This is a genomic window from Bacteroides eggerthii, assembly GCF_025146565.1.
In the GTDB taxonomy this organism is placed as follows: Bacteria; Bacteroidota; Bacteroidia; order Bacteroidales; family Bacteroidaceae; genus Bacteroides; species Bacteroides eggerthii.
This window is the reverse complement of the sequence record NZ_CP102258.1, coordinates 1,095,756-1,207,500: the sequence shown is the minus strand read 5'-3', so window position 1 is coordinate 1,207,500 and position 111,745 is coordinate 1,095,756. Positions and strand designations below refer to the sequence as shown.

The 111,745-nt window shown below is 41.9% G+C and carries 82 protein-coding genes, 5 tRNA genes and 2 rRNA genes (2 of these 89 only partly in view); 32 read left to right on the top strand and 57 right to left on the bottom strand.

The annotated features are described in order from the left end of the window. The 6 genes from NQ546_RS04885 to NQ546_RS04860 all read right to left on the bottom strand — a co-directional run. A 23S ribosomal RNA gene (locus tag NQ546_RS04885) occupies positions 1-915 on the bottom strand (it extends 1,965 nt beyond the left edge of the window). 144 nt (positions 916-1,059) lie between these two features. Further along, positions 1,060-1,132, bottom strand: a tRNA-Ala gene (locus tag NQ546_RS04880). Between the two features lie 13 nt (positions 1,133-1,145). Beyond that, positions 1,146-1,219: transfer RNA gene (locus NQ546_RS04875), tRNA-Ile, on the bottom strand. Between the two features lie 135 nt (positions 1,220-1,354). Then, positions 1,355-2,877 (bottom strand): 16S ribosomal RNA (locus NQ546_RS04870). The 16S and 23S rRNA genes sit together here with 2 tRNA genes alongside, the layout of an rRNA operon. A gap of 1,885 nt (positions 2,878-4,762) precedes the next feature. Continuing rightward, complete coding sequence (locus tag NQ546_RS04865) at positions 4,763-5,101, bottom strand: hypothetical protein (RefSeq protein ID WP_004292365.1); 339 nt, start codon at positions 5,099-5,101, stop codon at positions 4,763-4,765. Continuing rightward, positions 5,098-5,406, bottom strand: coding sequence for an FtsB family cell division protein (locus tag NQ546_RS04860; protein WP_004292364.1), 309 nt, complete (start codon positions 5,404-5,406; stop codon positions 5,098-5,100). Before NQ546_RS04860 ends, NQ546_RS04865 begins: the two co-directional genes overlap by 4 nt. Positions 5,407-5,546: 140 nt before the next feature. On the opposite strand from NQ546_RS04860, the gene NQ546_RS04855 reads away from it, so the two are divergent. From NQ546_RS04855 to NQ546_RS04840, 4 genes are all read left to right on the top strand, one after another. Further along, positions 5,547-7,370 (top strand): DNA polymerase III subunit gamma/tau, encoded by a 1,824-nt coding sequence (locus tag NQ546_RS04855; RefSeq protein WP_004292363.1) that lies wholly within the window; start codon positions 5,547-5,549, stop codon positions 7,368-7,370. 92 nt (positions 7,371-7,462) lie between these two features. Beyond that, positions 7,463-9,397 carry a tetratricopeptide repeat-containing sensor histidine kinase gene (locus NQ546_RS04850; RefSeq protein WP_004292362.1) on the top strand — a complete coding sequence of 645 codons (1,935 nt, stop codon included), beginning with the start codon at positions 7,463-7,465 and terminating at the stop codon, positions 9,395-9,397. After that, the gene (locus NQ546_RS04845; protein ID WP_004292361.1) at positions 9,394-10,482 is read left to right on the top strand and encodes a sensor histidine kinase; all 1,089 of its coding nucleotides are present in this window, start codon (positions 9,394-9,396) and stop codon (positions 10,480-10,482) included. The genes NQ546_RS04850 and NQ546_RS04845 overlap by 4 nt, the downstream gene beginning before the upstream one ends. A gap of 224 nt (positions 10,483-10,706) precedes the next feature. After that, positions 10,707-10,877 carry a DUF362 domain-containing protein gene (locus NQ546_RS04840; protein ID WP_004292360.1) on the top strand — a complete coding sequence of 57 codons (171 nt, stop codon included), beginning with the start codon at positions 10,707-10,709 and terminating at the stop codon, positions 10,875-10,877. A 75-nt stretch (positions 10,878-10,952) separates the two neighbouring features. Here the strand turns inward: NQ546_RS04840 and NQ546_RS04835 are convergent, their stop codons facing one another. The 4 genes from NQ546_RS04835 to NQ546_RS04820 all read right to left on the bottom strand — a co-directional run bounded on the left by NQ546_RS04835 (position 10,953) and on the right by NQ546_RS04820 (position 15,827). Next, complete coding sequence (locus NQ546_RS04835; RefSeq protein ID WP_004295091.1) at positions 10,953-12,146, bottom strand: pyridoxal phosphate-dependent aminotransferase; 1,194 nt, start codon at positions 12,144-12,146, stop codon at positions 10,953-10,955. A gap of 81 nt (positions 12,147-12,227) precedes the next feature. Continuing rightward, positions 12,228-13,442: a bifunctional 3,4-dihydroxy-2-butanone-4-phosphate synthase/GTP cyclohydrolase II gene (locus tag NQ546_RS04830; protein ID WP_004292358.1), complete on the bottom strand. Its 1,215-nt coding sequence runs from the start codon at positions 13,440-13,442 to the stop codon at positions 12,228-12,230. A gap of 14 nt (positions 13,443-13,456) precedes the next feature. Further along, positions 13,457-15,364, bottom strand: a complete 1,908-nt coding sequence (locus NQ546_RS04825) for an LptF/LptG family permease (protein WP_039953516.1) — start codon at positions 15,362-15,364, stop codon at positions 13,457-13,459. 76 nt (positions 15,365-15,440) lie between these two features. After that, entirely contained in the window at positions 15,441-15,827 is a 387-nt protein-coding gene (locus NQ546_RS04820; RefSeq protein ID WP_004292355.1) for an START-like domain-containing protein, read from the bottom strand. Positions 15,828-16,083: 256 nt separating this feature from the next. Between NQ546_RS04820 and NQ546_RS04815 the strand changes: the two genes are divergently transcribed. Continuing rightward, positions 16,084-16,157 (top strand) — tRNA-Met (locus NQ546_RS04815). A 680-nt stretch (positions 16,158-16,837) separates the two neighbouring features. Here NQ546_RS04815 and NQ546_RS04810 read toward each other — a convergent pair. From NQ546_RS04810 to NQ546_RS04770, 9 genes are all read right to left on the bottom strand, one after another. Continuing rightward, complete coding sequence (locus NQ546_RS04810) at positions 16,838-18,817, bottom strand: right-handed parallel beta-helix repeat-containing protein (RefSeq protein WP_239463459.1); 1,980 nt, start codon at positions 18,815-18,817, stop codon at positions 16,838-16,840. A gap of 60 nt (positions 18,818-18,877) precedes the next feature. Next, entirely contained in the window at positions 18,878-21,118 is a 2,241-nt protein-coding gene (locus NQ546_RS04805) for a hypothetical protein (protein WP_239463460.1), read from the bottom strand. A gap of 250 nt (positions 21,119-21,368) precedes the next feature. Next, a complete protein-coding gene (locus NQ546_RS04800) occupies positions 21,369-23,732 on the bottom strand; it encodes a sugar-binding domain-containing protein (protein ID WP_004292351.1) in 2,364 nt (787 codons plus the stop codon). Positions 23,733-23,840: 108 nt separating this feature from the next. Continuing rightward, positions 23,841-25,553, bottom strand: coding sequence for a RagB/SusD family nutrient uptake outer membrane protein (locus NQ546_RS04795; protein ID WP_004292350.1), 1,713 nt, complete (start codon positions 25,551-25,553; stop codon positions 23,841-23,843). 20 nt (positions 25,554-25,573) lie between these two features. Continuing rightward, on the bottom strand, positions 25,574-28,636 hold the full coding sequence (locus NQ546_RS04790) for a SusC/RagA family TonB-linked outer membrane protein (protein WP_004292349.1): 3,063 nt from the start codon (positions 28,634-28,636) through the stop codon (positions 25,574-25,576). Positions 28,637-28,760: 124 nt separating this feature from the next. Further along, a complete protein-coding gene (locus NQ546_RS04785) occupies positions 28,761-32,720 on the bottom strand; it encodes a hybrid sensor histidine kinase/response regulator transcription factor (RefSeq protein WP_039953510.1) in 3,960 nt (1,319 codons plus the stop codon). A gap of 294 nt (positions 32,721-33,014) precedes the next feature. Further along, positions 33,015-33,458 (bottom strand): cold-shock protein, encoded by a 444-nt coding sequence (locus NQ546_RS04780; RefSeq protein ID WP_004292347.1) that lies wholly within the window; start codon positions 33,456-33,458, stop codon positions 33,015-33,017. Between the two features lie 62 nt (positions 33,459-33,520). Then, positions 33,521-34,639: a DEAD/DEAH box helicase gene (locus NQ546_RS04775; RefSeq protein ID WP_021939722.1), complete on the bottom strand. Its 1,119-nt coding sequence runs from the start codon at positions 34,637-34,639 to the stop codon at positions 33,521-33,523. 198 nt (positions 34,640-34,837) lie between these two features. Then, positions 34,838-35,137, bottom strand: coding sequence for an RNA recognition motif domain-containing protein (locus NQ546_RS04770; RefSeq protein ID WP_004292345.1), 300 nt, complete (start codon positions 35,135-35,137; stop codon positions 34,838-34,840). Between the two features lie 356 nt (positions 35,138-35,493). Between NQ546_RS04770 and NQ546_RS04765 the strand changes: the two genes are divergently transcribed. The 4 genes from NQ546_RS04765 to NQ546_RS04750 are packed head-to-tail and all read left to right on the top strand — an operon-like array spanning position 35,494 to position 40,499. Continuing rightward, positions 35,494-36,819, top strand: a complete 1,326-nt coding sequence (locus NQ546_RS04765) for a TolC family protein (protein ID WP_004292344.1) — start codon at positions 35,494-35,496, stop codon at positions 36,817-36,819. Positions 36,820-36,839: 20 nt separating this feature from the next. After that, positions 36,840-37,931: an HlyD family secretion protein gene (locus NQ546_RS04760; RefSeq protein WP_004292343.1), complete on the top strand. Its 1,092-nt coding sequence runs from the start codon at positions 36,840-36,842 to the stop codon at positions 37,929-37,931. Between the two features lie 25 nt (positions 37,932-37,956). Continuing rightward, complete coding sequence (locus tag NQ546_RS04755; protein ID WP_004292342.1) at positions 37,957-39,597, top strand: MFS transporter; 1,641 nt, start codon at positions 37,957-37,959, stop codon at positions 39,595-39,597. Positions 39,598-39,632: 35 nt separating this feature from the next. Continuing rightward, positions 39,633-40,499, top strand: a complete 867-nt coding sequence (locus NQ546_RS04750) for an AraC family transcriptional regulator (protein ID WP_004292341.1) — start codon at positions 39,633-39,635, stop codon at positions 40,497-40,499. A gap of 79 nt (positions 40,500-40,578) precedes the next feature. Here NQ546_RS04750 and NQ546_RS04745 read toward each other — a convergent pair whose 3' ends face one another. The 8 genes from NQ546_RS04745 to NQ546_RS04715 all read right to left on the bottom strand — a co-directional run bounded on the left by NQ546_RS04745 (position 40,579) and on the right by NQ546_RS04715 (position 50,223). After that, the gene (locus NQ546_RS04745; protein WP_004292340.1) at positions 40,579-42,018 is read right to left on the bottom strand and encodes an ATP-binding protein; all 1,440 of its coding nucleotides are present in this window, start codon (positions 42,016-42,018) and stop codon (positions 40,579-40,581) included. Between the two features lie 19 nt (positions 42,019-42,037). Continuing rightward, entirely contained in the window at positions 42,038-43,165 is a 1,128-nt protein-coding gene (locus NQ546_RS04740) for a sensor protein KdpD (RefSeq protein WP_004292339.1), read from the bottom strand. Further along, a complete protein-coding gene (locus NQ546_RS04735; RefSeq protein WP_085961419.1) occupies positions 43,162-43,917 on the bottom strand; it encodes a hypothetical protein in 756 nt (251 codons plus the stop codon). The genes NQ546_RS04740 and NQ546_RS04735 overlap by 4 nt, the downstream gene beginning before the upstream one ends. 8 nt (positions 43,918-43,925) lie before the next feature. Next, on the bottom strand, positions 43,926-44,501 hold the full coding sequence (locus NQ546_RS04730) for a K(+)-transporting ATPase subunit C (RefSeq protein WP_004292337.1): 576 nt from the start codon (positions 44,499-44,501) through the stop codon (positions 43,926-43,928). A 17-nt stretch (positions 44,502-44,518) separates the two neighbouring features. Beyond that, positions 44,519-46,567, bottom strand: a complete 2,049-nt coding sequence (gene kdpB / locus NQ546_RS04725; RefSeq protein ID WP_039953569.1) for a potassium-transporting ATPase subunit KdpB — start codon at positions 46,565-46,567, stop codon at positions 44,519-44,521. A gap of 26 nt (positions 46,568-46,593) precedes the next feature. Continuing rightward, positions 46,594-48,300 (bottom strand): potassium-transporting ATPase subunit KdpA, encoded by a 1,707-nt coding sequence (gene kdpA, locus NQ546_RS04720; RefSeq protein ID WP_004292335.1) that lies wholly within the window; start codon positions 48,298-48,300, stop codon positions 46,594-46,596. A gap of 12 nt (positions 48,301-48,312) precedes the next feature. After that, a complete protein-coding gene (gene kdpF / locus NQ546_RS17390; RefSeq protein WP_081446778.1) occupies positions 48,313-48,393 on the bottom strand; it encodes a K(+)-transporting ATPase subunit F in 81 nt (26 codons plus the stop codon). A 486-nt stretch (positions 48,394-48,879) separates the two neighbouring features. Then, complete coding sequence (locus tag NQ546_RS04715; protein WP_004292334.1) at positions 48,880-50,223, bottom strand: sigma-54-dependent transcriptional regulator; 1,344 nt, start codon at positions 50,221-50,223, stop codon at positions 48,880-48,882. Between the two features lie 287 nt (positions 50,224-50,510). On the opposite strand from NQ546_RS04715, the gene NQ546_RS04710 reads away from it, so the two are divergent. Further along, a complete protein-coding gene (locus NQ546_RS04710; RefSeq protein ID WP_004292333.1) occupies positions 50,511-51,848 on the top strand; it encodes an aspartate kinase in 1,338 nt (445 codons plus the stop codon). A gap of 98 nt (positions 51,849-51,946) precedes the next feature. On the opposite strand, the gene NQ546_RS04705 is transcribed toward NQ546_RS04710, so the two are convergent. Genes NQ546_RS04705 through NQ546_RS04685 form a run of 5 tightly spaced genes read right to left on the bottom strand, consistent with a single transcriptional unit; the run spans position 51,947 to position 58,300 of the window. Then, complete coding sequence (locus tag NQ546_RS04705) at positions 51,947-53,137, bottom strand: AGE family epimerase/isomerase (protein ID WP_039953567.1); 1,191 nt, start codon at positions 53,135-53,137, stop codon at positions 51,947-51,949. A gap of 13 nt (positions 53,138-53,150) precedes the next feature. Continuing rightward, positions 53,151-54,533, bottom strand: a complete 1,383-nt coding sequence (locus NQ546_RS04700; RefSeq protein WP_004292331.1) for an MFS transporter — start codon at positions 54,531-54,533, stop codon at positions 53,151-53,153. 7 nt (positions 54,534-54,540) lie between these two features. After that, positions 54,541-55,734: a glycoside hydrolase family 130 protein gene (locus NQ546_RS04695; protein ID WP_039953566.1), complete on the bottom strand. Its 1,194-nt coding sequence runs from the start codon at positions 55,732-55,734 to the stop codon at positions 54,541-54,543. A gap of 4 nt (positions 55,735-55,738) precedes the next feature. Next, positions 55,739-56,824 carry a glycoside hydrolase family 26 protein gene (locus NQ546_RS04690; RefSeq protein WP_004292329.1) on the bottom strand — a complete coding sequence of 362 codons (1,086 nt, stop codon included), beginning with the start codon at positions 56,822-56,824 and terminating at the stop codon, positions 55,739-55,741. Positions 56,825-56,869: 45 nt separating this feature from the next. Beyond that, positions 56,870-58,300, bottom strand: a complete 1,431-nt coding sequence (locus NQ546_RS04685; RefSeq protein ID WP_004292328.1) for an L-fucose/L-arabinose isomerase family protein — start codon at positions 58,298-58,300, stop codon at positions 56,870-56,872. Between the two features lie 135 nt (positions 58,301-58,435). On the opposite strand from NQ546_RS04685, the gene NQ546_RS04680 reads away from it, so the two are divergent. Then, a complete protein-coding gene (locus tag NQ546_RS04680; protein WP_004292327.1) occupies positions 58,436-59,527 on the top strand; it encodes an IS4 family transposase in 1,092 nt (363 codons plus the stop codon). A gap of 105 nt (positions 59,528-59,632) precedes the next feature. Here the strand turns inward: NQ546_RS04680 and NQ546_RS04675 are convergent, their stop codons facing one another. From NQ546_RS04675 to NQ546_RS04645, 7 genes are all read right to left on the bottom strand, one after another. After that, on the bottom strand, positions 59,633-62,041 hold the full coding sequence (locus tag NQ546_RS04675) for an alpha-L-rhamnosidase-related protein (protein ID WP_167319264.1): 2,409 nt from the start codon (positions 62,039-62,041) through the stop codon (positions 59,633-59,635). A 172-nt stretch (positions 62,042-62,213) separates the two neighbouring features. After that, the gene (locus tag NQ546_RS04670; protein ID WP_004292325.1) at positions 62,214-65,321 is read right to left on the bottom strand and encodes a glycosyl hydrolase; all 3,108 of its coding nucleotides are present in this window, start codon (positions 65,319-65,321) and stop codon (positions 62,214-62,216) included. A 1-nt stretch (position 65,322) separates the two neighbouring features. Further along, entirely contained in the window at positions 65,323-66,615 is a 1,293-nt protein-coding gene (locus NQ546_RS04665) for a glycoside hydrolase 5 family protein (protein WP_004292324.1), read from the bottom strand. Between the two features lie 76 nt (positions 66,616-66,691). Next, positions 66,692-67,786, bottom strand: a complete 1,095-nt coding sequence (locus tag NQ546_RS04660) for a glycan-binding surface protein (RefSeq protein WP_004292323.1) — start codon at positions 67,784-67,786, stop codon at positions 66,692-66,694. Positions 67,787-67,803: 17 nt separating this feature from the next. Next, positions 67,804-69,498 (bottom strand): RagB/SusD family nutrient uptake outer membrane protein, encoded by a 1,695-nt coding sequence (locus NQ546_RS04655; RefSeq protein ID WP_004292322.1) that lies wholly within the window; start codon positions 69,496-69,498, stop codon positions 67,804-67,806. A 15-nt stretch (positions 69,499-69,513) separates the two neighbouring features. Further along, positions 69,514-72,612 carry a SusC/RagA family TonB-linked outer membrane protein gene (locus NQ546_RS04650; RefSeq protein ID WP_004292321.1) on the bottom strand — a complete coding sequence of 1,033 codons (3,099 nt, stop codon included), beginning with the start codon at positions 72,610-72,612 and terminating at the stop codon, positions 69,514-69,516. A 254-nt stretch (positions 72,613-72,866) separates the two neighbouring features. Further along, complete coding sequence (locus NQ546_RS04645) at positions 72,867-73,754, bottom strand: AraC family transcriptional regulator (RefSeq protein ID WP_004292320.1); 888 nt, start codon at positions 73,752-73,754, stop codon at positions 72,867-72,869. A gap of 195 nt (positions 73,755-73,949) precedes the next feature. Between NQ546_RS04645 and NQ546_RS04640 the strand changes: the two genes are divergently transcribed. The 3 genes from NQ546_RS04640 to NQ546_RS04630 all read left to right on the top strand — a co-directional run bounded on the left by NQ546_RS04640 (position 73,950) and on the right by NQ546_RS04630 (position 76,484). Next, positions 73,950-74,951: an aldo/keto reductase gene (locus NQ546_RS04640; RefSeq protein WP_039953507.1), complete on the top strand. Its 1,002-nt coding sequence runs from the start codon at positions 73,950-73,952 to the stop codon at positions 74,949-74,951. A 191-nt stretch (positions 74,952-75,142) separates the two neighbouring features. Continuing rightward, entirely contained in the window at positions 75,143-75,796 is a 654-nt protein-coding gene (locus tag NQ546_RS04635; RefSeq protein WP_004295132.1) for a DUF4136 domain-containing protein, read from the top strand. Between the two features lie 58 nt (positions 75,797-75,854). Beyond that, positions 75,855-76,484: a porin family protein gene (locus tag NQ546_RS04630; protein ID WP_004292317.1), complete on the top strand. Its 630-nt coding sequence runs from the start codon at positions 75,855-75,857 to the stop codon at positions 76,482-76,484. Positions 76,485-76,589: 105 nt separating this feature from the next. Here NQ546_RS04630 and NQ546_RS04625 read toward each other — a convergent pair whose 3' ends face one another. Genes NQ546_RS04625 through NQ546_RS04615 form a run of 3 tightly spaced genes read right to left on the bottom strand, consistent with a single transcriptional unit; the run spans position 76,590 to position 81,276 of the window. Next, the gene (locus NQ546_RS04625) at positions 76,590-79,628 is read right to left on the bottom strand and encodes a glycoside hydrolase family 3 N-terminal domain-containing protein (RefSeq protein WP_004292316.1); all 3,039 of its coding nucleotides are present in this window, start codon (positions 79,626-79,628) and stop codon (positions 76,590-76,592) included. Then, positions 79,629-80,477, bottom strand: a complete 849-nt coding sequence (locus NQ546_RS04620; RefSeq protein ID WP_004292315.1) for a bifunctional metallophosphatase/5'-nucleotidase — start codon at positions 80,475-80,477, stop codon at positions 79,629-79,631. It lies immediately after the preceding gene. 28 nt (positions 80,478-80,505) lie between these two features. Further along, positions 80,506-81,276, bottom strand: a complete 771-nt coding sequence (locus tag NQ546_RS04615) for a 5'-nucleotidase C-terminal domain-containing protein (RefSeq protein WP_004292314.1) — start codon at positions 81,274-81,276, stop codon at positions 80,506-80,508. A gap of 170 nt (positions 81,277-81,446) precedes the next feature. On the opposite strand from NQ546_RS04615, the gene rplS reads away from it, so the two are divergent. Continuing rightward, positions 81,447-81,800, top strand: coding sequence for a 50S ribosomal protein L19 (gene rplS / locus NQ546_RS04610; protein ID WP_004292313.1), 354 nt, complete (start codon positions 81,447-81,449; stop codon positions 81,798-81,800). A 189-nt stretch (positions 81,801-81,989) separates the two neighbouring features. On the opposite strand, the gene NQ546_RS04605 is transcribed toward rplS, so the two are convergent. Next, complete coding sequence (locus tag NQ546_RS04605) at positions 81,990-82,970, bottom strand: ROK family protein (protein WP_004295136.1); 981 nt, start codon at positions 82,968-82,970, stop codon at positions 81,990-81,992. Between the two features lie 178 nt (positions 82,971-83,148). On the opposite strand from NQ546_RS04605, the gene NQ546_RS04600 reads away from it, so the two are divergent. The 5 genes from NQ546_RS04600 (at position 83,149) to NQ546_RS04580 (ending at position 88,985) form a co-directional block, all read left to right on the top strand. Then, a complete protein-coding gene (locus NQ546_RS04600; RefSeq protein ID WP_004295137.1) occupies positions 83,149-83,865 on the top strand; it encodes an ABC transporter ATP-binding protein in 717 nt (238 codons plus the stop codon). 38 nt (positions 83,866-83,903) lie between these two features. Continuing rightward, complete coding sequence (locus tag NQ546_RS04595; protein ID WP_004292310.1) at positions 83,904-85,160, top strand: ABC transporter permease; 1,257 nt, start codon at positions 83,904-83,906, stop codon at positions 85,158-85,160. A 67-nt stretch (positions 85,161-85,227) separates the two neighbouring features. Then, a complete protein-coding gene (locus tag NQ546_RS04590) occupies positions 85,228-86,469 on the top strand; it encodes an ABC transporter permease (protein WP_004292309.1) in 1,242 nt (413 codons plus the stop codon). A 51-nt stretch (positions 86,470-86,520) separates the two neighbouring features. Next, positions 86,521-87,627 (top strand): efflux RND transporter periplasmic adaptor subunit, encoded by a 1,107-nt coding sequence (locus NQ546_RS04585; RefSeq protein WP_004292307.1) that lies wholly within the window; start codon positions 86,521-86,523, stop codon positions 87,625-87,627. 29 nt (positions 87,628-87,656) lie between these two features. After that, on the top strand, positions 87,657-88,985 hold the full coding sequence (locus NQ546_RS04580; RefSeq protein ID WP_004292305.1) for a TolC family protein: 1,329 nt from the start codon (positions 87,657-87,659) through the stop codon (positions 88,983-88,985). Between the two features lie 394 nt (positions 88,986-89,379). Here NQ546_RS04580 and NQ546_RS04575 read toward each other — a convergent pair whose 3' ends face one another. Next, positions 89,380-90,231, bottom strand: a complete 852-nt coding sequence (locus NQ546_RS04575; RefSeq protein WP_004292300.1) for a hypothetical protein — start codon at positions 90,229-90,231, stop codon at positions 89,380-89,382. A gap of 120 nt (positions 90,232-90,351) precedes the next feature. Next, positions 90,352-91,200, bottom strand: coding sequence for a CvfB family protein (locus tag NQ546_RS04570; protein ID WP_004292298.1), 849 nt, complete (start codon positions 91,198-91,200; stop codon positions 90,352-90,354). A 208-nt stretch (positions 91,201-91,408) separates the two neighbouring features. Here NQ546_RS04570 and NQ546_RS04565 point away from each other — a divergent pair, with 208 nt between their 5' ends. The 3 genes from NQ546_RS04565 to NQ546_RS04555 all read left to right on the top strand — a co-directional run bounded on the left by NQ546_RS04565 (position 91,409) and on the right by NQ546_RS04555 (position 92,725). Further along, positions 91,409-92,410 (top strand): malate dehydrogenase, encoded by a 1,002-nt coding sequence (locus tag NQ546_RS04565; RefSeq protein WP_004292295.1) that lies wholly within the window; start codon positions 91,409-91,411, stop codon positions 92,408-92,410. A 152-nt stretch (positions 92,411-92,562) separates the two neighbouring features. Further along, a tRNA-Phe gene (locus tag NQ546_RS04560) sits at positions 92,563-92,635 on the top strand. 17 nt (positions 92,636-92,652) lie between these two features. Next, positions 92,653-92,725: transfer RNA gene (locus NQ546_RS04555), tRNA-Pro, on the top strand. On the opposite strand, the gene NQ546_RS04550 is transcribed toward NQ546_RS04555, so the two are convergent. Next, positions 92,679-94,262, bottom strand: coding sequence for a recombinase family protein (locus NQ546_RS04550; protein ID WP_004292292.1), 1,584 nt, complete (start codon positions 94,260-94,262; stop codon positions 92,679-92,681). The genes NQ546_RS04555 and NQ546_RS04550 overlap by 47 nt on opposite strands. A gap of 354 nt (positions 94,263-94,616) precedes the next feature. After that, entirely contained in the window at positions 94,617-95,237 is a 621-nt protein-coding gene (locus NQ546_RS04545) for a recombinase family protein (protein WP_004292288.1), read from the bottom strand. A 420-nt stretch (positions 95,238-95,657) separates the two neighbouring features. Here NQ546_RS04545 and NQ546_RS04540 point away from each other — a divergent pair, with 420 nt between their 5' ends. Then, positions 95,658-96,149: a hypothetical protein gene (locus tag NQ546_RS04540; protein WP_004292286.1), complete on the top strand. Its 492-nt coding sequence runs from the start codon at positions 95,658-95,660 to the stop codon at positions 96,147-96,149. A 102-nt stretch (positions 96,150-96,251) separates the two neighbouring features. Here the strand turns inward: NQ546_RS04540 and NQ546_RS04535 are convergent, their stop codons facing one another. From NQ546_RS04535 to NQ546_RS04490, 10 genes are all read right to left on the bottom strand, one after another. Next, positions 96,252-97,250, bottom strand: coding sequence for a hypothetical protein (locus NQ546_RS04535; RefSeq protein ID WP_004292283.1), 999 nt, complete (start codon positions 97,248-97,250; stop codon positions 96,252-96,254). A gap of 108 nt (positions 97,251-97,358) precedes the next feature. Continuing rightward, complete coding sequence (locus NQ546_RS04530; protein WP_004292281.1) at positions 97,359-97,556, bottom strand: hypothetical protein; 198 nt, start codon at positions 97,554-97,556, stop codon at positions 97,359-97,361. A gap of 369 nt (positions 97,557-97,925) precedes the next feature. Then, positions 97,926-98,846, bottom strand: a complete 921-nt coding sequence (locus NQ546_RS04525) for a helix-turn-helix transcriptional regulator (protein ID WP_004292279.1) — start codon at positions 98,844-98,846, stop codon at positions 97,926-97,928. A gap of 243 nt (positions 98,847-99,089) precedes the next feature. Next, complete coding sequence (fucO, locus tag NQ546_RS04520; RefSeq protein WP_004292275.1) at positions 99,090-100,244, bottom strand: lactaldehyde reductase; 1,155 nt, start codon at positions 100,242-100,244, stop codon at positions 99,090-99,092. A gap of 15 nt (positions 100,245-100,259) precedes the next feature. Next, the gene (gene rhaD / locus NQ546_RS04515; protein ID WP_004292273.1) at positions 100,260-101,069 is read right to left on the bottom strand and encodes a rhamnulose-1-phosphate aldolase; all 810 of its coding nucleotides are present in this window, start codon (positions 101,067-101,069) and stop codon (positions 100,260-100,262) included. Positions 101,070-101,105: 36 nt separating this feature from the next. After that, the gene (locus NQ546_RS04510; protein ID WP_004292393.1) at positions 101,106-101,861 is read right to left on the bottom strand and encodes an IS5 family transposase; all 756 of its coding nucleotides are present in this window, start codon (positions 101,859-101,861) and stop codon (positions 101,106-101,108) included. Between the two features lie 104 nt (positions 101,862-101,965). Next, on the bottom strand, positions 101,966-102,997 hold the full coding sequence (rhaT, locus tag NQ546_RS04505) for an L-rhamnose/proton symporter RhaT (protein WP_004292271.1): 1,032 nt from the start codon (positions 102,995-102,997) through the stop codon (positions 101,966-101,968). Between the two features lie 90 nt (positions 102,998-103,087). Further along, entirely contained in the window at positions 103,088-104,341 is a 1,254-nt protein-coding gene (locus tag NQ546_RS04500) for an L-rhamnose isomerase (RefSeq protein ID WP_004292269.1), read from the bottom strand. Between the two features lie 24 nt (positions 104,342-104,365). Further along, positions 104,366-105,838: a rhamnulokinase gene (rhaB, locus tag NQ546_RS04495; RefSeq protein ID WP_004292267.1), complete on the bottom strand. Its 1,473-nt coding sequence runs from the start codon at positions 105,836-105,838 to the stop codon at positions 104,366-104,368. A 162-nt stretch (positions 105,839-106,000) separates the two neighbouring features. Beyond that, positions 106,001-106,396, bottom strand: coding sequence for an HU family DNA-binding protein (locus NQ546_RS04490; protein WP_004292265.1), 396 nt, complete (start codon positions 106,394-106,396; stop codon positions 106,001-106,003). 330 nt (positions 106,397-106,726) lie between these two features. Here NQ546_RS04490 and argR point away from each other — a divergent pair, with 330 nt between their 5' ends. The 8 genes from argR to proC form a co-directional block, all read left to right on the top strand. Then, a complete protein-coding gene (gene argR, locus NQ546_RS04485; protein ID WP_004292264.1) occupies positions 106,727-107,200 on the top strand; it encodes an arginine repressor in 474 nt (157 codons plus the stop codon). 34 nt (positions 107,201-107,234) lie between these two features. Beyond that, positions 107,235-107,792 (top strand): GNAT family N-acetyltransferase, encoded by a 558-nt coding sequence (locus NQ546_RS04480; RefSeq protein ID WP_004292263.1) that lies wholly within the window; start codon positions 107,235-107,237, stop codon positions 107,790-107,792. Positions 107,793-107,798: 6 nt separating this feature from the next. Next, positions 107,799-109,007, top strand: coding sequence for an argininosuccinate synthase (locus tag NQ546_RS04475; RefSeq protein ID WP_004292262.1), 1,209 nt, complete (start codon positions 107,799-107,801; stop codon positions 109,005-109,007). Further along, positions 109,008-109,226 carry a PspC domain-containing protein gene (locus NQ546_RS04470; RefSeq protein ID WP_004292261.1) on the top strand — a complete coding sequence of 73 codons (219 nt, stop codon included), beginning with the start codon at positions 109,008-109,010 and terminating at the stop codon, positions 109,224-109,226. Further along, positions 109,219-110,187 carry an N-acetyl-gamma-glutamyl-phosphate reductase gene (argC, locus tag NQ546_RS04465; protein ID WP_004292260.1) on the top strand — a complete coding sequence of 323 codons (969 nt, stop codon included), beginning with the start codon at positions 109,219-109,221 and terminating at the stop codon, positions 110,185-110,187. The genes NQ546_RS04470 and argC overlap by 8 nt, the downstream gene beginning before the upstream one ends. After that, a complete protein-coding gene (locus tag NQ546_RS04460; RefSeq protein WP_004292259.1) occupies positions 110,187-110,366 on the top strand; it encodes a GIY-YIG nuclease family protein in 180 nt (59 codons plus the stop codon). Before argC ends, NQ546_RS04460 begins: the two co-directional genes overlap by 1 nt. A 90-nt stretch (positions 110,367-110,456) precedes the next feature. Beyond that, positions 110,457-111,578 (top strand): aspartate aminotransferase family protein, encoded by a 1,122-nt coding sequence (locus NQ546_RS04455; protein ID WP_004292258.1) that lies wholly within the window; start codon positions 110,457-110,459, stop codon positions 111,576-111,578. Between the two features lie 123 nt (positions 111,579-111,701). Beyond that, positions 111,702-111,745, top strand: partial view of a pyrroline-5-carboxylate reductase gene (gene proC, locus NQ546_RS04450; protein WP_004292257.1) — the 5' portion only. It continues 730 nt past the right edge of the window; 44 of the gene's 774 nt are visible here — the first part of the coding sequence; it begins with the start codon at positions 111,702-111,704; the stop codon falls past the right edge of the window.

Sequence of the window (111,745 nt, the reverse complement as noted above, 5' to 3'; positions counted from 1 at the left end):
GCCCTCGCATCTTATCAGTCGCTCTACCTCATGTCAGTATAAGTCAAGGCTGCACCTAAATGCATTTCGGGGAGTACGAGCTATCTCCAAGTTTGATTAGCCTTTCACCCCCACCCTCAAGTCATCCAGAAGCTTTTCAACGCTTATTGGTTCGGTCCTCCAGATGGTGTTACCCATCCTTCAACCTGCTCAAGGGTAGATCACTTGGTTTCGCGTCTACTCCTTCCGACTATACGCCCTGTTAAGACTCGCTTTCGCTTCGGCTGCAGATCTCAAGATCCTTAACCTTGCCGGAAAAAGTAACTCGTAGGTTCATTATGCAAAAGGCACGCCGTCACTCTTGCGAGCTCCGACCGCTTGTAGGCGCATGGTTTCAGGAACTATTTCACTCTTCTGTTCGAAGTGCTTTTCACCTTTCCTTCACAGTACTGGTTCACTATCGGTCTCTCGGGAGTATTTAGCCTTACCGGATGGTCCCGGCAGATTCACGCAGAATTCCTCGTGCTCCGCGCTACTCAGGATACCACTAGGCTTGGGTTGGCTTCGCATACGCAGCTATCATGCTCTATGGCTGTACTTTCCAGAACATTCTGCTCACCAACTTTCATGCCACATCGTGGTCCTACAACCCCACATATGCCGTAACATAGGTGGTTTGGGCTGGTCCCCGTTCGCTCGCCACTACTAGGGGAATCATTATTTATTTTCTTTTCCTGCAGGTACTAAGATGTTTCAGTTCCCTGCGTTAGCCTTCTGCTATGCAGAATGATTGGTCTTCAACCAACCGGGTTGTCCCATTCGGAAATCTCCGGATCAAAGGTTATTTGCACCTACCCGAAGCTTATCGCAGCTTATCACGTCCTTCATCGCCTCCGAGAGCCAAGGCATCCGCCATGCGCCCTTGCTTACTTTTAGTCTTACCGACAACGTATGGTCGATATATACTTTCAGCTTTAACTTTACTTTTTTACGTTACATCATGTCAAAGATCGTTTTATCAGGGATTAACAATGAACTGTCAGCTGTTAAGTGACAACGCCACCGTTAATATGACAAGAGTGGAGAATAACGGATTCGAACCGTTGACCCCCTGCGTGCAAAGCAGGTGCTCTAGCCAGCTGAGCTAATCCCCTTCGTTTCCGAAGTAGTCCCAGGCAGAGTTGAACTGCCGACCTCTACATTATCAGTGTAGCGCTCTAACCAACTGAGCTATAGGACTGTCAGTCAAACCCTCACCCTAAGGCTCGGCTTCTACTTTCTCTTTATATTAATAAACAATCTTCGCAGTACAAGAGGTTCTTATGGAAGCAAACTTCAAGAACCAGCTTCTTTATTCGTAAGAGCGTCGCTCCAGAAAGGAGGTGTTCCAGCCGCACCTTCCGGTACGGCTACCTTGTTACGACTTAGCCCCAATCACCAGTTTTACCCTAGGACGCTCCTTGCGGTTACGTACTTCAGGTACCCCCGGCTTTCATGGCTTGACGGGCGGTGTGTACAAGGCCCGGGAACGTATTCACCGCGCCGTGGCTGATGCGCGATTACTAGCGAATCCAGCTTCATGGAGTCGGGTTGCAGACTCCAATCCGAACTGAGAGAGGTTTTCGGGATTAGCATCCTGTCGCCAGGTAGCTGCCTTCTGTACCCCCCATTGTAACACGTGTGTAGCCCCGGACGTAAGGGCCGTGCTGATTTGACGTCATCCCCACCTTCCTCACATCTTACGACGGCAGTCTCCATAGAGTCCTCAGCATGACCTGATAGTAACTATAGATAAGGGTTGCGCTCGTTATGGCACTTAAGCCGACACCTCACGCACGAGCTGACGACAACCATGCAGCACCTTCACAGCGGCCCGAAGGCTGTAATGTTTCCACTACATTCCGCTGCAATTTAAGCCCGGGTAAGGTTCCTCGCGTATCATCGAATTAAACCACATGTTCCTCCGCTTGTGCGGGCCCCCGTCAATTCCTTTGAGTTTCACCGTTGCCGGCGTACTCCCCAGGTGGAATACTTAATGCTTTCGCTTGGCCGCTGACTGTGTATCGCCAACAGCGAGTATTCATCGTTTACTGTGTGGACTACCAGGGTATCTAATCCTGTTTGATACCCACACTTTCGAGCATCAGCGTCAGTTACAGTCCAGTAAGCTGCCTTCGCAATCGGAGTTCTTCGTGATATCTAAGCATTTCACCGCTACACCACGAATTCCGCCTACCTATGCTGCACTCAAGGCGCCCAGTATCAACTGCAATTTTACGGTTGAGCCGCAAACTTTCACAACTGACTTAAGCACCCGCCTACGCTCCCTTTAAACCCAATAAATCCGGATAACGCTCGGATCCTCCGTATTACCGCGGCTGCTGGCACGAGTTAGCCGATCCTTATTCATACGGTACATACAAAGGAGTATGCATACTCCACTTTATTCCCGTATAAAAGAAGTTTACAACCCATAGGGCAGTCATCCTTCACGCTACTTGGCTGGTTCAGACTCTCGTCCATTGACCAATATTCCTCACTGCTGCCTCCCGTAGGAGTTTGGACCGTGTCTCAGTTCCAATGTGGGGGACCTTCCTCTCAGAACCCCTATCCATCGTTGACTTGGGGCCGTTACCCCGCCAACTATCTAATGGAACGCATCCCCATCGATAACCGAAATTCTTTAATAGTGAAACCATGCGGAAAAACTATACTATCGGGTATTAATCTTTCTTTCGAAAGGCTATCCCCGAGTTATCGGCAGGTTGGATACGTGTTACTCACCCGTGCGCCGGTCGCCATCGATTGAAGCAAGCTTCAATCATGCTGCCCCTCGACTTGCATGTGTTAAGCCTGTAGCTAGCGTTCATCCTGAGCCAGGATCAAACTCTTCATTGTAAAAGTATTGTTAATCACTCCATAGGAGTGGTTCTTGCTCTGTTCAGGACGCTCGAATTTAAAAAAGCTTTTCAATTACCTATATATTAATAAGTATTGACGGTTCTTTTTTTACCCAGATACATATCTTAAAAAATTAAGAATGTACCTGCTCTTGTACTACTTGTATTGTTTATGTAAATCTGTTCAAAGATCGCTTGTTTTACGATTGCTTTTCTTTTCAAAAGCGGATGCAAAGGTAAGGACTTTATTTCATATCTTCCAAATATTTTCGGAAGTTTTTTTTTATTTTTTTTCTTTCTTCAAATCATCTCTCTTGCGAAAGGAAGAACAAAGAAAAAGAACTGTCGTTACCGCCCGGGTTTCAAAAAGATTGTCAAACAACGCTGCTCTCATTTTGAAAGCGGGTGCAAAGGTAAGAACTTTATTTCATATACTCCAAATAAATCTGAAGTTTTTTTTCATTTTCCTTTTTAAAGGCGGTATTCATGAAACAAACAGCACCAAATAACAAGAAAAAAGGAAAGGGTTCCTACTCCGTTTCTGTCAGAATGTCAAACTATCGCCGCCCTCGTTCTCGAAAGCGGATGCAAAAGTAGCGGATTTGGGAATACGCACCAAATATACAAAGCCTTTTTTACCGGAAATATCAAAACTTTTTCATAAATGACTGATTGACAAACAGGTTGCAGAACATGATTTTTTAAAGGAAAACAAAGGGGGAAGGAAGACACACAATATATATACACACGCACGTACGGGCGGGCGAATGGGCGGGCGTAAGGACGGACGGGTAAGACGGGGGGGGCAGGTGTATATGGGGGGAAAGCGCATGTCGGCGTGCATGGAGAGGAAAAACGGGCGGTTTCAAGCCGGACATTACCTGTAAAAAGCCACATAACAGCGGTTTAGTCATTACAACCACAAAACGGACACCCAAATAGCCACCCTATTACGCTTGTTATCAGCAACTTGAACAGGCCCAACAACCACCCCTACAACCAACAAACGGACACAATATAAATAATAAGAAGATAAGATATACTACCGTATATCTACCGGGCAACCGAAAAAAGAAAGGAAGAGGCGCGGAAAGAAAGAGAAAAAGCAGGGGAAGGAGCATAAAAAAGGGAAAAAACAAAAGGATAATACGTTTGAGGAAAACGGATGATGCGTTTGAAGGAAACAGATGATGCGTTCGGGGCAAACGGATGATGTGTTTGAAGTAAACAGACCATCCGTTTTGCACCGGCACGACGATGCATGATTCTCTGAATTCATTATCTTTGCCAGTCACTTAAATTTATACACACTGCACAAAGCCCTTCGCTACCTTTATCCGCAACGCTTGCGCAAAGATATCGGATGGAAGTTATGCAAGAAAAGTAAATATCTACAGTTATGACAGTGTAAACATCTACCAAGCAATGGATTAAGGACGGAAAAGTGTAGTTTCTCACATGATTATACGGAGGGATCCGGAATCATAACGGAGTCTCACTATGACAATCCCCCTGCCAAGACTTATGCACATAGAGAAGGACTTCGAGCAGCAAGTCAGGTGCATCGGAAGCGATACAGCCCTCGTGATAGTGGAGGTTATGGCTCGGAAGTTGACGCATCATCGGTTAAAAACAAGAAAACATTATGTTAAATGTTAACAGAGATGACATTCAACTAAACCATGTTATAAAAACAGCAGAATAGAAGGGAAAATTTGGAAATAACAGGAAAGAGACTACCTTTGCAATGTGTTTTTCATAGTATTAGATTTAAGGTTAACAAAAAGATTGGCTGTCTGGGAGAGATAGCCTTTTTTTATGCATAAAAAAGGTCGCGTATTTATCCCAGAAAATGATACAACTCCCGAAAGAAGCACCTACAATCATTGCTCCTTAGCCTCTTCCTGTGGAATACGCACCGACGTATAAAGTTCAAGAATAGCAGCAATCGTCAATGAAACGATCCATTCGTTGCCATGCGTGAAAAACATGAAAGCTCCGGTAAGCACAAGTAGCAATGCTCCAAATATCTGCTGGCGACGCAGACGCTTGATAGTGGGAGTCTTATACTTTGAGGGCGAGTTGACCTGTGCCAAAGCAACAAACGTCGCACCTATCGTATATATATAAGGCGAAAGCGGCCAGCCGGTAACATAGACGGCCGCACCTATCAGGAGCATCACAGCTCCTACTGCGAAAAGGGCAGGTATCAGTTGTTTCATTCTTCTACATCTTCTTGAAATACATAAATATCCTCATTGGGCTTCTTCATCAGATACTTTTCGCGAGCTATCTGCTCAATCGCACCGGAATCGACCGCAAGTTCATTCAGACGACGGGTATTCTCCTCATACTCTGTACGATACTTGTCTATTTCCCCACGCAAACGCGTCTCCTCACGATAATAAGCAAGACGGCGCACAATGCTGTTTTCATCTAAAAAGCCAACAAGCACGACAAATAGCACAAACGTTATCAGATATTTACGTCTGCGGACAAACAACCAAAGGGACGCAAGTTTATCCATGTAATTCAGTTATTGTTTCTTTGAGCACAAAGATAAGACGAATAACTGAAAAATTTCTTTTTTTTGCGTACATTTGCACAAAAGCAAAGATAAGATGTACCGTCTTTGCATTCTATATAAGTGATAAGAATACCCTGAATATGGAAAATTATATCGTATCGGCACGAAAATACCGCCCCTCAACCTTTGAGTCAGTAGTGGGACAACACGCCCTGACCACCACCTTGAAGAATGCTATCGCCACAAACAAACTGGCGCATGCCTATCTTTTCTGCGGTCCGCGCGGCGTTGGAAAAACCACCTGTGCACGCATCTTTGCAAAAACCATCAACTGCATGAGCCCTACGGCAGAAGGAGAAGCATGCAACCAATGTGAATCATGCACCGCTTTCAACGAACAACGCTCATACAATATTCATGAGCTGGATGCCGCATCCAATAACTCGGTGGACGACATCCGCCAATTGGTGGAGCAGGTACGTATTCCGCCCCAAATAGGCAAATATAAAGTATACATCATCGACGAGGTGCACATGCTATCAGCTTCTGCATTCAACGCCTTCCTGAAAACATTGGAAGAACCGCCACGCCATGCCATATTCATCCTTGCCACCACCGAGAAGCATAAAATATTGCCGACAATCCTGTCACGCTGCCAAATATACGACTTCAACCGCATTAGCGTAGAAGACACAGTAGCCCACCTCGCCTACGTAGCCTCCAAAGAAGGAATCACCGCCGAGCCGGAAGCCTTGAACATCATTGCCCTGAAAGCAGACGGCGGTATGCGCGACGCTTTATCCATATTCGACCAGGTAGTGAGCTTTACCGGAGGGAATATCACTTACCAAAGCGTAATCGAAAACCTGAACGTTCTGGATTACGAGTACTACTTCAGGCTGACCGACCACTTTCTTGAGAACAAAGTCTGCGACGCTCTGTTACTGCTGAACGACGTATTGAACAAAGGATTTGACGGCAGCCATTTTATCACCGGCCTTTCTTCACACTTCCGCGACCTGCTGGTGAGCAAAGACCCCGCTACCCTGCCCCTGCTTGAAGTAGGCGCAAGTATTCGTCAACGCTACCAGGAGCAAGCTCAGAAATGTCCGTTGCCTTTTCTCTATCGCGCCATGAAACTGTGCAACGATTGCGACTTGAACTATCGCGCCAGCAAGAACAAACGGCTGCTGGTGGAGCTGACCCTAATACAAGTAGCCCAAATCACCGCCGAGGGGGACGACGCTGCCAGTGGGCATAGCCCTAAGCAAGCCATAAAACCCATATTTACACAGCCTGCCCCTGCACAGCAATCACAGGCCGCCCCTGTTGCACCCCGGCCGCAAGCCAGCATCAAGCCACAGACCGCTCCGGCAACCACACCCGTTACGAATACCGCTCCCACAACAACAAACTCTGTTCCCCACACCACTCCCACCGCCATACTGCTGGCACAAGGAAAAGAGGAGAAGAAAGTTCCGGTTATGAAAATGTCGGGACTTGGCGTATCTATCAAACGCCCGAAAGCAGCAGCAGAAGAAGAAGAAACAAAAAGTACCACCACTACTACCGCACAGCAGGCGGCACAACCGGAAGAAGACTACATCTTCAATGAAAGAGATGTGAACTACTACTGGCAGGAATATGCCGGACGCATGCCAAAAGAACAAGTTGCCATAGCCAAACGCATGCAGAACATGCGCGTCACGCTGCTGAATGATACCACTTTTGAGGCTGTTGTAGATAACGAAATCGTCTCGAAAGAATTCACCGCAATGATCCCCCATCTGCAAGAATATCTACGCGCACGCCTAAAAAACCGCAAGGTAACCATGACAGTACGCATCAGTGCCCCCACAGAGAAGGTTCATGCATACGGCCGAGTTGAAAAATTCCAAATGATGGTACAAAAGAATGACGCTCTGCTGCAACTGAAAAACGAATTCGGATTGGAGCTTTACTAAACTTTCCCGAAATAAAAAAGATAAGATTTACCGTTTATCCACGAACATATTGAAAATAAAATCATTATATTTTATTTTTTATATCATGTTTAATGTTTATTTTTGCCAATAATAGACAAACAAAACAAACGGTGAACAAGAATGCTGCCATATTAATTACGTTGTGGAGCGTATGTATATCATACGCCACTTCAATATTTGCGGCAACCAATCCGAACAGATTGGATACACTGAAGTTTTTTGTTCAGAAAAAGATTCTCTATAATGAGGAAATACCGGTGGACAGCGTCATCTGTTGGAGCGAAAGCATTTTACCTGACATCAGGAAAAACAAACAAGACAAAACAACTTATTTTCTACTACAACTCCAGCTTGCCAATGCTTACACATTGCGGGGAGATATCAGCCTTGCCATAGATCGTGCACGACTGATGTACGAAGAAGCCAAAGAAATGGAATATGATTTTGGAATGGTGGTCGCGAACCAAGCTATCGGAGATGCCTATACCATAGCCAACCAATGCGACAAAGCGCTGGAATCCTATCAGGACGCTTTGAAAGAGCTGCATCTTATATCTCCGCACCACCCCTACCACATACAACTACTGCTGAAGCAGTCCAACACCTTACAACGTAAAGGGCAACTGAAAGACGCCAAAAAAGTATTGGACGAGATCAAAAACACTCTTGGGAAAAAGCCGGATTACGCCACCACCTTTTTCGCTACCATTGAAGAAGCCAACTACGCCATTTCGCATGGCCACCTTTCACGTTCCTATCTTAAAGAAGCGGCCGGACACCTGAAAAGCATGGACTCCATTTACCGGTTGCATCCTGAGAAATTCTACTATTTCCACTTGAAATACACCGCTGCTGCCTACTATCGGGCAATGGGCAACTGGGATGCATCTTATTGGGACAAAGCCATGCAGCTGTACGAAGAATTGAGACAGGAATATTCAGTCAATAAACGTTCCACATACTACCGATGGATAACTCTGGAAACTATATACCTATATAAGATACAAGGAAAATCAATGGAAGCCTGTCGGTTATATCAGGAGCTATACCCTACCGTCGACACGCTTACTACCGAAGGTTATACCCGACAAATCAACACCCTACGTGCCAAATATCAGGTGGACCAAATGGAGATTGCCAATAAGGAAGAACACAACAGGCTTATCACCAGCATGCTGGCAGGAAGTATCATGCTACTGCTCATGTTCACTATTATAGCTTTCAGACTCAAGAAACAGCAACAAAAGATAACCCTATCCACCCAAAACCTGGAACGTCTGCGCACCAACGCAGAAAATGCGACATCCGCCAAGAGCATATTCCTCTCGAATATGAGTCATGAAATACGCACCCCGTTAAATGCACTCTCCGGTTTCTCCTCGCTGCTGACAGAAGAAGGATTGGACAACGAAACACGCCGCCAATGCAATGATGTAATCCTGCAAAACTCCGAACTATTATTGAAGCTCATCAATGATGTGATAGATTTATCAAGCCTTGAATTCGGCAAGATACAGTTCAGCATCGCGAAGCATGATGTCGTCGGCATATGCAGGAATGTAACCGACACCGTCAGTAAAGTGAAACAGACCCAAGCCGAAATTCACTTCATTACAGAACAGGAAAGCATGGAAATAGAAACAGACGACTCACGCCTGCAACAAGTCCTGATAAATCTGTTGATTAATGCAACCAAATTTACACCGCAAGGCAGTATCATTCTGGAGGTAAAGAAAGGTTCGAAAGAAGAATTACTTTTTTCCGTAACAGACACCGGATGCGGTATTCCCAAAGAGAAACAGGCCACTATCTTTCAGCGTTTCGAAAAGCTAAACGAAAATGCACAAGGAAGCGGACTGGGGCTTTCCATCTGCCAACTTATCATTGAACATATCGGGGGTAAAATATGGATCGATCCCAACTACACAAACGGATCAAGATTCTGTTTCACCCACCCTATCCGACAGCCACATACCGCCAAAGGCAGAAAGGGAAACAAGATATGAAACAATTGCTTATTATATTAACCCTCCTCGCTCTGCCTCTATCCGTACAATCCATCAACACAGATAGGAAGGGCTCGCCTTCCTTATCGCATAAGCAACTGGTGGAAATAGAGCATGACATAATCTACGGTATCCGACAAGCCGATTCATTGGTAAACGCGGGAAAGCCGGATGAAGCACTCTCATTCTATAAAAAAAGTCTCAAGGCCAAAGACTCTCTATACAACCTGCTCACCACTTCACAAATGGAGGAAATACTCGCTTCGTATAATATAGATAAACTCATACTGCAAAAAGAGCAGAGACGCAGCATGTTCCATTATATCTGCCTAACGGTCTCCATCATCATCATTATAGCACTGCTGCTTTTCAATATCCATATATACCGGATTCGGAAGCATCTGCAAAAAGATGAAAAAGAAATGAAAAGGTTAACTGCCATCGCTGAAGAAGCAAATGAAATAAAAAGCCGTTTTCTGGCAAATATGAGTTATAACATACGTATTCCTCTCAATAATGTAGTGGGGTTCTCGCAACTCATAACCGACGACACAGGGCTGAGCGAAGAGGAAAAAAGAGAATATTCCGGCATCATCCAAAATAACGCGGCAGAATTAATTCAACTCGTAAATAATGTGCTCGACCTCTCACGCTTGGAAGCCAACATGATGAAATTCCAATTGCAGGATTGCAATGTACAAGAGTGGTGTAGCGAACTGGCATGCCTAATACAGATGCGTAGCGAAGGAAGCATACACTTGGAATTAGAGACAGATGCAGGAGATGCAACTATCCATACAGACATCAACCGTTTCACACAAATGGTCTCTAACATGCTTCTCTACCCCATTGAATGTAAAAAGAGAAGAGACGTAAAAATGAAGCTGGCTTACAATACGGAAGCTCAGAACATAAGTTGCCAGATAGCAAACAGCCCACTTGCCGATCCTACTTTTTCTTCACAAAAGCAATTTATATTGCAAAAAACCTGCCACCTGTTCTTTGAACATTTCAACGGCACTTTCCGTATAGAGGAACCGAATGAAGGGGGCTCCGCAATATATTTTACTTATCCCACAAAGTAGATTAACAAAAACGTCCTATACATCCTTAGTCATAAACAAGAAGCAATTCTAATTACAAAATCCACGCATCAGCTGCTTACCGACTGATTTTATGCCTATTACGTTTATCGTTATTTAGACTGCATACAAATTAAATGTTTTTAATCAAGATTGATAGCAAGTGTTGAAGAAAACAGCTATTTTTGCCGAACCAATTAGTACTAATAATTAAAAAATTAAAGAAAATGGCTTACGTAATTAGTGACGATTGTATTGCTTGCGGAACTTGTATCGACGAGTGTCCGGTAGGCGCTATCTCTGAAGGCGATATCTATTCTATCGATCCTGAAACTTGTACAGAATGTGGTACTTGTGCAGATGTTTGCCCTTCTGAAGCAATTCATCCGGGAGAATAATACAATCCTAAGAAAAAGAAAGGCTCGGTTTCAATGAAACCGAGCCTTTTTATTTAATATCTCACTCATTACGGATCATGCAAGCTGCGACAATGCTTCTTTGATACGGCGAATCGCCTCGACAATATTCTCATCACTCGTAGCATAACTCATACGAATGCACTCAGGAGCACCGAACGAAGTACCACCCACACAAGCTACATGAGCTACCTCCAGCAGGTACATAGCCAAATCATCAGAATTATCAATCTTACGTTCTCCCGCAGACTTTCCAAAGAACGAACTGCATTTGGGAAATAAGTAGAAAGCACCTTCCGGCACGTTTACCTCAAATCCCGGAACTTCCTTAGCCAACTTCACAATGAGGTCTCGACGACGCTCAAACGCTTTACGCATCTCCTCCACCGGAGTCTGCGTTCCTGTATAAGCAGCTTCAGCAGCTTTCTGAGAAACCGAACATGGACCTGAAGTATACTGCCCCTGCAATTTGTTACAAGCCTTTACAAGCCATTCAGGACCGGCAATGAAACCGATACGCCAACCTGTCATGGCATATGCCTTGGAAACGCCATTCACAATTACTGTACGGTCTTTCATTTCCGGGAATTGTGCAATACTTTGGTGTTTACCGATATAGTTGATATGTTCGTAAATTTCATCAGCTATAACAACTACCTGAGGATACTTAGCCAATACGGCAACCAGTCCGGCTAATTCTTCTTTACTATATACAGAACCGGTAGGATTGGAAGGAGAGCAAAGTATCAGTGCTTTGGTTTTCGGCGTAATGGCAGCTTCCAATTGCGCAGGCGTTATCTTGAAATCCTGTTCAATGCCTGCTGTAACAATCACCGGTTTACCTTCTGCCAACTTCACCATTTCAGGGTAGCTAACCCAATAAGGCGCAGGCACAATCACCTCATCGCCCGGATTTACCAGTACCAAGATTGCATTGCAAACTGACTGTTTAGCTCCATTGGCGCAAGAGATTTGTGCAGCAGTATATTCCAGACCGTTCTCTTTTTTTAATTTCTCCACAATAGCATTGCGCAAAGCCGGATAGCCCGGAACTGGAGAATAGCGAGAGAAGTTATCGTCTATCGCCTTTTTCGCAGCCTCTTTAATATGGTCGGGAGTATTAAAATCCGGTTCTCCGACACTCAAGTTAATTACATCTATGCCTTGAGCTTTCAGCTCTGCACTCTTTTGAGACATAGCCAACGTCGCAGAAGGCGACAAGCTGTTCAAACGATCTGATAATTGGTTCATTTTGTTTCTATTTAATGGTTGTTATGCAAATCTGATTGCAAAATAAGCGATTTTCTCTGATATAATAAAACAAAAAGTCAGTTACTTATTAAAATGAAGAATATGCCCCATACGTTCTTTCTTTGTACGTAAGTAACGCTCGTTATATCGGTTAGGAGTTGTTTCAACCGGCACATTCTCTACAATCTCCAAGCCATAAGCCTCCAAACCGACACGTTTCACTGGATTATTTGTGAGCAAACGCATCTTATGCACACCTAGTTCACGCAGTATTTGAGCACCTACTCCATAGTCACGTTCATCCGCCAAATGTCCGAGGCAGATATTGGCGTCCACTGTATCCATGCCATCTTCTTGAAGCTTATAAGCTCTCATCTTTTCCATTAATCCGATACCGCGACCTTCCTGATTGAGGTACACAATAGCTCCTTTACCAGCCTTCTCAATCAGCTCCATAGCCTTATGAAGCTGTTCTCCGCAATCACAACGCATAGAGCCAAAAATATCTCCTGTTGCACAAGAAGAGTGTACACGTACCAATACGGGTTCATCAGGTTCCCAAGTTCCCTTGAACAAAGCTACATGCTCCAAACCATTGGACTTTTGGCGGAAAGGAATGAGACGAAAATGTCCATGTTCTGTCGGCATATCCACCTCTACTCCCTTCTCCACGATAGATTCCTGTCGCAAGCGATAAGCTATCATGTCGCGAATGGAAATCAGTTTCAAATTAAACTCATCAGCCATTTTACGCAATTCCGGCAGACGTGCCATTGTACCGTCTTCATTCATAATTTCCATGAGCGCACCAGCCGGATAGAAACCGGACAAACGGCACATATCAATTGTGGCTTCTGTGTGACCTGCACGACGCAACACACCTTTCTCCTGAGCATACAGCGGATTAATATGTCCGGGACGACCGAAAGTAGCAGGAGTTGAAGCAGGATCGGCCAACGCCTGGATTGTCGCAGCACGATCGGCAGCAGAGACACCGGTTGTGCAACCTTCCAACTTATCAATAGTTACCGTAAAAGGAGTACCCAATACAGAAGTATTATCAGACACCTGATGGGGCAGATCCAGTTCCTTGCAACGAGACACCGTAATAGGAGCGCACAGCACACCACGTGCATGTTTCAGCATGAAGTTTACCTTTTCCGGCGTGATCTGTTCGGCAGCAATAATCAAATCTCCCTCGTTTTCACGATCTTCATCATCGACTACAATCACAAAATTACCGGCTTTAAAATCTTCAATAGCCTCTTCTATTGTATTCAACTTTACTGTTTCCATATGTTTACTTTTTATTATTTATTCAGATCGACTTTTATTATATTCTGTATCTCCCCGTTTGTACGGATAATCCGTTCCATATCATTACCCAACCGGATACGGAATGCCCAAATACGGAAATAGAAAAACAAACCGACAGGAACTATCACTCCACACAGCATATTCAGCCAATAATTACGGAAAGGCCGCACATGGGCATGAACGGCTATGATTGGATAATTGTTCAGTGCTGTCAGTAACGGTATAGACCTTGTATTGGACATTTCATCTATCAATGCCTCCATCCGTTCATTAAGTACCACTACCTCCTCGTCATGAGGAGTATAATTCATCCACAAACTGAAGTAATTAGGTGCACGCATCAAAGATTTCTTTTCAGCATATGCGCGACAGTCGGCCGACAACTGCTGGAGCTCTCCCGGCAAACGAGCGTAATCCGGATCGTGAATAATCACTTCCTTTCGGAAAAGATGACGGACGCTACGGATACCCGCTATTTTCTTGAACCAGTTGATATAAGCATCAGCATTCAATACTACCGAATCATTATTGGATTTATAAGTAAGAAAGGCTCCCAACGGTGCCAATATAGCAGTACTGGTCCACATACCCATCCACACAATCCATTTACCATCACGAGCCATTTTATAGCCCGTATTATTAATAATGTAGTAGATTATAAAAATAAGTACGGACACCACCACAGGCATGCCCAACCCACCTTTACGAATGATACCCCCCAATGGCGCACCGATAAAAAAGAAGATAAGGCAGGCCAACGAGAGCGTCAGTTTCTCATGCCAGGAAGTCATATGCCGTCTCAAGCTGGTCTCAGTCTGTGAGATATTGAAGCTTTTGAAGCTCCAATCACTTGCAGCGCTCTCTGCACGACTGACAGCCGTAGACATTATTTTCTGTTTCTGCATCAAAGTAGCCACATTGAACAGACTGTCTACATTGTAACTGCCTAAATGAGCCGATTCTATCTTTAGCGTATCGTCTTTACTCAATGTATTAACAGTGGCTTTATAAGTACTTGCCATTGCTTCCTTATAGTAAGTCCGCCCGATACTGTCATTCTGAACTTTCATAGAGTCAATATCTGCCTGCAACATACTCATATCCTTGCTACTGGACTGATTACTCATAAATCCGGCATCCACCATATTAAAATCCGAATTGAACTCTATAATCGCATGCTTCTCGACGAAAGTTTCCCGGCGGTAAGGCACGTTTTTTTGGTTCATATTTTGCGACTTCAGGTTCTCAAACTGCTCACCGCTATAAAGATGCAAATAAAGGTGCTGCTTATCTGCCGTCATTTCCAACCTGCCGGAATCCGATTTAATTATTTGTGCATTCTCAAACCCTTTTTCAAAATTATAAATCAGCACATCATACAACATACCCGTCTCCCGATTCTTATGCTTGACATACAGGTTATAACCATCTATCTCGTCATAGAATACTCCTTCAGGGATATCCACTTCAGGTGATTTCTGCTTCATGGAAACCAGCAGCGTCCACAACTTAGTCTGTGCTTTAGGACCAATGACATTTTGGAAATAAAAGGAAACACAACAGATAAGAGATATGAAGAATATCAGCGGACGCATAATTTTCAACAAAGAAATACCTGCCGCTTTCATAGCAAGCAACTCAAAGCGTTCTCCAAAATTTCCAAAAGTAATGAGGGCCGCCAACAAGATAGCCAAAGGCAATGAAGCCGGTACCAGCGTCAGCGCCGAATAGAAGAAAAACTGAGCAAGAACATTCATCTCCAATCCCTTTCCCACCATTTCGTCTACATATTTCCACAGAAATTGCATCATGAAGATGAACAGGCAGATGAAGAAAGTGCCCATAAAGAGCAGACAAAAGCTCTTTAATATAAATATATCTAACTTTTTTATGCGCAGCATTTTACTTGTTTCATGCAATGAACGCACAAAAGTAGCACAAAAAAGGGAGTACGGGAAATTTTTAATTGAAAGTTAACTAAAAACCGCATGTTCTACGCAAAGTGTCTACCTGAGATTCCCATAATTCACACAAATCGTTTGCTTCGTCCGCATTGGTAAAGTCAGTAATTTCAAGTACAAAGTCATTGGTCAACTCGTTGTTTGTCATCTTTAATTCAAAATACTCACGCGGGTTCTCATCATCAAGCCAGCGGAAGCGAATAAAAGAATATGCTCGCACAGCAATAATTTCAGCATCGCGCCTTTCTGTTTTCCCCCAAAAGAAAGAGACGGTCTTATCATCTGACTGCACCTTGTCCGCAAACCAGCCCTCCAAACCAGTAGGAGTGCTTATTGCTGTCCAAAGAATACTTTTAGAAGTCGCATTCAAGAGATATTCCAAATGTATTTTTTTCCTTTCCATAGTATATGTCTTCTTTGTATTACGCCGGCCAAGATAAATACTTTTTTCTAATTAGAAAAAATATTCATTGATTTTATTCAATTCAACTCCACAATGCAAGATTAAAGTGCTGATTATGTTGCATTATGCTATATAAGAAAAAAGGAAAATACTATTTCCTTTTTTCTATTGACAAAATAAATAGCAGAAAATCTCCACAAATATTTTGGCAGTTTAAATAAAAGCTATATCTTTGCACCCGCAATCGAGAAATAATGGCGGGATAGCTCAGCTGGTTAGAGCGCATGATTCATAATCATGAGGTCCCCGGTTCAATCCCGGGTCCCGCTACAAAGTCGAAAGGCTTGAAAATAAGGCATTTGAGAGGCTTCCACTCTTGAGTGTCTTTTTTGTTTATAAAGGCATTTGCACAGATTTTGCACGAATTTACCAAGCTATGCTTCTACGAAAAAGGACATAAAAAAGAGCTTGGCAGCGGATATAAAACCGCTACTAAGCTCTTGGCTGGCACAAAAATACTATTATCTTTTCATTTTTTGTCATCACTCGTCACTTTTCACTTCAATACACTAAGGATAAGTGGGTTACCTGTGACGACAAGGCACATAGACAGTGACGACCAATATTTTGTCGTCACTGTCAAAAACAAACTCTATGCTGACTATTTTAAATACCCAACTTTGGTATTTAAAATACCAATGCTTGGTACTTGGAATACCAAAGAGTGGTACTTGAAATACCAACGCTTGGTACTTAGAATACCAACGTTTGGTACTCAATATACCAAAGGGTGGCATTCAAATGGGACATGTAGGGTATTGTTTTATAGCCTGTTATAAATAGTTTCCTCTGCCCTGCATCTTATGTTATCCTTTCTCCTTGAAACACTTTTCCTAATAACAGATTTCCATTAACAGCTTCGATTTCAATTTGTGTATCAAAAGAATAACATTTTTATTTTGCGTCACAAAAAAAACAATGTGACAAGGTTCAAGGTGGTGTTCTGGAATTTACGGTTTGTGATGTCCCCTCCAAACTACGATTTCCTGTACACCGGATACAACATTTTCAAATGGTCCTGCTTTAGGAGCGTCTCCTCGAGAAACTCCTAAATAGTCTGTATTAAGTGTTATAGGCGTTCCATCCGGATTTTCGAAATAACCATTTGAAAAGAAGGTTACTCCCATTTTTTCTGTGTCGATAATTTGCGTCTGCAATTGCGAAATATTGTTGTCAAAGTTCAACTTAAGAACCACCTCGTCACCACGCTGTTCAATTGTGGGAGCCAATGCATGATTACTTACAATATTATAAGGTTCGTGAGCATAGGGTTTCACTCCATCATAATAAAGGTTAGCACCGGTGTACATAGCCAACGTAAAGTCTTTTGACTGAACCGAACCTCGTGATGTGCGGTTCATTTCCTGATAAATTCCTTCTTTATATTCAGGATGAGAATCGTAAGGAGAGAAACCATCAAGCTTATGTTCAGACTGTGAGCCGGGAACTACTGTAAGAATGTTATTATAAAGTCTCTCATCCCCGCACAATATACTTGTTAGACCTATGATGTCCGTTGAATGTGGCTCATGGTAAGGCGTATAACGTATGGGAATAGGACGTACTGTTACCACTCCACCGATGAGATTGTGCACCCACGCAGTCCCTTGTGACAGATTATTTACAGAATTAGCAGACAACAGTATGTTATTGTCAATCAAACAGGGGCCATGGGTAACTTCAATCATGATGTCATAAAAGTCATTATTCGTAAACAAATTACCTGTTATACGAGTTCCAATACACTGCCAGTCAAGCCATATACCTCGATAACCGTTATCAAGCCAGTTGTCTTTAACAACCACATCAATAGGCGCATGCAATTTAATACAACCGATCTCCGCACCGGTAAACTGGCGCTTAGTATGAATATCATAGATATGATTATTCTCAATCATACTGAATATAGCTCCCATGTGTCCACAAATACCTGTCTGTTCGCAATCAAAGATAACGTTATTACGTACCACATGAGAACCGATATTCTCCTTGTTCCAGCCCATACGCCAGGCCTTAATAACCGACTCTATCTCCCGGTTAAATCCCACAATACTTTGCTCCAATGTCCAAAGATTGTTGCCCGATGCAAAATCTTTCCCTAAGCTGATTCCAGAACACTTGGCATTCGATATTTCATTTCCCTCAATAATCCAACCCTTACTCCAATTAGGGCCTAAAAGTCCTTTCTGAACACCTGTAGGAGGAGCCCACTGAACTGCCGCCTGCGACATTTTGAAGCCTTGTACCGTAATATAATTCACACCTTGTTCCTTCGGAAAAAAACAAGCCGGACGAGCATTGATTTCCACAAGTTCCTTATTAGGATTGTATTTGTGGAAATTAGCCCAAATGACAGTTTCCGTATCACCTACTTCGGCATACCATTGGTAAAGCGACTGGGCTTTGTTCTTGGAATCCGGAAATTCCTGAGGATTTCTCACTTTAGAAAGGCTGTCCACCTCATAAAATGACTTGCCATTCAAGAATACTTCTCCTAAATGATAGGTTACAGGATTCTTATCGAGCCAATCTCCCCAAAGCTTTTCTGCAAACGGATTAAAATCGCCGAATACACTATTAGGCACCACAACCTTCCAAACGGTAGAATTCCGTTGACGCACCCAACCTTTAATTTCTTCCGACCCTTTGATCCAAACATCTTCGCCCGGAGCAGCACGATACACGATACGCGAAGTACGATTCAAGCCAGAATTGCGGGGACTTACCCACTCGCGATAAGTGCCGGAATGTACAGTTACAGTATCACCGGCATTAAGAACCATTGCCGCTTTAGAAATTGTAAGGAACGGAGCTTCAACTGTACCGGGATTGGTATCCGAGCCACTCTTAGCTACATGATATTCTTTAGCTATAAGCCCGTTACACACAAGTATTCCAACGCATGCAAATAATAACGCTCTATTTTTCATATAAAAAAGTTTGAATTTAGTATTGATATTATATGTTTCATCAAAATCCATATCACACAGCTATCGTTTGGCTATTTCCAGATCTTTAGCCACATCAGGACGAATCAATGCCCAGTGAAAGCGTAAATGATCATTTTCCTTCCAATGCTTCCCCCCTTGCTCACTGTAATGAACCAGCGGCATATCGTTGTATAACGGACGAGTAATTTCAATAACTTTATCCCAATATTCCAGTCCTTTACTCAAGTGCCGTATCGCTTGTTGCTGATAAGTCTTATTCCCATTTACCCTGTAAGTTTGCAAAGCAATAGCCCCACGTATCTTCTCGGCATAATGTAAACCTAAATTAGCCCAAGTTTTAATATCTGCAACTTCATAGATCAATGCTGCATTCTGATTCTTTGCCGGGTTAATATTTTCTACCAGTTTAAGAGCTTGTTTGGCATTCCTTTCCAAAGAATCGGCTATCTGCGGAGGTGTGACCCTTTCTTTGGTAAAACTTCCGCCAGCCAATATCCGTTCCACATAATCTGCTACTTTAACAAAAGAGGTATCAAGCGGATTTTGGTGAATCAATCGGTCGATAGAAACATATTCTTCCAATGGGGTTCCCGGCCTATTCCGATCTTTAGGAACAAGAGCCATCAATCCTTCACTATACAAGGTAAAATCCCAACCACAATCCGTATTTGACGCAAACACCAGCGGTGTGATGCCGGCAAGTGAAGAAGCTTTCAGCAGATTTTCACCATCTTTGCCATAACGACGAATAAATTCAGCATGAAACACTTCATCCGGCGTATCACTATCGTACAACAAACGTCCCCAAATTTTATAATACAGCCATTGACGTTCAAAAGCCCATTTCCAATTAGCCTTACTCATATCCGTCGTGAAATAATCTTTTGCCGGGATATAGGTTTCCGAACCTATAAAATACCCTCCAACATAAGCCGGAGAATTTAATTTCACATGCGCTCTGACAAATTCAGGTACCCCCCAACGTAGGCAAAAGATATCTTCATTACGTGCTGTCCAAGTCACCTTATATTTATCGGAGACAGGATTAAAGTAAGTATCATACAACGGGCCACCATGCACTTTAATCAGCTTGGGCGTGGAAAGGGAATGTGACCAATTGAATTTAAAGTCTGCAAAAATAGGACCTTCGGTAAAGCCCATATCCGCTTCCCGCTCTATGGATGCGCGAGTTATGCGCTCCGTTTCAACGCTGGTATTCCCAAGTGATTCGGTCGTACTAGAGAACGGTACGCGATGTACCAGTTTAGAAGGTCGATTGGCCCGCCGCATCCCTTCAATGATAGTTTCAGTCATCCAAGCTTCACGTTCTTGTGGTGTCATACCTGCCATGCCTTCACCCAAAGTCAATCCAAACCCCGTTAAATCAGGATATTCTTCCAACACTTGGGTTACACATTCGCGTGTGTAGTCTTTGACAATTTGTGCCGTTTCCCCACGCACATAGAAATGATGATCAAGATTATCCATTGCTACATTATGTGCAACTGAAAACTCCGGCGTCACAAAAATGTTGAACGGAATCAGATAGGTTTCGATAGCTCGCTCAGCAGCCATGCCGATGATAGACTGAAAAAGCTTTTGCCACTCTTTAAATTCTTCTTTCGTAAACGGGCTCGCTTCCGGATAGTTTTTAGGTATGATCATGAATGGATAAGGATGCAAGTTCCAAAGCGACAAAGCATTCAGCCTATTTTCGGCCATCATATCCAAAAATGCTTCCCAATATTTCGGGTCACGACAGGTCTCATCATGAAGATTCAACGCTTCACTATGCCGATAGGTATCCCATGGAAGATCGTACTTTACAGCTCGTAACATCAATTTCGGCTTTTCACTCCGAGCAACCGCATTATCCAACAAAATTTCATTCCTCAAATCTTCCGACAATGACAATGCCCCATAAATAAGTCCTCTATAATCTCCTCCAATAATTTTGATTACATTTCCTTCAGGAATAATAGCAAATGCTTCGGCATCATATTTCCTCTTGTCAATTAAGAATTTGATTGAATAATCTCCACTATTCGCATTTATTACATATCCCCGTTCTTGCAAAGACTTCGTCAACATTCGGGCTGCATAAGATTCTTCCCGGGAATTAACATCAAAATGAAGAGACACACCTTTCTTATAAGATGATTTCACTTCGGCATCACATTGCAATACCCCCCTGCCATTCACCGGACAAGGGAGATGCGCTTGAGCCGAGTTTATACAACACAATACAATAATGCAAACAAAAAAATAAATTCTTCTCATATTCATATTAGATTAAAACAACTCTCCAAGTTAACTGTAGCTTTATTGTTCAAAATTACGGAATCTTTCAGTTAGAATATATCAGATATGATACATCTTATTATACTGAAACTACAACATTATTTTCTATGTTACATTTTCTGTTTTCAATATAACAAACGCTAAAACGAAACTATTTTATACATAAAAAGAGTGCACCATTACAGTACACTCTTTTCTGTTATTCAACTAATATCAAACTACTTACCATCTACCGGACGGACTGGATGGTAACTACATAAGGAGTTGCTTTTCCTTCCATCTCCACACTAACTGTCATCGTGCCCGCTTTACGCAAGGATTGTACAACAACCAGCGCCTTGCCGAAATAGGTTTTCAACCTGTTCCCGCTAAATGAATTTTTACGTCTTAAATCTCCGTTATCAATGCCCAAGAAACGGCCATCACCTTCCACCGTTACAGTCAACTCTTTATCATCCGTCTGTACAGGTTTCCCATCCTCATCGTACAACTGAATAGCAATGTGCGACAAATCTTGTCCGTCTGCTTTAATCATTGTCCGGTCGGGCGTCAAAATTAAAGAATCCGTATCTTTTGATGTGGCAAGCTGATAAGCTGCTACTTCTTTCCCATCATTATATCCCTTTGCTTCCAAAGTTCCCGGACGATAAGGAATATTCCATATAATAGTATTATTCGTAAAGTCAGCTGTTTTTTGTTTGCCCATCGATTTACCATTCATAAACATCTCTACTTCTTCGCAATTTGTGATAGTGCACACCTGAATAACTTGTCCGAAATACGTTCTCGGCAAGTTCCAGTGTGAAGCCATCTTAGGCCACTGCCACAAATCCCTTCCATGGTCGATATCAAGAGAGGGATCAAGAAAAGCTATGCTTACCAATGGTTTATTGTTCCACATCGCACGATGATAGGCAGCGCGAGGTTTCTCAAACATACAGATATCAAACAGCCCGTTGGGCCATCCATGGCTTTCCCGACTAGCTGCCTCACCTAAGTAATCTACCCCCGACCAAATAAATCCACCAGCTACAAATTCATTCTCAGCAATGATGTTCCATGGATTATACGGAGTATAACTACGAATGTTTCCTTCTTCACCACTATAATAAGGAAGCTCTTCGGTTATCATAAAACGGCGTTCGGGGAATTTCTTGTGATCACTTAACATACGTGCCTCCAAATAGTTATATCCGATAACGTCCGTTACACCGGAAAACTTTTCCTGATGGTTGTTTTGTGCAGAGAGAATTGCCATACGACTCGGTTCTTTTTGGTGAACAAAATCCTGCAGCATTTTTGCACGTTCCACTCCTTCATCAGAGCTTTCCCACGCTTCCTGCAGCTCGTTTCCGATACTCCACAAAACAACCGACGGATGATTACGGTCACGCAACAACATATCCTCCATATCTGTTTGCCACCATTTGTCAAAATATTTGGCATAATAACCGGATTTCCATTTATCAAATGCCTCATCGATTACGATAAATCCCATACGGTCACACATATCCAGAAATTCAGGAGAGGGTTGATTATGCGCACAGCGGATGGCATTACACCCGTATTCCTTCAAAATCTCCAAACGGCGTTCACTACTCCGGTCGGGTACAGCTGTCCCTAATGCACCGGCATCCTGATGCAAACACAAGCCTTTAAGTTTGACTTGCTGACCATTTAAGAAAAATCCACGATCAGCTGTAAACTCTATAGTGCGCACACCAAATGGAGTACGATAGTCATCAACGGTTTTTCGCCCAATCTTCACTATGGTTTTCATGGTATACATCGACGGAGTATCAATCGACCATAGCACAGGATTTTCCAAATTCAGTTGTTGAGTTACATCAACCGTATCTTTGGGCTGAACCGTAACTTTTCGGTTATCACTTTTGGCTACAACTTTTCCTTCTTTATCCAGAATATACTGCATAAGTGTAGCGGTTTCTTCTTGGTGAGAAGTGTTGGTAAGGCTTGTCACAACAGCCACGCATGCTCTTTGGGCATCTATCTCTGGCGTAGTAACATAAGTACCATTGTTAATTACATGCATAGGGTTGGTTACAATCAGCCAAGCATGACGATAAATTCCAGATCCCGTATACCAGCGAGCGATGTTATCTTTTCCCGAACGGTCAACACGTACAGAAATTATATTCTTTTCCCCATACTTCAGATATGGAGTCAGATCATATTCAATACTACAAAATCCATACGGCCGAAAACCTAAATGTTTACCGTTAATATAAACATCACTCTGATGAAAAATGCCATCAAATAAAACAGATACGGACTTATTTTTATAGGAAGCCGGTACAATAAACGCTTTGCGATACCAACCGATGCCACCAGGCAAATGAGCAGCCGATCCACTAATCGAATGGTCAAAATTCAATTTAATACTCCAGTCATGCGGTAGTTGGATATCTTCCCACGATTGGTCATTATACACAGGATCAGCATACTGGCGATCATCATTTAATGAAAATTTCCAATCGAAGTCAAAGTTATCCTTTAATCGGTTTTCTCCTTGAGCGAATATCCCGACAACTCCCGCCGTAACCAAATAACATAATAATAATAATCTCCTCATAACAATATTTGCTATAATGTGTTTTTTAAGTTGGTATTTATAAAATAGATAAATATCAGCCTACTTTTTATGAAGCACTGAGATAGATTCTGAAGAGTTCATAAACTCCTAGAATTTCTCATAATCCGGATTTTGTTCTATTTTATTAAATATATTCTTTTCTATTTCGCTATACGGAATAGGGAATAAATTCTGGTGATCACCAACATTTGCACCAAACGGATTATATTTTCTAGAGCGCTCCACCATTTTACCTAAACGGCATAAGGTAGGCACACGAAAATCTTCGAAATATAACTCACGCATTTGCTCGTCCAGAATGAAATCGAGTGTTACTTCACTTGAACTAGTAAGCTGGCGAGTTCGAGCACGATCTCTAAGTTCATTCAGATCTGCCATAGCCTTATCCGGTTCATTATTGGCCAAATAGGCTTCTGCTCTAAGAAGATAAGTACCGGCCAAACGATACATGTATTCGTCTTTCATAGAAGTATTAGCACTTAGACTTCCCCATGCGTAAACCACGCCATGCTCACCCAAAGCTGTAAGTTTATATGTACCGTCAGCATTTTTCTGATAATTATCGTCCTCTAAAGTACCGACCTGACTGAATTTCATAATAAACGGATAGAACTGACGAGTTTGCTGTTCCTTATTAAACTTATCATATAACCCATCAGCCATGATCCATTTTTTGAAATCTTTCGCTTCCGGATTGTCAACTTGGAAATCGCGTATAATCATCAATTCAGAGTTACGGATATCTCCTGATTCCCAAATTTCGTTGAGGAAGTGATTAGTAGGACGAATAGTACCGATACCTCTACCACCTTTTTCCATCGTGTTGAGTGTAAAGGCTTTTACATTCTTTTTATCTTCTTTATCTCGCACATTCAAGCCTTCATAATAAGGAAGTAACCAACGCGGCATTTCATTACTATAGGAAGAACCGGAGTTCTTATATTCATACTGTAAAGCCCAAATTGTTTCAGTATTACCACTTGAACGGTTTTGGTTATTCAATTGGAATAAGTCCCAATAAGGATCACCGGTTTCGTCTTTTCTTGAACCGAAACGTGTTTTCATCAATCCCATACTGGGGTGAGTAATAACAGCAGTAGCTGCAGCAATGGCTTTGGAATAATCTCCAAGAGAAATATAAACTTCCGCCAACAAATGTTGAGCAGCCTGAATATTTACTTCACCATCTTTAGCCTTTGTAATATCATTCAGCATTTTGATGGCATCTTCCAAATCCTGACGTGCCTGGTCATAAGTAGCTTCACGCGTTGCCCGTACATAATCCTTTCGAGGTTCGGTAGCTTCTTCTAATATCAATGGAACACCGCCATATAAATTTGCTAAGAAATTATAAAAATAAGCGCGGAAAAAGAGTGCTTGTCCTTTAATTACTTTTTTGTTATCCTCACCTACCTCATTTTCCATATCAATACGGCTGATAATAACATTTGCATTAGCTATGGCTGAATAAGCTCTATCCCAATATGAACTGGCTACATAAGTATAGGGAGTAAGAAACGTTTTAAAGTCATTAAATTTAGCAACAGGGGAAGTATCTGTTCCACCGGAAGCAATATCACTGCAAATTAAAGCCATATTTTGGTCACCCATTTTCCAACGCATCCCTCGTACCTCATCATACAAGTAATTTAACGCATTTTGGAACTGGTCAGTTGTAGTATAGGAATTTTCAGGCGTATAGAAATCGTAGGGAGTTTCTTTCAACCAGCTACTTTCATTACAAGCTGTGCCTAAACATGATAATGCAACAGCTGCAAATATATATTTCAAGTTTTTCATTGTGATACGTATTTAATTTTTTAGAATTCAAAGTTCAATCCCAGTGTATAGCTCTTCATCGTTGGATAACCTCCATCCAAGTCATAGCTAATGCCTTGTCCTGCTTCAGGATCCCATCCGTCCCAACCTGTTATAGTAAAGAGGTTGGATGCGCTGATAAACACTTTCGCACGATTTACATGAATCTTGCTCAAGAATTTTTTAGGCAGGTTATATGCTAAAGATAACTCCTGCAAACGAACAAAACTACGGGAAATATAAGGTGAAAATCCTGAACCTAATGAATTAGTATAGAATCCCAATTGGCGATATCGAGCATCTGGATTTTCGGGAGTCCAATAATCAAATTTCATGAAACTGTTACTCAACAGGTGATCAGGAATGACTAATTTCCCAGCAGGTTGGCCCAGGTAGTGATTTTTACCACCTTGTACAGAATTGATAAAGATATTCAACTCAAAATCTTTATAAGTAAAATTGTTTTGAATACTGAAACGATATAAAGGATCTTTGTAACCAAGAATCTTCCGGTCATCCTCAGCTGTGTATGCGTTGTCATGGTTAACATCTTCAATCTTGTAAGTACCATACAAGAAACCATCAGGAATTATGCCTTTATTATAATCCTCTACCTGCCACATGCCAATGATGTTATAATCATAAATCGGATCTAAGGGTTCACCAATAAAGATATTACTTGCAACCAAATCATCTTCCCTACCATCTTTATTCGCATCAATACCCAAGATACTTTCTACTTTATTTTTATTCAATGAGAAGTTAGCAGTAATGGTCCATTGAAAATCTTTGTTAACAATGGGGATACCAGTAATACTAAATTCATGTCCTATATTGCGCAACTTACCGATGTTAGTAGGAATACTGTTAGTAACCATACCATTCATATGAGGAATTTCAACATCGTACAACAAATCACTGGTTTTAGATACATAAAACTCGTAATTACCAAACAAACGCCCCCCCAATACACTGAAGTCAAGACCTAAATTGACCGATTTGGTCGTCTCCCATTTTAAATCGGGATTCGGCAAAGTTTTCATTAGTTGCAACAAGCCACCTTTTGCACCATCACCATACACATATCCCTTACCATAGGATGAATTATTTTGCATTTGCGCCATAGTTGCATAGCGTCCACTAGTTCTATTCCCACTGGTACCATAAGACAAACGTAGTTTCAAGTTATCAATCCATTTGATATTATCTTTAATAAAAGATTCCTCAGAGAGTCTCCATGCCGCAGCTACTGATGGGAAATAACCAAACTTATTACCACTACTGAATCCCGAAAAACCGTCACGACGAATGGTTCCAGTAACAATGTAGCGATCATTGTAAGTATAGACTAAACGCAACATGTTATACAAGCTGCTTTCTTCCCAAGCATTTGAAGTAATGGCATTCAAGTCAGCTTGCCCCATTCCCATATTATTATATCCTAGAGTCTTATCAGTAAAAGTTTTGGCAATAGCATCAGTGCTCTCATAAGTGCGTTTTTCAACACCATATACAAATGTGGCATTAACAGAATGTTTTCCAAATGTATTTTGGTAAGTAATGATATTGTCCAACGTCCATTCATTTTGGTTGGTATGTTTCTTCTCTGCCTGACCTAACAAAGTATTGCCATACGGATTAAAATTATAATAATTATAGATCGTCCAGTTATTCGCATAGCTGATACGATAACTCAAACCTTTTACCCAAGGAATACTAACATCGGCATATACATTACCTGACAAGTTATAGCGTATATCCTTATCAGGATTACTCATTGTCAGCAAAGGATTTACAGTACTTACCAAAGGTTGTACTTTCAATGTTTTACCATCTTCTTCATATGGAGTGGCAGAAGCCGGAATGCTAAACAAACTACTAAATGAAGTATTCGCACCGGAGAAGTTACTTATATTAAAATAGGAAGCTGTTCCAACTTTTAACCAGTCTGTAATTTTACTATCCAAGTTCATGCGAACATTATAACGTTTGTAGGTATCATTAACAACTAAGTTTTGTTGGTCAGTAAAACCAAAAGAAACAAAATAACTATTCCTTTCTGTTTTTCCACGAACACTAATGTTGTGATTTTGAATATAAGGAACATCTTCCGTCAATAAATCCCACCAATCGGTATTCACACCATTATTATAACCAGTTATCACTTCTCCATCTTTAAAATAAGTAGCGGGGTTGAAATCCGGATTACGTTGTAACATATCAGTTCCCATACGACTCTCAGCCAACTTAATATCAGCAACCTGAGTAGCGAAACCATCTCTGTCAAGACGTTTCATATCATTGTTAATCAAACCTTGCAAAGTAAATGAACCACTATATTCCAAAATCGGCTTAGAAACACTTTTAACCGTTTTAGTAGTAATCATTAACACACCGTTTGCTGCTTGTGAACCATAAATAGCTGTACTACTGGCGTCCTTTAACACATCAATAGATGCAATATCACTTGGGTTAATATCAGAAATATTACCACGATAAATAACTCCATCCAATACAACTAATGGCTCAGTAGAACCAGAAATAGAGTTACGACCACGAATAGAAACAGTAGGTGAGTCTCCCGCTTTGGTTGCAATACCAATATTCAGACCTGGAACAACCCCTTTTAAGCCTTGTAAAACATTTACATTAGGTGATTTTTCCAACGCACCCATATCTGCACGAGTTACGGCTCCCGTCAAGTCACTTTTCTTTGCCGTACCATAACCAATAACAATCACCTCATCCAAATTTTGTGCGTCTTCTTTTAAGAGAACATTGAAATGAGTTTGATTTCCTACAGTTATTTCTTGCGTAAGATAGCCTATGAATGAAATAACCAGCACCGCATTTTTATTAGGAACAGTCAAAGTAAAATTACCATCCAAATCAGTTACCGTACCATTCGTGGTACCTTTTTGCAAAACGCTAGCACCAATAATACTTTCACCAAAGTCATCTTTCACGATTCCTTTTAACGTAATAGATTGAGCCCACGTCCCCAATGAATACGTCAACAAGACAGCCAAAACCATCCATGGCCTAAAATTAAAAGCATTTTTCATAACATATTAAATTTAAAATTTACACGCTGCAAACATAGTAATATGGTTATGAAATGCTCTAGTTTATTGTTACATACTATTCGGTCATTTGTAACATAGGCGTTACATTCTATATATTATTTTGTTACATATTCCTCTCCCTATACTCCCTAGGGGTACATCCATACGTTTTCTTGAAAGTAGAAGAAAACAAAATCGGATTTGAAAATCCAACAGCATAGGCTATCTGAGAAATATTAACTTTGTTATCCTTGAGTAAGATAGTTGCCTGTTGCAATCGTAAATTACGAATGAATTCACTTGTAGATACACCTATCAAATCTTTTAATTTACGATGAAGTTGCACTCTACTTATACCTACTTCATCTGCTAAATTTTCAACAGTAAAATCAACATTTGACAGGTTTTCATTGATGACCTTTATAAGACGCTCAAGAAAAAGTTCATCATTAGCTTTTATATTAATTGATTTTATATCTTTCTCCAAAATATTATACCGACTTTTTATAAGGATGCGATTCTCAATCAAATTAGCACAGAGCATCATTAGCTCATCAATATTAAAAGGTTTAGATAGGAAGGCATCAGCTTTTTCTTTATACCCCTTAATCCTATTTTCCAACTCTGTTTGCGATGTCAATAAAATAACGGGCAAATATCCTATTTGTGGTGTTCGTTTAATCCGATGTAACAGTTCGAATCCATCCATTATCGGCATAACAATATCTGAAATAACCAAATCGAATGTTTGACTCATCGCTACTTGTAATGCTTCCTGTCCATTGTGACAAGTAGTAATCCTATAGATATCTCCTAATTTGTCCTGCAAATACTCACACAGAGCCCTATCATCATCAACAAGTAAAATTCGATACTTGCTTTTCTTGTTAGATGCAGCACTTTCTGCATCTACAACCCATTCTTCCATAGGAATATTGTGAATAGGAGATGTTTCCACAACTTCTACTTCTCGTTCTTCTGCAGATAAGAAGTCATTTCCAAGCGGAATTTGTATTGTGAAACAACTTCCCTGTCTATCTGAGCGATTATCCGCCTTGATAGTACCATGATGAAGCTCAACTAACATTTTAGCCAAATTCAATCCTATGCCGAAACCCAAGCTACGATTTGGATCGGAAGGCGATTGATAAAAACGTTCGAAAACTTTTTCCATCTCTTTTTTATCAAGACCTTTACCGGTATCCCGCACACAAATTTCAGCATATTTCCTCAATGGAGAATTTGTTTTCAGCTCTTCTTTTGCAGTAAGTACTATTTCTATTTCCCCACCATCAGGAGTGTATTTAAATGCATTTGATAACAAATTGATTATTATCTTATCAAAGTTTTTCACATCAATCCAAACGAAGAGTTTCTCGGAAGTATGGTTGAAAGTAAAATTTATATTCCGCTTAATTGCTTGATAGCTGAATATCTCATAAATATCATCAATGAAACTAATCAAATCAGTCTCCCTACATTTTATCTTCATTTGTCCCTGATCAATACGCCGAATATCAAGAAGCTGATTTATAAGACTCATAATACGATTAGTATTATGTTCCATCATTCTCAATATTTTTAACATACCAGAATCCGTACTTTTTTTGAGTAGCTCATTCAACGGATTTATAATCAATGTCAATGGAGAACGTATCTCATGAGCTATATTAATGAAAAAGCGTATTTTCTCTTCATTTATTTCATCTCTTCTTTTATGGTTTTGCTGACGAATATATAGGTTTATAGAACCTAGAATCAACATAACTGCTCCAACAAAATAAATAACCAGTGCCCACGAAGTAAGATACCAAGGTGAGGCGATATAAATGGATATATTACGTATAGGAGACGAGATATTATTTTCGCAGGCTTGTACCTCAAGAGTGTACTGTCCCGGTGGTAAATAATTATAGGTAATCCGGTTCTCTCCAAGTAATGTATGACTCCAGTTGCCATCCAATTCCCTTAAACGATACTTAAAATAAGTATTCTTTCGATTATGAAAATTGAATGTAGAAAACTCAAAAGAATAAGTATTACTTTTAGGATCAAAATATAATTCATTTGTATAGACAGACAAAGTATCTGCCAGCTTCTTTTTACACAAAGCTGACTTTGAAGCATTTACCAAAACATTATCTACATATAAATTGGTTAGAACCGGAATATGTAACGGCTTACCAAATTGAATACTGTCAGGTATAAAACGGATAATATCACTAGGACCACCAAAATAAATGTATCCATTATTATCTTGTAAAGACATGCCAATTATATATTCTTTATCTCTCAATCCATTTCCGGAATAATAAGTTGTTACCCGGTGACTCTCCTGCTCAATACGACATATACCTTTGTAAGTACTGCACCAAATATTTCCTTGCGTATCTTTTTCTAATCCACAAACAACATTACTAGGCATACCCTCCTTTTTCCCTATGTGCTGAAGAGTTTGCTTTTGCTTATCATAAATATAAATACCATTATTAGTACCAATCCATAGCCGTCCGTCTTTATCTTCCAAAAGTTCATAGCATACATAGTTTTTCAAATCATGGTTAATAGGAAGATCTAAAAATATATTTTTAGAAGTATCATAGCATCTTACTCCCAGGAAATGAGCAATCCAAATAAGACTATCTTTATCGCACAGCAAATCATTAATCCAATCATTTCCTAATGTTACTTGATTTTCCATAGGAGTCTGGTAAGAAATTAGTGTACTCTCTCCATTAGTTGGGTTATAAACGCCCAATCCATTACCCGGACAAGATAGATAAAGCATATGATCACGCCCTTCAATAATCCTGTTGACACTTTTATTAACGAATAAAGAGGTCTGATAAAGTTTATCCGTATGCAAATTCAGCTGATAAATTCCGCCATCGTTACTTCCTATCCAAAGAGTTCCTTCTTTTTCATAAACAGTCCGAGGATAATGCGAAAGATTGTACTGCTTCAATCGTTTTCCTCCTCTGTCCAGTTGTTGAAGCGAACCGTCCCAGTTTCCTACCCATAAATGATTGTCACAACTTTGATAAATCATAGTCGGAGATCCTTGAGTTGGTGATACGGTAAGACTTAGAGACTCAAAAAGTTTTCCTTCATTAGGTACCATTACTAAACCTTTTCGACGGTAAGCCAACCATTTATTACCATCTGTATCCTCCAAAAAACACACTATTTCTCCGTACGTTAGCTCATCAAATGTATTTCCGGATACGCGTTCAGGATATAATTGTTTCTGTTTTGTATCAATAAACATTAACCCGTTGTTTACTGTATTTACCCACAGTTTACCATCACTGGTCTGGGTGATGCCGCGTGCAACAACGTTTCGATTGTCAGCAGTACGTACAGACTGAAAGCTCTCTTTTTCAGGAGTTTTCATCAAAACATCATTGTAAGTAATAAGATACAAATTACCCTGAGCATCTTCTTTCATACCATATACTTTCGGGAAAGGAGTCTGTGGTAGTGTATAAGTAACAATTTCTTTTCTCTCAAGAGAAATACGAGCCAGCTGATTGCCAAGATAACTAATCCAAACATAATGTTTTGTATCTTCATAAATACAATTTACATACAAATAATCACAATGTTCTCCTATCCAAGTCAACTGTTCAGCTTGGTCTGTATGGGAATTAATAGAATACAAACCAGAACCGGAAGCGGCAATCCAAATATCACCATTATGCAATTCTGTTATAGCTGTAACATTAGGATTGGAATTAACAGGTAATTTAATAGTTCTAAAAGCATTTTGTTGGGGTAAATAATACTGGATACCTTTATTACTTGCCACCCACAGTCTTTGATGAGAGTCCGAATAAACCTTATTGATATAGTTACACGCTATAGAGGTAGAATCACTTTCATCATGAAAATAGTTGGTAAATGTATAGCCGTCAAACTTGTTTAATCCGTCTTCTGTTGCAATCCATATAAAACCATATGCATCCTGCTCCAAAGAAATAATACGATTACACGATAAGTTATCATCATCATACACGATGACAGGGCGAGCATAGCCGAATAGACAGCAACAAACACATATTAAGAGTAAAAAAAGGTATTTCATAGCTGGCTTCTTTTTTGCAAAAATAAATAAAAATCTTCTTTTTTATAGAATAAAATTCTAAATAAATAATTATGTATATTTTCGGAATTTATCTCTTTCAGCTCAGCTAATTCTGTTATTACAGATACAATTACTCCTCTCTTGAAGCGCTTTTCCTAATAATAGATTTCCATTTACAGTTTCGATTTTAATTGTGTATCAAAAGAATAACATTTCTATTTTATGATACAAAATAAATCGTCTCGCAAGATAAGTAAATTTATCTTGCGAGACGATTTCAATATAAGATGTATATTATTTCTTTTCCAAACAAATGTTAACCGCATTCATCCCTTTTATTCCACGCTCAAGATCAAACGTAACAACATTCCCTTCTTTGATCTCCGTAACAACGTTATTCACATGGAAGAAATATTTTTCAACTCCGGAAAGATCTTTGATAAACCCAAATCCTCTGGACTCATTAAAAAACTCAACTCTTCCTCTCAGAATAACCGGTTCTTCATCCTCCTTTTTAGGAGTGGCAATCATTATTTCTTCTAAATTAATCTCTTTCTTCTTAACATTCTCCTCAGGGGGAGTCGAGGAAATCATTCCGTATTCATCCACATAAGCAATCATATCGTCAATGCTGCTTTTATTGGTTTTCCGGTTCTCTTTCCGCTTTAATTTTTCTTCTCGCTTAGCAAGTCTTTTCTTTTCATTTTCGCGTTTTCCCACTGTCATGGATTTTGCCATAGAACTTATATTATATTAATAGATATATAATTACTGAATAAATAATAAACTTAGAAGCAACCTCAAATTGCAAGTTCTGCCCTACTGAGTTTCTTTCCTGTCAACTTCTGAATATCGTTGACCAACTTACGTTCTTCCTGTGAGCAAAAGCTCAGTGCCGTTCCTGAATTTCCGGCTCTACCTGTACGTCCAATACGATGTACATAAGTTTCGGGAACATCAGGAAGGTCGTAGTTAATAACCAATGGCAATTCATTGATGTCAATACCTCTAGCGGCAATATCAGTAGCTATCATGACACGTATCTTACCTGATTTAAAGTTTTCCAATGCTGACTGTCGTGCATTTTGGCTTTTGTTTCCATGAATGGCTTGGCTGCCAATGCCGGCTTTGCCCAACACTCGAACTATTCTGTCTGCATTGTGCTTAGTACGTGAAAAGACAAGTACCGACTGTCCTTGGGTTTTATGCAAAATAGAAATTAGTAATTTACTTTTCTCTTTCTTTTCTACAAAGTAAACAGTCTGTTCGATTGCATCTACCGTAGATGATTTAGGAGTTATACTAATCTTCACCGGCTGCTTCAGCAAAGAGTTTGTAAGAGAAATAATTGTATCAGGCATAGTAGCTGAAAACAATAAAGTTTGTTTCTCTTTAGGAAGTTTTGGCAACAAACGTTTGATATCATGGATAAAACCCATATCAAGCATACGATCTGCCTCATCCAATACGAAATGCTGTATATTATTCAAACGAACATATCCTTGATTCATTAAATCCAGCAGCCTACCCGGAGTAGCAACCAAGATGTCCACTCCTTTATGCAACATGTTTACTTGTGTACGTTGATTTACTCCTCCAAAGATAACTCCATGGCGGACCTGAGTATATTTAGCATAGTCATCTATACACTCGCTAATCTGTAATGCCAGCTCACGAGTAGGTGTTAATATTAAAGCCTTAATACTGTTATTTAAGCTTTTATCAGCTTGTAGCTGTTGAATGATGGGAATGGCAAATGCCGCAGTTTTTCCTGTTCCAGTCTGCGCACAGCCTAATATATCTTTTCCTACTAATAGTGCAGGAATCGCTTTTGCTTGTATAGGAGTAGGATTGACATATCCTTTTTCTTCAATTGCTTTTAAAATCGATTCGGTTATATTTAAATCTTTAAATGTCATAAATGTTGTTTTTGAGTATGCTAAAAACATTAGCATGAGTATAATCTGAGCACGCTTCACTCAAGTGGCTCATACAAAAGTCTTATAAATCTTTGTAGAATGAAAGGTGCAGGTGGTGGAACGGAACGCTTCCGTTAAAATGAAAAAGACAGAAATTATTTTGAGAGGCAGAAAATCAAGTTTCCTGCCTCTATCTTATTAGTATCTTCTAGAGTTATTATAACCGCTACGAGGTCTGCCGTTTGACGGTCTTTCTTCACGAGGACGTGCAACGCTTACAGAAATAACTTTATTGTCATACTCTACACCGTTTAACTCGTCAATAGCTTTTTGCCCTTCTGTATCATTGTTCATTTCAACAAAAGCAAATCCCCTGGATCTACCGGTTTCTCTATCGAAAATAACTTTAGCTGAAGAAACTTCTCCAAACTCTGCAAATAAATTTGTCAAGTCAGCATTATTAATGCCATAACTTAAACCTGAAATGTAAATGTTCATTCTAAAAATGTTATAAAATAAATAATAAATTGGAGTGAGGAGGATAATTAAAGAAGAGGACTGCTTACTAATAATATATTAAAAGAAGAACTATACGATAATGATTCGTAACTCAAACTCTGGGACAAAGGTAGTATAATAAACTTGATAAATACATTTCTACTTATTTTTTTTCATAAGAAAGACGATAATTATCATTTATTAAGCAGGAGCAGCAATTCAAAACAGTTGCTTTTTACTCATTTACATCCTTAAAACAGCTAAGAAAAAGGAAAATATGAACACAAGCAGTCTATATATGGATAGCATCCTTTCGTAATAAGCCACTAACTTTGCACAAATTATTGGTGATTATTATGAAAAAGCTACTATTCATTTTTTCCTTTCTCTGTTTGTCGGCTGCCCAAGTATATGCCCAAAAGACTCTGACACTGAAAGATTGTCTCGAGATAGGCATCGAGAATAATCTGTCATTGGAAAGCAAGCGTAAGGATATGCAAAAAAGCAAATATGGAATTTCTGAGAATCGGGCAAAGCTGTTACCTCAAATCAATGGGTTTGCCAACTATAATGACAATATAGATCCACCCGTATCTGTCACCGACGGTTCGGCCTATGGAAATCCGTATAACATAACTTATACCCTGCAACACAACGCCAACGCAGGTTTGCAATTTCAAATGCCTCTTTACAACCAAACGCTTTATACCACCGTATCCATTGCCAAAGTAATGGATGAGATGAACCGTCTTTCTTATGAAAAAGCGAGAGAAGATCTTATTCTGGAAATATGTAAGATATATTATCTGGGACAAACCACTACTGAGCAAATCACATTGATAAAAGCCAACATAACCCGGCTGGAAGAACTGAAAAACATCACCATGGCTTTTCACGATAATGGAATGGCTATGGAAGTAGATGTGAAACGTGTTAATATCAATCTGGAAAATCTGAAAGTACAATATGACAATGCTCAGGCAATGCAGGAACAACAACTGAACCTACTGAAATATATTATGGACTATCCTGCCGACGCACAGATAGCTTTAGTTCCGGTGAACTCCGAAAACATAACTCCTGTTACACTGACCGGACTATCCGAGAATCTGTATGAGCTCCAATTGCTGCAATCGCAAAAGTTAATGGCTGAAAAGCAAAAAAAGATGATTGGTTACGGCTACATTCCTTCATTAAACCTAACTGCCAATTGGATGTTCTCCGCTTATACAGACAAAGCCTATCATTGGTTCCACTCCGGACCGTCCAATCATTGGTTCCGTTCTTACGGACTGGGGGTATCACTGCGTATTCCTATTTTCGACGGACTGGATAAACGCTACAAAAACCGGAAAGCCGCAATAGACATTGAAAACATAAAACTAGCACAAGAAAATACCCGCAAAAATCTGCAAACCCAGTATTTAAATGCTACTAACGATCTGATGAATAACCAGCGTAATTTCAAGAAGCAGAAAGACAATTATCTGCTTGCAGAAGATGTATACACAGTTACGATGGAGCGTTACCGCGAAGGGATTGCCTCTATGACCGAAGTTCTGCAAGACGAAATGCAGATGAGCGAAGCACAAAACAACTACATCAGTGCCCATTACAGTTACCGGGTAACAACTCTGTTACTACTGAAACTGACAGGGCAAATTGATTCATTAATTAAATAACAAGTTAATCAAATCATCATATGGAAGCAATAGAAAAAAATAACACATCGAACACACATCAGGAAAAGGCTAAGAAACTTCGTAAACTACGCTGCTGGCAAATCGTAGTCAGCTTGTTGGGAGTGGCAATTGTCGTTTGGGGAATAATAGAGGTTGCTTGTCTCTTCCTCAGCTACAATCGCACAGAAACCAGCAATGACGCACAGATAGAGCAGTACATATCTCCCATCAACCTGCGCGCGTCAGGCTATATCAAGAAGATTTATTTTACCGAGCATCAAGAGATACATAAAGGCGATACGCTCCTTGTATTGGACGACCGCGAATATAAGATACGCGTAATGGAAGCCGAAGCCGCACTAAAAGACGCACAAGCCGGCGCTACCGTAATCGGGGCCACACTACAAACCACACAGACCACCGCTTCCGTATACGACGCTTCCATCTCCGAAATTGAGATCCGTCTTGCCAAGCTGGAGAAAGACCGCCAACGCTACCAGAACCTGGTGCAAAGAAATGCAGCGACTCCCATACAGCTCGAACAGATAGAAACGGAATATGAAGCCACCCGCAAAAAGTTGGAAGCGACAAAACGCCAACAAAAAGCCGCTTTATCCGGAGTAAATGAAGTATCACACCGTCGTGAAAGTACAGAAGCTGCCATCCAACGCGCGACAGCCGCTTTAGAGATGGCACGTTTGAATCTTTCCTACACTGTAGTAGTGGCTCCCTGTGACGGGAAATTAGGCCGCCGGGCATTGGAAGAAGGACAGTTCATTACAGCCGGACAAACTATTACCTACATACTCCCTGACACCCAAAAGTGGATCGTTGCCAATTACAAAGAGACTCAAGTGGAGAACCTGCATATAGGGCAAAAGGTATCTGTCACCGTAGACGCCATCAGCAACAAAGAGTTCACAGGTACCATCACCGCCATTTCTGGAGCAACGGGCTCAAAATATTCATTGGTTCCTACTGACAATTCTGCCGGCAACTTCGTTAAGATACAACAACGCATACCCGTACGCATCGACTTCACCAATCTTTCCAAAGAAGATAACGAAAAACTAGCTGCCGGTATGATGGTAATAGTGAAAGCCAAACTCTGATTTTCAATCATTAATTGTTAAGGAAATGCCCGCATATCCCAAAAACTATCCTTTCTATAACTGGGTGCCTAAACCGATAGGAATTATCATCCTGTTCATGTTCTTCCTACCCATTCTCACAGTAGGCGGAACTTACTCTGCCAGCGGCACTGAGATGATGAGCGGTCTGGGTATCATATCTGAACACATCCAGTTTGCCAATTTCGCCACATCCATAGGCATGGCGGCATTCTGCCCTTTCCTGTACCGGCTGGTATGTATCCGCAGGGAGAAAATGATGTGCATCGCTGGATTTTCACTGATGTATATCTTCAGTTACATCTGTGCCAAAACAGACAGTATATTCCTGCTGGCACTGTGTAGTCTGTTCATGGGATTTTTGCGTATGGTGCTGATGATGGTCAATCTGTTTACTCTCATCAAATACGCCGACCATGTGGAAGCAACCGAAAAGATTACTCCCGGCAACGAGCCCCTCACCGGCGAAGGATGGGATAAATTGGATATTGAACGGAGTGCTGCGCAACCTGCCATTTATCTGTTTTTTATGGTATTGGGACAGTTGGGTACATCGCTTACCGCATGGCTTACCTACGAATACGAATGGCAGCATGTTTATTACTTCATGATGGGGTTGCTGTTACTCTGCATCCTTATTACATTCGTCACGATGCCTTATCATAAGTATACCACCCGTCGTTTCCCTATCAACTTCAAACAATTTGGCAACGCTTCCATCTTCTGTATCACACTGACGTGCATCACTTATGTGCTTACTTATGGCAAAGTACTCGACTGGTATGACGATCCTACAATCCAATGGGCTACGGTCGGCGCTGTGGTTGCAGGCATCCTATTTGTCCACATAGAAGTAACCCTGCGCAATCCCTACTATCAATTCGATGTCCTCAAGCTGCGTACTATCCGCTTCGGATTCCTGTTCTACTTTCTGTTAATGGTGCTGAACTCCAGTTCAATGTTCGTCAATGTATTTACGGGAATAGGAATGAAGCTGGACAACTATCAAAACGCAACATTGGGCAACTGGTCTATGTTGGGCTATTTTATCGGTGGCATTGCAACTATCTGGCTCAGTGTAAAAGGAGTGCACTTTAAATACCTCTTTGCCGCAGGATTCTTATTTTTAGGACTATCCGCCATGTTCATGTACTTCGAGGTTCAAGGTGCCGGTTTATACGAACGGATGAAATATCCCATTATCATTCGTTCCACTGGAATGATGCTCTTGTATTCATTGATACCGACTTTTGCTACCCAGCGTATGCCCTACAAATACCTGTCCTCATGGATTTGTACGATGCTCACTGTGCGTATGGTACTCGCTCCCAGCATAGGAACTGCCCTATATAGTAATGTGTTGCAAGAACGGCAACAACACTACATTACCCGTTATGCCCAAAATGTAGATATGATGCATCCCGAAGCATCCGCCTCATTCACACAAACCGTACAAGGGATGCAATATCAAGGAAAAAGCAAGCAAGAAGCCGTTAACATGGCAGCCATATCTACAAAAGGACGTATTCAAGTGCAAGCCACTTTATCAGCAGTCAAGGAAATGGCAGGTTGGACATTATATGCGTGTCTGTTTTGCATGATATTTGTTGTAGTACTACCCTATCCTAAACGGAAATTATTAACTTAGCACAGTTTTTTTATGCAACTGTAATCCCTAATGTCATGGATACCCGGCAAGAACGTTTATCGCGCCTTGACAATGCGCTATTGAACAAGCAACAAATCTGCAGTTCGGAAGGTGTACTCTCCTCTTTCCCAACCGTCTTAAAAGAACCATTTATGATAGACGGAGTAGGACTGGTAATCTGCAGACAAGGAAGCTTTACTTTTATCCTTAACCAGAAATCATTTTCTGCTAAAACCGGCGACACACTCTTTCTCCCGAAAGACTCCCTGTTTCAGGTATTATATTCATCCGCTGATGTAGAGGTATTTATCTTTATTTATCAGACTGATCCCATACGGGATATTATAGGAAACTCGGTAGTATCCATGAACCTATATTCACATCTTGCCACCGAACCATGTTATGTTTGGAATACCGGAGAGGAAGAAGAAGTTCTGAAATACCTGTCGTTACTGGACAATACGCTGAACATAGAAGAAAACACATTCAATCGGTACGAACAAAAGCTGCTCTTGTTGGCATTAACATACAGGCTCTGTTCTGTCTATACCCGTAAACTCATTGCGGAAAAAGCGTCTGTGAGCCACAAACATGACATTTTTATCCGTCTGATACAGTTGATAGAACAATACTATACAAAAGAGCGGGGAGTGGACTTTTACGCGGACAAACTATGCTTATCTCCCAAATATCTTTCAGCCCTGTCTAAGTCTATTTGTGGGTATACGGTACAAGAGCTGGTCTTTAAGTCCATCATACGCAAAAGTATTTCACTACTCAAAAACACACAAAAGAATGTTCAGGAAATTTCGGATTTCTTTAATTTCCCAAACGCATCCTACTTCGGTACTTTCTTTAAGAAACAGACAGGAATGTCGCCGCAACAATACCGCAGAAAGTAAAGCCAAAGTACCCTAACAGGCCTGAAGAAAAGTGGCTTCAAGCCATAAATATTCAAGAGACAAGAATATCACAAACCTATTACGCTTTCAACCGAATTGCAAAGCGGCTACCTATACCTAATTCACTCTGAACAGTCAGCGTGCCGCCATGAGCTTCTATAAAATCTTTGGAAATGGAAAGTCCCAATCCGCTTCCCTGCACTTTCGTACCGGGGACGCGAAAATAGCGGTCAAAGATACTCTGATGATAACGCGGGTCAATGCCCTTACCAAAATCCTGCACATAAAGCTCCACAAAATTACCTTCCTGCCTTGCGCCGATAATAACGCGACCGTTTTCCTTGGAATAACGAATGGCGTTACTCAACAGGTTAGTGAGCACCCATGCTACCTTCTCGCTATCCACAAACAACTTCGGCATTTTCTCTTCCGGATATTCCACTTCAATCTGAATGTTGAACTTATCAGCCTGTACTTGGTTTGCTTTGATAGCATATTCTATCAGTTCGATGGGTTTCGTTATCTTCGGTATCATCTGTAGCTTACCGGCTTCCACCTGTGTCATATTAAGAAGTTCGCCTGTAATCCCCAGCAGACGATCGGCATTCTCCCTGATACTTTTTGAAAGTTGTTCCTGCTCCTCATTCAAAGCACCCACACGATTATCTTCCAAAAGCTGCAAACTCATCAAGATTGCAGAAATAGGGGTTTTCAACTCATGCGAGATCGTAGATATAAAGGTGGTTTTAGCCGTATCCAATTCCTTAAATTCGGTGATATTCTTTAATAGGATAACATCCCCCAGGTTATGGGATTCGTCCGTATCGGCATCCGTATTCATTATGGTAATATAGGATGCCTGGAAATAGCTTTCCTTATTATCTGCATAAATCTTCAATGGTTCTTTCTTTTCACCCGGATTGATTAATTCCCTCACCAATCGCCGGAGCAGGTCATTTTTCAGTGACAACTCCTCGGCAGAACGGCGTATGACATCCTCGCGCTTCAAATTCAGCACAGTCAGTGCTTCCTTATTGATAAAAAGGATTTCGTGCTCGCGGTTTAAGCCGATAATGGGTTCATGGATACTGTTTACAATAGCTTCCAGAAACTTCTTGGCAGATAGAATATCATTCAGCGTACTGGTACGGTATTCCGTAAGGCGTTCCGCCATGCTGTTAAAGCTATCGGCCACTTCGCGAAACTCTTCGTGTTCACTCATATCAAGACGCTTTTCATAGTTATGGTTGGCTATTTCGAGAATGCCCTGCATCAGTTCCCTAATAGGTTTGTTGATAGAACGGGGCAACCATACCAACAACACAATACTGGCAAGGATACAAATGCCACCCGTAACAGAAACCCACAACAAAGCACGTTGCAAACCGGGTATGGCAGCAGGGCTGTCCGGCTCCGTAGCCGTCAATATCTGAAGATTCACAACAGAAAGGGCTACCAACAGGATTATCATGCCTGCAAGGATACCTACACTGAGTATCAATTTAGTACGAATATTCATAATGCTCAAGAATTAATTTTTATGCAAGTATAATCAAATCTATGTTTGCTTGCGCCAGTTCATTCACAAATTTTCTATATTTCAGTACCATAAACAAGGATTGCGGCAAAGCGAACGAGGGGCTTCCCATACAAACGGTCGTTATCTGTTTCTCCCTGCAAGCCGTAACAATACTGCCCAGCACATCTTTGGACTGCACCTGCATGACTTCTCCTCCCAACTCAGTCACCAGTTTGAAATGATTTAGCAGGTGCCGTTGGTTCGCAAGGGTAATACGGTCGGCGCTCTCCCGGGGTGTCTGCACATAAAGGGCTACGAATGATGTATTATAACGGGTTGCCAATCGTGCCGCCTTACGGATGATACGACGCGGAGTTTTCTCGTGGCTACTGATGCACGCCATAAACTTCTCATGCCGTACACCGACACTGGAAACCACCACTTCATTCTCCACTTTCTTCTCTACCCTTAACGCCACCTCTTTCAGAGCCAGTTCGCGCAGTTGCAGGATATTTTCCGTCTTGAAGAAGTTATTCAAAGCAAGAGCTACTTTATCCGGCCTGTATATCTTACCGGCTTTCAGACGGGTTATCAGTTCTTCCGCCGTCAGGTCGATATTCACCACTTCATCCGCTTCTTCCAGCACACTGTCGGGAATGCGTTCCTTTACCTCGATACCGGAAATACCTTGCACCTCTTCATTAATACTCTCGATATGTTGTATGTTGACAGCGGATATAACATTGATGCCCTCATCCAACAAATCCATTACATCCTGCCAACGCTTTTCATTCCTACTGCCTTCTACATTGGTATGCGCCAACTCGTCCACAATAACGATTTCCGGATGGATACGGATGATGGTGTCAAGGTCCATTTCCTCAAGTTCCTTACCCTTATAGAATATCTTACGCCGGGGAATTACGGGCAGTCCTGCCAACACCGCCTCCGTACCGGCACGTCCATGTGTTTCCACATAGCCTATATTCACGTCTACCCCATTATCCAGCAAGTCATGGGCTTCCTGAAGCATACGATAAGTTTTGCCTACACCGGCAATCATGCCGATGTAGACCTTAAACTTACCGCGACGTGATTTCTTAATTAAGTCGAGGAAATGTTGTACACTCTCTTCCCTGCTGCTCATGGCTTCAGAGTTATACCAAACACCAGATGCGCATCTTCCATACAGGGATTCCAAATAGCCTGCGCAAATATCGGTATCGCGAATTTATCCGTCACCTTTATATCCTTCGTGGCTTTCAGTGCCAGATTGGTTACGGCGAAGCCACTGTTCGGTACTCCGTAAACACCCACGCCGGCTTCGTAAGGCAAAAAACCGCAAGTGGCATTCAAATCGACGGATTTGATACTGAACGGATAGTTCAACTCTACATAAGAAGAATAATTCTGCTTTCCCTTCTCATTCTTATCCGCACCGGCAAACATCGTGTACCAGGCTATTGACAGCGGGAACTTCTCCAACGGCAGTGTATAGGCAAGCCCTGCTTCAAAATGATGGGCCGTCTCATGGCTTTTGAAGTTAAAATACTTATTGCTTCCCTGACCTGCCCACCAAAGACTGGCGACCGACAAGGTCAAACCGGAATCGCCGAACGTATAAGCTGCCGTCAAATCTATTTCTTTGGCAGCCTCACCGTCCGAGGAGCTTGTTCCGTCGAAATCGGTAGAGCCCCATGCCGTCAACGAAAAGCCACCTATCCCCAAGCCTAAAGTCGGCTGGAAACTAACCCCGGTTTGATAAAAGCCACGCCACACATAAGAACTGACCAAATCACCCTGTACCTTAAATTCCTGTGCCTGTACCTTGGCCACTCCCATAAAACTTACTGCCCAAGCGGCGATAATGCCTATTACTGTTACTTTTACACAATTCATATCTTTCATTATTTTCCATTTATTTTTTCCAATGCAATATTCAGCTTCAACACATTCACTTTCACCGTACCGAACAATCCCAGCAACGGTTTTTCAACAGTCTTGTCAACGATGCCCCGGACAGTAGCCTCATCCATTCCCCTTGCCTCAGCCACACGCTTTACCTGTACATAAGCACTGGCAGGCGTAATATCGGGATCAAGCCCCGAAGCGCTGGCCGTTACCATTTCGGCAGGAACTTCTTTACGTTGCAAATAAGGATGATGTAACAAGAATGTATCTATACGCGCTTCCACTTCCGCAAGGTATTCTTCGTTTGTAGGACCTTTATTGCTACCTGCCGAACTGCTTGCATCATAACCGTCACCGGCACAAGAAGGCCGTCCCCAAAAATAAATGTCCTCCGTAAACATCTGCCCCACGTTGGCAGCGCCTACTGCCTTGCCGTTCAAGGTCAATACTTCGGCATTACCTTTATTCGGCCCTGCAAATTGTGCGAATATCCACAAGACAAGGATATAGAACACAGAAAAGAATACGCAGAAAGCGATGGTTATTTTAACTGATTTCCAAAGAGTTTTCATTTTCTTTCTATTTTAAATTAAAAAAACAAACTGACAAACATATCTATTAACTTAATACCTATGAACGGTGCTATGACACCACCCAAACCATAAATCAGCAAGTTACGGCGTAGCAACGCACTTGCGCCAATCGGTTTGTATTGAACGCCTCTCAATGCCAACGGTATCAGTATGGGAATGATGACAGCATTAAAGATGATAGCCGAAAGAATGGCCGTTTCAGGGCTATGCAACCCCATGATATTCAACGGAGCCAACTGAGGAATAGCAACCATGAACAGTGCGGGAATAATAGCAAAGTATTTGGCCACATCATTCGCAATGGAGAAAGTCGTGAGCGTGCCGCGCGTCATCAACAACTGCTTGCCTATCTCCACAATTTCAATCAACTTGGTCGGATCATTGTCAAGGTCTACCATATTGCCGGCTTCCTTTGCAGCCTGCGTGCCGCTATTCATGGCAACACCCACATTTGCCTGCGCCAGTGCGGGGGCATCATTGGTTCCGTCTCCCATCATGGCAACCAGTTTACCGGCTTGCTGTTCTTTCTTGATATACTCCATTTTATCCTCCGGCTTTGCTTCGGCAATGAAATCATCCACACCGGCCTTTTCGGCAATATATTTGGCGGTCAACGGGTTGTCACCGGTTACCATAACCGTCTTCACCCCCATTTTACGAAGACGTTCAAAGCGTTCCTGAATGCCCGGTTTGATGATATCCTGTAATTCTATGACTCCCAGTACCGCGTTATTGACACATACTACCAGCGGAGTACCGCCATTGCCCGAAATGGCAGCAATCACCTCTTCCACTTCTTTCGGGAATTTATTCCCTGCGCTTTCCACAATCCGACGAATAGCATCGAACGCACCTTTACGGATTTGTGTACCGTCTTGCAGGTCGACACCGGAACATTTGGTTTCGGCCGTAAACTTAATCATGTGAGCACCCGCAGTATTGAGGTCGCGCATACGATGTCCGTTCTCACGCCCCAACTCAATGATAGACTTTCCTTCCGGGGTTTCATCGGAGAGCGAGGACAGCAGGCAGGCCTCCACAAACACCTTTTCATCAATGCCCGGAGCCGGATGAAACTTGGTAGCCTTACGATTACCGATAGTGATTGTACCGGTCTTGTCCAGCAACAATGTATCAATGTCACCGGCAGTTTCAACGGCTTTGCCCGATTTTGTAATTACATTGGCACGCAGAGCACGATCCATACCGGCAATACCGATTGCCGAAAGCAAGCCGCCAATGGTGGTCGGTATCAGGCAGACAAATAATGAGAGAATGGCCGCAATAGAGATATATGTACCCGGATGGTCGATATTGGTATAGTCCGCCATCGGAATCAACGTAATACATACGATTACGAACACTAACGTAAAACCGGCCAATAAGATAGTCAGCGCTATTTCGTTCGGGGTTTTCTTCCGGGTAGCCCCCTCTACCAGCGCAATCATCTTGTCGAGGAAACTCTCGCCCGGTTGCTGCGTAACCAACACCTTTATCTTATCCGACAGAACTTTCGTGCCGCCGGTAACGGAGCTTTTATCACCACCCGCCTCACGAATTACCGGAGCAGATTCACCGGTAATGGCACTCTCGTCAATAGAAGCCAGTCCTTCCACAATCTCACCATCGGCAGGAATCGTATCGCCGGCTTCGCAAACAAAGAAATCTCCCTTCTTGAGACGTGCGCTGCTGACAGTACGTAACTTGCCTTCCACCAGAACCTTGGCGGGAGTTTCCTCACGCGTCTTACGCAGGCTGTCCGCTTGTGCCTTGCCGCGGGCTTCGGCAATGGCCTCGGCAAAGTTGGCAAACAACAAAGTTACAAACAATATCACAAACACCAGGAAGTTATAACCGAACGTCCCGTATTCCGATGTCCCTAAAGAGAGGATACAGACTACCAGCATCACCAGTGTCACCAGCTCCACAGTGAACATTATCGGATTCTTTATCATCACCCGCGGATTCAACTTCACGAATGACTGTTTCAAACTTTCCATTACTTGCTCCTTTTGAAACAAAGAAGCTGATTTTTTATCCTTCATAAACATATCTAATTATTCTTATCTCGTTACAAACTGAAGTGTTCGGCAATAGTGCTCAACGCATGTGCCGGGAAGAAAGACAGAGCTGCCACGATAAAGATTACGGCAAAAGTCATTACGGCAAAGGTGAACGTATCGGTTTTCAGCGTACCGGCACTTTCGGGAACAAACCTCTTCTGCGCCAACAGACCTGCAATGGCAACCTGCCCTACAATAGGAAGAAAACGACTCAGAATAAGTACCCAACCGCAGGCATAGTTCCAAAAATAAGTGTTGTCGCCCAAACCTTCGAAACCGGAACCGTTGTTGGCAGCGCACGAAGTAAATTCATAGAATTGCTCGCTCAACCCATGGAAACCTGGATTATTCAGCCAACCGCCCTCACTCTCCACAAACTCTGGATGATGCGCAAAGAGGTAACAAGACAAAGCCGTACCTACCAATATCACAAACGGATGGAGCAGCGCAACGATTGTCGCTATTTTCATCTCCCGGGCTTCCACTTTCTTTCCGAGAAACTCCGGTGTACGTCCTACCATCAGTCCGCTGATAAAGACTGCGATAATGATAAATGTATAATAGTTCATCCATCCTACACCGACACCGCCGAACCAAGTATTTATCTGCATGTTCAGCATCTCCATCATCCCGGACAGGGGCATCGTAGAATCGTGCATGCCATTGACGGAACCGTTGGAAGTAACCGTAGTCGTGATGCTCCATAATGCAGTGGCGCCTGCTCCCAAACGGATTTCCTTGCCTTCCATAGCCCCATTGTCCTGTGCAATGCCCATATCATCAATACGCGGATTACCGTTCATCTCCTGATAAACATTGATGCCGACACCCGCCAAATAGGCACAGAGCATTACGCCGTAAATGCTATAAGCCAGTTTCATGCGTTTTGTATAAAAGCCCAGCGCAAAAACCATTGCCATAGGTATAATCAGGATAGACCAGCACTCAACTATATTGGACAGGTAGGTAGGATTTTCCAACGGATGAGACGAATTTACGCCAAAGTAACCGCCACCGTTCGTACCCAACTGCTTGATAGGAACGATAGCTGCCACAGGCCCCTGTGAAACCGTTTGTTCTTGTCCTTCAAGCGTAGTCACTTCCATCTTACCGTCAAAGCCCATCGGAGTGCCTTGTGTAATAAGGATAAAGCCGACAATCAGGGAAAGCGGCAAAAGAATACGCGTACAACTCAATACAAGAAAGTTCCAGAAGTTGCCGATTGTATTCGTTGTTTTACGGCTGATGGACTTCATAATGCCCGCCATAGCCGCCATACCTGTCGCTGCGGTAATAAACTGAAAGAGCATGATGACGAACAACTGGGTGAAATACGTCAGTCCGCTTTCACCAGAATAATGCTGCAAGTTACAGTTCACCATAAAACTGATGCAGGTGTTGAATGCCTGATCGGGAGTTTGCGGACCATTGCCGTCAGGATTCAACGGCAGCCACCCTTGACTGACCAACAGCACCATTCCCCAAACAAACCAGAAAGCATTCAATATCAGCAGCGCCTTGAGGAACTGCTTCCAGTTCATTTCTTCATTGGGATTAACGCCTGCTACCTTAAATATCAATCTCTCTACCGGTTTCATAAAGTCCGACCATGTCTTCTCTCCTTTATAAACCTTCGCAATATATTTTCCCAGCGGATAAGAAATCACCACCAACAGGAAAATCTGTAAAACTACACCTAAAATTTCCGTATTCATTTCCTTAATCTTTTAGAACTTTTCGGGTTTCACCAGAACATACATCAAGTACCCGAACACTGCAACACCTAATACAAATAATACTGTGTACATAATCTTTTCTCCCCCTCTTTAAATCTTCTCAAACCAATCCACACATTTCCAGAATAGCCAGAAAGCGAGAAATCCGCTCAACAGGCAGAAAATAAATGAAATCGTTATTCCCATGTTTTTACTTTGTTAAATTAATATTCATGTTTTACCGTCCTTATAATTGCCAAATGCGTGCCAAAAGAGAAGCCTGAAAGATAAGGCACTGATTGCTAAAGGAATAAAAAAGAAACAGGGAAGTACAAAATAAGAAAGCACCCTTCCAAAATGAAAGGGTGCCTATCAAAATAGAAAAGAATCATGGTACAATTCGAAGAACATCCGTTGGAACTGTCAGTTTCAATGCTTGGAACTAGTAGTTCCAACGGTTGGAACCAGTAGTTTCATACAAGGATACTAAGAGTTTCAGCAAGCGAAACTATTGGTTTCAACCGGCGAAACTTCCGGTGAGTTGCCTATCCCCTGAAACAGGCCATTGGAAAGAATACATTATATCCCGTACTCCTCTATTTTCCGGTAGAGCGTGGTCAATCCGATTTTGAGCAGGCGGGCAGCTTCCGTCTTATTACCTTTTGTATACTCCAGCACACGAGCTATATGCCTACGCTCCATAGCCGAAAGTTCAAAACTGCCGGGACTGGTTTCATCGGATTGTTCGTAATGTGCGTTCTGTATATCGAGCGGCAGGTCGGCAACATCCAACCCTTCACCCTCGCAAACAATCAGACTGCGCTCTATCACATTACGCAATTCCCGGATATTGCCTTTCCAGGGTTGTTGCTCAAGGGCTTCGAAAAAAGCGGATGTTATTTCCGTAACGGGACGCGCCAACCGACCGGAGAAGTCCTTTACAAAGGCTTTTGCCAGAATACGCACATCGCCCGCCCGTTCACGCAAGGGCGGCAGATGTATTTGGAATACGGAGAGCCTGTAGAACAAATCCTCGCGGAAGCGTCCCGCGGCAATCTCTTCCGGCAAATTACGGTTGGTCGCAGCAATAATACGCACATTCACATGAGTAGGCTTGGTATCTCCAATCTTTATATATTCACCCGTTTCGAGGATACGCAAAAGTTTAGCCTGCAACTCAAAAGCCATTTCACCGATCTCATCCAAAAAGATAGTACCGTTATTAGCTTCCTCAAACAGCCCTTTCTTGTCTTTCAACGCACCGGTAAACGAACCGGCTTTATGACCGAACATTTCACTTTCCAGCAACTCCTTACTGAAAGAAGAGCAATTGACAGCAACGAAACTCTGTCCGGCACGTTTACTATTATAATGTATGGCTTGTGCAAAGACCTCTTTTCCCGTACCTGTTTCACCCGTCAGTAATACGGGCACATCCGTTCCCGATACCTTCTGTGCCAGTGAAACAGCCTCTTTCAATGCTTTCGAATCACCCAAAACTGAATCGAACGAATACGTCTGCCTTACTTTCTTTTCCAACTTCTCCAAACGGACGTTCATACGCGCTTTCTCTACGGCTCGGCTGACAAGCGGTATAATCTTATTGTTATCATCACCTTTGGTGATATAATCGAAAGCGCCGTTCTTAATGGCCTGTACCCCGTCCGGGATATTGCCATGCGCTGTCAATAGGATTATCTCGACGTTAGGGGCTGTTTTCTTGATAGACGCCACAAGGTCTACCCCATTACCGTCAGGAAGGAACACATCGCACAAGACTACATCCGGACTCTGAAATTCCAACTGCTTCAAAGCAGTCCTGCAATCACCGGCCTGGCCTACTTCATATCCTTCCAACTCCAACATACGCGACAAAAGGGTACGAATCTGTACTTCATCGTCAACGACTAAAATCTTGCTCATATTTCTCGGATAAGTTTAAAGTAATAAATGGTAAAAACAGGGGATGTGCAAATATAAACGTTTTCCGGGAAACAAACGGCATGTCTTTTGAACTTTTATAAGTGAAGGGACTGTACATAAGGCTACGGAGAAGTAGAAAAACGCCTTACAATGTATCCTCAGAGACATTGTAAGAGAACAGAAAAAGAAACTCACCCTTCCATTTTGGGCATGAGCCTTCTAAAACGAAAAGGAATACAGAGGCTTCATCCGGCAACAAAGAAAGAATAATTAAAAACGAATTAAAAATGAAAGTTTACAAATTCGGCGGTACTTCCGTCGGCACAGTAGAGAGAATGAAACACGTAGCGGAACTCATTTCAGAGTCCACACCGAAGATTGTAGTCCTGTCCGCAACGGCAGGCACAACCAATCATCTGGAAGAAATTGCAGCCAACCTGTTCAACCGCGATATAGAACAGGCACACGAGAAAATCACCCGGATGGAATTCCAGTTCATTGACTTCGCCAACGAACTGTTGACAGACGAGTCCACAAAGCGAGAAGCAATAGATTATATTCTCGACCGCTTCCAGCGACTCTGGCAATTTATCAATGATGAATTCACCTCGATTGAAGAAAAAGAGGTATTGGCACAAGGAGAACTTATCAGTACAGCCCTGCTGCACTTCTACCTGCGGGAACGAAAGATTGCCAATATCCTGCTCTCCGCTTTCGACTTTATGCGTACCGGACCGGAAGGAGAACCGGACTTGAAATATATAGAGGAAAAACTGCAGGCGCAATTGGCACAGTATCCCGGCATCAATCTTTTTATTACTCAAGGGTATATCTGCAAAAATGCTTATAATGAAACGGACAACCTGAAACGGGGCGGCAGCGACTATACTGCATCGCTCATCGGCGCTGCCATCTGCGCAGAGGAAATACAGATATGGACGGACATTGACGGGATGCACAATAATGACCCGCGTGAAGTATCGGGAACCCGTTCCGTAAAGCATCTCAGTTTCAACGAAGCCGAACAACTGGCCTTTTACGGAGCAAAAATATTGCACCCGTTTTGCATCGCTCCGGCACGCAAGCGCAATATCCCGGTACGGTTACTCAGCTCAATGAATCCTCAGGCAGAGGGAACATTGATTTCGGATTTGCAGGACGACAATATCATCAAGGCCATAGCCGCCAAAGACAATATCTTCTACGTGAAATTCGAGTCGAAACATTGCTTATGTCCTTATCAGTTTATCAGTAAGATTTTTGATACGTTTGCCAAGCACAGAACCCCGCTTTGTTTGTTGGTTTCATCCAATCAGGATGTGTCCGTCGCCATAGACAACAGCGAGCGTCTATGCAAAATCCTTGCGGAACTGGAACAATATGCCAAAATTCTGATGGAAGACCGCATGTCTATTGTATCCGTGGTGGGAAACATGCGTTGGCAGTATGCCGGTGTCGAAGCACAAATTATAGAAGCCCTGGCAGATATCCCGCTACGTATGATTTCGTATGGCAGCAATGACAGTGACGTGGCATTCGTCATTAAGACAGAAGATAAGAAAAGAGCTTTGCAGGCACTCAGCAATAAACTCTTCGAACCGGAGACAGACAAAGTCACAGGATAATACGTTCCTATACATAACGGAAAGGCTATATCAGAATGGATATTCCCCAATACCTCACTCTAATATAGCCTCAACCTGAAAACAACTAACCTGTTTTTTTAAGAAAAGCGCTCTATCATTTCCATACACATGCGCCCGTTATGATAGGGGCATTTCCAGAAACCCGCCTTATCATCGGCTGTGTTTACCGTTCCGTCGGCACGAACGCTCCAATACCATTCTCCGTTTTTGTAATCTATCAAATGCTTCTTGATATACTCCCAACAGCGAGATGCTTTCTGAAGAGCCACTTCATCATCGAAATGTTGATAAAGATTAATGTGCCCCACCACGTTTTCGGCTTGCACCCACCAATGGCAATCCCGGTCTGTAGTGCCTTTGTCGGGGAAAGTCTCGTAAATCATGCCGCCCTCGGACGTCAATCCTTCATCGGCTGCGGCCGCAATGTACTCCACCAAAGGTTCCACTTTCTCCAACAGCGCTTTATCTCCCAAGACTAAAGCCGCCTCATGAATCAGCCAGGAAGCCTCAATGTCATGCCCATAGGATATGATACGGTATTTGCTCACCCAATCATCATCAAAAAAGAGCTCCAAATGTCCGGTTTGCTGGTTCAATATCTTATCTGTGAAAAGCTCTATCAGGTTACAAAGTTGCTTCTCAAGAACGGCGTCTTTCCACACGCGATAGAGATTTGTGTAAGGCTCCAAAATGTGCAAATGGGTATTCATGGTCTTGCGTTCATTCTCATCCTTGTCACTGAGACGCATATCGGAAATGTTGTTCCAATCACGAGTTAATGCTTCGCAATAACCGTTCTTTACGGAATCGAAACTATATTGTTCAATGCTTTTGAAGAGACGGATGGCATAGGTCAGCGCTTCTTCATCTCCGGTAGCACGATGGTATTCACTCAGGCCGTAAATGGCAAAACCTAAGGCATAAATTTGTTTCTTGGTATCTGCAGGACGACCTGCATAGTCGAGCGACCAATATATTCCACCCTGTTCCTTGTCGTAGAATTGATCAATAATGACACGTTTGGCACGAGTGGCTGTCTCCAGATATTCGGCTTTCCCCAACAGGCGGTAAGCCGACGAGAAAGTCCACAATATGCGGGCATTGAGTACAGCTCCTTTCACAGCCTGCGGTTCCAGCTTACCTGTCCCGGTGATGCGGCCATAGAAACCACCATGCACCGAATCTGTCATTTTATCTTCCCAAAACGAAAGAATATTATCTTCCAGCACAGTGCGCATCTCAAGCTGCATCTCGCTTAGTATATTCATACACATCATTTTCTTATAATTGTCTTTTACATTCCAATTCAGTTGTTATATCTTTCATTTTCTTTTCAGTAAGCGGGTACATACTGATGAAGACCACACTCAATATCGTGCCTACCGCCGGTAGAAAACTCAGGAACATCTTGATACCGCTAATCGCTTCTTCACTTTGTACGGCATTTGCCTGAAAGCCAAAAAAGCCAAGCAACCAGCCGGTGATTGCCGTCCCGATAGCCCAACCGAACTTCTGGCTCATGGAAGAAGAGGAGAATATCAAACCGGTGGCACGATTACCGGTTTTCAGTTCCGAATAATCAGCACAATCGGCATACATGGACCAAAGCAACGGAAAGATGCTACCCGCACAAATGCTGATCAGTGCCTGAAAAACAAACATCCATATCAGGTCTTCCTTATCAAACCAATAGAAAAGAACGCTAAGGACTGTGGCTATAATCATAGCCCACATATAGGTGTTACGCTTGCCGATGCGGTTGCTGACGGGAGCGGCAGCTATCACGCCTATTATATTGGCAGCCTGCCCCAAAGCGAGATATAATCCACTCAACACGAATGACATTCCGAAAAAGGAGACAGTTGCATAATCTTCCTCTACAACAAAATACTTGAAGTAATAGACAGTAGCGCCATCACGAATGGAGTTGAATACCAAAGCAGCCACACCCGCACCCAATAAGATCCACCAAGGCTTGTTTTTAAACAGATCTTTCAGATCTTCTTTCAACGGATTCTGTGCTTCTTTGATAGGCTTTACCCGCTCTTTTGTCCAGGCAAAACAACCGAAGAATAAAATAATACATAATATGGCTATAACAACAACCGCCATAGTCCAACCGGTCTGCTGGTCGCCCAAGTCCTTACTGTTACCACTGAAAAAGTTTACCAACGGCATAAACAGCAGCAAAGCTATAAAACTACCGATGTAGGCAAAGGTCATTCTATATGTAGAAAGTGTGTTGCGTTCTTTAGGATTAGGACTCATCACGCCCAATAGAGAAGCGTAAGGGACATTGATGGCAGAATATATCATCATCATCAACGAATAGGTGACATAAGCATAAACCAACTTACCGGTCGGACTCCAGTCCGGAGTAACAAAAGTCAGCACACCTATGATACCGAACGGAGCGGCCAACCACAAGAGATAAGGCCGGAACTTTCCCCAACGGGAGTGTGTGCGATCGGCAACAACTCCGACAATAGGGTCGAAAGCCGAATCCCATATTCTTGTTATCAGGAACATAGTCCCTACCACCGCAGCCGGCAAACCGAAAACATCCGTATAGAATATCATCAGATAAGCGCCGAACAGTTTCCAGAACATGGATGAGGCCATATCTCCAAATCCATAGCCTATTTTCTCTGTAAGTTTTATCATACTATGTTTATTTAGAAACAGGTTGCTGTTTCAATAATTCCAAATTCTTATCTATCAATCTCTTTAAAGTGTCCACCGATGCGGACGAACTCAAACCGTCAACAGGAGTATTCATGCAATAATCCACTAACTTATCGACAGTAGAGGTTGCAACATGCATCCGCGTATCGGAAGAAGCATAATAGATAAATACCGTTCCGTCATCATCAACAATCCACCCGTTGGAGAAAAGTACGTTGCTTACATCGCCTATACGTTCTTCCGCTTCGGGCGCCATGAAATAACCACCGGGAGCAGCTATCAGTTTGGAGGGATCGTCCAAGGCTGTCATATACATATAAAGTACGTAACGCAATCCTGCCGCACAACCACGTACTCCATGTGCCAAGTGCAACCACCCCTTAGAGGTTTTGATAGGATGCGGCCCTTCGCCATTCTTCACCTCTTTGATAGTATGATAATAGCGTTGGTCAATAATCTTTTCCTCCTTTACTTCAGCATGCGTTATGTCATCCACCAATGCCCAACCAATACCTCCACCGCTTCCGGCATCTATGAAACCATCCTGCGGACGGGTATAAAGTGCATATTTACCATCTACAAATTCCGGATGAAGCACCACATTACGTTGCTGACTTTTAGTTTTCAAGTCCGGCAGACGCTCCCAGGTTTTCAGGTCTTTGGTACGGGCAATAGCTGCCGTAGCCGTTGCAGAAGACAAATCTCCCACAGGAGCTGTGTCATCGTGCCGTTCCGCACAGAAAATACCATATATCCAACCGTCTTCATGGGCTGTGAGACGCATGTCGTAAATATTAGTTGCCGGAACAATGTCTTCAGGCATCATTATCGGATAATCCCAAAAACGGAAATTGTCAACACCATTCGGACTTTCGGCTATGGCAAAGAATGATTTACGATCGGCCCCTTCCACCCGAACCACCAATAAGTACTTATTGTTCCATTTTATGGCACCGGAATTCATCGTGGCATTAATGCTGATTCGTTCCATTAGATAAGGATTACTGTTTTCATCCAAATCGTAACGCCAGAAGATAGGGGTATGGGCAGCTGTCAGCACAGGATGTTTGTAACGGGTAAATATACCGTTGCCATTCTCTACCGGTTCATTCTTTTGTGTTATCAGCGCTTCGTAATCTTTTAAAAGCGCATTAATCTTTTCTTTATAATTATTTCCCATTGTATTACTCATATAAATTAACATTTGAAACAAATAAAGTTCTGGAATCGTTGTAAAATTCTACAAAGTTCTCTGCAGAAACTTGCTCCGGATAAGGAGCATAATAATGAGTCGGCCGCTCACGTGCATTACGCCAAACCAATACATAAGATAGAGGAACAGATTCAACAAGCGGTAAAAGTGTATCAGTCCACCATTTAGCATCAGGAATGCTTTCATATCCGGTTTCTGTAAGCGCTATAATTTTATTATGCTTCTTACCAACCTCACTGAGAACATTTAAAGAGGATTTCATATCTTGGGCAAAAGCCAGGCTATCACCCTGATATGCATCAAATCCCATAACATCGATTATATCATCCCCGGGATAACGTTCCAAATATTGGCAACTATCTTGCAAATTAGAACTTGAAGAATACGCATAAAGCGCATTGTTCACACCTTTAGCTTGCAAAGTTTCTACAGTCATACGCCATAGTTGTTTATACTCAGCAGAGGAACATAGTTTTTCTCCCCACCAAAACCAGCTACCGGTATGTTCATGCCAAGGGCGGAACAAAACAGGAACTTTTACTCCATCCGAATCTTTTAAAGAATTAAGAAAGGTTGCAACATAATCCATCCAGTTGACGAATTTATCATGTATGCTTCCACCCGGCAAAATGGAACGGACTACAGTTGAGTCGGATACATCCCATGCATCTCCTCCTGTTAATGGATTACGAACATGCCAACTTAAAGAGACCATACCGCCTCTTTCATATTGATTTACAATTTCCTTTCGTATCTTATCAAAAGAAACTTTATCCAAGTTCTCATCTTGCCCGAGTTCTATTTCCCCTAAATCAAAACTGATTACAGCCGGATAATCTCCACAGACACTTTTTACATCAGATCGTCCTTCATCTCCCTCCCAGCCAATGCCATAAACCGTATCATCATGATGTCCAAACATTATGCCTTTTGACGACATCGTCTGAAGGTTACTTAATAGCTTTTGGGTTTCAAGGGTTGTCTCTTCTACGCTTACTCTACAAGAAGAGACACAAAGTGCCAATGCATTTATACAAAGTAATGTTTTAAATTTCATACAATAATCTTATAATTAAGTTATTATAATCAAGTCAAGAGCAATTTATTCGCAAACTTTTATAATAGGAATATTAAACAAAAATGCCATTTTTTCCAATGTATAAGCCCAATGTCCTATTCCGATTGCACAATGGTGAGAAGGACCGCCTTTGCTCCACTTATTAATAAATTCACGTGCACCACAAGCAAAACGATAACGGCTATTCGTATTTCCGATATGGAATACCGGTCCCTCAACAGCTTCTCCCTCCGCTACCAACAGATAAACTCCATTTTCTCCTTCACAAACAGAAAGAATGGTAACCGGACCACATTTCACAGACATCTGTATAGAAAGTCCCTTTCCGGGTTTGCCATGGTAGATAGGCAATGGAACAAGCTCGACTTCACCATCTGCTATCGCCCAATGGGCAGGACCGTCGTGTCCCAACATTACAATGTCATCATCAAAGTCTAATGCATAAAACTCAGAGAACGAACCACCGGCACCTAAAGCTGAAAGAATCTTCATCGCCTGAACATTTTTTACCTCACATTCACCAGCAACGGGGATTCCTTTTCCTGTCAGCAGTGTATTTCCTGCGATTACGGATGTTACTATATTTTCATAATCATTTCCCGCAAATCCTTCATAATAATATGCCATTGAGCCCAAATCATGAGCTTTCACCAACTTATCCAAAGCAACAGAAGTACAAGCTGCCCGAACAAGTTCTTTATCATCACATCTGTCATCTACTTTAAAAGCATTACGGAACTCTACAATCTTTTCATCAATCTCTTCTTTTGTTACAGCATCACGCAAAGCTTTAAGCTCACACATTTCCAAAATCTCAATCTGAGTTCCAAAAACAGCAGACTGCTTGGTTACATCGGTATATACGTCTAACATACCTCCATAGTAATGTCCTAAAATACCCAATCGGTTATCGTACATTTTACGGTATGCTACAGCGGCATTAATCCATTCATAAATTTCTTTCCAAGCCAATGGATCATCCAAATACCCCGAAACTAAATCAAAGCGCAAACCGGCTCTCTTCAAAACAGAAATAATTTCCGGAGCAGAGCATGCCTGACAGTTCATCAACCAATAACCGGTCATCTTACCACGATCTTGCAAACTATTCATATAATCATAGTCTACTGCTGAAGTCGGTTGAAGATTCAATATAATAATAGGACAATTAACCCTCTGAGCTATAGGCAAAACCGTCGATGACAAGCAATAAGTTGACATATATAAAAAGACGATATCAACTCCTTCGCTTACTAATTTATCAGCTGCTTCGATGGATTTCTGCGCATTATCAACCAATCCTACATTTACCACCTCTACGTCATTTACAACTTCCATTTTTGAGCAAATCTTCTCCTGATAAGCTAACAATGCATCATGCAAGCCTTCAAATTGGTTCCAATATGTATCAAGTCCGGTTCCTAACAATCCAATTTTTACTTTTTTCATAACCATATATTTTCACTAGTGGGCACTTTAAATTAAACATCGTTCTTTGAAATATTTGATAATCGCATAGTTATGTATCTTTTTGGAGCGTGACGATTTGAATTGAAAAGTTGTTTTAGCTTTGCCCAAAAGCTCGAAACAATGAATCAAGGCAAATATATTTTCGCTCAACTTACAGATTTTCTTCCTCGTCGTGTCTTTGACCGCTTGGTAGAGAAGTATTCCGGGAATAAGAAAATCAGAACATTCACCTGTTGGAATCAGATGTTGTGCATGATCTTCGGACAACTGACCGCCCGGGACAGTATGCGTGACCTTATGCTTAGCCTTGAGGCGCACAAGAACAAGTACTATCACTTGGGACTCGGCTCAACAGTTACCCGTACCAATCTAGGGAAAGCAAACCGGAATAGGGATTATCGTATCTACGAAGAATTTGCCTATACCTTGATTGCAGAAGCCCGTAACAGCTACTACAGAAATGACTTTGAGGTGAAAGTTGACGGTGATGTTTATGCCTTTGATTCCTCCACCATAGACCTTTGCCTGAATGTTTTTTGGTGGGCAGAATTTAGGAAACACAAAGGAGGCATCAAACTTCATACATTGTATGATGTAAAGACCTCCATACCGACAATCGTACTGATAACCAACACCAAAGTACATGACGTAAACATGCTGGACGAGTTAAACTATGAAAAGGAAAGTTTCTATATCATGGATAAAGGATATGTTGACTTCACTCGTTTACATAAGCTTCACACCAGCAGTGCTTACTTCGTTACACGTGCAAAGGATAATATGAGATTCCGTAGAATGTATTCCCATGAGGTCGATAAAATAACCGGAATAAAATGTGACCAAATTGGAATGCTTGAAACGTATAAATCGCTCAAAGCATATCCGGACAAACTCCGACGGGTTAAATACTACGATGAAGAACTGGACAGAGAATTTGTGTTCATCACCAACAACATGGGACTCTCAGCAGAGGAAATAGCTTTGCTATACAAGAACCGTTGGCAGGTGGAACTATTTTTCAAATGGATAAAGCAACACCTGAGAGTAAAATCTTTTTGGGGGACCACGATGAATGCAGTCAAGACACAAGTGTACTGTGCCATCATAACATACTGTCTAGTTGCCATTGTCGCTTACAAATTGAAAATTAACCGTCCAATCTACGAAATTCTACAAATCTTGAGCTTCTCTCTACTGGATAAAAACCTGTAAGAAAGATACTTACCGATTGCGATTACAAAAATGTCAAAGAACTAAATTATAAACAATTGAAAATCAGCTGGGACTAAGTGCCCAGCAGTGATATATTTTATTAAATTACATATACTTCAAATTCAGTTTATAAGTTTTTCCTCCGATAAGTTCATATTGCTTTTTGCCTTTTACTGAATCATTTGATATCAAAGGTTTCAGCTTTACATTCTCACGACTATCCAAATTCAATACAGCCTTTATTCCCGCAGGTATATCAAGCAACAATGTTCTCTTTCCATATTTTCCTTCTGTCTTAAAATGTATTCCACCCGCCGGAGTTTGGACTTCCAATTCAACATCAGTCAAATCTCCTAATTGGGGCGAAATCATACACTCCTCATATCCGGGTTTCAATGGACGTATTCCTGCAATTCCTTGATACAGAATAATCAATGGACCAACAGCGCAATGACTCCATTGCGACCATGAATCGGGTTCCGTCTGCCAAAACTCTTGAATTGTATTGTTGATAGTCACAGACGGCATTGTAGCCCACAATTCACGCATATCCTTCAGTATTATATCCATACGATTGGCTTTAGCCAACGCCCACATAGCCCATATTGCATTACAAGGATATGAAACGCCTATCTTATTTTTATCAGCTAACAAACGGACACACGCTGTATCATCATCATTAGGACACATATCAAAAAGGATAGCCAACGCTAATGTCCTATCACTATAGTATGTTTGACCCTGATCTTCGCTTACCCAAGGCAAGTTATCAACAAATGCTTTTTGATCAGAAGACCAGAATGCCGCTACCGTTTCTTTCAACAAAGAGTCTCCAAACTCTTTCACCTCGCGAGACTTATTTACATCACCAAAAGCATTACATAACGGTAACAATGCTCTCGTACACATCGCCGAAACATACAAGTTGAAAGCACATTGTTTATGTTTCTGTTGACGGAATGCCTGATGATCAATCCAAACTGAAGGAATACCAATATTCTCAACCGGCAACAATTTATCATTGCCCCGTAACTCTTTTAGATAATCAAAGAAGCGCAATAAACGTGGATAAGACTCCTTCAACCCGTCCAAATCACCTGTATACTGATAATAATGATAATTCTCGAAACAGAAGCCTACACCATGATCTAATATGGGTCCCCAATCCGTCAACTGCATTTGACGTTCTATAATACGCGCCAAACGGTCGAAAGCAGGCCAACAATCCAAAAAGTAACCATCCAATGTCATACCTTGACTAAAGGTATGGATAAATCGTTTAGGCAATCTACTTTCTCCAAAAGCTTGGTATAAAGCATGCAGCTGATGACTTCCGTCGCCACTATATTGCTGACGTTCGCGTGCCATACCGTCTACAACTGTTTCTTGGGCTGAATTATAGAGTGTATTTACCGCAGCATCCATCAATCTCTGTAATTTACCATCCTTCATATGAATCTGAGGAACTACAGGGAAATTGTACTGCCTGCGTCGCATACCAACGTTACTAACAGTCACAGACCTTGAATTATTACGAATATGAAGTTGTAACCAACGTAAAGATTCAAAATCAAAAGTTTCAAAATGATTAATTCCTTCTTTACATACAAAACGGCTCCATGCATTAAAATGAGAATTCAACAATACAGGTCCTCCCGGTTGATGAGCCTCATGTACCAATAGTTCTACTATAGTGCCTTCAGGAGCATCAATGGTAAAATAAGGCCATCCAACAGATTGTTCTTTAAAATCAAATGTCAATATAGCAGCTTTTCCCAAAGAGTCTTTGACTTCCCACGCATCATTTGATTTCTTATGAGCCAAATCAGCCCATTCTGCTTCATAAGCATTAGGAACTAACATATCGAAATACTCTTCACATGGGCGTTTCCAAGTAACCCAAGCTGTTTCAACCAATTTATCTACAGATACATTGTTTTCTTTCATCATAGGAATCGAACGTTGGCGAATATCTGTAGTCGACTGATTTCCATAAATTTCCCACTGATATTCTGCAAAGCCAGCACAAATCGATGGCTTAGCAGCTGAAGCTTGTGATTCCGACGCCGGTATCCAATCTGCATTTTCCTGGAAATCAGCAGTATCCCAACCATAAGGGAAATTATTTGCGTCAAAACACTCTTGCAATGTTCTCAAGAAGCTTCTCTTATACTGTCCCGGTTTCCAACTATCAGCCAAGAAACTTTTCCAAGTGTTATCGGTTACTATTTTTTCACCATCAACATCCAGATTCATAATAAGTCCCGGTTTTCCCATAGCCCATGTGCCTTCGCCCATCCCATAAAATAGGACTTGACAGGCTATAACATTTTTACCTTCTTTCAATAAAGATGTAACATCAACCGGATCTGCTTCAGGCCAACGGGGATCATGAGGAGCAGGTCCCCATTGAACTCTATGTCCATTTACAAAAAGTTGATAACGACTATCTGCTAAAATCCAACCTATAGCTTGTTTAGGTTGTTTTTCTAAATTAAACTCTTTACGAAACAATACAAAAGTGTTTTGCAAAACACGTCCGGACGGATACCATATCCAATGTGCAGGGGCAAAATCTACGTTAGTAACATTTCCCTTCACCGGAGCGAACGAAACAATGGACAATAGGATACCCAACAAAACCCTCATATAACGCGTCTTCATATATAATAAAAATTTAATGATTTCATTTAGATTTACTTAACAATAAAAAAGGTTCATACAAACCATAATCAAATTGCATATAATCTTTACCTGCCGGATAATTTACTGTTCCTTTATACAAATTAGGAGTCACGAAGCCTATAGAGGATTCATTATGAAAAGGACCGAACAAATTCTTATTACTTCCCACAACTTTAACCGATATCTGATTGATTCCCGGTCGAATCAATTTCGATACGTCCAATGTATAAGGTTTAAATGCTATAATACCGGCAGAAACGCCATTAACCAATACCTCAGAAACCGTTCCATTCCATTTGCCTAATTGAACTTCATAACCCATATTTTCACAATAAGGCACCTGAAAGCTTTGTTCATAAGTAACCGCATCTGCATAAAAAGGACTGCCTTGTACTCTCCAACTACCCAATTCTATTTTATTGTTCAAACCTACCATTTTCCAACCATGCTCAGCTGAGAGTAGTTTAAAGTCTCCCAATACATAGATAGGAGCTGGCTCTGCATCCAAATTCATTGAATCAATGGATAAAGTAAGCGAATTGACACCGTTACAAATATATTTTCCAAGCGGCAATACACAAAAATCACGATCAAGCCACCATTCATTTGTTTGGTTACTTACTTCAATTCCATTTATAGCGATAGAATAGAGATTGGATCGCTCTATAACTATCTTCCAATCGGCAGTTGATACATTAAACAAATTGTCAAACTGGAAATGATAGGTCAGTTTAAAGCCTTCATGTTTATTTATATCACGCTCTACTATATTTTTCTTATACTGTATGGCTGTTCCCCACGGATTACCTTCCGGAAAGCCAAAATGCTTGAATACTTTCTGATCGGCTTCATAAATATGAATATCCTTATGCACACTATCCGCCAACTCCAAATCACAAAAATCAACCACAAGCACATTATCTGCCAACGGATTTATTTTCAAAGGAGAAACGGGCATTATATATTCACGCTGCGTGGTTACCGGTGAAGATTGATAAGAGTGATGTTTCTTTTCAAATACATAAACCAATAAGTGTCCACCGGGTGATAGCTCATAATCAAACTTTACATTCTCAGATGAACGACTGTTCGGGTAATCAACAACTTTACCAGAGAATGTATTGAGTTCAACAACTCCGGCTCCGGCAAGCTGTACCATACCTTTAGACGATTCATTCAAATCGGAATTTACCAATAGCACAACTTCTCCATCCGACATTTTACGACGATGATGAAAAAGATTGCCCCCTTGATTGGATACAATACGAAAATCTTTGGGAAGCAAATATTTATCAACAACTTCTTGTGTAAGTTCTTTCTCTCTTATTACAGACTTATTCTTTTGAAAAAAAGAAACAATTTCTCGATTTTCGCAACCGTCTACCAATGTCGGTATTGCAAATGCCAATATTTTACCCCCAACTTTTGCAAATTCTTTTAAAAGGTCAAAAGTCCTCTTGTTCAAATTTTCAGTTAAAGGAGGAATTACCACTGTTGAATATTCTCGTTGCCCAACCTTAAAACGATGATTGCAAATGCTCCCATAATCACTAATAACCTGTTCCGACCCCAAATCATACTCGGACTGTGACTTTTCCAATGTAGTAACAAAACGCTGGAAACTACGTCCTATATTCCACAACTGAGGGCGACTTGCCCAAGTCACATAATACATCCAAATTGTTGTAGTCGGCTCTATTACTAAAATATCATTTATTTGTTCACCTACAGACATCGCAACAGATAAACGAGAAAAATGATCATTCAAGTTTTTATAATGACGCCACCATGGGGAATGTTCCGAGAAAGAAGGAGGACAATCATATTTACGGTCACCCGCCAAACTGAGATGCGAGAGATGTTGATTCATAAAATTAACTCCCAACACAGTTTGCCAATCTCCCAATCTTTTAAAATCCTCAAAACGTTCTTCCCAACCTGAAGCGCCATAAGTCTCACAAAGTATTCGTTCGCGTCCCAATTGATTAGCCACACTGCGAACTTCTTTTACAGAGCGTACATTTCCAAATTGAGCCTGAGGTTCATCTTCATCAAATTGGTTCATCAACATGTCAATACCAGGCACATGTTGCCAAGCATACATTGCCATATTGTCCGGTCCATACGTAATCTCAGGCCAGGCATGTTCCCAATAATGTCCGGTAAGAGCCAATCCGCGCTCACTGCAATATTCATAATACGGTTTAGCCCAGCGTTCTATGAACAGGTCTAACAAGGTTTGATAATAATCATGACGAACCTGCTTCCAGGGGCCTACATCCAATGATAAAGAAGGCAGATATGACTTCAAATCATATTTCCAACGCTTGTAGAAAGTATCAAACAAATCGGGAGTCCAACGTATTCCTCCTCCCGGAGGACCAACATGAGGTTCATCAGTAAACCAGCCAGGCAAATATTTTCCAAAGTCTTTGGATGCAACTTTCTCATACCCTTTTCCTGTCACTTCCAAGAACTTCTGTGTAACACCAGGATAAAGTAAATCTACATAAGAGTATCCTCCATGCCAAGCAACTCGAGGCTCAAAACTTTTTACATAAACATAATATTTTCCATTTTTTTTACGCTCTGACAAAAAATTTGCTGTCACATCCACATAATTTCCAGCTTCTTCTTTTAAAATTAAATAAAGATTATCTATATTTTCTGGAAGTTTATTATACTGATACAATACAATGCTCCCTCCTTGATTATAACTTTCTGGCATTTCTGCATTTACATGTCCACCAGCAAAACCACTAGGAAAGGTATTTTCATCATAAACCCATACATTCATTCCCAATTTTTTACCAGTATTTAATGTATGCTGAAAAAGAGAAAACCACTCATCCGATAAATACTCGTTTTTTAATCCAGGACGAGGATGCACAAAAACGCCTCCAAAACCTTGTTCATGCAAATCTTCCATTGTATGATTTATCAGTTCAGCAGTTACTTGTGTATTCCATACATATAGAGGTGCAGGCCTATATTCTTTTGGAGGGTCTATAAACTTTTCATAAAAAGTTCCATAGTCATCTCCCAAAGCATACAGAGGCATAAATAGCCCCCAAACAGACAGAAAGATTTTATCTATACGATTTCTCATCTTACTCTTTCACGATTTTATTAGTATATTTCAATATTAATTGTATAGTGGAGTCTGTATCAAAAACAGAGTTTAACCCTTGTTCCTCTTGAGCCGGATCACCCAAATAGGCATCTCCGGGTTGCCAATAAATATGTTCCGAATGAGGTCTTCCAAGTCCTCCCCATGCCCAGAAATTGCAACCTGCCAACACTCCTTGATTACGGCTACTAAGTACCACTTGCTCAAACACATTCTCCATATATCTATCACGGCATTCTGTTGGAACATCCAACTGATACTTACGTCCGTCACGAGGCATTCCAAACTCCTCAATAACAACCGGTCTCTGGTGCTTGACACCCAGTTCAATATGCTCCGCTATATATTTATTGGTCCGCTCAATGCACAACTCCAATGAGTCTTTCATATTACTTCCGTCAACCCATCCCCAGTTGAGCGGCCAAATGTGCAATGTGAAATAATCAATATCCGATTTTGTATGAATACGTTCATAAAGAGATTTATCAAATTCAGATCCTGCAATACCTTCAGAACCGGAAGAAATCAAATGATTGGGGTCCAAAGAGCGTATGTGTTTCGCCACTTCTGTCATCCAATTCTCAAACGCTTCTTTATTCTCATCACCAAATGCATGTGGTTCATTGCAAATTTGCCATGAGAAAATCGTAGGATCATCTATATATTTTTCACCTGTATAAGAATTAACCCTATTTACAACATTTGTTATATGCTTTTTCAGCAACTCAGTGCATTCGTCACAAGTTGCATATTGCGATACATAATCAATATATGTATTCCAGCCATCTTTAGATGGTATAGGAGCCACTCCATGTCCGGTCCATTCCAAATATTGTCCATAGCCTCCACTCCATTCCCAGCTATTTGTAAAATACAAGACAGCGTACATCTCCCTTTTTCCCATTTCTGCCAAAAGGAAATCCAAACCATCAAAAATAGTATCATTATAAACACCCGGTAACTTTTGCAAAGTTGGCATCACTTTGGTCAGTGTTCCGTCTTGTCCATCGGCTCCGATTAATATACGTAAATTATTTATTCCAATAGAATCTAAATAATCTAATTCTTGAACCAAACGCTCTCTATCGCCTCCTTCACCCTGAGAAGCCAAAATTGCCCCATACCAGAAATTTGTACCGACAAAATAATAGGGCTTACCATTCACTTCAAAATGAGAGTTGTTGATTCTAACAAATTTATCTTCAGTGTTAGAGCACGAATGAAGAACCAGTACAAAAGAAAAGAATAATATTAAAAATCTAAAACGATGCATAGTTTACGTACATTTAATAAGAGCCTGTTCAAATCGCCTTATAACAAAATTCAAACAGGCTCTCAAATAACTAAAATTAATTTTTTCTATATAAGCGGAAATTATCAAGTCCTATGTCCACTGTTTCCGCATTTCCTCCATGAAGAGATATTTGGAATAAGAAAGCAGCTTCCGGATTTTGAGTATACCCTTCAAATAGAACATCGGTCATCTCTAAAACCATTGTTTGCCACTTACCATGAGTATTAGTTACTCCATGCTCTTCTGGTTTCCACAGATAATGAGTTTGATCAAATTGGAAGTAGTTGCCACTGAAAGGTTTTTGTGTAAACATTTCAAACTTCATGCACCAATTTTCAGGATTTTCCCACATTTCCTTAGGCCACATAACTGCATTAGCTATAAAAATATACCAATTGGCATGAAGAACTTCATTCATATAAAAATACTTACCATTACAAGGTGCAATATCGCCTTCACGACTTCCATCTGTAACCAAGTTGTCCGTTCCAGCCCAACCAAATCCACCTTCAAAACCTTCAAAAAGATTAGTATCATCGCGGTATAGCACAGGAGCAATTACAGTTGATTTTTTACTTACCACTTTAATCTGGCTTTTATTCGATACTCCATTAGGTACTACTACTGTTACAAAAGTGGCTTGCGTTTCAGTAATTTCAGCTTTGACATCACCAAAGAACACCTCTCCAGCATCTGCCGTCACATCATATAAATCAAAGTTGTTACCACACACTTTCACCGTCTCCCCGGCAACTGCCCATTCATTGTCCAAACCTGTAACAATTAAATCCGGAATTGACACAGCAAGGTCAGTTTCTGCAACAAGGCCCGCAACATTTACTCTAATCTTATTTGTAGGTTCTCCTTCAGGAAGTTCACGAGGAATTTGCAGCGTTATCCGATTCGCTTCCCGAAAGACATCTCTAATATTAAGTTCTACTCCGTTCACATTGATTGAAGTAACATTATCCAACCCCTCACCATGAACAACTACCCAGTCGCCTAAGTTACAAGCACTCAACGATGTCTCTAAATCTGTAGTTGAAGTAATTTTCATTACCTGAGGTTGAGCCATATTGTCTGTATCATTATCGCAAGCTACAAACAATAGTGCACAAAGTATCATAAAAGAACAAAATTTACTTTTCATAATTTTCCATTTTTAAATTACCACCCAGGATTATTCTCCAATATCGCATCGTTTGAATCTATTTCACCTACAGGAATAGGGAATAACAAACTTCTACTTTCACGACGCTTTATCACATTGTTCTCATCGATATCGATATCATTCATTACAGGCAAATAGATTCCCCAACGAACCAAATCCCAACGTCGGTTACCTTCCAATGCCAATTCTCTACGACGCTCTTCCAATACGAATGAACGAAATTCCGTTTTATTCATATTTGCCGGTGCATCCGAAGCATTGCTACGTCTCCGAATTTTATTTAATTCAGCATAAGCATCTGAAGTCGGACCATTCAATTCATTTTCAGCTTCAGCAAAAATCAGGAAAGCCTCAGCATAACGCAACCACGGATAAGGGAAATCTCCATATCTTTGAGTCGGATCTGATGTACAGAAGAATTTTGTCAATCTTGCAATAGCATTTTGATCAAAATCAAAATATACATCCTCCTTTTTATATCCATAAGTCGGATCTTCTGCTTCAACTTTATCTTTATGCTTTTCCGGATAATAACGGTATTGTCCTGTTTCCAACTCCGGATCACCGGTCCATCTATGAACAACACCTTCCAATATTCTGGCATCCTGCTCTTCGAACAATTCATACCAATGTGAACGCAAGCCAAACCATCCACCTTCCTTACGGTGCATTGTAGTAAGATTCATTAGCCCAATAAAATTATATGCCAACGAATTGCCTAATGATGAATCGCTTGAAAGAGACTGTAAAGAGAACATATGTTCTTTCGTATTACGGTTCTCGATTTTCCAGATTTCACCCCAAGTTTTAAACAACTCATAATCGCCACTCTGAATTACTTCATAAGCTTTCTCTTTGGCTAACTTAAAATACTCTTGAGAATCAAAAACCTCATAACCGGCAACTACACTTTTAGCATAAGTAATCGGAGCCGGCTTCGCAATTTTCACACGTGTTCCATTTTCATCCTTAAACGCAGGTCCTCCCAATACTGTAACTTCCGTTCCGGCCGGAGCAGCCCCCGATGCCATAGTCAGATAAACTTTTGCTAACAGCAAACTGGCAGCACCACTGGCAGGACGACCCGGTTTATGTTCCTGAGACTTCATAGAAAACATAAGAGTCTCTGCCATTTTCAAATCTTTTATAATCTGAGCATACACTTCTGATACCGCTGCACGAGGTTTGTGAGGTTCATCTCCTTCAGATACAGACGTTTCATGAATAGGGCACGGTCCATAAGCTCTTACCAACTGGAAATAAGCAAATGCCCGCAGAAAATATAACTGTCCAAGCGCATCATTCTTAGATTCTTCTGACAATGAACCCATTTCAGCTACTCTAAGCAGGGCTTGATTTGCACGATGGATAATATTATAAGGTCCTGTCCATGTTACATTATATCCCCAAAACTCAGTAAAAACTCCAGCTCCAATACCGGACATCGCCCAAGCCGGTCCCGTCACATCATCACTATCCAATTCCCACATCTGTTCAAACGCGCCATATAAGAAGTACTCTCCGGAATTAAATGTTGAATACACTCCATTTAACCAATATTCTTTTGAATCTTCTGAATCGCCGACAAGACCGGGACCTATAAAATCATATTCCTTTTCTGTTAAAAAGTCATTACACGAAGTAATAGTAACAGAGGCTATTAACAAAGCTATTAACAATCTGATCTTCATAATATAAAGAATTAACTATAATACTAATTTAAAATTCAATGAATAAGTACGATTAGACGGATAAGAGAATACATCTACTCCTCTACGAGAAGCATCTCCACCGAATGCGTTAACTTCCGGATCATACCAACTATAATTACTAATCGTAAACAAATTCGTCATTGTAACGCCAACCGTCAATGAGTTAACAAATTTCACAGGTGATCTAAACTTATATTCCACATTCAGACTTTTTAATCTCAAATATGAACCATCTTCTACAAATCGATCTGATACTTGGAGTTGTCTGCTCATATTCTCTGTCGGTTTAGGCCACTTCGCATTTTCGTAATTGTCCGGAGTCCAACGTGTGTCATAGGCTTCCTGCGTTATATTACTAACTTCCACCATTTTTTGCTCCATCAAATTACCATTAAAGATATCATTTCCCACACTTCCTTGGAAGAACATACTCAAAGACAAGTCTTTCCATTGGAAATTATTTGTGAAACCAAAGGTGAAATTTGGATTGACATCTCCAATTATCGTTCGGTCATCCGAAGTAATTCCGGGCTTTCCATCCAAATCTTTATATTTGATTTCACCAAGTTTAGAACGGATAACAGCACTCGAAGCATTGGCATATGCGGGATCTGCACGTACTTCAGCTTCATTATCATAGAATCCATCTTCAACATAGCCATAAATATATCCTACCGGACAATTATTCCGCTGAATAAACACTTGGTCAACATCTGACCACAGAGCTTGTGCAAACTGGTCGGTCTTCAAACCTTTTATCTTGTTCTTATTAAAAGCAATGTTAGCATTGATGTCCCAACCAAAATTCTTCTGTGCTATAATAAATGCTTTCATAGACAATTCTAAACCACGGTTGATCATATTACCGGAGTTTACAATTTTAGAACCAAATCCGGTACTGGACGGAATGATTATGTTTTGTAATAAGTCTCTCGTCTTTTTATGATACAAATCAACTGTAAAATTCAAACGGTTATCGAAGAATCCCATTTCAAGTCCTAAATCCGTCTGTTCTGTTGTTTCCCAAATCAACTGTGTATTATTCAAGAATGAATCAACACCTCCACTTACGATAGAACCATTCAATGCAGAACCAACCGGAGATAACGATGAAACAGTTTGATATGAGCCTATAGCCTGATTACCAGTTTGACCATAGCTGGCACGTAACTTCAAATTACTAAAGACATTCCAATTCTTGATGAATGATTCCTCTGAAGCTCTCCAAGCAAGAGCCACTGACGGGAAAAATGCCCAACGGTTATCCTTTGAAAATTTACTAGAACCATCATAGCGAAATGATGCTGTAAACAAATACCTCTCTTTCAGATTATAATTCACTCTACCTAATACAGAAGCTAAAGAAGACATACCTCGTCCACTTGAGGGCTTATTTTGTTTTTTCGCAGCTCCTAAATTCCACATTAACAGATAATCATTATCAAAGTCATATACAGAAATTGCCTTACTACCATAATCTGAGCGCTCTGCCGTAAATGCAGCCATAACATTCAAATGATGATCTTTCTTAAATACCTTATCATAAGTCAACATTGATTCCATGACCAATCGAGTACTCCAACTGTCAGATTGAGAAGCTTTACCATTAGGAGCATTCCTACCATCCAAAGTAGTGCTACCATAATAAGAATAATTATTATTGCCAACATAACTTACACCTGCTGTCTGCTTGAATTTCAAGCTCTTCAAGATATCGACCTCCAAATAATTGGATGAAAATATATTATAAGTTACTGTCTGATCTTTTGAATCACGTATTTGCAAATAGGGATTAGCCGCAAGCCAGTCCACACGCGTAAACCCACCTTCAATATTCTCATCATAAATAGGCAAATCAGAAGGATACCACAAAGCAGAACGAACGACACTATTTGAGCTAGTACTTGCCTTCACATAATCTCCTACACTCCGTACTACCGACGTACTTGTACCAACGCGGATAAAATCGCGCAAATTTCTATTGATATTGGTACGCAAGCTAATACGGCTATAACCGGAACCTTCGATAACACCCTTCTGGTTATAGTAACCACCAGAAACAGAGTAGTTCCCTTTTTCACTTGCTCCGGAAATACTCAAATTGTATTCTTGCGTTACACCTGTTTTGTAAATCACATCCTGCCAATCAGTTCCTGTTCCATTCAAATATCCATTTTCAAAATCTTCATAAGACGGTCTATAATATCCCTGAGCAGGGTCATAATATCCCGGTCCTGTTATCGGATACGGCAATTCATCATCTGCATTATCGTAATACATATAATTACTTACCGCTTCATTTCTATAACGAATATAAGTAGGACCATCCAATACGTTTATTCTCTTTAAAACATTAGAGAAACCATAGTTTGCCGAGAATTCAATCCGATCATTCCCTCTTTTTCCTTGTTTTGTTGTTATCAATATAACTCCATTAGCACCTCGCGAACCATAAATAGCTGTAGACGAAGCATCTTTCAAAACCGTAAGAGTTTCAATATCAGATGGATTAATTAATGAAGACGCTCCTTCAAAAGGAACTCCATCGACAACATAAAGAGGTTCCGTACTTGTTGAGAATGAATTAATACCTCGAATCAAGATATTCATACCTGCACCCGGAGCACCGTCTGTTTGAGTTACATTCACACCTGCAATCTTACCTTGCAATCCTTGTGACACACTCAACGGATTAGCGTCTAACAAATCAGAAGATTCCAATACACTTACAGCACCGGTAAGATCCGACTTCTTAGCTCCACCATACCCAATAACGACAACTTCATCAAGTAATTCTGAATCTTCACGCATAGAAACATCCAACATTGTTTGATTCGCTTTCAAAGCAACTTCCTGTTCTTGATAACCTACACAAGAGAAAGTCAACTTCGACGTTCCTTTAGGAACTTTCAAACTAAACTTTCCTTCCACATCCGTAATAGTACCCACACTGGTACCTTTTACCAACACATTCGCTCCTATCAAAGGAGAACCATCTGCAGCATCCGCCACAGAACCTCTAATAATAACCTCCTGGGCTACAATCTGACATTCAAATAAGAATGCCATTAAAAAGAATAGTACATTTTTCATGCTATTTAAAAATAAGACCAATATAGATTAATAATTTCACAATAAGCAATCATTCTATTAAACTAAATATTCAGATATTTTCATCTTTCTTAAAACCGGTATATCTCATAGATTAGACACGACAAAATTAGGCCATTGCCATGCAAAAAACTAATACTATTTTATCATATTCAAATGATACGTTCGCATTAAACAACAAAAAAAGAGGCATCCTTTCGAATACCTCTTCCTGTTCTCTACAAATACACTAAATATTATATAACAATTTTCTTCTTCCGATAGTTTTCACGAAACTCTTTAGGCGAGCATCCTTTTTTCTTTCTAAACATTCTATTAAAGTTAGATAAATTATTAAACCCACAATCATAACATATTTCAGCAATAGTCTGACTTGAGTCAACTAACAATCGTGTAGCAAACCCTAAACGAATATCAATAATATAGTCAGAAAGAGTTTTACCTGTGCGCAAATGAAAAAAACGGCTAAATGACACTGGAGTCATTCCTACCATCTCTGCCATATCTGCCAAACGTATATCTTCTTGATAATGATCCGCAATATACTTCTGAATTTTTTGCACGCGACGACTGTCTGAAAAATTGTCTATTTTAGCAAACGAAGAACTAGAAAGCACTTCTACATTATCATACAGAGATAGTTCATAAAGTATTCGAAGAAAATTCATTACCGCATAAAATCCCTGTTCTTCAGAAGCCAACTTATCCAACCAATTATAGACTTTCATAATAGCCTGCATTGGAAAACTAATACCACATTGTGCTTTTTCCAACATCCGGCGAATACTATCAAACTGATTTTTATTGATAAAGTCTTTAAAGAAAAGATCTGAAGAAAACTGAATTGTAATTTCTCGGATATCCCTTGAAGTACATTCATGTTGCTCCCACACATGCTCCAACTCTTTACCTGTAATCAACACTAAATCATAATCCCCGATAACCTCCGCAGAATCACCGACTACCCGACGCACTCCGGAAGCATGTTCCGTAAAATTCAACTCATATTCGGCATGGCAATGAATAGGATAAGTAAATTCGGTTTTACGACGATCTGCAATATAAAAACAATCACGTTCAGACAAAGGGGTTATCTCCCTCATAATGTAGTTTGGGTTTTCCATTTCAATCAGTTAAAAAAGTATCACATGTTGCAAATATAGCCATTATTTTCATTCCAATATTTACAAAATCCATTTTAACTCTTAAATGACTAATTTATTATTGCAAAAAAGCGCAGAGTATTTTAAAGAATTTACTTACTTTTGCTTTCACTGTTTTTACTACCTTATAATAAAGTTCAACTAAAACCTACAGATATGATCAATTCCATCTATTCTCCAGCACCTGACAGATACGACAGCAATATGAAGTACCGTCGTTGTGGTAAAAGCGGCATTCTACTCCCTGAAATATCTTTAGGGCTATGGCACAATTTCGGTGATGTCAATGCATTCTCCAACTCTTTAGCAATGGCACATTACGCATTCGACCGAGGTATTACCCATTTCGACCTTGCCAACAACTATGGTCCTTCCTGCGGTTCGGCTGAAGAAACATTCGGCATGATTATGAAGAAATCATTTATGCCCTACCGGGACGAGTTATTCATTTCCACCAAAGCTGGACATGAAATGTGGGCAGGACCTTACGGTGACTGGGGTTCCCGAAAGTCTTTGATGAGCAGCCTCAACCAAAGCCTGAAGCGAATGAATTTGGATTATGTAGATATCTTCTATATCCATCGCTACGATCCCAATACCCCTCTTGAAGAAACACTTCAAACACTGGTTGATATTGTACGGCAAGGGAAAGCACTCTACATCGGTATCTCCAAATACCCTAAGGACAAAGCAGAATTAGCTTATAAATATCTGGAAGAGAGAAATGTTCACTGTCTCCTCTACCAAGGCAGATACAATCTGTTCAATCGCGAACCGGAGGAAGAAGGCATTCTGCGACAAGCTAAAGAAAACGGTACAGGCTTTATTGCTTTCTCCCCTTTAGCACAGGGATTGCTTACCAACCGCTACCTTAACGGGATCCCTGAAGACTCGCGGATTGCCAAAGGTGGTTTCCTTAAAAAAGAAGCACTGACAGAAGAAATTCTGAGAAAAATCAAGGCACTGAATGAACTTGCTTTTCATCGCGGGCAGACCCTTGCCGAAATGGCGCTTGCATGGGTGCTGAAAGACAACATGGTGACCTCTGTCATTATCGGAGCAAGTTCCGTCGGGCAACTGACAGATAATCTGAAAGCGATAGATAATACGACTTTCTCCGCAGAAGAATTAGAAAGCATCTATCAAATTGTAAAATAGGTATTAATAAGCCTGCATACAATAGGGCGATGATGTATTTACGATACATTTATCACCCTATTCCTTTATTGTTCGCCACATATTTAACATACTTCTTTTTGAACCTTTTATTTTTTATCTTGTTCTTTCTCCAAAAGCCTAAGGTACCAATAGGGCAGGAATTTATATTTAACCTAAACAATTATAGAAGTATGAAGAAATTTATTCCTTTATTATTAGCGGTCTTCGCAATAGCATTTGTTTCTTGCGAAAAAGACCCTGACATGGATAAGCTGGACAGCAAGTATCTGGTTTATACCAATTATGACACGAAAGCAGACTTCAAAGCTTTCGAAACCTATTACTTACCGGATAGCATCCTTGTTATCGGAAACAGTAAAGATGCCGAATACTGGAAAGACGAAAGTGCACAGGAAATCCTCAGCGCATACGTTACTAATATGAACAACCGCGGTTACGTTCGTGTAGACAAACGTGAAACAGCAGATCTCGGCTTGCAGGTCAGCTACGTAAAAAGCACTTACTACTTTACAGACTACGGACGCCCCGAATGGTGGTGGAACTATCCAGGCTATTGGGATGCCCCTTATTGGGGTAACTGGGGTGGTTGGTATTATCCATACGCCGTAAATTATGCTTATAGTACCGGTTCCTTCATCACCGAATTACTGAACCTCAACGCTCCTCAAGGCGAGAAAGAGAAACTTCCTGTCCTGTGGACCAGCTACATGAGCGGACTGTTGAGCGGTTCAACGTCCTTCAATACTAAGATGGCGGTAGAAGGCGTAAACCAAGCCTTTACACAATCTGCCTATCTCAACAGGATGAGTGCTCAACCCAGATAAGTAATAAACTATTCCTATCTTAGAATGCCATTGTTGAATTTATAAAACAAGAACAAGTATGAAAACATTGAAATATATATCTTTGAGGGCATTTGCTATCGCCGCCCTTGCCCTTGTCTTTGCCATGCCGGCAAAGGCACAAATGACCGATAACGGTTATGCCAACATCGACTGGCAGTTCAACTTTCCTTTAAACAATCACTTTGCCGATAAGGCTAGCGGTTGGGGTATGAACTTTGAAGGCGGTTACTTCCTGACGTCAAACTTTGCTTTAGGAGGTTTCCTTTCTTATCACAGTAATCATGAATATTTTGACCGTCAGACTTTACCGGTTGGTGAAAGCGGCAGTTTGAATACAGACCAACAGCATACCGTATTCCAGTTGCCTTTCGGCCTTGCCACACGTTATGCCTGGAACCGCGGCGGTGCATTCCAACCGTATGTAGGCGTAAAACTCGGTGCACAATATGCCCAGTTGAAATCTACCTTCAACGCATTTGAAGCCAATGAAGATACATGGGGTTTCTATGTATCTCCGGAAATCGGCTTTAATGTTTATCCATGGGCTTATGGTCCGGGCTTGCATTTTGCCGCCTATTATAGTTACGGAACAAACAAAGGTGATCTCTTCACTTATAGCGTAGACGGAATGAACAATGTAGGTTTACGCATTGGTATCGCATTCTAACATACACACCTAAAGCTTAACAGAATAAATTAATTGTTTCAAAAAAGGAGCCGATGCTATTATTACAACATCGGCTCCTACTTCTTTTATTAAGATATGATGACCTTACTTCAACACCGCCTGATACATCGCTTCTTGTATTTTTCCTCGGATATCCAGCTTTAGCAACTTCGAATTCCACACATTCGGATAAATGCGATTACTAAGGAATACATAAACCAAACCATTATCAGGATCCACCCATGCACAGGTACCGGTAAAACCTGTATGTCCGTACACCGATACCGGAGCAGAAGGAGCACAGGGGCTTTTCAGCGGATTCTGCACATCCGGTTTATCGAATCCTAAGCCACGACGACTGTTTTTAGCGACCGTAGTAGTGAAAACCTTACAAGTTTCCTTACTCAAATAACGTTTTCCATTCAATTCACCATTATTCAGCAACATCTGATAAATCTGCGCCACTTCCTCTGCCGTAGAAAATAATCCCGCATTACCCGATACACCACCCTGAAAAGCAGCAGACTCATCGTGTACAAACCCTTGTAGAGTAGTTTTCCTTAAGAAGGGATCAACAGAAGAGGGGACAATATCCTCTTTGGACAAAAAATCCAACGGTAGGTATCCGGTACGCTTCAACCCCATTGGCGCATAAAACTCCTGTTTCAGAAATTCGTCCATAGGTATTCCTGCTCGTATCTCAACCAGTTGTTGCAAAAGGATAAAACCAACACAACTGTAACGGTACCGTTTGTCTTTTAAAGGAGTATCAACAATTTTTTGAAGATATTCCTTTTTGAAAGACTCGTTCAACCAAAGGCTGTCGCAAACCTGCAAAGTGCATTCGTCAGTACGCACTTTCGAAGTCAGCCCCTGACGGAAATGGAACTTAGGGTTAGCCCATGTCTGCTGTCCAATGCGAACGGAGTGTTGTTTGTCCGGCCGAGACTTAAATAAAGTACCGTTATAACTATCCTTGTCAATGGCGTCCTGATAGAACAACAAAGTAGAAGGCAATCCTGACTGATGGAACAGCAATTCCCTGACAGTGATATTACTCTTATCCGTATCTTTCAGGTAAGGAAGATAATCAGACACACGATCTGTCAAGTTCAAGCGTCCCTTGTCATAAAGCTTCATTACAGCCAATAAAGTAGCCGTCGTTTTGGTTAAAGAAGCAACATCATACACAGAAGTCGGTGTCACCGGAAATACATCCTTGTTCCGGGCTGTATTCCATGTATAAGTTCCAAAGGCTTTATTGTACATTTCTTTCCCGTCTTTCAAAATAACAACCTGACATCCAGGATAAGCACCTTCCCGTATGCCTTCCCAAGCAATCGTATCAATCCGCGCCAATAAGCGGGAGTCCATTCCATGCTCTTCGGGAACAAAGTGAGGCTCTGTCTGAGAACAGATATTCGTCCCATCTCCAGCAGTAAACAAACTACCGATACTTGCCGACAGTCTGCCGTCCGCCGTAGCATCCGCATAGAGAACCTTAGCAACCTGCCGCTGCACTTCATCATCAGAAGAATGTGCCAAAACCACCGCTTTGGAAGCAGATATGCCCTGATGTATTTGCAACAACTGCTTACCGGGAATGAAAAAGACATATACTACCGGAGTATCCGGTGTAAACTCCGCAAAGAAAGACTGATAAGCCGCCAAGCGTTGCTCAGTCACGCATACTAAAATACGTTTATACTTCGACAATTTATCCCTCAAAGCCTTGCGCCCGGCACCTGACAGATCTTTCTCCAACCGGAACTCTACCGGATGCGTATATTCAGAAAGCTGTTTGATAAAAGGCTGTATCTCCGCAGCCGTACCGACGTTCAACACAGCAACATCCTTAATATCCGGATCCAGTGGCAATACCTCCGTCGGATTACTAAGTACGGTAATAGCCGCCGCATTCAAACGGCGAATCAAATCGCGCGTATAAGGTGTATTAATCCGCATATCCAGACCTGAGAGACGGACCATTGGCTTCTTATTCAGTCCCAAAGCGTATTTATAAGTCAGCACTTTGCGACACTTCTCTTCTATTGCCTGTTCTGACAGTTCACCACGTTTTACGGCAGCCAACACAGCAGCTACTTCTTCTTTGATACGCCGGGGAACAAGTAACAAATCATGCCCAGCTTTCAGCGCTTTCAAACAGAGTGATCCATTATTCGAAACCCCTTTCATTGCCAGAGCATCCGTAAAGACAAGCCCTCGGAACTTTAATTCGCGCATCAGCAAATCATAAACCACTTTACGGGAAAGCGAAGAAGGTAATCCGGGCTCCTTCTCGAAAGCCGGGACTTCCAAATGTCCCACCATAATGCCGCCTAACCCTTCCTCAATCACTTTCTTAAAAGGATACAGCTCCACGCTATCCAAACGCTCGCGTGTGAAAGTCAGGACAGGAAGCGCCTTATGCGAATCTACATCCGTATCTCCATGACCGGGAAAATGTTTGGCTACCGACAGTACTCCCCCGTCCTCCAGCCCTCTGGCATAAGCGATAACCTTATTAGCTACGTTCACCGGATCTTCACCGAAAGAACGGGTGTTGATAACCGGATTTTTCGGATTGATATTGACATCTGCCACAGGAGCAAAATTTACCTGTACGCCGAGTTCCTTGCACTGCCTTGCCATTTCACGCCCATATTCATAAAGCAAGCTATCATTCTGTATACACCCCAGTACCATATTCTTCGGAAAAGCGGGAGTGTCCCGCAGACGCATGGAAAGCCCCCACTCTCCGTCAAATGTTATCAGTAAAGGAATATCTGCCATACGTTGCGCCTCATTTGTCAACACAACCTGGTTTTGCATCAAGCCACCCGAAAACAGCAGGCCTCCAACTTTATAGTCTTCAATAACCTTACGCAACAATTCCCTGTTACTTTTATCCTGATGAGGCGCAATTGTATAAATAAAAAGCTGTCCTACACGTTCTTTCAGACTTAGCCTATCTAACACAGAGTCTACCCACAGCCTGCATTGCATGTCATCCTGCACCGGACGTACCAACAAAGGCTCTACGGGTTCTACAACTACCTGTGCCACCGGACAGCGTTTTGCATCCGAAGCAAAACGTCCGCAAAATCCCATTATAATCAGAACAAACAGTAACAGCCTTTTCATCTACTCCTCCTCAGATAATGTCAAATCCAATTCTCCAACAAAAATACCATTCTTACCCGTATGCAATACCGGAATACTTTTGCCCTCGGCATTCAGGAAAAAAGCAGGCTTCTCCATAAAGGTATGAGAATGCCCACCCAAAATGACATCAATGCCTTTGGTTTCCGCCGCCAGTTTCTCGTCGCAAACCCCATTCTTAATACGAAAACCGAGGTGGGAAAGACAAACAACGACATCACACCCCTCTTTTGTCCGTAAACGATCGGCAATTTTCTGTGCCACAGCAATTGGGTCATTGTACACAATACCTTCACATTTATCAGCCTGTACCAACCCCTCCATTTTAGGGCTCAAACCAAACACACCGATTTTCATTCCATTGCGATTCAACACAACATAAGGTTTCACCAGACCCTCAAGGACAGTTCCGGTAACATCATAATTGGCACACACCACCGGAAAATCGGCCATACGAAACAAACGTGCCATGTTGTCCAGGCCGAAATCAAATTCATGATTACCGATAGTCATGGCATCATAGCCCATAAGATTCATCATTTTAACTTCCACCTCACCCTGAAAAAGATTGTAATAAGGAGTACCTTGTGAAATGTCACCGCAATCAAAAAGCAGTACATCAGGATGTTTGGCACGATAATCTTTCAAAAAAGTGGCACGACGTACCACACCGCCCATACCGGCATACTGGTCGGCTGCATGCGAGTCAATTGGTTCAATACGACTATGAGTGTCACTGGTATGCAGGATCGTCAGTTGCTTAGTCCGCTGCGCCGATGCTGCCAACGATACGCAAAGTATCAGCAAGCAATATATAGATATACGTTTCATCGATTTCTCATTTTTTAGTTTTCAAACTTTAATCTTCCACTGTGATCCTTCCCTCCATGCGAGAAGTAATCTTCTCCCCTTCTGCCGTCTGCCGCTCTACATAGTCCATGAATAGAGAACGTAGAGTCGCACCTTGAGGACATTCTCTTTTCTCTGCCCGGATCAGGGCAGTCATACCATCGTTGCCGTCGGCCAGATAGTCGATAGTAGCAACTGTATACATTCTATCTTCAACAACCGGCTTACCGGCTACTGTGGCCCGCAGCAATTTGCCATCTTTAGTAATATGCAACTGCACTCCACTGACCCCTTCGCCGCCGCACGCCGCTATATTCTCAAATAAATGATTCAGATCAGCTCCTTTCAAAGTCACTACACAAAGTGAGTTCTCAAACGGTAATATTTCATAGATGTTACCGCAAGTAACAGGCCCTTCCGTAAGCACATTACGCAATCCTCCTATATTCACAAGACCCATATCGGCAGGTTTTCCAAGCACTTGCACCGCCGCCCCGCGCAGCACGTCGGCCACAAGATTGGAAAGAAGGCTTTCTGGAACACCCCTATCCATGGACATCTCTGCAGTACCTACCACCCGGTACATCATGCTGTCTATCTTTGCTTTATAAGGAGAGAGCAACGCCACAGCTTCCGCGTCAGGATTGACATCATACACAGAGTCTATCGGCTGCATACGCCCTTCCACCTTCGTTACATCGTAAACAGAATGGCAAGATGCCAACGAAAACGCCACTGCCAATGCTGCTCCGGAAACGAATTTAAAATAACTATTTTTCATATTTATCCATTTTAAATTGCTACAAATATAAAAAGAAAAACTCACATCTCTTTGTCAATCAAAAGAAAAACTCTACCTTTGCACCGCTTTCGCGCAATCGCTGTCAGGACATAGAGTGAGAAGCCTGGTATGTTGCGTTGTAACGATCAAACAATTTAATAATAAGAACAATGGATTTAATTAAAATTGCAGAAGAAGCATTTGCTACCGGCAAACAACACCCGAGCTTCAAAGCAGGTGACACTGTTACAGTAGCATATCGTATCGTCGAAGGTAACAAAGAGCGCGTACAGTTGTATCGTGGCGTTGTTATCAAGATTGCCGGACATGGAGACAAAAAGCGTTTCACTGTACGCAAAATGTCTGGTACTATTGGTGTAGAACGTATTTTCCCGATTGAGTCACCGGCTATCGACAGCATCGAAGTGAACAAAGTGGGTAAAGTTCGTCGTGCTAAATTGTACTATCTGCGTGCTCTTACCGGTAAGAAAGCAAGAATTAAAGAAAAAAGAGTTAACGGTTAATCCCCAACTCCTATTTCTAAATAAAAAAAGGAAACCATTAAACGGTTTCCTTTTTTTATGTTCAGGTCTCTGCCGAAGAAAGATTCTCAAGTCCATACAGCTACACAAATTCCATCTTTATCCAGCATAAAAATATCCTCGCGCAAAAAAACTGCACGAGGATATTCCTATTTGTTTTCATCCGAGGGATCACTCAAGCCCTTTCAGTTCCCAACCCAATGCACTGGCTCCCAGCACAGCAGCATCAGAATCTTTCAATTCAGATACCATAAGTTTTGTCTTACCCTTATAAATAGTCAGGATATTATCATCGATAGCTTTTTGGATAGGTTTGAGGATATAATCACCGGACTTAGCCAGTCCACCGAACAGAATAATTGCCTCAGGGCTGGAGAAAGCGATAAAATCTGCAAGCGCCTCACCTAAAATGGTACCGGTGAAGTCAAAAATATCCTGCGCCAGTTTATCACCTTGTACGGCTGCATCATATACATCCTTAGATGTGATCTCTTCTGCCGGAATAGAGCGCAACAAACTCGGTTCGGTACGTGCAGTAAGGAACTCACGTGCAGTGCGTGCCACACCGGTAGCCGAGCAATAGGTTTCCAAACAACCATGACGCCCACATCCGCAAATACGACCATTCTCACGACGTATAATAGTATGTCCCAACTCGCCGGCAAAACCATCATGTCCATATACCATTTGTCCGTTAATAACAATGCCGCTACCTACACCTGTGCCCAAAGTAATCATAATGAAATCCTTCATGCCACGTGCGGCACCATAAGTCATTTCACCGATAGCAGCGGCGTTAGCGTCATTGGTCAGTGCGGTAGGAATACCCAAACGCTCTTCAAACATAGCAGCCAGAGGGATTACTCCTTTCCAGGGAAGGTTAGGAGCAAATTCTATCGTACCGTTATAATAGTTACCGTTAGGAGCACCTACGCCGATACCTTTTATCTTATCAACGCCACCATTTGCCACAATCAACGGAAGGAGTTTTTTACATACTTCATCCACGTAATTTTCTGCCTGTTCATAAGCTCCCGTCTTAATTGAGTCAGTGGCAATAATAGTGCCACGCGCATCTACGATGCCAAAGACGGTGTTCGTCCCGCCTATGTCAATCCCCACTACATAGGGTTTTTCCATGCTTGAATTCATGATATTTACTTTTTTTGTTTAAAGGGTTAGTTATAACATTATATGGTACAAATTACACAAAGAAAAACGACACTGCAAAATCTTTTTTTAAAAAACTTTGCTCCATTTGCAACTTTTCGTACCATTGTTGCGTCTAATAGTCAAAATTAATAAGAACAAAGCAATAAACAGAAAAATCGTGATACAACTAAAAGACATTAACAAAACCTATAATAACGGAGCTCCATTACACGTTCTTAAAGGCATCAACCTTGACATTCAAAAAGGAGAGTTCGTATCCATTATGGGAGCGTCCGGTTCCGGAAAATCCACTTTACTTAACATATTAGGTATCCTGGATAGTTATGACACCGGAGAATATTACTTGAACGGCACACTTATCAAGAACCTGAGTGAAACCAAAGCAGCCGAGTACCGTAACCGTATGATTGGCTTTATCTTTCAGTCATTCAATCTGATCTCTTTCAAGAATGCGGTAGAAAATGTTGCCCTCCCACTCTTTTATCAGGGAGTAGGACGCCGGAAACGTAATGCTATGGCCTTGGAATATCTGGAACGTCTGGGGCTGAAAGAGTGGGCACATCACATGCCCAACGAGATGTCCGGCGGACAGAAACAACGCGTCGCCATTGCCCGCGCACTGATCACACAACCCCAAATCATCCTTGCCGATGAACCGACCGGCGCTCTCGACAGTAAGACATCCGTAGAGGTGATGCAAATTCTGAAAGACTTGCATAAAACAGGAATGACAATCGTGGTCGTAACTCACGAAAGCGGCGTAGCCAACCAGACGGATAAGATTATCCACATTAAGGACGGCGTGATAGGCAGTATCGAAGAAAATCTAAATCATGACGCATCACCATTCGGCAAGGACGGATTCATGAAATGAAAAATTAGCATATCAACACATAAATCAATTATCGCATTATGCTGGACCTTTGGCAAGAAATATACGGTACAATCAAGCGCAACAAGCTGCGTACGTTCCTCACCGGTTTTGCGGTGGCATGGGGCATCTTCATGCTTATTGTACTACTGGGAGCAGGCAACGGACTCATCCATGCCTTCGAACAAAATGCTTCCGAGCGCGCCCTGAATTCCATTCGCCTGGGTGGAGGCTGGACCACCAAGTCATACGCAGGTCTGAAAGAAGGGCGGCGCATCCGAATGGAAAACAAAGACCTCAACGCAACTGAGAGATACTTTCCGGACAACATTATCACCGCCGGCGCCACCCTGCAGCAAGGCGATGTGAACATCAGTTTCGGGCAGGAATATATCAATATCTCACTAATGGGCGTGCATCCCAATTACGTACAATCCGAAGCTATAAAGACTGCAACCGGACGTTTCATCAATCAGAATGATGTGAAAGAGCGGCGGAAAGTTATCATCCTCCATAAGAAGTCGGCGGAGATTCTTTTCAAGAAGTCGCATACCGAACCTGTCGGCCAGTTTGTCAATGTCGGTGGTGTGGCTTACCGGGTAGCCGGGTTATATGAAGACCAAGGCGACCAAAGCAGTGTTGCCTTTATTCCGTTCTCTACTCTGCAAACCATTTATAATAAAGGTGATAAGCTCAACAATATCATCTTCACTACAAAAAATCTGACGAGTGAAGAAGCCAACAAAACTTTTGAGAAAGAATATCGTAAAGTCATTGCCGCCAACCACCGTTTCGACCCGGAAGACGAAGGTGCGATCTGGATATGGAACCGTTTCACACAATACATGCAGACACAAAATGTTGCCGGTCTGCTCCGCACAGCCATTTGGGTGATAGGTCTTTTCACATTATTGAGCGGTATCGTAGGAGTATCGAACATCATGCTGATTACAGTCAAGGAACGCACCCGCGAATTCGGAATTCGCAAAGCGCTGGGGGCCAAACCGCTTTCTATCCTTTGGCTGATTATCGTGGAAAGCGTTACAATCACCACTTTCTTCGGTTATATCGGTATGGTAGCAGGTATCGGAGTAACAGAATGGATGAATTCCGCTTTCGGTAATCAAACGGCAGACGCAGGAATGTTTCAGGCAAGGATGTTCTCCGACCCCACAGTAGACATCGGCATTGCCATACAAGCTACATTGACTTTAATTATAGCAGGCACGCTCGCGGGGTTCTTCCCGGCTAAAAAGGCTGTAAGCATCAGTCCGATTGAAGCGTTGAGAAGCGATTGACAGACTGCGTTTTATGATTAACCGCATTACCGAATACAAAACACTAATCATTAAACACTAAAATAACGTGAGAATAGATATAGATACATGTGAGGAAATCCTTGTCACGATAACAAGAAACAAGACACGCAGCCTGCTGACGGCATTCGGTGTGTTTTGGGGAATTTTTATGCTGGTGGCACTCATTGGCGGCGGACAAGGCATGCAGGAGCAAATGAAATCACAGTTTGAAGGTTTTGCCACAAATTCCGGATTTATTGCAGCACAAAAGACAAGTGAGGCTTATAAAGGTTTCCGTAAAGGCCGCTGGTGGGACTTGGAAATGGAAGATGTGGAACGGGTGCGCAGCATCGACGGAATAAAAATAGCCACCCCGTCATTCGCTCTTTGGGGGCAAACTGCGGTTTACGGAGAAAACAAATACGAATGTAGCGTCAAGGGATTATACCCTGAATATGAGCAGATAGAGCATCAGGAAATGACTTACGGGCGCTTTATTAATGATGTGGACATACGCGAAGCACGAAAAGTATGCGTCATAGGCAAACGTGTTTACGAAAGTCTTTTCAGACCTGATGAAGACCCTTGTGGGAAATATATCAGAGTAAACGGCATTTATTACCGCGTTATCGGCATGTGTTCCTCCGAAGGTAATGTCAACATACAGGGACAAGCCTCGGAAGCCGTCACCCTGCCTTTTACGACAATGCAGCAAACGTATAATCTGGGGCAAAGGATAGATGTTGTGTGCTTCATCATGAAACCGGGAGTAAAGGTTACGGACGTAGAGCCTGAAATAGAACGTCTCGTCAAAGCCGCCCACTACATTTCACCGGACGACAAACAGGCAATCATGTTCCTCAACGCAGAAGCGATGTTTTCCATGATGGACACCCTGATGACAGGCACTCGCATCCTTATCTGGATGGTGGGTCTGGGAACTTTATTTGCCGGAGCGATTGGCGTATCCAACATTATGATGGTTACGGTCAGGGAACGCACCACGGAGATAGGCATACGACGGGCTATCGGTGCACGTCCCAAAGATATTCTGCAACAAATTCTTTCGGAGAGTATGGTGCTGACCACAGTGGCCGGCATGGCGGGAATCTCTTTTGCCGTATTTATACTGCATATACTGGAAAGTGCAACGAATGAACCGGGGGCAACTGAAACTCATTATCAGGTATCTTTCGGGTTGGCAATCGGCACGTGCGCCCTTCTTATAGCATTAGGGGTATTGGCAGGACTGGCCCCGGCCTACCGCGCAATGGCTATCAAGCCGATTGAAGCGATAAGGGATGAATAAGGAGACACAATGTGGAAAATATAAAGAATAAAACAATAATATTAAAATAAGATGAAAACAAAGAAGTATCTGAAAATCGCATCATTGGTAGTGGTGGCTGCCATATTTATTTGGACATTCGTGTTCTTGTATCAGAAGTCCCAACCTAAGGTAAAGGTGTATGAAACGATTGTCCCGGAAATAGCCGATTTGGAAAAGACAACCGTAGCCACCGGTAAAGTGGAGCCAAGAGATGAAGTACTCATTAAGCCGCAAATCTCCGGTATCATTTCCGAAGTGTATAAAGAAGCCGGACAAAGCATCAGGCAGGGCGAAGTGATAGCCAAAGTAAAGGTTATCCCCGAACTGGGTACACTGAACTCCGCCGAGAGTCGTGTCCGCCTGGCAGAGATCAATGCCCGGCAGGCAGAAACGGACTTTGCACGTATCGAAAAGCTATTCAATGACAAGCTCATCAGCGACGAAGAATACGAAAAGGGTGAAGTTAGCGTGAAACAGGCACGCGAAGAGTTGCAAACAGCCAAAGATAATCTGGAAATCGTGAAGGAAGGCATCACCAAAAACAGTGCTTCGTTCAGCAGCACACTGATTCGATCCACTATTACCGGATTGATTCTGGACGTGCCTATCAAGGTCGGCAACTCCGTTATCATGAGCAACACCTTCAATGACGGAACAACCATTGCCACCGTCGCCAACATGAACGATCTCATCTTCCGGGGAAATCTGGACGAGACCGAAGTAGGGCGCGTACATGAGGGGATGCCGGTGAAACTGACTATCGGCGCCCTGCAAGACCTGTCGTTCAATGCCACATTGGAGTACATCTCTCCCAAAGGAGTGGAAGAAAACGGAGCCAACCAGTTTGAGATCAAGGCAGCCATCCAGGCACCGGATAGCGTGCAAATCCGTTCCGGCTATTCCGCCAATGCAGAAATTGTACTGGAGCGTGCACTAAAAACGCTTGCCTTGCCCGAAAGCACAGTAGAGTTCAGCGGAGACAGCACCTTTGTATATGTACTCACCGACAGCATACCTCAGCAGAAATTTAAACGCCAGCAAATAGAAGTCGGCATGAGCGATGGCATCAAGATTGCCGTCAAAAGTGGCCTGACCGCCAAAGACAAGGTGCGCGGTGCCGAGAAAAGCGACAAATAACCAACATTATTATATGAAATAGGAACGCTATGAAAAAAAATATATTCATATGTCTGGCTATTCTGAGTTGCACGCAAGTCCAAGCACAAAACCGCTGGTCGCTGCGTCAATGTATAGACTACGCCATTGAGCACAATATCGATATCCGCCGGACAGCCAATGCAGCCGAACAAAGCAACATCGAAGTGAACACTGCCAAGTGGGCACGATTGCCGAACCTCAACGCCAACGCCGGCCAGAACTGGAACTGGGGACGTACGCAGACTGCAATCAAAGACGAAAACACCGGTGATTACTCCACTGTATACGTCAATACGGCCAGTCATGGAACAAATATGTCTGTTTCAACCAGCATCCCGTTATTTACCGGACTTGAAATACCCAACCAATATGCCTTGGCCAAGCTGAACCTGAAAGCGGCACTCGCCGATTTGGAGAAAGCCAAAGAAGATATCTCCATCAATATAGCCTCGGCTTATTTGCAGGTATTGTTCAACGAGGAATTGCACCGGGTATCTTTAGGACAAGTGGAACTGAGCAAAGAACAGTGCAACCGCATAGAACGGTTGGCCGAAGTAGGGAAAGCCTCTCCGGCGGAAGTTGCCGAAGCCAAAGCACGCGTAGCACAGGACGAAATGAATGCTGTGCAGACCGGCAACAACTATCGATTGGCCCTGCTCGATCTCAGCCAGCTCATCGAGCTGGAGACTCCGGAAGGATTCCTTCTGGAAGATCCAACCGCAAACATAGAGCTCATTCCGCTAACCCCTCCGGATGAAATCTTCCAAACGGCACTGGTCAGCAAAGCCTCCATACAAGCGGCACAATATCGCCTGGAAGGAAGCAAACACAGCATCCGCATTGCCCAAAGCGCTTATTATCCGCAATTGAGTTTCAGCGGAAGTCTCGGAACGAACTATTATTCGACAATCAACCGTACTTTCAGCCAGCAGATGAATGACAACTTCAACAAATATGTCGGCTTCAATCTGAGTGTGCCTATCTTCAACAGACTGGCCACACGCAACCGGGTACGCACAGCCCGCCTGCAGCGCGAAAACTATTCCTTGCAGCTGGATAACGCCAAAAAGAGCCTCTACAAAGAGATTCAGCAGGCATGGTACAACGCGGCGGCATCCGAAAGCAAGTATACGAGCAGCAGTACGGCAGCATCGGCCAGCGAAGCATCCTTTAAGCTGATGAGCGAGAAGTACGAGAACGGAAAAGCAAATGCCGTAGAATATAATGAAGCCAAGCAGAACTTGATGAAAGCGCAGTCTGACGAGCTCCAAGCCAAATATGAATACCTTTTCCGCACCAAGATACTGGACTTCTATAAAGGAGAACCCATCGAATAAATGCAGCTCGCCCGCAATGGCATCCCTGACCGGAGAAGGAACAAACCTACCTTTCTCCGGATGTTCCGCCCACTAAGGCACATTCATACTGCAAAGAACCGGGATGCCTGCAAGGGTAAACCGGAATATCTTTAGGAGTGAACTATCATTAAAAGCCTTTTAATATGACATTATAAGCCTTTTAATACTATATTAAAAGGCTTATAATTATAGATAGGTATAGGAAAGAAACCACGAAAGAAAGATTATCAATCGTAAAGATCACCGGTCAAAGGATATATCTATAAAAGCGGATAACCAAATATATAATTTTAGTTGTTGTGTGTTGATACGCCCCTTTCTCTCCGCTCATACGGAGGGAAAGGGGCGTTCATCATAGATACATGACAAGGGCTTAGTTACGCCTCATCGCGCCGTTATCCTTATCCGACGAACGGGAAGAGGCACGTGTGCTGCGTGTGGAGGATGAGGAGGAACTGCTACGTCTTACGCTCTCCTTTTGAGAGCTCCGCTCACGTCTGGACTTACTTACTTCTTTCTTGGTATCGGAACGGCGCGTCGAACCATTGACACCCGGACGGCGATCGGACTGCCCTACGCCAGGGCGTGCACCGGAATTTGGGCGCGTACCGGAGTCAGGACGCATATTGGAGTTAGGACGGATATTGACCGAACCGAAATCCGCACGCCGACTCGTATGGTACGATTTATTATCACGAATGCGGAAAGGGCCGTTGTAAGCAGGATGATTATGCCGTCCCCGGTAATAGCTCACATTGTGGTGATGGGTACGATAATGCCCGCCGCAGTAGGTGCGATAATGATGAGGACGCGGATAGTAAAAATGGTTCGGGTTGGAATAAGTGACATAAATCCGGAAAGACCAGCGCCCACCGCTCACATAAATCGGGCGGAAGAAGTAGGCAGCCTGCATGAAACGGGAGTACTGCCGGCTACTCAACACCCAACGCAAATCGTCATTGCGCACATCCAGATAATCATAGTAACGGTTCAACGCCCATTCCTCACCCCGCAACACATCATCCATCAGATAACGCACACCGGAAATGAAGTCATAATTAATTTCATACACATCGTTATACTGTGCTGTATTCAGGTTCAGTTCATAAGCCATCTTATCCGTAAGGAAACGCGTCTCTTTACGTACTCTACTGTTGCTCATCGCAGCATGGCAAACGGTAGTGCTCATTATTGCTGCAAATAATATGAATAATATTCGTTTCATGGTAACGTTCTTTATAGGTTTAATATTCCATCAACTTTTTAGTGAAAACAAAAATAGGGGAATATTTTCCCCCATCCTTCTGTTTCTCTCTAATATATTATAGGGAAAACCCTATCGCCTTTAGGGGTTAGAGGAGTCTGCCAGCTCAATGCCGTTTTCCAACAACCGTATCAGATGTTTCTTATACAGATCACCGACCGCCTTTTTAAAGGTTTTCTTACTGACGCCAAATGTTTCGTAAATCTCCTCTGCAGGGCTCTTGTCATGCAAAGTGATCCGTCCTCCCTGTTCACGTATATAGTTCAGGAGAGTGGCAGAAAAGTCTTCCACCTTACCCACTCCCGGCTTTTGAAGCACCAAGTCGATCTTGCCATCCTCACGAACTTGCTTTACATAGGCTTTCAGTGTCATGCCTGTATGCAGAGGTTGGAATATCTCGCTTTCATAGAGCAATCCGCTATATCGGTTCTCTATGATGGCCTTAAAGCCTAAATCCGTTTTCTGCCAGATGAGTATGTTTACTTCCTGTCCGGGTTCATAAGGGGCTTTCTCTTTCGAGAGATAACGGTCTACTTTCGCAGAGGCCACTATCCGGTAACTCTCATCATCCAGATGTGCATGGATTACGTACTGCTTCCCAACCTGCATCTTCATCTTCTGCTCACGAAAAGGAACAAACAAATCTTTCATCAGCCCCCAATTGAGAAAAGCGCCGTATTGATTTATCCACGCCACTTCCAGGCAAGCGAATTGCCCAACCTGCACAAACGGCGTCAACGTAGTAGCAACCAGCCGCTCCTCATTGTCCAGATAGATAAACACCGTTAATTCGTCTCCCGGCTTACAGTCTTCGGGTACATAACGCGACGGAAGCAAAATTTCCCCTTCTTCACCTCCATCCAGATACATACCGAAATCGACTTCTTTCACCACCTTCAAGGTATTGAATTTCCCTAACTCTATACTCATATAATTTATATTTCGTGACGTTTGCAAAAAAGATAATACCAACAGGTCCAAACTTATCTTTCCATTCTGTGCAAAGATAAAGATAAGGAATAACTTTTCACTCTAAAAGATAACTTTTTTATATGAACAACTCCACAGGGAAAATGGTTATCTTTGTAGCACAACAATTCAAAAGAATGTTTGTTATTCACCTTTAAATAATATAATTATGGATTTTCTTACAAACGAAAAACTAACCATTGTAGGAGCAGCCGGCATGATTGGCTCCAACATGGCGCAGACCGCAATTATGATGCGTCTCACCCCAAACATTTGTTTATATGACCCTTATGCTCCCGGACTGGAAGGTGTGGCCGAAGAAATGCTTCACTGCGGATTCGAGGGACTGAACCTTACGTTCACTTCCGACATCAAAGAAGCGCTGACCGGCGCCCGATATGTAGTGTCTTCCGGTGGTGCCGCCCGTAAAGCAGGCATGACCCGCGAAGATTTATTGAAAGGCAATGCCGCCATTGCCGAAGAATTCGGAAAGAATGTGAAAGCCTACTGTCCGGACGTAAAACATGTAGTCGTTATATTCAACCCTGCGGACATTACCGGTCTGATCACATTATTATATTCCGGATTGAAACCTTCCCAAGTCACAACATTGGCAGCGCTTGACAGTACCCGCCTGCGCAGCGAGCTTTCCAAACATTTTGGAATACTCCCCGACAAGATAGAGAATTGTCGCACTTATGGCGGACATGGCGAACAAATGGCCGTATATGCCTCCACTGCCAAAGTGGACGGCAAACCGTTATTGGACATCATCGGAACTCCCGCCTTGACTAAAGAACAATGGACAGAGATACAAGCTAAGGTTATCAAAGGCGGCGCCAACATTATTGCCTTGCGTGGCCGCTCTTCATTCCAAAGCCCCGCCTATGTCTCTATCGAAATGATTGCTGCCGCTATGGGCGGAAAGCCTTTCCGCTGGCCGGCAGGCACATACGTACACAGCCATGGTTTTGACCATATCATGATGGCTATGGAAACTGAAATCAACAAAGAAGGCGTACATTACAAAGAATTAAAAGGTACACCCGAAGAAGAAGCCAAACTGAAAGAGAGTTATGCACATCTCTGCAAACTGCGTGATGAGGTTATCGGAATGGGCGTGCTACCTCCGATTAAAGACTGGCACAGCATCAATCCTAATATAGATTAAAAAAGCCGTATCGAAATCTATTTCAATAAGTAATACCAACATCCCCTTTGTCTTCATTCAGTAAAGTTGCAAAGGGGATTTTTCTAATAAATTTCCCAAAAAGCCTTGCAATATAAAAAATTCTCTTTATCTTTGCACCCGCAAACAAAAAAGGTGCCATAGCTCAGTTGGTAGAGCAAAGGACTGAAAATCCTTGTGTCCCCGGTTCGATTCCTGGTGGCACCACTTTTTTGAAAGGGCATCGGAATGTAGCGCAGTTGGTAGCGCACTACGTTCGGGACGTAGGGGTCGGGCGTTCGAGTCGCCTCATTCCGACAGAAGGCGACAAACGAGCAAAATCGGTTGTCGCTTTTTCTTTTTCATCCTTGTAAGTCTCTGTAAATCTGCGGAAAATCTTAAATACTTCATTCTCATTTTCTGTTCGATAATCATCTTTTTCCTTATCGAAGTAAATTCCACTTGGAAAGACTAAATTCTGTACTTTTTGCCTATCCACAAAGTTGCTATCATTCCATAAACTACCTAATTTACAAGACATTTCAATCGTTTGATTGATATATTTCATCATGTTCGATAAATTTTTCCCTGCATCTTCAAGACCTCTTTTGACCTCTGCTAATCTTGAATTTAATTCGCCCATAGTAGCCGTATATATTTCATTATTGATTTCCCCTAAACCCAACCTTACTTTGACTGCATTAATTTGATTTTCACACTCTGTTTTTCGTTTTAAAAGGACTTTCTTTGTTTCACCTTTATTTTGGTTGTATTCTTCAAAAACCTTTCTTAAAACGTCTGTGAGTATCGGAATATATTCATCTGGTATATTATATTCATTCAAAAGATTGATATATTTCTGATGCAACTTTTCTGTACTGTGATTACTCTTGCATCCTTTCTTATTGCATTTATAATAATCCTTCCCACGTGCTTTCACTGTGTATCCAGTTAAATAGCCACCACAGTCTGAACAGATGATATGCCTTTTCAATGGAAATGGCTCTGTTATTTTTTTATGTTCATATCCAGTATTAGATATGCCATTCACTTTATTAAAGGTAGCCTCATCAATTAATATCTCTTGATTACCTTTTATAATTTCATCACCCAACAAACTATGCTGTATATACCCACAGTAAAATGGATTATGCAGAATTTTATTCAAATGTTTTCGGTCAATAGATAACCCTAATTCCTTTAACCGCTGAACTATTTCTATATCCCCAATCCCCTCTGTAGCTTTCCAGATAAAAGCATTACGCAATATTCTGCCCGTTTCATTTACTGTAAGAATATGGTCTTTTTCAACCTTTACTTTATTATACCCTAATGGCGGTTTGGAAAACCAATTACCCTTTCTTAGACAATCAGTCATGCCAATAACAGCTTTATCCCTCCTTAAACTATTTTCAAATTGATTAAAAAGAAAAATTATATTCTCCATGAATGTACCAGCCGCACTATCTGGGTCGGTTGCTTGCGTTGCTGAAACGACAAAAATGCCTTTTGCTTTTAAATATGCCTTTGTCATTATACCTTCTGGACCTGTACGACTAAAGCGGTCATAAGAAGCAACTAATATTACATTAATCTCCTTATCTTTAGCCACTTTTTCAATCATATTACGATATAGTTTTCCCTCAGTCTGTGCGCTCTCATTAGTATCCCCAAAATATTCTTTTATACGGATACCTTTACTAGCAGCATATTCATCACAAATTCTTTTTTGAGACTCTAAACTACCGTTGTTGTCCGCTTGTTTTCCCGTTGAGACTCGTGTCCAGACAGCAGCAACTTTATGTTCCAATTTGGAATACTCTACTACTTTCTCTTTACTCTTTTTCTTACTCATAAATCATCAAATTAAAGGTTAAACGTAATAATACCTAATGTATAGAAGAACTCCAGTATCTTTTTTTGTTCTTCTTTGTCTAAAATACCTATTGCTTGAAATTTCTTATCATAAACTTTCAATTCATCCTCGTTAAACATTTGTTATAAAGGATTATTTGTCATGCCATTGCACGACTTATTTTCACACGTTCATGCAATATCCACAGAGCAGGGAAGTGCATACACATGAACGTGCTTCCTGCTCCTAACTTGTTCCAATAAATTGAATTTGAAGTGTCTTTCGTGGTGGATTTACTTTTCTTCCAAGCAAATATACGACTTATAGATTATTTTACCACCCTATTGCGTTAATTTACATTAAACCGACTAATTTACGAAGAGTATTTACACTCGTACCAGTCAATTTAGACACATTTCTTAAAGAGTAATTTCTTTTCAACAGTTTAATTTCTTCTTTATACTGTTCTTTCATCTCCGATATAGTTTTACGATAACCAGGTTTACGTCCAACAACCCCACCATTTTGTATATGATGTGCATATCCGCTTTCCATTCGTTGTCGAATTGTAGCACGTTCCATTCTGGCAACTTCCAGTAAGATAGTAATAAGGAATTGTGCCATTGGATTAATATTTCCCAAGCTATCCAGCGTTTCGATATTATAATTCTTTACACATAAACAAATTTTCTCATGGTTAAGTAACTCAATCACTTTCAGAGCCTCCAGCGTATTCCGTCCTAAGCGGCTGATTTCAAGTACCAATACTTTATCAACGTGGTTTTCTTTTACATACTGTATCAGTTCAATGATTTCACAACGTTCATCATTACTTTTAGCTCCACTAATTTTATTAGCAAATATTTTCATTATATTCAAATCATTATTCAATGCATAAGATTTCAGCTCATCAACCTGACGGTCAAAATCTTGCGCCATTGTACTTACTCGTGCTAAAATTACTGCTGTTTTCATATTAATTACTATTTAACTGTACAAATATACGGTTCCAGCTTCAAATTGGCACAACAATCATAGTTAATAATCTCTAGACCAGACGGTTAATCAATAAAATCATCTGTATCAAAATAAAATATGCAACTAAACATTTATAATCAAAGTAAAGCTATTATCTTTGCACTGACATATTAGAAATTTAACGTAGAAGCGTTTAGGATATTATCTCGTTTTCAGAATCTGGTAAATTCTTTCACACACAGAGATAATGACAACTAAACGCTCACGTCCTTGTTTTATAGGGGGCGTGGGCGTCGTTGTTTATTTTGTGTGTGGGTTTACCAGAGCCTTGAAAACAAATAAACTAACGAATTGCCCACGCTTCTTCCCATTTATAAACCGCTTATCGGGGGCAGATAGCACAAATCTTATTTTAAAATGAAAAAGAATTTATTTATGCTTTTTGTAGTCATATTGACTGCGTGTGTTTTTGCGTCATGTTCAAAAGACGATGATGACAATTCGGGTGCAGCTTCCAGTCTGACAATGAATGGCGAAGCTATTAAGGTCAAAAGTATTGAAGGTGAGTATGACCCTTCCACCTCTTTCAGAGCTTTTACATTCTGGGTAAATGACGCCAGCGTTATTAATACTGGAGTGTATATTCAAGGTACTCTATCCACCAAGCTAGAAAATCTTTCAGCAGGAAGTGATATTACCAGTAAATTAGGGCTATTAATGGAATATAATAGTGGAGATGAATATATTACAGATAGTGATTTTCGTTCTGGTAATCTAGTGGTTCAAAATATTGATACTTCAAAAAAGGTACTAACATTGGAATTTAAGAATTTGAAATATACCAATAATCTTAAAAAAGAAGTAATATTAAATGGAACACTGACTATCCCATATAAGATATTAGAATAAGAAATTTAATCTTTTAAATTAAAATGATACAAGAAAAAGTGTATCAATAGGTCTTTTATAAGATTAAAATGATACACTTTTCTTTTTGACACACAAGCCTCATCAAAGTAATAGATTACGTATCTTTTCAATAGGGTTTCCACTGGTTGAGGCTGATGTCATTGCATGATAGACCGTTTCAAATTTTTTCATTCGTTTTGTTGCCCCACTGCGTGAACTGAATTTGCTCCTAACATCTTGCTCCAGTAGTTTTAAGTCACCATTGTACCTTTCAAGAATGATTTTCATTGCCCAATTTTCGTAATCATCAAAAGTTGTGTTTGGCATATTGGCTGTAGAATTACTGAAAACCTTGTCAAATTGAGTAAGGATAGGGTTTGTATCGGAATTTAATACACTGGATATTTTAGTGTCGGCTAAATTCAAATAGTTCATTATCTTTTTAGGTGTGTCTAATGTGACTTCAAATCGGGTTTTTCCTTTGAAATAGTTCATTACTGTTTGTGGTTGTGATAAACTATTTAAGAAGTCTTTATTATGGCTGGTACATATTTCTTTTTCCTTATTGTATAAGATAATTGTTTCCGTACAATCTTTGGATTTCACATCTTTAGTAAACATAATGCCCTCTTTATCGTAATGTGCCCACTTGAAGCGTCTATAGTTGTTTACTTGCGAATTAAGAGCGTCCAGAAGATTATCACTTAGAATAAGGTTTGCATCATAAGTTACATCTACTGATGTAATTGCCCCATTTGATAAGATACTATCTACGTCAATATCACAAATATTTAGTTGGTTTATATTGGTTAGACATTCTTTGATAGTATCTCTTGAAATTAAGTCTGGATATTTTTCTTTCAAAATCTTACTGGAAAATTCAAGAGTTAAGGTTTGTTTTATATAACTGACAGCTATATAAAGGTTATAAGGTATATTTATATCATCTTTAGAACTATAAAATATACCTATTTTCTCTCCACTACGTGAATGAAACATTTCATTAAACTTCACTTTAGTATTGAGAAGATATTTATAGTTGGATTTAATTTTAATTCTATCAAAAGTGATTAATCGTTTCGTTTCATATTGCGATGTCATTAAAAAATTAAAGTTATTCTTTTATTCTTGTGGGAAATGTACTCTGTAGGCTACAATTTCCCCCTTTGATAATGGAGTATATCAAAGGACTATGAAAAGAGAGGGGGATTACTGCCCCTCTTTTTCTGTCTTGTCACTTGGGTTATCATCTGGTTTGACTGGTATAGTCTTCCAGTAATTACTCATGCCTTGTGATATTGCTTGGATATGCGAAGCTGACTTACTTCTACCTCTTAATGATTGACTGATTTTTGCTTTGGTATCGTCTCCAAGATTGCGATACATTCTCTTTCCTATATTATCCATATTAATTGATTTTATACTAGATAAATAGTCAAATGAAGTAAGAATGTAAAGAATAGTAGGCTGATTTCACAGAAAAAAATATCTGGACCAGAAAATTTAGATACAGAGTCGTTTGTTATTATCAATCACGCCTACTAAAATACAATATTCAGAGTGTCGGGTTACAGTACTATTTCTTTTCCCAAAAGGAAATAGACACTTATTTCCCCTTCAAAATAGTTTCTGTTTGTATATTACTGTACTTGCCTAAAAATTGGATAATCTTCTCAAAATCCACTATAAACTTGTTCGATAATTCGATAGTGTAGCCGACAATAAAAAAACGACAAGCTGTATTATACAGCTTGTCGTTTTTTTATTCCAACTGAGTCAATATTCATTCTCCGCATCAGTCTCCCTGCCAAAAGAACGATATTCCAATGGAGTGAAACCGGTACGCTTCTTAAATGAGGCAAAAAAATGTTCGGTGGATTTATAAGCAAGCATAAAAGAAATCTCTTTGACGGACTGAGAGGTACTAAGCAATAATTGTTTAGCTTTCCGCAATTTCAATTCTTGGAAATATTTGGCAGGAGCATAACCGGTATAGTCCCTAAACACCTTCCTGAACCAAGAATAACTAATATTTAGCCTCATAGCCAATTCTTCCGGATCAATATTATTAAAGACATTTTCATTCATAATAATCTTAGCCTGCTCTATTTTCTGATCAATATCGCCTATCTCAAAAATCTTATTCTTAGAAACAGACAGTATCATCCCCATCATATGTAAAACGATACCGGCAAGATATTGCTGGGAAGATATTTTATCGGCCTCCGCAATCTCCAAAGCCCGGGAAAAAAGAGATACCAGTTCTTCGTTCAAACCGACTTCAAGCACCTGGTTATCCTTAGACAAGAAACCATTTTTCATCAGATTGTCAATAACAGGCCCTTCGAAACCTATATAATATTCATTCCAACCGGTCTGCCGATAAGGGTGATAAGTATGCCATTGCCCGGGGAAAAGAACTATCAAACGACCTCTGCATAGTGGTTTCTCCGGTGTATTCTCCGAAGCAAACACCCCTCGGCCTTTTGTTATATAGACAAACTGATATTCGCGTAGGACACGCCCTTTCTGTGTATTAAAAAAATAACCCGAGGGATGATCTCTTAAAGGATAGGGAGAATTCGGCTGAATGGACTGAAACCCCACAGTATTCGCCCACAGGCCATACTTCCGGTCCATATCATTTACAATAAGATACTTGAATTCTACTCCTAAATCATTGTAGTCCTTAATCATAATGTGTACACTTCATAGTAGGTGCTTGACAAAAATAGAAAATATTTATGAAAGAAGAGGCATTTATGAAATCTTTAATAAAAAAAACACAATAGAAAACGAAGGTAGCCACCAAAGCGGTATGTGCAAGACAAGGGTTTGTTAAAATATAAGCCTCCCATAAATCGTATAATTATTTATAGGAGGCTTTGCTGTAAAATTGTATACAGTTACTGCCTTAATATAACGTGAGTCCGATATAAATTAAAAAGCCTTACGGTATAATTCTTCAATTTCCTCGACAGAAGTGGAACGAGGATTACCCCCTGTACAAACATCATTGAAAGCGTCAATAGCCAATTGATGCAAGTCTTCTTCTCTCACATTGATTTCATGCAGCTTTTGAGGAATACCGATACTCAACGATAAGTTCCGGACTGCCTCCACTGCTGCACGCACACCTTCGAGCTCGGTCATGCCATCCGTATTCACTCCCATAGCTTTAGCTATATTGATATATTTCGGAGCAGCCGGAGATTCTGCATTATATTCCATTACATACGGCAAAAGTAATGCATTGGCAACACCATGCGGAGTGTCATAATGAGCTCCCAACGGATGCGCCATTGAATGAACGATGCCCAAACCGACATTACTGAATCCCATGCCGGCAATATATTGTGCTTGAGACATAGCTTCGCGGGCAACCACATCATTACCATTATCGACAGCCGCTTTCAAATTGGCAGCAATCATTTCAATAGCCTTCAGTTCAAACATATCCGACATAGCCCAAGCCCCCGGAGTTATGTAGCTTTCGATAGCATGCGTCAAGGCATCCATACCTGTTGCCGCCGTCAGACCCTTCGGCATAGAATACATCAATTCAGGATCTACAATTGCCACAGCCGGAATATCATTGGGGTCTACACAAACCATCTTCTTCTTTGCATCTTCATCAATTATCACATAATTAATAGTGACCTCAGCCGCAGTTCCTGCCGTTGTGGGCAAAGCAAAAGTCGGAACAGCCTTATAGCGGGTTGCAGCCACACCTTCCAGCGATTTCACATCTGCAAAATCCGGATTATTCACTACAATGCCAATGCCCTTTGCCGTATCAATGGAAGAGCCTCCACCCAAAGCCACAATAAAATCAGCACCCGATGCCTTAAAAGCATCCACACCTTTCTGCACATTAGCAATAGTAGGATTAGCTTTTACATCGCAGAAAAGCTCATAAGGAATATGATTCTTCTCAAAAACTTCAATAATCTTATCTGCTACCTTGAATTTAATCAAGTCCTTGTCTGTCACAAAAAATGCTTTCTTGAAACCTCTGCGCATAGCTTCCACCGCGATTGTCTCGCGACAGCCTGCTCCAAAATAAGAGGTTTCGTTCAATATCATCCTATACATAATTATGCTCTACTTTTATTTAGGTAAATTAAAAGCCTTAGTCATCTCTTTCATCTGCTCCCGACTCATACCATCCGGTTCGAAGCCCATGTTCTTGGAAGCAATGTAAATCAGCGCAGATTTATTTAATACATCTATCTGGTCGAAAGCAGACATTATATCTACATCCACTGCAAAAACCCCATGCTTTTCCCACATGGCTACATCATAATCACTCAAAGCCTCGATAGTAGCATCGGCCAATTTCACAGAACTCGGCAACTCGTAAGGAATCATTCCCAAGCCACGTGGACAGAAGGCTTTTGTTTCCGGAATCATGCTCCAAAGCAAATTAGTAGCCACATCTTTTTCCATGAACTTCTTATTGTGGGTCATAGCAATAAGCTCAATAGGATGCGTATGCAAAGACGCTCTATAAGGAGAACCCTTTCCAATCAGATAATTATGAACCGCAAGATGGGAAGGCAACTCCGATGTCGGCATCACCGGTTTATCGGCAATAATCACATAACTGGAACAATCGTCCAGAATACGAATTACCGAGCCATTCTCCATGGGCCAGCGCGCTAAATCGCGCATGCGCATCTGAGTCCCTTTACAATAGAAATAACATCCCTTCAGAAAAGGAAGTTTTTTCCCTATTTGCTTCACCTCACTGATAGCCGGAAGGCTTCTGATTTCATCATCTATATATTCCGTAATATTCAGAGTTATATTACCTCCATTACGTTCCGCCCACCCTTTTTGCCAAAGGTAACCAGCCACTTCTGCCACCTGATTGACTTCACGAGCCAAGGCAGGACGATTTTCAAGAATTGATTTCATGTCTTTTATTTTTAATGATTATATTTTAGAGCCTGTTTAAATTTTGTTCAGCAACATTCTTATTGCAGCAAGTTTCACCATCTCCTCTGCCGAATCGAACGTAAATTCGTAGTTTCGGCAGAGCCTCCTATAATTATCAAACCATGAGAAAGTTCTTTCCACAATCCATCTCTTTCCTATTGGTTTAAAGCCGTTTGACTTGTTTCCGCTTACAATGACTTCAAGCGCATATCCGAAAACTTTTTTAATTTTGGCAGCCACTTCTCCCCTATATCCGGCATCCGCCAAGATAACTTTGATATTGCAACAAAGCTCCTTCAAACATCTGGCCAACAGGTAAGCGGCCTTTCCGTCATGTACGCAAGCTATTGTTACCATGACAGCTATCAGGAAACCGTTCTTGTCCACGACAACATGACGCTTAATGCCCTTCACCTTCTTATTGCCGTCAATGCCATTGAGAGAACGGTTATCACCCCAGCGGACGCTTTGACTGTCCATAATACCCACGCTCGCTTCGGCTTTTTGACCTTGCTTGACACGGACTTTCTCACGTAAATTATTCAGCAACAAGTCAAATTCACCCATGGAAGACCATTTGCGATAATAGTAATAAACCAGTTCCCAAGGGGCAAAATGGGAGGGGAGCATACGCCATTGGCAACCCGTTTTCACGAGATAGAAGATGGAATTCCATATCTCACGCAAATTATATTTTCGTTTTCTTTCTTGCAGGTTCAAGATTTTCTTGATAACTTGCCACTGTGTTTCTTCTAAATCCGTCGAATACATAAAATTATTTCAAGTGTGGTAACTTAAAAATAATCATTTTCGAGGAAAGAAGAAACACTCTTTCAATATCAAACTTGAAAATTTAAACAGGCTCTTATATCATTTTATGCTTGCGCCATTGCCACTACAATAATGGAAGTGACAAGAATCACCAATCCCAGCAACAGCACACCAATGGTACGAGATCCACACCCTTTCCACTCTTTCAGCAAGATTCCCCAAACATTGCTGAATGTCACATTCAACGACATCAGTATGCTCCAGGAAAAAGCAAGCAATATCGGACTGCCGCCCAAAAAGCTCTTGCCCATTTCCAGTCCAAAGAATTGTGAATACCACAGAACACCGGCAAGGGCACAGAACAAAAGGTTATTTATAAATGTATTCCCCTTAACCGACAAATATTCCTTACCGGTCTTGTTTTTTACATTCTGCTGAATACAATAAACCGCATTGGTAAAGAAGCCTCCCAGGGTAACCAGAAAGATAACAGGAAGCCCGGCATACAACGGAGCAACACCACCCGCCAATGCCGCATCTTTAATAGGTGTTCCGGCATCCAGCCCAAGAGCAAAGCATGCACTCATCACCCCCGCCAGCAAAGCGACCAGCAATCCCTTTGTCAATGCGAAGTCCTTTACTGCCGCCTTTTTTTCCTCTTCACTCATATTCTTGGAGCGCAAACTGCCGGCATAACCAATAACCGCAATTCCCGCCAAAGTAATACAGACACCAATAAGGAGCATCAACCCGTCGCCATGCAACAAATCCTTTCCGGCAAACAAAGCAGGAAACAGAGTTCCAAAACCGGCACAAGTGCCCAAAGCGATACTTTGCCCCAAAGCGACACCCAGATAGCGCATACTCAATCCGAACGTCAGGCCGCCTACTCCCCAAAGGACGCCATAGACAATGGCCGGCAATGCGCCACCGGTTCCCCAGAGTTCAATCAGATTGCTGCCAGCCGGAATGGCAAGCAAGGCTCCCAACAACGGAAAAACAAGCCAGGCAAAAACACCCTGTATCAACCAGAAGCTTTCCCAAGACCAACCTTTAACTTTATTGATAGGCACATATGAACTGCTTTGTCCAAAACTGCCAATAGCGATGATCAACAATCCTATTAGTGTATTCATAATAATCAACGATTAATATTCGACAAGTAATAAGAGTAGCGGGCAAAGGTCTACTTTCCCCGCCAAGCACTCTCACTAACTCTACTTGGTTCAGTTACGTTTTGATGTAACTTCAACTTCATATTTCTCTATCTCAGGTATAAACTCTTCGCCTACCGGAACATTATTCTTCAAGCAGAACATATCCCAAACAGCATTCCAAGGCAGGGCCTTTGCCTCTTCCAACAAAGCCAGGCGCTGGAAACCCTGACCGGCGGCTTCATACTCACGAAGCTTGGCCAATGGCTCCAACAACGCACGCAACATACACTTTTGCGCAGCACGAGTACCGATGACATAAGCGCCAATACGATTAATGGAAGCATCGAAATAGTCGAGACCAATATGTACGCGATCCAAAGCATTGCAACGAACAATCTCTTGGAAGAGTTCCAATGTAGGATCATCCATAATAGTCACATGGTCGGAATCCCAACGTATCGGCCGGCTGACATGAAGCATCAATTCCGGAACGAACAACAACATAGACGATACTTTGTCTGCGGCACTTTCCGTCGGGTGAAAATGTCCCGTATCGATAGTGATGAGTTTCTGATGTTGCACGCTATATCCCACACAGAACTCATTAGAACCTACCGTATAGCTTTCCAAGCCGATGCCGAACACTTTAGATTCCAAACAATCCTTCATATTTTTATACTCCGTAGCAAAAATCCGGTCGAGAGAGTCCTTAAACAGTTCGCGATATTTCATACGATTAACCGTAACATCTTTGCTGCCATCGTGCACCCAAAGGTTCATGATACAGGGATCCCCTTGTCTGCGTCCCATTTCCTCTGCAATGGCACGACAACGCTTGGTATGCTCGATCCAGAAATCACGAATGCCCTTATCGGGGTTAGACAAAGACAGGTTACCGCTTTTCGGATGCGAGAAAGACGTTGAGTTGAAATCCAGCTTCATGCCATTTTCAGCAGCCCATTGCATCCAACTCTCAAAATGTTTCACTTCTACCTGGTCGCGGTCGACAAACGCACCGTCAAAGTCACCATAAATCTCGTGCAGATTCAAGCGATGCTTACCCGGGATATAAGAAGCGGCTTTCAAGATGTCATTACGCAGTTCTTCCATGTTACGGGCCTTACCCGGATAATTTCCTGTCGTTTGGATACCACCGGTCAATGAGCCACCCGACTCAAACCCGATAACATCATCGGCCTGCCAACAATGCATGGATATCGCCACCTTCTGGAGTTGCTCCATCACTTTTTCTACATCCACACCCAAAGCCGCATAGCGTTCTTTGGCTACCTCATAGGCTTTTGTTATCAATTCTTCTTTCATGATACTGATTTTTTTAATTATAATTTAATTGTTGGTTATCATTGTCATCTGCTTAAAGTGCAAGTACGCAGCATCCCACATTTCCGTATCTTCCGGATAGAAAGTTTTTAAAGGAATGGAGCCGTTGATGAGCCGGCGCATGGAGGAAATGTCTTTTGCCGTTCCGGCTGTTAATGCCTGAATCATGACGTTGCCGATTGCGGTCGCCTCAGAAGGACCTGCAACAACGGGAATACCAATTGCATTAGCGGTCCATTGATTCAACAAATCATTACGGCTTCCGCCGCCAATCACATGAAGGGTTTCTACCTGACAAGGAGAAAGGGTACGAAGATTGTCCAATACTTGACGGTAGCGCAAAGCAAGGCTTTCGAATATGCAGCGTACTACCTGCCCTCTCGTTTGCGGAACAGGCTGGCGATGATCCGAGCAGTAGTTCTTTATGGCCTGTTCCATATCGGCCGGATTGGCAAACAGAGCATCATCCGGATTGATCAGACTACGAAAAGGCTCACTTGCATTTGCTTCGGATATGAGCTCCGGATAAGAAGTTTCCCCCCATGCAGTGCGGCAACGTTCCAACAGCCACATTCCGCAGATGTTCTTCAATAAACGAATCGTCCCTTCCACACCGCCTTCATTGGTGAAGTTCAGAGCCTCTGTTTCCTCTGTAATAACCGGAGCATCCGTCTCCACTCCCATCAGCGACCAGGTGCCGCTACTTAAATAAGCAAAATTACGATTTACGGCAGGGACTGAAGCAACTGCCGAGGCTGTGTCATGCCCTGCCACAGCTATTACGGGTATAGCGCCAAGCCCGGTCATGGTCTGCACTTCTTTTGTCAATACACCGACTTTGTCTCCCGGATAGACGAAGCGGCCGAAATTGGATCTTGTAAGACCTATTTCATACAGTAAAGCATCTTCAAACTTACGGGTTTTCGCATTGATCAACTGTGCAGTACTTGCAATGGTATACTCTGTCACCATTTCACCGGTCAGCATATAACTCAAAGCATCCGGTATGAAAAGCAGTTTATCAGCAGCAGCCAATGCACTGTCATCATTACGCCTCAATGTATCAAGCTGGAACAAGGAGTTGAAGTTCATTACCTGGATGCCCGTCCACTCATAAACCTGTTTACGGGGAACTTTCCTAAAGAATATGTCAGATGCTCCGACGGTATGAGGATCTCTATAAGAATAAGGCTGACGAATGAAACCTCCGTCTTTCCCCACACAGACAAAATCCACTCCCCATGTATCAATGCCGATAGAGGTAATCTCAACATCACCCCTTTGAGCGACTATTTTCAGCCCTTCGATAATATTCCGGTAAAGTTCATAGATATCCCAGTAGAAATGTCCGCCGGTTTCAATCAAACGGTTCGGGAAACGGTTTACGTCTTCCATTTCCAATCCCTCCGGCGTGAAGGTTCCCAAGATAGTACGGCCACTGGTAGCGCCCAAATCGACCGCAAAAAAACATTGTTTCATGGTAATTAGTTTTAGTCACTGTTTCATAATACAAAAATAGGGGAATCACCCCCTATTCCTTGTACTTATTTTGACTGAAAGGATGTCAGATTTGATAATCCATCTCCTCCCCCAATTACCACATCCGGTTTCTTATTCCACAGCCTTGATGTGTAAAGAAAACTAATCGCCTAATTTCACCAGTTCCACCCCTTCGCCCAAGGCCCGGCAATACTTACCGCATTTCTTACGGCGTTCAGGGATGAACTGTACGCGAACAGCTTTCACTTGCTCCCTGCTGACCTCTTCGGGCGTATCCACTCCGTTGCCCGCACAGCTCAGTTTGTAATAGAAAGAGCCAAGCCCGTCCAGATGGACACTGTTGCCGTTCTCCATAAAGAACGACATGACTTCGGGCAATGAACGGATCACCGCATGCACATCCGCAGGCGTAACCGTACACCTCCGGCTGATGGCTTCTCCCAAATCCTGCGTATTGACTGTGTGTTTGTTGACACATGCGCGGGGAAACCATTTGTATTTCCCGCCTACTTTGGCGCGACTCTTTTTATAAAACATACTGACTTTATTTTAGAAGGTGAATAACTTCCTCAGGCTGCCTGCCTGAAGTTGCTACAAAGGTAGAATTAAAAGGCTTATAATATGCAATTAATAGGCTTTTAATTCTATATTATAAGCCTTTTAATTGTATTTCACTCATAGCCTCATCACAGATAGCCCTACGGACAAGCCTGCCACCCCCTACCGAGAAGCAGGTCCGCCCATGCATACATATACCATTGTTTTTACAATTATTGCATATTAAAGAATAAAAAAATCCCATTTTCGTATATTCTTTCCAAAATATTCCCTACTTTTGCACCGTTCTAAGAATAATTATACAGAAACATGAAAAAGAAAGCTAATCGGTTAGATGCCATCAAAATGATCATCTCAAGCAAAGAAATCAGCTCACAAGAAGAACTGTTACAAGCTTTAGGGAAAGAAGGCTTTGAACTGACTCAAGCCACCTTGTCACGCGACTTAAAACAACTGAAAGTAGCCAAAGCTGCCAATATGAACGGGAAATATGTATATGTACTGCCCAACAACATCATGTACAAACGCAACAACGCCCAAAGCGCAAGCGAAATGCTGATGACCAGCGGATTCGTCTCACTCCATTTCTCCAAGAATATTGCCGTTATCCGCACCCGCCCCGGCTACGCCAGTAGCATGGCCTACGACATTGACAATCGCGAATGCCCTGCCATACTGGGCACGATTGCCGGAGACGACACAATTATGATGGTCCTGCATGAAGCTGCATCCCATGAAGAGGTACGCGTGTTTCTGTCACAAATCATTCCCAACATGGAGTAAGTCAGTATAACTATAATATAACGAAATAAAAGAAATGGATTCGAAACAAATTGATGTGATGGTGGCTGATGCCTCACATGAGGTTTATGTGGACAAGATTTTGGATACCATCCGAGAAGCAGCCAAAGTACGTGGAACCGGTATAGCAGAGCGTACCCATGAATATGTAGCTACTAAAATGAAAGAAGGGAAAGCCATTATAGCTTTATGCGGAGAAGAGTTTGCCGGCTTCACCTATATAGAAAGCTGGGGAAACAAGCAGTATGTAGCAACATCAGGACTCATTGTGCACCCTGAATATCGTGGCTTGGGACTGGCCAAACGCATTAAGACGGCATCTTTCCGCCTGGCACGCCTGCGATGGCCTAAAGCCAAGATTTTCAGTCTGACCAGTGGAGCAGCCGTCATGAAAATGAATACCGAATTAGGCTATGTACCTGTTACGTTCAATGAACTGACAGACGACGAGTCTTTCTGGAAAGGTTGTGAAGGCTGCATCAACCACGATATATTAGTAGCCAAAAACCGGAAGTTCTGCATTTGTACAGCAATGCTCTACGACCCGAAATTACACGAAGAAGATAAAATATAAATAAATATGGAAGCAAAGAAGAAAAAAGTAGTAGTCGCATTCAGTGGTGGTCTGGACACCTCATTCACAGTTATGTACCTGGCAAAAGAGAAAGGATACGAAGTGTATGCGGCTTGTGCCAATACCGGCGGTTTCAGCCCTGAACAGTTGAAAACGAACGAAGAAAACGCCTACAAGCTGGGCGCCGTAAAATATATCACTTTAGACGTAACACAGGAGTATTACGAAAAGAGTTTGAAATACATGGTATTCGGCAATGTATTGCGTAACGGCACTTATCCTATATCCGTAAGTTCCGAACGTATCTTCCAGGCACTGGCCATTGCACGCTATGCCAACGAAATCGGAGCCGATGCCATTGCACATGGTTCAACCGGTGCAGGCAACGACCAGATACGTTTCGACATGACTTTCCTCGTCATGGCCCCGGGCGTGGAAATCATCACCCTGACACGCGACATGGCATTGAGCCGTCAGGAAGAGATAGACTACCTGAACAAACATGGTTTCGCAGCCGACTTCGCCAAACTCAAATATTCCTATAATGTAGGTTTGTGGGGCACCTCCATTTGCGGCGGCGAGATTCTGGATTCTGCACAGGGACTTCCGGAAAGCGCCTACCTGAAACATTGCACCAAAGAGGGCAGCGAACAGTTGCGCCTCACCTTTGAGAAAGGTGAACTTAAGGCCGTCAACGACGAAACATTCGACGATCCCATCAAGGCTATTCAGAAAGTAGAGGAAATCGGTGCGGCCTACGGCATCGGACGCGATATGCACGTAGGCGACACGATTATCGGCATTAAAGGTCGTGTGGGTTTTGAAGCCGCCGCTCCCATGCTGATTATCGGTGCGCACAAGTTCCTTGAGAAATACACATTGAGCAAATGGCAGCAATACTGGAAAGACCAGGTAGCCAACTGGTACGGCATGTTCCTGCACGAAAGCCAGTATCTGGAACCGGTAATGCGCGACATCGAGGCCATGCTGGAATCTTCACAACGCAACGTAAACGGTACGGCAATTCTCGAACTCCACCCGCTTTGTTTCTCTACGGTAGGCGTGGAAAGCGAAGACGACCTTGTGAAGAACAAATTCGGCGAATACGGCGAAATGCAGAAGGGATGGACTGCGGAAGATGCCAAGGGCTTCATCAAGGTGACCTCTACCGCACTGCGTGCCTATTATTCAAACCATAAAGACGAAAAAATCTAAATGATGAACGGGAAACAAAAATTGACACGCCCGCGAAACGGAAGAATGTTGTCCGGCGTATGCGCAGGACTGGCAGACTTTTTCGGGCTTGACGTGTCATTAGTGCGCATCATTTATGTTTTCGCAACAGTCTTTACTGCATTTGCAGGCATACTCATATACATCATATTATTAATTATAATACCAGAAGAACCCAATAGATATTATCAACATGATTAAAGTAGGAATCATCGGCGGAGCCGGATACACAGCAGGCGAATTGATACGCCTGTTATTAAATCACCCGGAAGCGGAAATCGTATTCATCAACAGCTCAAGCAACGCCGGCAACAAAATTACCGACGTACACGAAGGACTGTACGGCGAAACAGATTTAGTATTCACCGACGAACTGCCGTTGGACGAGATTGATGTGCTCTTTTTCTGTACGGCACATGGCGACACCAAGAAATTCATGGAAAGCCACAACGTACCGGAAGATTTAAAGATAATCGACCTCTCCATGGACTACCGCATCAAAAGCGACGACCATGACTTTATTTACGGGCTCCCCGAACTCAACCGCCGGGCCACCTGTACGGCAAAACATGTTGCCAACCCCGGATGCTTCGCCACCTGTATCCAGCTGGGACTGCTTCCACTTGCCAAGCATCTGATGCTGAACGGCGACATTATGGTGAATGCCATCACCGGCAGCACCGGCGCAGGCATCAAGCCGGGAGCAACGAGCCACTTCAGCTGGCGCAACAACAACATGAGTGTGTACAAAGCCTTCGAGCACCAGCATGTGCCCGAAATCAAGCAGTCGCTCAAACAGCTCCAAAACAGTTTTGATTCGGACATTGATTTCATACCCTATCGCGGCGATTTTCCTCGTGGCATTTTTACCACTATCGTGATAAAAACCAAAGTTGCGTTGGAAGAGATTGTCCGCATGTACGAAGAATACTATGCCAAAGACTCCTTTACGCATATCGTCGACAAGAACATCGATTTGAAGCAGGTTGTCAACACCAACAAGTGCCTTATCCATCTGGAAAAGCATGGCGACAAACTTCTTGTCATCTCCTGCATAGACAACTTGCTGAAAGGAGCCAGCGGACAAGCGGTACATAATATGAACCTGATGTTCAACTTAGAAGAAACCGTAGGCTTACGATTAAAGCCGAGTGCTTTTTAATGATAACTCAGGCTATCTGCCATATTCTGCTTTATTACGAAGAATTTCAGCAAATAGAAGATGCTATTGCCAGAGAAAAGGAACTGAAAGGATGGAGTAGAAGTAAGAAAGATACTTTAATTAAAGAAAAGAATTCTACATTAGAAGATTTATGTAAGTATCTGCAATGGAATGGATAAGAGAGTAAATGCTTTGCTTGAAATACCAAATGGTCTTAGTTATATTATCAGTAATAACTTGATTGATACAATCTTTAAACAAAGAAGAAAATGAATTTATTCGACGTATACCCCCTTTTTGACATTAACATTGTCAAAGGAAAAGGCTGCCACGTATGGGACGATAAAGGTACGGAATACCTCGACCTCTACGGCGGACATGCAGTAATCTCTATCGGACATGCACATCCACATTACGTAGAGATGATCAGCAAGCAAGTGGCCACACTTGGATTCTATTCCAACTCAGTCATCAACAAGCTGCAACAACAAGTGGCAGAACGGTTGGGAAAGGTCTGCGGCTACGACGATTACTCCCTGTTCCTTATCAACAGCGGAGCCGAAGCCAACGAGAATGCGCTGAAGCTCGCCTCGTTCTACAACGGACGGACACGCGTGGTATCTTTCTCAAAGGCTTTTCATGGGCGTACCTCATTGGCCGTAGAGGTTACCAACAATCCCAAAATCATCGCTCCCATCAACGACTGCGGACACGTCACCTATCTTCCGCTGAACGATATAGAGTCCATGAAATCCGAACTGGCAAAAGGCGATGTGTGTGCAGTGATTATCGAAGGCATTCAGGGAGTGGGCGGCATACAGTTGCCAACCGATGAATTTATGCAAGCCCTGCGTGAAACCTGTACAAAGCACAATACCATACTGATTCTGGACGAAATTCAGAGTGGCTACGGACGTAGCGGCAAATTCTTTGCCCATCAGCACAACGGCATCCAAGCCGACATAATCACCGTAGCCAAAGGCATAGGCAACGGCTTCCCGATGGCAGGCGTACTTATCAGTCCGATGTTCACCCCTGTCTATGGACAGCTTGGAACAACTTTCGGTGGAAATCATCTGGCTTGCAGCGCAGCACTTGCCGTACTGGATGTTATCGAGCAGGAAGGACTTGTGGCCAATGCAGCCAAAGTAGGCGCGTACTTACTGGAAGAACTGAAGAAATTCCCGCAAATCAAAGAAGTACGCGGACGCGGCTTGATGATCGGTCTCGAATTTGAAGAACCCATCAAAGAACTGCGTTTGAAGTTACTGAAAGAGCAGCATGTGTTCACCGGCGTCAGTGGAACAAACGTACTCCGCCTCTTGCCGCCCTTGTGCCTCAGCATGGACGAAGCAGACCTCTTCCTGGAACGTTTTAAGAAAGTACTTTGATATTTGAAGAATAATCAGCCGACAAAAGAGACGACCGAAAGAAGAATACCTTCCTGTTTCGGTCGTTTTTTATAGAAAATCTTTACCTTTGCCTAAAGACAACATTTTAAATTACAAAACGATATGAAAACAGCAATTATCGGTGCAGGAAATATGGGCGGGTCCAT

Excerpts from the sequence above, each read along its gene's own strand:
- NQ546_RS04855 (WP_004292363.1), top strand. The coding sequence starts at position 5,547 with ATGGAAAATTATATCGTATCGGCACGAAAATACCGCCCCTCAACCTTT.
- NQ546_RS04735 (WP_085961419.1), bottom strand. The coding sequence starts at position 43,917 with ATGAATTGTGTAAAAGTAACAGTAATAGGCATTATCGCCGCTTGGGCA.
- NQ546_RS04740 (WP_004292339.1), bottom strand. The coding sequence starts at position 43,165 with ATGAGCAGCAGGGAAGAGAGTGTACAACATTTCCTCGACTTAATTAAG.
- NQ546_RS04810 (WP_239463459.1), bottom strand. The coding sequence starts at position 18,817 with ATGAAAAATAGAGCGTTATTATTTGCATGCGTTGGAATACTTGTGTGT.
- NQ546_RS04565 (WP_004292295.1), top strand. The coding sequence starts at position 91,409 with ATGGATTTTCTTACAAACGAAAAACTAACCATTGTAGGAGCAGCCGGC.
- NQ546_RS04750 (WP_004292341.1), top strand. The coding sequence starts at position 39,633 with ATGGATACCCGGCAAGAACGTTTATCGCGCCTTGACAATGCGCTATTG.
- NQ546_RS04530 (WP_004292281.1), bottom strand. The coding sequence starts at position 97,556 with ATGGATAATATAGGAAAGAGAATGTATCGCAATCTTGGAGACGATACC.
- NQ546_RS04640 (WP_039953507.1), top strand. The coding sequence starts at position 73,950 with ATGATCAATTCCATCTATTCTCCAGCACCTGACAGATACGACAGCAAT.
- NQ546_RS04460 (WP_004292259.1), top strand. The coding sequence starts at position 110,187 with ATGATAACTCAGGCTATCTGCCATATTCTGCTTTATTACGAAGAATTT.
- NQ546_RS04615 (WP_004292314.1), bottom strand. The coding sequence starts at position 81,276 with ATGAAAAATAGTTATTTTAAATTCGTTTCCGGAGCAGCATTGGCAGTG.
- NQ546_RS04765 (WP_004292344.1), top strand. The coding sequence starts at position 35,494 with ATGAAAAAGCTACTATTCATTTTTTCCTTTCTCTGTTTGTCGGCTGCC.
- rhaB (WP_004292267.1), bottom strand. The coding sequence starts at position 105,838 with ATGAAACAATGTTTTTTTGCGGTCGATTTGGGCGCTACCAGTGGCCGT.
- NQ546_RS04850 (WP_004292362.1), top strand. The coding sequence starts at position 7,463 with ATGTTTATTTTTGCCAATAATAGACAAACAAAACAAACGGTGAACAAG.
- NQ546_RS04830 (WP_004292358.1), bottom strand. The coding sequence starts at position 13,442 with ATGGAAACAGTAAAGTTGAATACAATAGAAGAGGCTATTGAAGATTTT.
- NQ546_RS04470 (WP_004292261.1), top strand. The coding sequence starts at position 109,008 with ATGATGAACGGGAAACAAAAATTGACACGCCCGCGAAACGGAAGAATG.
- NQ546_RS04645 (WP_004292320.1), bottom strand. The coding sequence starts at position 73,754 with ATGGAAAACCCAAACTACATTATGAGGGAGATAACCCCTTTGTCTGAA.
- NQ546_RS04500 (WP_004292269.1), bottom strand. The coding sequence starts at position 104,341 with ATGAAAGAAGAATTGATAACAAAAGCCTATGAGGTAGCCAAAGAACGC.
- rplS (WP_004292313.1), top strand. The coding sequence starts at position 81,447 with ATGGATTTAATTAAAATTGCAGAAGAAGCATTTGCTACCGGCAAACAA.
- NQ546_RS04785 (WP_039953510.1), bottom strand. The coding sequence starts at position 32,720 with ATGAAATACCTTTTTTTACTCTTAATATGTGTTTGTTGCTGTCTATTC.
- NQ546_RS04625 (WP_004292316.1), bottom strand. The coding sequence starts at position 79,628 with ATGAAAAGGCTGTTACTGTTTGTTCTGATTATAATGGGATTTTGCGGA.
- NQ546_RS04695 (WP_039953566.1), bottom strand. The coding sequence starts at position 55,734 with ATGGGAAATAATTATAAAGAAAAGATTAATGCGCTTTTAAAAGATTAC.
- NQ546_RS04455 (WP_004292258.1), top strand. The coding sequence starts at position 110,457 with ATGAATTTATTCGACGTATACCCCCTTTTTGACATTAACATTGTCAAA.
- NQ546_RS04535 (WP_004292283.1), bottom strand. The coding sequence starts at position 97,250 with ATGACATCGCAATATGAAACGAAACGATTAATCACTTTTGATAGAATT.
- NQ546_RS04595 (WP_004292310.1), top strand. The coding sequence starts at position 83,904 with ATGCTGGACCTTTGGCAAGAAATATACGGTACAATCAAGCGCAACAAG.
- NQ546_RS04570 (WP_004292298.1), bottom strand. The coding sequence starts at position 91,200 with ATGAGTATAGAGTTAGGGAAATTCAATACCTTGAAGGTGGTGAAAGAA.
- NQ546_RS04635 (WP_004295132.1), top strand. The coding sequence starts at position 75,143 with ATGAAGAAATTTATTCCTTTATTATTAGCGGTCTTCGCAATAGCATTT.
- NQ546_RS04780 (WP_004292347.1), bottom strand. The coding sequence starts at position 33,458 with ATGGCAAAATCCATGACAGTGGGAAAACGCGAAAATGAAAAGAAAAGA.
- NQ546_RS04490 (WP_004292265.1), bottom strand. The coding sequence starts at position 106,396 with ATGTTTTATAAAAAGAGTCGCGCCAAAGTAGGCGGGAAATACAAATGG.
- NQ546_RS04525 (WP_004292279.1), bottom strand. The coding sequence starts at position 98,846 with ATGATTAAGGACTACAATGATTTAGGAGTAGAATTCAAGTATCTTATT.
- NQ546_RS04605 (WP_004295136.1), bottom strand. The coding sequence starts at position 82,970 with ATGAATTCAAGCATGGAAAAACCCTATGTAGTGGGGATTGACATAGGC.
- NQ546_RS04620 (WP_004292315.1), bottom strand. The coding sequence starts at position 80,477 with ATGAAACGTATATCTATATATTGCTTGCTGATACTTTGCGTATCGTTG.
- NQ546_RS04700 (WP_004292331.1), bottom strand. The coding sequence starts at position 54,533 with ATGATAAAACTTACAGAGAAAATAGGCTATGGATTTGGAGATATGGCC.
- NQ546_RS04715 (WP_004292334.1), bottom strand. The coding sequence starts at position 50,223 with ATGAGCAAGATTTTAGTCGTTGACGATGAAGTACAGATTCGTACCCTT.
- NQ546_RS04540 (WP_004292286.1), top strand. The coding sequence starts at position 95,658 with ATGAAAAAGAATTTATTTATGCTTTTTGTAGTCATATTGACTGCGTGT.
- NQ546_RS04685 (WP_004292328.1), bottom strand. The coding sequence starts at position 58,300 with ATGGTTATGAAAAAAGTAAAAATTGGATTGTTAGGAACCGGACTTGAT.
- NQ546_RS04670 (WP_004292325.1), bottom strand. The coding sequence starts at position 65,321 with ATGAGAAATCGTATAGATAAAATCTTTCTGTCTGTTTGGGGGCTATTT.
- NQ546_RS04665 (WP_004292324.1), bottom strand. The coding sequence starts at position 66,615 with ATGCATCGTTTTAGATTTTTAATATTATTCTTTTCTTTTGTACTGGTT.
- rhaD (WP_004292273.1), bottom strand. The coding sequence starts at position 101,069 with ATGAAATCAATTCTTGAAAATCGTCCTGCCTTGGCTCGTGAAGTCAAT.
- NQ546_RS04580 (WP_004292305.1), top strand. The coding sequence starts at position 87,657 with ATGAAAAAAAATATATTCATATGTCTGGCTATTCTGAGTTGCACGCAA.
- NQ546_RS04795 (WP_004292350.1), bottom strand. The coding sequence starts at position 25,553 with ATGAAAAACTTGAAATATATATTTGCAGCTGTTGCATTATCATGTTTA.
- NQ546_RS04680 (WP_004292327.1), top strand. The coding sequence starts at position 58,436 with ATGAATCAAGGCAAATATATTTTCGCTCAACTTACAGATTTTCTTCCT.
- rhaT (WP_004292271.1), bottom strand. The coding sequence starts at position 102,997 with ATGAATACACTAATAGGATTGTTGATCATCGCTATTGGCAGTTTTGGA.
- NQ546_RS04860 (WP_004292364.1), bottom strand. The coding sequence starts at position 5,406 with ATGGATAAACTTGCGTCCCTTTGGTTGTTTGTCCGCAGACGTAAATAT.
- NQ546_RS04585 (WP_004292307.1), top strand. The coding sequence starts at position 86,521 with ATGAAAACAAAGAAGTATCTGAAAATCGCATCATTGGTAGTGGTGGCT.
- NQ546_RS04710 (WP_004292333.1), top strand. The coding sequence starts at position 50,511 with ATGAAAGTTTACAAATTCGGCGGTACTTCCGTCGGCACAGTAGAGAGA.
- NQ546_RS04655 (WP_004292322.1), bottom strand. The coding sequence starts at position 69,498 with ATGAAGATCAGATTGTTAATAGCTTTGTTAATAGCCTCTGTTACTATT.
- NQ546_RS04545 (WP_004292288.1), bottom strand. The coding sequence starts at position 95,237 with ATGAAAACAGCAGTAATTTTAGCACGAGTAAGTACAATGGCGCAAGAT.
- NQ546_RS04820 (WP_004292355.1), bottom strand. The coding sequence starts at position 15,827 with ATGGAAAGGAAAAAAATACATTTGGAATATCTCTTGAATGCGACTTCT.
- argR (WP_004292264.1), top strand. The coding sequence starts at position 106,727 with ATGAAAAAGAAAGCTAATCGGTTAGATGCCATCAAAATGATCATCTCA.
- NQ546_RS04575 (WP_004292300.1), bottom strand. The coding sequence starts at position 90,231 with ATGAAACGAATATTATTCATATTATTTGCAGCAATAATGAGCACTACC.
- NQ546_RS04660 (WP_004292323.1), bottom strand. The coding sequence starts at position 67,786 with ATGAAAAGTAAATTTTGTTCTTTTATGATACTTTGTGCACTATTGTTT.
- NQ546_RS04770 (WP_004292345.1), bottom strand. The coding sequence starts at position 35,137 with ATGAACATTTACATTTCAGGTTTAAGTTATGGCATTAATAATGCTGAC.
- NQ546_RS04480 (WP_004292263.1), top strand. The coding sequence starts at position 107,235 with ATGGATTCGAAACAAATTGATGTGATGGTGGCTGATGCCTCACATGAG.
- NQ546_RS04755 (WP_004292342.1), top strand. The coding sequence starts at position 37,957 with ATGCCCGCATATCCCAAAAACTATCCTTTCTATAACTGGGTGCCTAAA.
- NQ546_RS04775 (WP_021939722.1), bottom strand. The coding sequence starts at position 34,639 with ATGACATTTAAAGATTTAAATATAACCGAATCGATTTTAAAAGCAATT.
- NQ546_RS04690 (WP_004292329.1), bottom strand. The coding sequence starts at position 56,824 with ATGAAATTTAAAACATTACTTTGTATAAATGCATTGGCACTTTGTGTC.
- NQ546_RS04745 (WP_004292340.1), bottom strand. The coding sequence starts at position 42,018 with ATGAATATTCGTACTAAATTGATACTCAGTGTAGGTATCCTTGCAGGC.
- NQ546_RS04845 (WP_004292361.1), top strand. The coding sequence starts at position 9,394 with ATGAAACAATTGCTTATTATATTAACCCTCCTCGCTCTGCCTCTATCC.
- NQ546_RS04650 (WP_004292321.1), bottom strand. The coding sequence starts at position 72,612 with ATGAAAAATGTACTATTCTTTTTAATGGCATTCTTATTTGAATGTCAG.
- kdpF (WP_081446778.1), bottom strand. The coding sequence starts at position 48,393 with ATGTACACAGTATTATTTGTATTAGGTGTTGCAGTGTTCGGGTACTTG.
- NQ546_RS04510 (WP_004292393.1), bottom strand. The coding sequence starts at position 101,861 with ATGTATTCGACGGATTTAGAAGAAACACAGTGGCAAGTTATCAAGAAA.
- NQ546_RS04840 (WP_004292360.1), top strand. The coding sequence starts at position 10,707 with ATGGCTTACGTAATTAGTGACGATTGTATTGCTTGCGGAACTTGTATC.
- kdpB (WP_039953569.1), bottom strand. The coding sequence starts at position 46,567 with ATGAAGGATAAAAAATCAGCTTCTTTGTTTCAAAAGGAGCAAGTAATG.
- NQ546_RS04630 (WP_004292317.1), top strand. The coding sequence starts at position 75,855 with ATGAAAACATTGAAATATATATCTTTGAGGGCATTTGCTATCGCCGCC.
- NQ546_RS04760 (WP_004292343.1), top strand. The coding sequence starts at position 36,840 with ATGGAAGCAATAGAAAAAAATAACACATCGAACACACATCAGGAAAAG.
- kdpA (WP_004292335.1), bottom strand. The coding sequence starts at position 48,300 with ATGAATACGGAAATTTTAGGTGTAGTTTTACAGATTTTCCTGTTGGTG.
- NQ546_RS04805 (WP_239463460.1), bottom strand. The coding sequence starts at position 21,118 with ATGAGAAGAATTTATTTTTTTGTTTGCATTATTGTATTGTGTTGTATA.
- fucO (WP_004292275.1), bottom strand. The coding sequence starts at position 100,244 with ATGTATAGGATGATATTGAACGAAACCTCTTATTTTGGAGCAGGCTGT.
- NQ546_RS04790 (WP_004292349.1), bottom strand. The coding sequence starts at position 28,636 with ATGAAAAATGCTTTTAATTTTAGGCCATGGATGGTTTTGGCTGTCTTG.
- NQ546_RS04475 (WP_004292262.1), top strand. The coding sequence starts at position 107,799 with ATGGAAGCAAAGAAGAAAAAAGTAGTAGTCGCATTCAGTGGTGGTCTG.
- NQ546_RS04865 (WP_004292365.1), bottom strand. The coding sequence starts at position 5,101 with ATGAAACAACTGATACCTGCCCTTTTCGCAGTAGGAGCTGTGATGCTC.
- NQ546_RS04550 (WP_004292292.1), bottom strand. The coding sequence starts at position 94,262 with ATGAGTAAGAAAAAGAGTAAAGAGAAAGTAGTAGAGTATTCCAAATTG.
- NQ546_RS04730 (WP_004292337.1), bottom strand. The coding sequence starts at position 44,501 with ATGAAAACTCTTTGGAAATCAGTTAAAATAACCATCGCTTTCTGCGTA.
- NQ546_RS04835 (WP_004295091.1), bottom strand. The coding sequence starts at position 12,146 with ATGAACCAATTATCAGATCGTTTGAACAGCTTGTCGCCTTCTGCGACG.
- NQ546_RS04825 (WP_039953516.1), bottom strand. The coding sequence starts at position 15,364 with ATGCTGCGCATAAAAAAGTTAGATATATTTATATTAAAGAGCTTTTGT.
- NQ546_RS04705 (WP_039953567.1), bottom strand. The coding sequence starts at position 53,137 with ATGAATATACTAAGCGAGATGCAGCTTGAGATGCGCACTGTGCTGGAA.
- NQ546_RS04800 (WP_004292351.1), bottom strand. The coding sequence starts at position 23,732 with ATGAGGAGATTATTATTATTATGTTATTTGGTTACGGCGGGAGTTGTC.
- argC (WP_004292260.1), top strand. The coding sequence starts at position 109,219 with ATGATTAAAGTAGGAATCATCGGCGGAGCCGGATACACAGCAGGCGAA.